This is a genomic window from Streptomyces sp. NPDC051913 (genome assembly GCF_044593635.1).
Lineage (GTDB): Bacteria > Actinomycetota > Actinomycetes > Streptomycetales > Streptomycetaceae > Streptomyces.
This window is the reverse complement of record NZ_JBIUCI010000009.1, coordinates 280,332-381,072: the sequence shown is the minus strand read 5'-3', so window position 1 is coordinate 381,072 and position 100,741 is coordinate 280,332. Positions and strand designations below refer to the sequence as shown.

The window sequence follows — 100,741 nt, the reverse complement described above, 5'->3', positions numbered from 1 at the left end:
GCGGCCTCGGTCAGCTCCGGGCGGCCGGTCGACTCACGCGGGGTGCGCGCGGTGACCTTGGTGCCCGTCGCGGCGGCGGAGAAGGTCACGGCCAGCGCCTCGACCGCACCGGCGGCCGGGGCGGCCTCCACGGCGGCCGAGTTCGGCTTGACCGTGATGACCGGGGTGCCCTTGATGACACGGGTCTTGGTGGTGAAGGACGCGGCGAACACCGACTGGGTGGCCACCGGACCCTCGTCGCCGGCCTGAAGGTCGACGGCGTCGGTGATGATGCCGGAACCGATGCGCAGCGCCAGACGCGCGGCGATCTCCTTGCCCTCCGCGGAGGACGGCACCAGCACCGCAGCCGGGGAAACGGCCTCTACGGCGGCCTGAAGGGCGTCGACCTTGGGGACGACCAGGTAGTCGGCGTACTCGGCGGCCTCGTGGGTGAGGACCTTGACCGCGCCGTGCTCGGCGAGGGCGGCGGCCGTGTCGGCGGCACCGGTGCCGAGGGCCACGGCGACCGGCTCGCCGATACGGCGGGCCAGGGTCAGCAGCTCCAGGGTGGGCTTGCGGACGGCACCGTCCACGTGGTCGACGTAGACGAGAACTTCAGCCATGGGAATGCTCTCCTGCTTGGATCAGATGAGGGGCGGTCGGCGAACTCGGGCTCAGATGAACTTCTGGCCCGCGAGGAACTCGGCGAGCTGCTTGCCGCCCTCGCCCTCGTCCTTGACGATCGTGCCGGCGGTGCGCGCCGGACGGGCCGCCGCGTCCTCGACCTTGGTCCAGGCACCCTCGAGACCGACCTCTTCGGCGTCGATCTCCAGGTCCTCCAGGTCCCAGGACTGAACCGGCTTCTTCTTGGCCGCCATGATCCCCTTGAAGGACGGGTAACGCGCCTCGCCCGACTGGTCGGTGACGGACACGACGGCCGGCAGGGACGCCTCCAGCTGCTCGGACGCGGCGTCGCCGTCCCGGCGGCCCTTGACCGTGCCGTCCGCAACCGACACCTCGGACAGCAGGGTGACCTGCGGGACGCCCAGGCGCTCGGCGACCAGCGCCGGGACGATACCGGCGGTGCCGTCGGTGGAGGCCATACCGGAGATCACCAGGTCGTAGCCGGCCTTCTCGATCGCCTTCGCCAGCACCAGCGAGGTGCCGATCGCATCGGTGCCGTGCAGGTCGTCGTCCTCGACGTGGATGGCCTTGTCGGCGCCCATGGACAGCGCCTTGCGCAGCGCGTCCTTGGCGTCCTCCGGACCCACCGTCAGGACGGTGATCTCCACGTCGTCGTCGGAGTTCTCCGAGATCTGCAGCGCCTGCTCGACCGCGTACTCGTCCAGCTCGGAGAGCAGCCCGTCCACGTCCTCACGGTCGACGGTCAGGTCATCGGCGAAGTGCCGGTCGCCAGTGGCGTCGGGCACGTACTTCACGGTGACAACGATCCTCAAGCTCACGCCGGCTCTCCTACTGCTGCGTCGACATTTCTGTGCTGCCTACTTGCAGGCAGCATAGGCGCCCCAAGCGGCCGATCCCGATCGGGGCGGCCCGCGCTCCGAACGAAATATTACTCGTCAGTACACCCAGTTCGTTCCCGCTAAGCAAGCGCTTTGAACTGTGACCTTCGCAACGCAGCGTAATCGGAACTCGACGGTCCCGCAGCAGGAGAGCCCGGCGTGCGGCGCGGGCCGTCAGTCGCGCAGACCGCTGAACGTGCCCTGGTGGTAGAGGAGCGGACGGCCGGGTCCTGCGGGGTCGCCGAGCAGCACCTCGGCGAGGACGATCCGGTGGTCGCCGGCGGGCACGCGCGCGACGACGCGGCACACCAGCCAGGCCAGGACGTCGTCGAGGACGGGAACGCCCTCGGGCCCCTCGCGCCAGCCGGTGGGCGCACCGAAACGGTCGGCGCCGCTGCGGGCGAAGGTCGCGGCCAGCTCCTGCTGGTGCTCGCCGAGTATGTGGACGCCGACGTGCTCGACCCCGGAGATCGCGGGCCAGCTGGAGGCACCGGTACCGATACCGAAGGACAGCATCGGGGGCTCGGCGGAGACCGAGGTGAGCGAGGTGGCGGTGAAGCCGACCGGGCCGCCGTCACCACGCGCGGTGATCACGGCGACGCCCGCCGCGTGCCGCCGGAAGACGGAGCGCAGCAGATCGGGGGAGGCGAGCTGAGGGGTGTGGAGGTCCGGCGTGGCCGTCATGGGGTCGTCCTTCTGCGAGGCGGGGCGTGCTGGTCCGTGGCTGCTCAACAGCCCGGACAGCGCGCGCTCGCGGTGCGGGCCAGGTCGACGTGGACCCGCCCGAAGAGAAGGAGTTCCGAAGGCATACGGTCAGGCTGACGATAGGTGGTGCGCCCAGTCAAGTACGTCCCGGCATATGGGAGCTGCCTCACCGTCACACGGCCTCGCCGAGGGCCGCGATGACATCCGCCTTGCGCGGCTGCCCGGTGGCCCGCCGCACCACGCGCCCGTCGGCGTCGAGAACCAGCACGGTCGGCGTCTTGAGGATGTCCAGGGCGCGTACGAGGTCCAGGTGGGCCTCGGCGTCGATCTCGACATGGGCGACGCCGGGGACCAGGTCGACCACCTCGCCGAGGACTCTGCGGGTGGCCCGGCAGGGCGCGCAGAAGGCGCTGGAGAACTGGACGAGGGTAGCCCGCTCCCCCAACTCCGCGCCCAGGTCGGCGGCGCCGAGCCGCTTGTCGTCGTCGCGCCCGCGCACCCGCACTCTCCCGCTCCGCTGCCTGTGCAGCACTCCGTAGACGCCCGCCGCAGCGAGCACCAGCACACACACCACGACTCCGGCCATCACCCAGCTCCAGCGTTCACGAGACTGCAAAGATTCCCGACTCCACGCTCGGCATTCCTTGCGGAATGCTTGATTCATGGACATCGATGTGAGGGGACCGCGCTTCGGGGCGGCCGTGACGACCCTAGTACTGGCGGTCGTGCTGATCACCGGCAGTGTGTGGCTCCTGGCCTGGCAGACCCTGGCGTTCGCGCTGGGCGCGGCGGGCGGGGTGGGACGTTCGCCGTACGGCTGGCTGTTCCGCCGGGTCGTGCGCCCCCGCATCGGTCCGCCGACGGAGTTCGAGGCCCCCGAACCGCCGCGGTTCGCGCAGGCGGTGGGCCTGGCCTTCGCGGTCGTCGGTCTGATCGGGTACGGCGTCGGACCGGCCTGGCTGGGACTCGCGGCGACCGGGGCCGCGCTCGCGGCCGCCTTCCTGAACTCCGCGTTCGGGTACTGCCTGGGATGCGAGATGTACCTGCTCGTACGGCGCGTGACCGTACGCGCGCAGTAAAGGCGACGTAAAAGCCCGAGGTGGATCAAGCAGCCGACGTGACAAGGATCTCGCCCTTCGCGGGCACCAGGGCTGGCCCCCCGCCCGTTCTTGGGGCACGATCTGCGAGATGCCGTAAACCTACGGTGTCGTAACTTTCCCGCCGGGAACCCCCCTTTCCCCGGCAGAGAAGGAAGGGCCCACCCCGTCCATGGCAGAGCTTGTCTACCGACCCGTCGTCGGCCTCGCCCGCACGCTGTTCAAGGCGTGGGACCTGAAGATCGACTGCAAGGGTTCGGAGAACATCCCCCGCTCTGGCGGCGCCGTGCTGGTGAGCAATCACATCAGCTACCTGGACTTCATCTTCGACGGGCTGGCGGCGCTCCCCCAGAAGCGTCTCGTGCGCTTCATGGCGAAGGAGTCGGTGTTCCGGCACAAGGTCTCCGGTCCGCTGATGCGCGGGATGAAGCACATCCCCGTGGACCGCAAGCAGGGTGAGGCGGCCTACCAGCACGCGCTGGAGTCGCTGCGCTCCGGTGAGATCGTCGGCGTCTTCCCGGAGGCCACGATCTCGCAGTCGTTCACGCTCAAGTCCTTCAAGTCGGGTGCCGCGCGCCTGGCGCAGGAGGCGGGCGTGCCGCTGGTCCCGATGGCGCTGTGGGGCACGCAGCGGCTGTGGACCAAGGGCCACCCGCGCAACTTCAAGCGCAGCCACACCCCGATCACGATCCGGGTCGGCGAGCCGGTCGAGGCACCCAAGGACAAGTACGCGGGCGCGATCACCCGCCAACTGCGCGAGCGTGTGCAGGAGTTGCTGGAGGCCGCCCAGCGTGCCTACCCGGTCCGCCCCAAGGACGCCGACGACACCTGGTGGATGCCGGCCCACCTCGGCGGCACCGCCCCCACCCCGGAAGAGGTCAAGGCCGCCGAGGCCCGCTGAGCACTCGGGGTTCACGGACCCGCGCCGTCCGCTCCACCGCCCGACCGATAGGGTCCCGCCCGTAAACGGGTGGACGTGCAACGGGGGCAAGGAATGCGGCGCTGGGTCAAGGTGTCGGTGTCGGCCGCGGTCGTGCTGGGGGTGGGCGGCTGGATCGCCACCCCGTACGCGCAGGACTGGTGGCTGCTGCGTACGGCCTGCGACGGGGCGCTGCCCGTCGACGCGGTGCGTGAACTGGGGCGCGACGGTGACCATTTCAAGGACGCGTCGTCCGCGACCCACGAGGGGCTGGGCGACTACGGCTGCTCCGTCGGCTTCGACGGCGACGACGTGCGCGACGACCGGCTGCTGGAGACGGAGGCGTACACCCGGCGGGACGACGTGGACCGGGAGTTCATGACGGTCCTGTCCGAGTCCGGGTTCGACCGCGTCGCACCGATGGCCGACGGGCTGCCCGGCTATGTCGACAAGTACGGCGCGCTTCAGTTCCTCGTCCCCTGCCCCGAGTTGGGGAAGGACGACGAGGGCCGGCAACGCAAGCTGCTGGTCCGCACCTGGCTCGGCCGGGACGCCCTGCGGGGCACGCCCGCCGCCTACGAGACGGCGGTGGCGCTCACCAACTCCGCGTCCGACCGACTCGGTTGCGGCGCCGAACCGCTCAAGGCGCCCGGCGGGGACGCCGCGCCTTCGGACCCGCAGGAGGACCCCAGGACGGTGCCGCTCGCCGACGCGGGCGACACCGCGTGCGGCTGGGCGCTGAAGGCGGGAGGGCTCAAGACCGCGCAGTGGCGGGTGGCGGTGCTCATGAACGACGCGGGCCCGGTGGGCCGTTGCGATCTGTACGCGCGGGACGCCGACTCCGGCGAGTGGGAGCCCCGTCTGTGGTTCGCCGCCTGGTACGGCGACTGGAGCAACCGTCTGCTCGCCGAGCAGGGGCGGCGCGAGCCCGACGCCCTTACGGCGACGGCCCGTTGTGACGGCGAGGCCGCCAACTTCGCGCTCAGCGCCGACAAGGACGTCCCCGGCGTCGGGGAGACCGAGAAGCGGAAGCTGTTCGCCGCCTTCGCCGAGGCCCGGGCCGGACAGCGGGGCTGCACGGATCTGAGCCTCGGCGGCTGACCCCGTCGGTTCAGTACGAGGTCAGCCAGAGCGCCCTGACGTACCGGTCGTCGATGAACTGCCGTAGCTGTGCCGCGCGTTGCGTCGGCACCTTGCGTGCCTTCGCCCAGGCGTCGAGGACGGTGAACAGCTGGTGCCGCCCGTCCGTCAGATCCCCGCTCAGGGGGCCGGAGACCGGCCGCTCGGCGATGTCCCCCATGACCGGCCGGCTGCTCACCTGCCGGGGGGCCGCCCGGTAGGCGCCGCGCGTGTGCTGCCGTACGGCCCTGTCGAAGGCCGCGAGGTCGGGGATCGTGCCGTCCCTGACGTACCGCGCCCGGTGCTTCATGAGGCTGCCGATGCGGTCGGTGAGGTGTTCGAGGTCGATGTCGGCCCAGGTCGTGGCCGACTTCGGGCTGCCGTCCTTCTCCTTGCCCGGGTGGTAGTCGGGGTCGGCGCCCTCGCGGGTGAGACGTTCGAGGTAGTGGGCGAAGTACGCGCGTTCGGCGTCGTAGAGGATCGCGAACGCCTCGGGGTCCTTGGCGAGTTCACCGACCAGGCCCTCAGGGTCCGCGCGTACGTCGGAGTAGGGCTCGGTGTGCTCGAAGTCGGCGTGGGCCTCGTGCGGGGCCAGGAAGCGGCCGTACGTCGTCCAGCCGGTGTCGTCCGGAGCGGCGCCCGCGGCGTCCACCGCCGGGCTGTACGCGTCGCGGTCGGGGCTCAGGAAGCGGTTGGCGTCGACCACGTACTCGGCGAGGACGCGGGCCACGCCGGGTGCCGCCCCACCGGGCACGGCGTCGTCGTCGAACGCGGCGACCACGGCGTACGCGGCGCGGGCCTGGGCGAGCGTGTGCGGCTTGCCCTCGGCCGTGGCCCGGGTGGCGGCGTCGACGACCTGCCCAAGCACCTCGCCGCCGTCGCCGCACGGGTTCTCGTGGATCAGCAGCGCGCGCACGGCGTCGTACCGGGACAGGTTGTCGCCGGGGTCGAGCGCGCGGGTGGCGGCGGCCGGGTCCTTCGCGAGGGCGCGGGTCGAGGCGGGGATCTCCTGGCAGGGAGCGTCGTCGCCGGAGTCGGCGAGGACGATCGGCACGGCCGTGGCGGTCGTCAGCAGGGCCAGCGCCACGGCCGAGGTGAGCAGCCAGTGCCTCCTCAGCCGGGCGAGGGGCCGCTCGGGCCGCTCCTCGGTGCTGGTGGTGTTCTCTTCTGTTCCCCCGTCATGCATACCCGGGAGGTTAACGACCGCGACGGCTCAGCCGCGCACCGGGTCGGCCGCGTGCACCTCGATACGGGCTCCCGGGCTGAACTTCGCCAGCAGCTCGGCGAGTTCGGCGCCGGCCTGCTCGACCTCGGCGACCGGCATCGGCGCGAGGCTCTCCAGGAGGAAGATGCCCGAGACGGTCTCCTCGGTGAGCCGGGTGCGCGGACCCTGGCGCCAGTTCCAGCGGCGGCAGGTCACCCCCAGCTCGTCGCGCCACACCACCTCGCCGGCGTCGGGGTGCTCGACGACCTCCTCGCCGCCGGCGACGGTCACGAAGTCCTCGTCACCGCCCGCCCGCACCAGCCGCATCCCGCCCTGGACGCGGTCGATGTCCTCGCCGCCGACCGGGATGAGATGGGCGACGCTGATGGCGTTGTAGAGGTCGACGAGCAGGTTGATCCGGGGCAGTCCGCCGTCCGCCAACGCCCTCTTCGCCAGCGCTTCTGCCGAGTTGCGGGTACGCGACGGCTTCGACCCGAACGCCGTGTAGACCTCGCGCCATGCCGCCATGTGCGGGTCCTCGTGCGGGGCGCGCCCGTCCAGGCGTGCGGCGAGCCGGTGGGCCGCGTCGTCGAGGAGCGCCGAACTGGCCTCGGTGCTCGGCCCGTTGACCAGGTCGTGGGCCTCGATGGCGACGTGGGTGAAGCCGGGCGCGAGGGCGCGGACCTCGTCGGACACGGTGAGGGAGAAGGTCATCGCCTGCCTCAGAGTTCGGTGGGGAGCGTCTTCCACAGGTGGGGCCGGTCGGGGGCGGCTCTGAGGGCGCTCAGAACGGCCGCGTGAGGTTCAGCATACAGGACTGGATAGTCCACCTCATTGGACTCGGGGTCAGGCGCCCATGCCAGCCGCTCGCCGTCGAGGGAGAACTGCGCGTCCACGCCGGACTTGTTTCCGCGCGGGTCCTGTCGATGCCAGGCCCCGTTGAACCGTACGGCGACCAGCCCGTGCACGGCATGCCCACTGCCGTCGTCGTGCACCAGCCGCTGGTAGCACAAGGCCGTGGGAATGTCCTCGGCCCGCAGCAGCGCCGCCAGCGCGTGGGACTTGGCGTAACAGATGCCGGTGCCCTGCTCCAGGACGTCGGAGGCCCGCCAGGTGACGCGCATGTCCCCGCTGTCGGCGGAGTGGGGAATCGCGTCCCGTACGAACTCGAAGGCGAGCTGTGCATAGGCATACGAGTCCTCGGCCTGTCGAGCGAGGCGTGCGGCGGTCTCCCGTACGAGCGGGCGGCCGTGGTCGATGACCTCGTCGGCGGCGAGATACGCGGACAGGTCGGGGGTGTTCTGGATCAGCTCCATGCCCGCAGAGCATAGAAATACGATCACCCAGACGTCAATTCTTTTCCGGGTAACCGTATAACTATGCAGTAATGGGTGATGCCCTGGTGCCCCCTGCCCTTAGTGCGCCATCTCCTCCTTGAGCGCCGCCACGAAGGCGTCCACGTCGTCCTCGGTCGTGTCGAAGGCGCACATCCAGCGGACGACGCCCGCGTTCTCGTCCCAGAAGTAGAAGCGGAAGCGCTTCTGGAGGCGCAGGCTCACGTCGTGCGGGAGCTTGGCGAAGACGCCGTTGGCCTGGACCGGGTAGAGGATCTCGACACCGTGCACGGCGCGCACGCCCTCGGCCAGGCGCTGGGCCATCTCGTTGGAGTGGCGGGCGTTGCGCAGCCACAGGTCCTTGGCGAGCAGGGCCTCCAGCTGCACCGACACGAAGCGCATCTTGGACGCGAGCTGCATGGACAGCTTGCGCAGATGCTTCATGTGGGAGACCGCGTCCTGGTTGATCACCACGACCGCCTCGCCGAACAGCGCGCCGTTCTTCGTCCCGCCGAGGGAGAGGATGTCGACTCCGACGGCGTTGGTGAACGTCCGCATCGGGACGTCGAGGGACGCGGCCGCGTTGGCTATGCGGGAGCCGTCGAGGTGCACCTTCATTCCGTGGGCGTGGGCGTGGTCGCAGATCGCGCGGATCTCGTCCGGGGTGTAGAGGGTGCCCAGCTCCGTGCTCTGGGTGATCGAGACGACCTGCGGCATCGCGCGGTGCTCGTCGTCCCAGCCGTACGCCTGCCGGTCGATCAGCTCGGGAGTGAGCTTGCCGTCGGGGGTGGGGACGGTCAGCAGCTTCAGGCCGCCCATCCGCTCCGGCGCCCCGCCCTCGTCGACGTTGATGTGGGCGCTCTCGGCGCAGATCACCGCGCCCCAGCGGTCGGTGACCGCCTGGAGCGCGACGACGTTCGCGCCGGTGCCGTTGAAGACCGGGAAGGCCTCCGCCGTGGGCCCGAAGTGGCTGCGGATGACCGCCTGGAGGTTCTCGGTGTAGTCGTCCTCGCCGTAGGCGACCTGGTGCCCGCCGTTGGCCAGGGCCAGGGCGGCGAGCACCTCCGGGTGGACGCCGGCGTAGTTGTCGCTCGCGAAGCCCCTGCTGTCCGGGTCGTGGTGACGCCGGGCGTCGGTCTTCGGAGGGTTCACGGCTTCTCGGTGAGCCACAGACGGTTTCCGTTCACTTCTCCGGCGGGCTTCTCCCAGACCTCGGCGATGGCCGTGGCCAGGTCCTTGACGTCCGTGAAGCCCGCGAACTTCGCGTTGGGGCGCTCGGCGCGCATCGCGTCGTGCACCAACGCCTTCACCACCAGGATGGTGGCCGCCGAGGTGAGCTCCTCACCGGCCCCCGCCTTGCGGAAGAAGTCGGCCATGGCGAGCGTCCACGCCTCGGCGGCGGCCTTGGCGGCGGCGTACGCGGCGTTGCCCGCGGTGGGGTTGCTCGCGCCGGCCGCGCTGATCAGGACGTAGCGGCCGCGGTCGCTGCGCTGGAGCGCCTCGGAGAAGGCGAGGGAGGTGTGCTGCACGGTGCGGATGAGCAGCAGCTCCAGGAAGTCCCAGTCGTCGAGGCTGGTCTTGATGAAGGTCTCGCTGCCGCGCCAGCCGCCGACGAGATGGACGACGCCGTCGACCCGGCCGAAGTCCTTCTCGATGCCGTGGGCCCAGTCGCGCGTGGAGTCCAGGTCGAGCAGGTCGACCGGCTCTCCGGTGACGGTGGCGCCGCCGCCCGCGTCCCGGGCCGCGCTCACCGCCTCCGCGAGCCGCTCGGGATCGTTGTCGGCGCCGACGACGGTCGCCCCGGCCTCGGCAAGTCGCAGCAGGGTCGCGCGCCCGGCGGGTCCACCCGCGCCGGCCACCGCGATCACCGCACCGCTGAGAGCTCCGTTCCCCGCCATGTTCTTCGCCTCCTGAGCTTGCCGCGCAGCGTTCTCGGTGCCGTGGTCGCTCACGCGGCCACTCGCTCGGCGTTCTCCGCCGTGATACCGCGCGTCGACGCGATCACGTTCTTGAGCTTCTTGGAGAGTGCCTCATAGAACATGCTGAGCGGAAACTCGTCCGGAAGCACGTCGTCGACGAGCTTGCGCGGCGGCTGCGTCAGGTCCAGGGCGTCCGGGCCCTTGGCCCAGCGGGATCCCGGGTGCGGGGCGAGGTACTGCGCGACCAGGTCGTACGCGGCGAACCAGTGGACGAGCTTGGGACGGTCGATGCCGGCCCGGTAGAGGTCCTCGATCTCGGCGCACAGCTGGTTGGTGACCTGCGGGGCGCGCTGCCAGTCGATGTGCAGCTTGTTGTCGGTCCAGCGGACGACGTCGTGCTTGTGCAGGTAGGCGAAGAGCAGCTGGCCGCCGAGGCCGTCGTAGTTGCGCACCCGCTCGCCGGTGACCGGGAAGCGGAACATGCGGTCGAACAGCACGGCGTACTGCACGTCACGGGCCTGCGGGACGCCGTCGGTCTCCAGCTTCACGGCCTCCTTGAAGGCGGTGAGGTCGCAGCGCAGCTCCTCCAGGCCGTACATCCAGAACGGCTGACGCTGCTTGATCATGAAGGGGTCGAAGGGCAGGTCGCCATGGCTGTGGGTGCGGTCGTGGACCATGTCCCACAGGACGAACGCCTCCTCGCAGCGCTTCTGGTCGTGGACCATCGCGGCGATGTCCTCGGGCAGGTCGAGGCCGAGGATGTCGACGGCGGCGTCGGTGACGGCACGGAAGCGGGCGGCCTCGCGGTCGCAGAAGATGCCACCCCAGGAGAATCGTTCCGGCGCCTCGCGCACGGCGATGGTCTCGGGGAAGAGCACGGCGGAGTTGGTGTCGTAGCCGGCCGTGAAGTCCTCGAACTTGATGCCGCAGAACAGCGGGTTGTCGTAGCGGGTGCGCTCCAGCTCGGCCAGCCAGTCGGGCCACACCATGCGCAGGACGACCGCCTCAAGGTTGCGGTCGGGGTTGCCGTTCTGCGTGTACATCGGGAAGACGACCAGGTGCTGGAGGTCGTCCGCACGCCCCTTGGCGGGCTGGAAGGCCAGCAGCGAGTCCAGGAAGTCCGGCACCTCGAAGCCGCCCTCGGCCCAGCGCTTCAGGTCCTTGACCAGGGCCTCGTGGTAGGCGCGGTCGTGCGGGAGCAGCGGGGACAGCTCCTCGACGGCGCCGGTGACCTCGCGTACGGCGGCCTCGGCGGCGGCGCGGTCCGGGGCGCCCTCGGCCGTGAGGTCGATCGACCCGTCCTTGGACTGCCAGGGCCTGATCCGCTCCACGGCACCCTTGAGCACGGGCCACGCAGGGTGGTCCACCACCCTGGTCGCGGGAGGAGCCTGCTCCCCCGTAGCCGCCTGCACAAGAATTTCCGTCATGTCCCATCCTCCACGGGAGAACCTCGCGTTAGGACACCGTATGCATATGAGGTTCCTGCCAGCAAGTGGGGGCTCCGTAAATTATCCTGCGCACTCGCATGGTCACGGAACTTTTTCCTGTTGGATGCCATGACGGCGCTCCCGGTGGGTATACGTGATCCTCTCGGGGGCCTGAGGCCGGCATCCGCGGTCAATGCCCGCAGGACTCGCCCACCCCAGGGTGACCAGCCAGAACGGTCCCGGCCAGGTCCGCCCCTCGTGTCACCCGATCCCCCGTGTACGCAGGGGTTCATCACCGGCCGAGGCCACTAGGCTGCGGAAGCCGAGCCGCCGTCGACGGAAGCGAGTTGAACCTTGAACTTCCTTACCATCGGTCATCGCGGAGTCATGGGTCTCGAACCCGAGAACACTCTCCGTTCCTTCGTGGCCGCCCAGCAGGCCGGCTTCGACGCCATCGAACTCGACCTGCATCTCAGCAAGGACGGGGCCCTCGTCGTCATGCACGACACGGACGTGGACCGCACGACCGACGGGACCGGTCCGATCGCCGAGAAGACCCTCGCCGAGCTGCGCACCCTGGACGCGGGCCGCGGCGAACGCGTCCCCGTCTTCGAGGAGGTCCTGGAGGCGGTGCAAGCACCGCTCCAGGCCGAGATCAAGGACCTCGCGGCAGCGCGGGCCCTGGCCGAGGTCATGCTCAGGCGGGACCTGGTGGGCCGGGTCGAGGTGTCCTCGTTCCATGACGAGGCGATCGCCGAGGCCTCCCGTCTGGTGCCGGGCGTACGGACCGCGCTGATCGGCAGCCGGTACGGCACCGACATCGTGGAGCGTGCCGTGGAGGCCGGGGCGGCGACCGTCTGCCTCAACATCCGCCGGATCACCCTGGAGATCGTCGAGCACGCCCGCAAGGCGGATCTGAGGATCATCGGCTGGGTGGTGAACACACAGGACCATCTGCGTCTCGTACGGGCGCTCCAGCTGGACGGTGCGACCACCGACTACTCGGAGATCAAACGCACCGCCCGCTTCACGGCGTAACGATTATCCGAGCGGCTTGACCAGCAGCTCGAACTGCAGGTCCTCGCGCTGCGGGACGCCGAAGCGCTCGTCGCCGTACGGGAAGGGGGTCATCCGGCCCGTACGGCGGTAGCCGCGGCGCTCGTACCAGGCGATGAGGTCGTTCCGTACGGAGATCACCGTCATGTGCATCTCCGTGGCACCCCAGGTCTCCCGGGCCGTCCGCTCCGCCTCCGCGATGATCACCTTGCCGAGGCCGCCGCCCTGGAGTCGCGGGCTGACCGCGAACATCCCGAAGTAGGCGTGGTCGCCGCGGTGTTCGAGCTGGCAGCAGGCGACGACCTCGCCCTCGCGCTCGACGGTGAGCAGGCGGCCGTCGGGCGACTTGATCACCTGGAGCACGCCCTCCGCGTCGGTCCGCTGCCCCTCCAGGATGTCCGCCTCGGTGGTCCAACCGGCCCGGCTCGAATCCCCGCGGTACGCCGACTCGATCAGCGCGACCAGCGCGTCCACGTCGGCGTCGGTGGCGTCGCGGAAGGTGAGTCCAGCGGTCATGGGCGTCTCTCCACTCTCGGGCACGGCACAGGCACCGACGAGCCTAACGCCCGCACTAGGCTCCGCCGCATGGTGCACGTACTGAGCGGCCGGACCCTCATCCACCCCGTCGACCCCGAACGATCCCGTGTGTTCTACGGCGAACAGCTCGGCCTCGCTGTCTACCGCGAGTTCGGAACAGGACCGGACCGAGGCACCGTCTACTTCCTCGGCGGCGGCTTCCTGGAGCTCTCCGGCCGCTCCGAGACACCACCCTCCCCGGCGGTGCGGCTGTGGATGCAGGTCGAGGACGTGACGGCGGCACACGAGGAGCTGGTGGCGAAGGGCGCCGAGATCGCGCGGCCACCGGTGCGGGAACCCTGGGGCCTGATCGAGATGTGGCTCACCGACCCGGACGGCATCAGAATCGCCCTCGTCGAGGTACCCGCGGACCACCCGATCCGGTACCGGCCAGGCATCTAGTGACCGGCCCGTGCACTGAGGCGTGCTGATGGCCGGGGCCAGCGTGCGAGAGGGGTGCTCGCGACGGCTCGACGACCGCCGCTCGGGCTACTGGTGGACGGCGACGGAAGTCCTCCGGGCTAGGGCCGGCCGGCCAGTGGTGTCACCGTCACCGTGTCGATGACCGGGGCGTGGGCGGAGCGCTGGCCGTGGGTGTTCTTCGTGGTGCCGTCGAAGTCGGGGAGCTCGTCAGCGGTGAACGTGACGGTGTTGGCGCCCTGTTGGAGAGTGACGGGGACGGCGAGCTGCCAGAAGTTGTTGAAGTGGAAGGTCGTGGGGAAGAGCACGCGCCGGGTGCTGTCGCCGTTGACGGTGAGGTCGGCGTGGCGGCAGACCGGGTCGGGGTTGTAGTGGGTGCCGGCCGGCTGCTCGCCGTTGGCGTAGCGGATCGTCAGGGCGTGGCGTCCGGGGCGGTCCGCCGTCACGGTCAGGGTGAGCGCGTTGACGGACCCGCGGCCCACGCCGTCGACGGCCTTGCCGCCGGTGGCGTACGAGAAGGCGCTCACCCTCGCGGTGCCGGTCAGTTCGCCCTCCCCGGCCCGGTACGTCCTGGTCGGCAGCAGGCGCCGCGAGGGTCCCACGCTCAGCCGGTCCACGACCATCCGGTCCGAAGTCGCCTTCACCGTCACCTTGTTGACGCCTGCGGCGAGGAAGAGCGGCAGCTCCGTGTGCGGGTCGGCGTCGATCTCCTCGCCGTTGACCGTCAGCACGCCCTCGCCGTCCCCCGCGAGGGTCACCGCGGCCTCTCCGTCGTCCTCCGCGTGCACCCAGAAGGTGACGGTGCCGCCGCGCGGGAGCAGGACCGACGGGCCGTGGACGCGTGCTCCGTCGCCGAGGGCCGCGTACACGGCGTCGTAGGTCACGAGGGATTCCGTGTCGCGCGGGGCGAGTTCGATCCGGTCGACGACCGCGTCGCCGCGGGTCGCGCCGAGTTCGGGGTCCTGGGCGGCGAGGGTGATGCGGTGCGGTCCCGCGGTGAGGTGGACCGTGGTGTCGGTGTGGCCCCATACGGCCCACTTGTAGCCGAGCGGCAGGAGCAGTTCGCGTGGGTCCTCGCCGTCGACGCGCAGGAAGACGTTGGTGGGGCCGTGTTCGCCCACGAGGTCGGCCTGGTTGTGGGAGTTGGCGTACACGCGGATGTCGTACGTCCCGTCCCTCGGGACCTCCACGTCGAAGGCGAGGACGAGGTCGGAGCCGGTGCGCAGACCGCCGACGTGATGGCCGCCGGAGGTGGCGAACCTGTCGACGTCCGTCGGTGATCCCTCGGGACCGTTCTTCACGTATCCGCTCCCGGTGTACGCGGCGTCCTCGGCCTCGTACGTCCGTCGGGGACCCGCCAGGGACGAGACGGGAGCGCCGGCGGGCGACAGGATCAGCTGGTGGGCGGACATCTCGTCGAGGCCGGTGAGGGGCAGGGCCAGCCGGCCGTCCACTACCGGGAGTTCGTCCTCTCGTAGCGTCAACGGGGCGCCCGATGCGCCGAGTTGGCCGGTCCACGGGATCTCCTGGAGGCGTACGTGGACGGTGGCGCCGAAGATCTCCGGGTCGAGGTGCTCGACGACGACCTCGGCGGCGCCCTTGGAGCCGCCGAACAGGACCCGCGCCTGCCGCTTGTCCCGGTCGAGCGTGGCGACGCCCTGGAGGGTGTACTGGACGTTCGGGTGGGGAGCGATGACCGCGACCGTGTTCCCCGTCAACTGGCCGTAGGCGTTGAACAGCCACCACTGGCCGTTGGCCTTGTTGGCCTCCACCACCGAGTCGTTGAGGTTGCCGGCGATGTTCCAGTACGCCATGTCGGCGTCGACCTTGGACTCCTCGATCGCGGAGATCCACTGGATCATCTGGCCGGGGACGGAGAGGTGGTAGTTGTGCGCGTACTCGTTGAGGTTGAGGGGGAGCGGGCCGATGCCCAACTCCCTTTCCCAGGACCGGTACACGGCGACGTTGGTGCGCACTTCGGCGGGTGAGGACAGCTCGTGCCAGGTGATGACGTCGGGGAGGACGTCGTTGTCCCGGGCGAACCGCAGGAATCCCTTGACCTCGGGGTACAGGACACAGGTGTTGGGGCCGGCGATCCGGGCGTCCGGATGGAGGTCCTTGATCATGCGGTACACGTCCCGCCAGGCGGCGAAGTAGTGCCGGGGGTCGGTGTGCCAGGAGGTGCGGTCGTAGCTCCACTCCCCCTCGCCGAACATGTTGCCCTCGGGTTCGTTGAACGGCACGTACACGACGTGGGACGCCAACTCCCCCATGGTCAGGACCTGTTCGACCTGCTTGCGGACACTGGCGACGAAGCCCGCGAGCCGCTCCTCCCCCGTCGCGCCGGGCCATTCGTAGGGGAAGCCGCGCAGGATGTCGGTCATGTAGAGGTAGACGTCCCGGCCGCCCGCCGCGACGAAGGAGGGGAGGATCTCCAGGCCGTCCGCGCCGGGGTGCTGGACGCCGTCCTGGGCCTTGGTCGCGACCGTGCGGACGTACATGCCCTCGACCATCGCGCGGCTGGGGACACCGTCGCCGTAGAGGCCGTAGAGCGTGCCACTGGCGCCGCCGTGGAAGGGGCCCGTCTCGGTGCCGAGATCGACGGTGAGCGTTTCGGCTGCCACGGCGTTCCTACTTTCGTTCAGCGCGTTCGGCATGCCGCACATCTGTCGGCACATCGAACCGACGGTAGGGACATCGCGTGGATCACGTCAATGACTCAGGCCCGCAGCGCGCCCGGACGTCCTTCCAGCCGGCCCAGCAACTCGCCGAGCAGCTCTGCCAGTTCGCCCTGCCGCAGCGGATCGAGTACGGACAGCACGGCGGTCTCGTAGGCGAGCTGCTCGGGCAGGATGCCGTCGACGATCTCGCGGCCCGCGTCCGTCAGGCGGAGGTGGGCGACGCGGCGGTCGCGGGTGTCCCCGCGCCGTTCGACGAGGCCGCGCTCGGTCAGCTGCTTGAGGCGCTTGGTGACCGCGGCGCCCGAGGAGAAGGTCTCCCGGGCCAGGTCGCCCGGCGTCAGCTCGTGGCCGGTGCGGCGCAGCGCGCCGAGCAGGTCGAACTCGGGGCGGCTGAGCCCGGCCCGGCGCAGCGGGGCGTCCTCGGCCTGCTGGAGGAGGGCGGCGCAGCGGTTGACGCGGCCGATGATCTCCATCGGGCCGGTGTCGAGACCGGGGTGGACGGCCTGCCACTGCCGGACGACCGCGGAGACGGTGTCGCCCCCGCTCGCGCCCGCCTGCCGTCCGTTCGGTGCCGTCATGGCCGTATGCCCTCCGCCGTCGCGCTCCGGTGCACCTCCTGGTGCCGTACCGTCGCCGCGAGCGTACGGTGTCCGGCCTGCTCGGCGCGCACGACCCGCTCCTGGGGCAGGGCCCGCTGCCACCACTCGCCGGACGCGGCGTCCACGGCGGCGCGCAGCTCCACGAGGTGGACGGCGAGGGCGCGGTGGGCGCAGTCCAGGGCGCGCGGGTCGGGGTGCGGTTCCGCGAGCAGGCGGGCGGTGTGTTCGCGGGCGCGCTCCACGGAGGTCAGCGTCTGTTCGATGCGGCTGCCGGCGCGGCGGTTGGTGACGGCGATCGCGGCGGCGAAGCCGACCAGCGCGCCGACGAGGGTGTCGATGACCCGCTCGGTGATCAGCCGCCCGGGCTCCTGGAATCCGGCGAACTCGGTGATGAGCAGGGCCATCGGGGTGACGCAGACGCTGCCGAGCCAGTAGTTGCGGCCGATGAGCGCCTCGGCGCCGAAGTTGAAGGCGAGGCAGATCAGGACGAGGGCGGCCGGGCCGAGGTGGGCGAGCGGGACCACGGCGGCGAAGAGGAGCACTCCGGCGAGGTTGCCGACGACGCGCTGGACGCCGCGGCTCCAGGTGAGGGTGAGGTTGGCCTGGTAGAGCGAGGCGGCGGTGACCAGGGCCCAGTACGGGCGGCCGACACCGAGCGCGAGGGAGGCGTATCCGGCGAGGGCGCAGCCGGTCGCGGTGCGCACGGCGAGCGGGGTCAGCGGTCCGAGCCTGCGCCACAACGGGGCTGCGGGGACGGCGAGTTCGGCGTCGACGCCGAGGAGTTCGCCATGGTCCTCGGTGTGCGGGAGGGGGCCGTTGCCGCGCAGGTCGCGGGCCCAGGCGCGCAGTCGTCGCGGGTCGGCGTCGGCGGGGGCGGCGAGGGCGACCTCGACACGGACGACGAGCCGGTCCAGGGCGCGGCGGGTCGGGGTGCGGGCTCCGGCGGACAGCAGGGACTGCCAGGCGGCCTGGATCGCGGCGGCCGCGGCGGCCCTGCTCCGGGGGTCGCCCTGCTCGACGTGAGCGGCCGTGGCGTTCAGGGCGTGGGCCGTGGCCCGCCGTTCCGGGCCGTGCGGCCGGACCAGGCCCGGCGCCATGCCGACGCTCCAGGCCCAGGCGCCCGCCGCGAGCGCGAGGGCGAGGTGGCCGGGGACCTGGGCGAGGGTCTGCGGTGCGAACAGGGAGGCCGAGGTGATGAAGGTGAGGACCACGTTGCCGGGCGGGCCGACGCGGGTCGCGTCGCACAGCGCCTTCTGCACCGCGGCCAGCAGCGCGCCGACGGCGACCAGGAGGACGGCGCTGCCGGTGAGCGAGGCGGTGACCAGGGAGACGGCGAGGCCGCCGACCATGCCGAGCACGACCCAGGCCAGGGTGCGGGCCCGGGCGGCGTAGGGACGGTTGTGGGCGTACAGCGCGCACAGGGACCCGGCCATCGTGTACATCGCCAGGTCGAGGCGACCGAGCGCGAGCAGGGTGAGATTCGGCGGGGCGACGGCGGCGACCACGCTCAGGGCGGGCTTGAACCAAATGTCCGAGGGCCGCCCGAGACGGAGCACACCGGCGAGAGGGAGGCGGTTCGTGCGGTTCATACCCATAACCTTAGCAGGTGTTTTACCTGTAAAAGATATACGGCGCCCCGTCGGTGACCTGCTGTGCTCCCCCGAATGCTCCCCGTGTACATCCTTGCGCTCGCGTGCGCGCCGCGTGGCCGGGGCATCCCCTCCCCGTCCGACCGTCGAGCGGGGAGGCGCGTGTGCACGGACCGGCTTCGCCCGGCTGGCTGCTGGTCGCGCTGTGCGCGGCGACCGGCGCCTACTGCCTGCTGCGGATGCGCAGCGACGTCGAGGAACAGCGCCGCGCGGCGGGCGGCGAGGCGCTGATGGGCTTCGGGATGGCCGCGATGGCCGTCCCCGCCGCGGTGTTCACCCCACCGTCCTGGGCCTGGACGGGGTACGCGGCCGTGTTCGGCGCGGCGGCCCTGCGCGCCCTGTGGGCGGCACGGACCAGTGCCCATCATCTGCATCACCTGGTGGGGGCCTCGGCGATGGTCTACATGGCGGTCGTGATGGCGGCGGCCCCCGCACACCACGGCGGCGGTTCCGGGATCCCCGTGCTGACGGGCGTGCTGCTGCTGTACTTCGCGGGCTATGTGCTGCTCTCCGGCGTCCGGCTGGTGCCGGTCACGGCGGGGGGCGGGGCGGTGGGCTGGGGCGACCGACCGGAGGTGGCGCGGGCATGCCGGCTGTCGATGGGGATCGCGATGGTGGCGATGCTGGCGACGCTCTGACTGTTCTCCGCCCCTCCTCGTACCCGCCGTGTCCTGCGTCACTTGGCGCGGGATGCCGTACCGGTGGGCCGTACGCCGCTCATAGGGTGCTCCCATGATGGTCCCCGCGGCACTGTTGCTGCTCGGCGCCCTGGCCGCCGTGGTCGCTCCCCGGCTGCTCGCCCGGGTCCGATGGGCGGACCGTGAACCGGTGGTCGCGTTGTGGGTGTGGCAGTGCGTGGTGGCGGCCGTCCTCCTGTGCTGCGCCCTGTCGATGACGCTGAGCGCGGCGGCCGCCTGGCAGGCGGTACGTGGTCATGTCTTCGCGCCCGCGCCGCGTTCGGTGGTGGAGGCGTACGCGCTCGGTGCCGGTGGCGTCTGGGCGGCGACCCTCGCGGTGACCCTGGCGCTGGGCGGGGTGTGGACCGCGGCGATGCTGGTGCGGGAGGTCGCACGGGCGCGGGCGCGGCGTCGGCTGCGCAGGGCCGAACTTCCTGGTACGCGCCCCGCTGTTGCCCGGCGAGGAGGGGAGCACCGGACGTCTCGTGGTGCTTGAGGGCGAGCGCCCCGACGCCTGGTGGCTGCCCGGTTCGGCGCCTCGACTGGTCGTCACCACGGCCGCGTTGCAGCGCCTGAAGGGCCGGCAGTTGGATGCCCTGCTGGCCCACGAGGAAGGGCACGCGCAGGCCCGGCACGACTGGCTGCTGCACTGCTCGTCGGCGCTCGCGGGCGGGTTTCCACAGGTTCCGGTGTTCGCCGCGTTCCGGGCCGAGATGCACCGGCTCGTGGAACTCGCCGCGGACGACATGGCCTCCCGCCGCTTCGGACGGCTGACCACGGCGCTCGCGCTGGTGGAACTCAACGAGGACCGGGGGGTGTTCGGCCCCGCACCGACCCCGCAGGCCCATGTCCCGCAGCGGGTCCACCGCCTCCTCACTCCACCGGACCGCCTGCCGCTCACCCGGCGCCTGGGGCTGACGGCCACCGCGGCCCTGGTGCCGATGGTGCCGCTGTTGGTGGCGTTCGTACCGGGACTGCGCGCGCTGGGCTGGGGCGGCTGAGCCGACCGGACCCCGGGGCGCACCTCCCCCGGCCTGCGCCCCCCGCGGGGATTGGCCTGCGACCCCACCGGTCGGCGAGGATCGAAGGATGCGCACCCCGCCCGTCGACGCCCCGCCCAGCCCGCCGGACCAGCGCCTCGCCGTCCGCGCGGCCGCAGTCCTCGCCGTCTGCTCCGTGCTGCTGATCACGCTGGTCGCGGTCCGCTGGCACCCGCTGATGAGCCTCGACGGCGACATCGCCGACACGACCCATCGGTGGGCGGTCGACGACCCAAGAATGACTCACGCCTTCCGGATCCTCACGGACTGGGTGTGGGACCCGTGGACGATGCGGTTGCTGTGCGCGGTCGTCGTGGTGTGGCTGGTGTGGCGGCGGTCGGCGTGGTGGACGGCGGGCTGGCTGGCCGTCACGTGTGCGGTGGGCACGGTCGTCCAGCAGTCACTCAAGGCCGCCGTGGACCGCCCCCGACCCGTCTGGCGTGACCCGGTCGACACGGCCCACTACGCGGCCTATCCCTCGGGCCATGCCCTGACGGCCACGGTCGTCCTGGGCCTCCTCCTGTGGCTCCTGCACCACCACGGCGCCGGCCGCGCCCTCTGGCGCACCGCCCTCACCGTCTGTGTCATCTCCGTCCTCGGCGTCGGCCTGACCCGCATCTGGCTCGGCGTCCACTGGCCCTCGGACGTCCTCGGAGGCTGGCTGCTGGGCGCCCTGGTGGTGGCGCTGGCGGTGCTGGCACACCGGCGGCGTGAGGCATGACGTACCGCCGGGTGGGCCGCCCCGAGACCGAGGCGTCGGGACCGGGGGCTCCGCAGGCCGCGCCATCCGGTCCGCCGCAGACCTCGACCGGAGCCTCTCCGGGTACGTCGACTCGTAGGATCTCCGCATGATCGCCGTGCTGTTCGACTTCTCCGGGACCCTCTTCCGCATCGAGTCCACCGAGTCATGGCTGCGGGGCGGGCTCGCCGAGGCCGGGATCGTGCTGGCCGACGGGGAGGTCGCCGGGACGGCTCGGGCGCTGGAGGTGGCGGGGGCGTTGCCCGGCGGGGCGGCGCCGGTGCGGTTGCCCGAGGACCTGGCCGGGGTGTGGGCGGTGCGGGACGAGAGCGCCGAGCTGCACCGGGCGGCGTACACCGGGCTGTCGCGCCACGTCACGCTGCCGGACCCGGCGCTGCACGACCGGCTCTACGAGCGGCACATGTCCCCGGCGGCCTGGCAGCCCTACCCCGACGCCGGAAAGGTGCTGCGGGCGCTGCGCGAGCGCGGGATCGCCATCGGGGTCGTCAGCAACATCGGCTGGGATCTGCGGCCGGTCTTCCGTGAGCACGGGCTCGATCCGTACGTCGACGCGTACGTCCTGTCGTACGAGCACGGCGTCCAGAAGCCGGACCCCCGGCTCTTCGCCGCCGCCTGCGCCCATCTCGGGGCGGACCCGCGCCGCACGCTCATGGTCGGCGACGACCGGCGGGCCGACGGCGGGGCCGCGGCTCTGGGGTGCGCGGTGCACTTCGTGGACCACCTGCCGGCCGGCGAGCGGCCGAACGGGCTGCTGCCGGTGCTGGATCTCGTCGACGGGGCCGGTGCGGCTCCCGCGGCCGGCTGAACGACGGGCCAGTAAGTAGCCTCAGGCCACCAGTGGGGTGAGAAGAACCGTCCGTCTCGGACGATCCCCCGCGTCGCCCGAGACGGACGGCAGCCCTGACCAGCCGTTTCACCGGCCGGTGCGGACGCGTTGAGTATAGTTGGCTGGCAGCCAGTCAACGCAGGAGTCAAGCATGTCCCCGCGCAGCGCCTCGGTCAATGAAGAATTGCGGCGGCGATCCCGCGAGCGGCTGCTTCAGGCGGCGGTCGAGGTGGTCAGCGAGCACGGATACGAGGCGACGACCCTCGGCGACATCACCGACCGGGCCGGTTCCGCACGAGGACTGGTGTCGTACTACTTCCCCGGAAAACGCCAGCTGGTGCAGTCAGCGGTGCACCGGCTGATGCACCGCACGCTGGAGGAGGCGCTGGAGCGGGAGCCGCGCACCGAGGACGGCCGGGAGCGGATGGCGCGGGCCATCGACGCGATCCTGGGCCTGGCCCGGGACCGGCCCGTCCTGATGCGCCAGCACATGGCGGGGCTGTTGCAGGCCGAAGGCTTCATGCCGTGCCCGGAACAACGACGCCTTGCCGAACTGCTGCGGGACACCGTCGCACGCCACGGCTCACCGGACCCCGACGCCGACTACCCCATGCTGCGCGCCCTGTTGATGGGGTCGGTCTACGCCGCCCTGGTGCCGGGCGTACCGATGCCACTGCCGGTGCTCCGCGCCGAGCTGTTCAAACGCTACCGGCTGGACTGGGAGTTGGGCGTCCCGCCGGACACCGAGACGGCGTCCGGCGGGACCGGTGACACGGATCTGTCACGCTTCTTCGCGACCGGGGCCGTGGCGGACCACGGCGGCGACGGTCAGTCGAAGTAGTCGGGCTGCGTCTGGGTGTTGAGCTCCTTCAGCCGGACCCACTTGGCGGGGTCCGTGCGCCGGTCGCTCAGCTTCAGGACGTCGAAGCCCTTGGCGATGTCGTTCGAGTAGATGTAGCCGTTGTAGTAGTACGCCGACCAGGAACCGCCGACGGTGAGCGTGTCGGTGGTCAGCGGGCCCCGCTCGAAGTAGCCGATCTCCCTGGGCTTGGAGGAGTCGGTGAACTCCCAGACGGAGACACCGCCCTGGTACCAGGCCTGGACCATGATGTCCTTGCCCTTGACCGGGATCAGCGAGCCGTTGTGGGCGACGCAGTTCTCGGTGTCGGCCTGGTGACGCGGGATCTTGAAGTAGCTGCGGAAGACGAGCTGACGCTTGTCGCCCTTGCCGACGATGTCGTAGATACCGTCGGCGCCACGGTTCGCACCGACCGTCGCGTTGCAGGTGGCGGCGCCGCCGCCGCCCAACTCGTCGGTGAAGACCACCTTGTTGGCCTTCTGGTTGAAGGTGGCCGAGTGCCAGAACGCGAAGTTCACGTTGTCCTGCACCTGGTCGATGACCTTCGGGTGCTCCGGGTCCGCGATGGAGAACAGGATGCCGTCACCCATGCAGGCGCCCGCGGCCAGGTCCTTCGAGGGCAGGACCGTGATGTCGTGGCAGCCGGTGGTCTTGGAGACTCCGGGGTTGGTGGGCCCACCCGGGTTGCCGCCGCCGTCCGGCCCCTCACCGGGGAACAGCACCGGGAAGCCGACGACCGCCGCCTTCTCGGGAGCGCTCCGCGGCACCTTGATGACGGAGATGCCGTCGTGCGGGGGCTGGCAGTCGGGGTAGGAGGCGTTCGGTGAGTACGAGGAGACGTAGATGTAGACGTTCTTGCGCTCGGGCACCAGCGTGTGGGTGTGCGAGCCGCAGGCGGTCTCGACGGCGGCGACGTACTTGGGGTTGGTCTTGTCACTGATGTCGAAGACCTTCATGCCCTCCCAGGAGGACTTCTCGGTCGCGGGCTGCGTGGTGCTGTTGCAACTGCTGTCGCTGCGCGAGGAGTCGGTGGAGAGGAAGAGCAGGTTGCCGGAGACGGAGATGTCGTTCTGCGAGCCGGGGCACAGCACCTGGGCGATCGTCCTCGGCGCCTTCGGGTTGCTGATGTCGAGGATGCGGAAGCCGTCGTAGTTGCCGGCGAACGCGTATCTGCCCTGGAAGGCGAGGTCCGAATTGGTGCCGGCCAGCGCGTCCTTGGGGATGTTGGTCAGGTGCTCGATGTTGTCGGAGTGGACGACCTCGTTCTGGCCGGGTATCTCACCGTCGGCCATCGCGGCCCGCACCTGGGCCTCGGTGCTCCGGGACACCTCCGTGCCGGTCGCCGCCGCGCCGTCCCCGGGGTCGGGGGTCGCCGCGGCCGGGACGGCCGTCAGCAGGGCGGCGAGGAGTCCGGCCGCGGCGGCCACAACTCCCAGGCGTCTGTGTCGGGTTCGGGGATCTTTCAGGATCACTGCTTCCTCCCTGGTTCCGTTCGCCTCGGAACGGTTCACACACCACCGAAGTATGGTCTTGACCATGCACACACCAACAGGGGGCAACAGAACCGCAATGAAGTTTTCTGCTCGGTAAACCGCGGAAGCGTGCTAGGACAGTCACGGCACTCACGAGGTGCCCCTCACCACGCCTGCCACAGGAGGTCGTTGTGCTCATCCGCCGCGCGTCCCTCGCCACGGTGACCGTTCTGGTGACACTCGGCCTCGGGGCCTGTGACTCGGACGCGGACCCCAAGTCGGCCGCGGCGACCGGGCCTTCGGTGCTCGCGCCCGGTGCCCCCGGCGAGGCGAACCGCACGCTGTCCGCCGAGGAGGCCACGGATCAGCGCGCCGAGGACGACTCCCCCAACGCGGCGGACGTCTCGTACGCCCGGATGATGATCGTGCACCACACGCAGGCCCTGGAGATGACCGAACTCGCCCCGGACCGCGCCGAGTCCACGAAGGTCAAGAAGCTCGCCGAGCGCATCGCGGCCGCCCAGGGGCCGGAGATCGACGCGATGGAGAGCTGGCTGACGTCGTACGGCAAGGACACGAAGGACCCGACGCACGAGCACGCCGCGATGCCGGGCATGGCCACCGAGGCCCAGCTGAAGAAGCTCAAGGCGGCCAAGGGGGAAGCCTTCGACCAGCTCTTCCTCACCCTGATGATCACGCATCACGAAGGGGCGCTCACCATGGCCACGGACGTGAAGGGGCAGGGCAACAACATCCGCGTCGAGGAGATGGCCGACGACGTGGTCGCCCAGCAGACGAGCGAGATCTCCCGGATGCGGGACATGCTGTGACGCCTCCGGCGCGGTAACGGCCCTGCTCAGCGCCGTGCGTGACGTGGCGTCAGGTACCCCGCGTCACGCGCCTGCGCGATCATCCTCAGCGACTTGCGGCGGCTGTGCCCGGTCGCGCACATCACCGCGAGCACCGGGTCGACACCGTCCTCCTGGGCGGCGCGGTACTCCTGCGCGACGAGCCACCGCCCCTCGACACCCCGCGGCCACGCCGGCCGGGCCCGCCGCGAGACGCCCGGCTCGCCGTGCTCCGGCGCCGGCCCGAGGCCGCACGCCTCGAAGAGCGGGCCCTCGATCCAGTCGGCGAGGACCCCGAGGTCGTCGAGGGAGAGCGCCGGCTGGGCCCGCACGTCCTCCAGGGAGGCACATCCGTCGGACACCACGGCCAGCAGGTCGACCCGGGCGCCGTCGGTGAACGCCAGCCGGACGTGGAACCACGAGGTCGCGTCCTCGTCCTCCTGCACTTCCCACGCGGGCCACACGGACACCGCACCGTCCGTCGGACAACGATCAGAAAGATTAAGAAAGGATGCTTCTAGCACACACGCAACGTAACCGCATGATCACTTTCCATACCAACGGACACGCGTCCCCCGCTCCGTACAGCACCCTGTCAGCGCAGCAGCGACGGTGCGATGCTGGAGACATCAGCGATCTGCTCTGATCCCACGGGTAAGGAGTACCGCCGTGCTTCGTGTCGCCGTCGTCGGCTCCGGGCCGAGCGGGTGCTACACCGCCCAGAGCCTCGTCCAGCTGGACCCCTCGGTGTACGTCGACGTCCTGGACCGTCTGCCGTGCCCCTACGGACTCGTCCGCTACGGCGTGGCACCCGACCACGAGAAGATCAAATCCCTCCAGAACAACCTCCGCACCGTCCTGGAGCACGAGCGGGTCCGCTTCCTCGGCGGTGTCCGGATCGGCACCGACGGAGTGCCGACCGCCCGGCTGCGGGAGCTCTACCACGCCGTCGTGTACTGCGTGGGCGCGGCCACCGACCGGCACCTCGGCATCCCCGGCGAGGAGTTGCCGGGAAGCTTCTCGGCCACCCAGTTCGTGTCCTGGTACAGCGCCCATCCGGACGCCGTCGACGACGGCTTCGTCCGCGCGGCCCGCTCGGCGGTGGTGATCGGCGTCGGGAACGTCGCGGTCGACGTGGCACGGATGCTGGCCCGCGGCGCCGCGGAGCTGAGCCCGACGGACATGCCCCAGCCGGCGCTCACCGCACTGGCCGCGAGCCGGGTCACGGACGTCCACATGGTGGGCCGCCGAGGCCCCTCGCAGGCCCGCTTCACCACCAAGGAGCTGCGTGAGTTGGGCGGCCTGCCGGAGGCGCAGGTCACCGTGGATCCGCAGGAGTTGGCGCTCGACCCGGCCTACGCGGACCCCGCGGCCCTGCCCGCCGCCCAGCGCCGCAACGTGGAGGTGTTGCGGGGTTGGGCCCAGTCGCCACCGACGCCGAATCCGCGCCACATCCACGTGCGCTTCTTCCTCCGCCCGGTCGAACTCCTCGCCGAGGCGGGGCGCGTGGGCGCGGTGCGCTTCGAACGGACGGTGCCGGACGGCCAGGGCGGGGTGACCGGCACGGGCCGGTACGAGGAGATCGAGGCCCAGTTGGTGCTGCGCTCGGTGGGGTACCGCGGAATCCCCTTGGAGGGCCTGCCGTTCGACGCGCGAACCGGCACGGTCCCCCATCTCGCCGGCCGCGTCCTGCGCGAGGGCGTGGTGGCGCCGGGCGAATACGTGGCCGGCTGGATCAAGCGGGGCCCGACGGGAGTCATCGGCACGAACAGGCCGTGCGCGAAGGAGACGGTGACGTCGCTGCTGGAGGACGCCGACATCCTCGTACGGGAAGAGCGCCCCGGTGATCCCCTCGCAGCATTGCGGGCAGACGGCATCGAGCCGGTCGAATGGCCGGGTTGGTGCGCCATCGAACAGGCAGAAGCAGAACTCGGGGCATCACTGGGACGGGGAGTGGTGAAACTCCCCGACTGGGGCTCGCTGATGAACGCCGCGTACGGTCGCGGCTTTTAGGGGCGCGGGGAACTGCGCGACCAGCCCCCACGCACCCGCACCAGGAAACGAACCAGCAACACCCCAGAAATCAACAATCTGTTCAAGGAGCCTACGGTCCCCCCATGACCACGCACCCTGTCGACGAAGTCCCACCCGCCCGCCACCTCCTCGCCTTCGGCCTCCAACACGTACTCGCCATGTACGCCGGCGCCGTGGCCGTCCCCCTGATCGTCGGCAGCGCGATGAAACTGTCGCCCGCGGATCTCGCCTACCTGATCACCGCCGACCTGCTGGTGTGCGGTATCGCCACCCTGATCCAGTGCGTCGGCTTCTGGCGCTTCGGCGTGCGCCTGCCGATCATGCAGGGCTGTACGTTCGCCGCCGTCTCCCCGATGGTGCTGATCGGCACGACCGGCGGCGGCCTCCCCGCCATCTACGGCTCGGTGATCGTCGCGGGGCTCGCGATCATGCTGCTCGCGCCGGTCTTCGGCAGACTGCTCCGCTTCTTCCCGCCGCTCGTCACGGGCACCGTGATCCTGATCATCGGCCTCTCCCTGCTGCCGGTCGCGGGCAACTGGGCCGCGGGCGGAGTCGGTTCGGCGGACTTCGGGGAGCCGAAGAACCTGGGCCTGGCCCTCTTCGTGCTCCTCGTGGTGCTGGGTGTGCAGCGGTTCGCGCCCGCGTTCCTGAGCCGGATCGCGGTGCTGATCGGCATCGTGGTGGGCCTCGCCGCGGCCGTGCCGTTCGGGTTCACGGACTTCGACGGTGTCGGCGACGCCGACTGGCTCGGGATCAGTACGCCGTTCCACTTCGGGGCACCCACCTTCGAGGCCTCGGCGATCGCGTCGATGCTGGTGGTGGCGCTGGTGACGATGACCGAGACGACCGGTGACCTGATCGCGGTCGGCGAGATGACCGACCGCAAGGTCGAGCCGCGCACTCTCGCGGACGGCCTGCGCGCCGACGGCCTGTCGACCGTCCTCGGCGGTGTCTTCAACACCTTCCCCTACACGGCGTACGCCCAGAACGTCGGCCTCGTCGGCATGACCCGCGTCCGCAGCCGCTGGGTCGTGGCCGCGGCGGGCGGCATCCTCGTGCTGCTCGGTCTGCTGCCGAAGCTGGGCGCGGTGGTCGCGGCGATACCGGCGCCGGTGCTCGGCGGTGCGGGGCTGGTGATGTTCGGGACGGTGGCCGCGAGCGGCCTCAGGACCCTCGCCACCGTCGACTTCAAGGGCAACAACAACCTGACGGTGGTGGCCGTCTCGGTGGCCATGGGCATGCTGCCGGTCGGGGTGCCGACGGTGTACGAGAAGTTCCCGGACTGGTTCCAGACGGTGATGAACAGCGGCATCAGCGCGGGCTGTCTGACGGCGATCGTGCTGAACCTGCTCTTCAACCACCTTCCCTCGAAAGCGGCTTCAGCCGAGAAGCCCGGTTCGGCCGAGGCGGACGGCCTGCCGCCCGGCGGCGCCGAGCAGGGCGTCGAGCAGCCCCGGGAAGAGGTCGTCTAGGTCGTCCCGGCGCAGGCCGTTCATCTTGGCCGTGCCCCGGTAGATCTGCCGGATCACGCCCGCCTCGCGCAGCACCCGGAAGTGGTGCGTGGTGGTCGACTTGGTGACGGGCAGCTCGAACTGCGAACACGTGAGCTCGTCACCGACGGTGGCGAGCTCACGCACGATCGCGAGACGCATCGGGTCGGAGAGCGCGTGCAGGATCGGCTCCAGCCGGATCTCGTCCCGGGCCGGATGCGGCAGGTCGCGACTGCTGACAGCGGGCGAGGTCACGGCGGCTCCACCTCTTCGGGAAGGCTTCGGGAAGGCTCGGGACAGCTTCGGGATGGCCTTCGGGACGCCCATTGTACGAAACCCTTCGTAGTTTGACATCCACCGTACTACGATGCCTATCGTACGAGTCGACCACCGGTCCCGTGACGAATGGAGCCCGCCGTGAGTGCACTCTTCGAGCCCTACACCCTGCGCGACGTGACGATCCCGAACCGGGTGTGGATGCCGCCGATGTGCCAGTACTCCGCGGCATCCGAGGGCCCCGAGGCCGGCGCGCCCAACGACTGGCACTTCGCGCACTACGCGGCGCGCGCGGCCGGCGGTACGGGCCTGGTCATCGTCGAGGCCACGGGCGTGAGCCCCGAGGGCCGCATCTCGCCGTACGATCTCGGCATCTGGAACGACACCCAGGTCGAGGCGTTCCGGCGGATCACCCGCTTCCTGGTGGGCCAGGGCACGGTCCCGGGCATCCAGCTCGCCCACGCCGGGCGCAAGGCCTCGACGGAGCGGCCCTGGAAGGGCGGCGCGCCGATCGGCGCCGAGGGCGGCGGCTGGCAGCCGCTCGGACCGAGCCCGGTGGCGTTCGACGAGCGGCACCCGGTACCGACCGAACTGACGGCCGCACAGATCAAGGACGTCGTCGGCCAGTTCGCGGACGCGGCCCGCCGCGCCCTCGCCGCCGGCTTCGAGATCGCCGAGATCCACGGCGCGCACGGCTACTTGATCGGCAACTTCCTCTCCCCGCACTCCAACCACCGCACCGACGCCTACGGCGGCTCGTACGAGAACCGCACCCGCTTCGCGCTCGAAGTCGTGGACGCCGTACGGGAGGTGTGGCCGCAGGACAAGCCGCTGTTCTTCCGCATCTCGGCGACCGACTGGCTGGAGGAGGGCGGCTGGACGCCGGACGACACGGTCCGGTTCGCCGCCGATCTCCAGGCCCACGGCATCGACCTCCTGGACGTCTCCACCGGCGGCAACGCCTCCGGCGTCCGGATGCCGATCGGCCCCGGCTACCAGGTGCCGTTCGCGGCCCGCGTCAAGGCCGAGACCAAGCTGCCGGTCGCCGCGGTCGGTCTGATCACCGAGCCCGAGCAGGCCGAGAAGATCCTGGTCAACGGCGAGGCGGACGCCGTGCTGCTCGGCCGTGAGCTGCTGCGCAACCCGTCCTGGGCGCGGCAGGCCGCGCGGGAGCTGGGCGGGGACGTGCATGTGCCGGACCAGTACCACCGGTCGGTCTGAGCAGACGGGAAGCGCCCACGGAGGACTGGTACCTCAGTAGTAGGTCCCGGTCCTCCCGCAGAAGCAGGGCGGCCCCGGCGGTTGCTCCCCCCAGGTCAGGGGTAATGCCTCCCCAGGCACGATGTGCCAGGCGCCCGCGACAGCGAGGCTGTTGGTATCAGGCATGAGGAGGGCGTCATGAAGGGTCAGACCCGCATCCGAGTCATCCGCCGACCCGCCCCGCGCCGGGACGAGACGATCGACCGCAGGACACCGTCGGGACGGCTGCTGCCGTACTGACGGCACCTGCGGCCGGATCCGTCAACCGACGGTGCAGGCCGTTCCGTTGAGACTGAAGGCGCCCGGCGCCGCACTGTTCCCGGTGTGCGTCGCCTGGTAGCCGATACTGACGCTCGCGTTCGGCGCGAGCGTCGCGTTGTACGAGGCGTTCGTCGCCGTCACCGCACCGGAACTCGGCGCGTACGTGGCGTTCCAGCCGTTGGTGATGGCCTGCCCGGCGGGCAGGGTGAAGGCGAGCTGCCAGCCGTTGACCGTGGTCGTGCCGGTGTTGGTGAGGGTCACCGAGGCGGTCAGGCCGGTGTTCCAGGCGTTGGTGGTCACGGTCACCTTGCAGGGCCCGGCCGGTGGTTGGGGCACGGTGCCGCCGCTGTCGAGACCGAAGAACGTGAGCACACGGGCGGCCATCCCCCAGGCGTACAGGTTGTGGCCGACGCCCTGGAGGCTGATCGCCTCGACCTGGGCGCGGTCACCGGTGCCGCCGTAGCGGGTGCGGGTCCAGCCGGACTGGGGCGAGTCGGTGGCGGCCGGGGTCTGGCTCACCCCCTGGACGTTCGTCCACTGCTTGATCTCCTCCCCGAAGTTGGGGTAGCGCAGCACGTCGTCCTCGGTGCCGTGCCACAGCTGCATGCGCGGGCGGGAGCCGGTGTACCCGGGGTAGGCGGCGCGGGCGATGTCGCCCCACTCCTGGGCGGTGTGGGTGATCGTGCCCTGCGCGCACGCGCTGTTCCACTCCGAGCCGTCGGTGGTCGCGAAGCAGCCGAACGGCACGCCCGAGAAGGCGGCGCCCGCCGCGAAGACGTCCGGGTAGTCGCCGAGCAGGACGTTGGTCATCATCGCGCCGGAGGAGATGCCGGTGGCGAAGACGCGGCTGGTGTCGGCGTCGTAGGCGTCGACCGTCCAGTCGACCATCGACTTGATGCCGACCGGGTCGCTGCCGCCGCCGCGCTTGAGCGCCTGCGGAGAGGAGACGTCGAAGCACTTGCTGGAGCGGGTGACGGACGGGTACACGACGATGAACCCGTACTGGTCGGCGAGCGAGGCGTACTCGGTGCCGGAGTACATCGCCGGGCCGGAGCCGGTGCAGTAGTGGACGGCCACCAGGACCGCCGGACGGGCGGTGACGGTCGCGGGGACGTACAGGTACATCTGCAGGTTGCTGGGGTTGGCGCCGAAGTTCGTGATCTCGGTGAGGGTGGCGGTCGGGGCGGCCTCCTCGGCGGCGGCCGGGGGTGCGGTGAGGAGTGCGGCGGCGAGTAACGCCACCAGCATTCCGTGGAGCGCGACAAGGACCGCGCGCAGCGGTCTCCTCGCGAGGGTGCCGACAGTGGCGGACACGGCGGGTCCCTTCGTGATGGCGGCTCGTGGGGGCATCGCTGAGGGGAGCAACAGGAATGGTGGCATGCACATGGCCGCCATGGAAGCGCTCCCACGCCACAGAAACCTTCTGCGCGAAGCGTTGACCAGAAAGCGCTTACCCTCTACGTTCCGTTCAGCAGGGTGACCGAACGGCGCGGCATTCCCCGGGAAGAGCCGCATGGACCTGTGCGCGTCGTTCGTAATGGCACACATCGTTCATGTACGCGATCAACGACCAACCCCCCGCACAGAAGGAATCGGGACATGACTTCTTCACCACCTCCCCGCACACACCGCCACGCACTGACCGGCGCGACGGCCGCACTCGGCCTTTCGGTTGGCATGATCATGGCAATCAACACGCCGACCGCGAGCGCCGCGACCTGGCCCACCCCCACCAGCAGCAAGGCGGTCACCTCCACCATCTCCGTGTCCGGCACCAAGGACTACGGGATGCAGCGCCTGTACGGCTCAGGTGACCTGGGCAGCGGCAGCCAGGACGAGGACCAGGGCCCGATCCTGAAGCTCGCCGCCGGCACGGTCCTGAAGAACGTCATCATCGGCGCGCCCGCCGCGGACGGCATCCACTGCGAGGGCAGCTGCACGCTGCAGAACGTCTGGTGGGAGGACGTCGGCGAGGACGCGGCGACGTTCAAGGGCTCCTCGTCGTCGAACGTGTACACCATCTCCGGTGGTGGCGCGAAGGAAGCCAGCGACAAGGTGTTCCAGTTCAACGGCGCCGGGACGCTCAACATCTCCAACTTCGCGGTGAAGAACTTCGGCACGTTCGTCCGCTCCTGCGGCAACTGCTCGACGCAGTACAAGCGGACGATCAACCTCAACACCATCGAGGCGACCTACAAGGGCAACAAGCTCGTCGGCATCAACACCAACTACGGCGACAGCGCGACCCTCAAGGGCATCACGATCGTCGGCGACTCCAGCAAGAAGATCGTCCCCTGCCAGAAGTACATCGGAAACAACAGCGGCAAGGAGCCGACCACCAACGGCTCGGGCCCTGACGGGACGTACTGCAAGTACGCGTCCTCGGACATCACGTACAAGTAGTCAGGTCAGCCCGTATCCCCCCACGGTGGAGGCGGCCGTCCGAAGCATCCCCGCACGGTGCTTCGTACGGCCGCCGCATCATGGTGCGGCTTCACCGCGTACCGAGCTCCCGCCGGTAGTCGGCGTAGGCGGTGCGCAGGGCGGTTCCCGGCCAGTCGGCGGGCAGGAGGTCGGTGGGCAGGACCGGGTCCGCGAGCAGATGGCGTACGACCGCCGCGAAGGCGGTGAAGCGGTCGGCGGGGCCGTCCACGCGCGCGGTGTGGGCGAGCAGGGCGCGGCCCTTCGCGGCCCAGGCGGCCAACGGCCAGAGCCGCGCGGCCAGTTCGGCCGCGGGGCGGTCGGGACGGGTCGTGCACCGCTCCCCCACGTGGGCCAGGTCGGCCGGCAGCGGGCGGCTCAGGTTGGCGGGGCGCAGCCAGACGCCTTCCCGGAGTTCGGCCAGTCGCAGCGCGGTCAGCCGGGTGCGCAGGTCGGCCCGTTCGGCGGGGCCGCGGCCCGTCGCCGTGATCACGAGCATCTCCCAGTCGCCGTCCCACGCGCGCGTGCGGGGATGCACGGCGTCGTCCTGGCGGCGCTGACGTTCCAGGAGCCGGTCGCTCAGCCGGTGGACGGTGTCGGTGCGGCGCAGGTCCCCGGCGGCGACCATGCGGCTGAGCGCGGCCCGCGCGGTGGACCCGCCGACACCGAAGGCCTCCACCTGGCGAACCAGCTCCTTCACCGGCAGCTCGGGCGGATGCGCGCCCAGGAGCAGGCTGAGGACGACCGAGCGCGCGGACAGCGGACGCAGTTCCAGCTCGTCGGGCCGCCCTGTCGGGCCGGGCGCATCGAGCTGATCGGGCTGGTCGGCCGGGTTCGTCCGCATGGTCCCGTACTGTAGGTCGTATTGCAGCATTGCTACAGCCGCAGTGAAAATGCAACACTCGCCGTATGGTCTTCTCACCGGCGCACGAGGGCAGCGCGACGCACGACGTCACCAACCAGCCCCCTCCCCTGGCTCCCTACGACGCGTCCGAGGACGTGGCCCTGCTGGAGGGGCTGCGCCGGGAGGGCGCGGGCTGGGCCGAGGACGACGTACGGCGGATCGGCCGGCTCGCGGGCAGCGCGGAGGCGCAGGAGTGGGCCGATCTCGCCAACCGGCACGAGCCGGAACTGCGCACGCACGACCGGTACGGCCACCGGGTCGACGAGGTCGAGTTCCATCCGAGCTGGCACCACCTGATGCGGGCCGCGGTCGCCGAGGGGCTGGCCGGAGCGCCCTGGGCGGACGACCGGTCCGGGGCCCATGTGGCGCGCACGGCGGGCGGGTTGGCGTGGGGACACACCGACGCCGGGCACGGCTGCCCGACCTCGATGACGTACGCCGCCGTCCCCGCGCTGCGTCAGCAGCCGGACCTCGCGAAGGTCTACGAACCCCTGTTGACCAGCAGGGAGTACGAGCCGGGGCTGCGGGTGCCCGCGGAGAAGCGCGGTCTGCTGGCGGGCATGGGGATGACCGAGAAGCAGGGCGGCTCCGACGTCCGTACGAACACCACGGTGGCCGCGCCGACCTCGGAGCCGGGCGTCTACACGCTGCGGGGCCACAAGTGGTTCACCTCGGCGCCGATGTGCGACGTGTTCCTGGTGCTGGCGCAGGCGCCGGAGGGGCTGTCCTGCTTCCTGGTGCCGCGCGTCCTGCCCGACGGCAGCCGCAACACCTTCCGCATCCAGCGGCTGAAGGACAAGCTCGGCAACCGCTCGAACGCGTCCTCCGAGCCGGAGTTCGACGGGACCGTGGCCTGGCTCGTCGGGCCCGAGGGGCGGGGTGTGAAGACGATCATCGAGATGGTCAACTGCACCCGGCTCGACTGCGTGATGATGTCGGCCACGCTGATGCGCAAGACGCTCGTCGAGGCGGGCCACCACGCCGGGCACCGCAGCGCGTTCGGCGCCCGGCTGGCCGACCAGCCGCTGATGCGCAACGTGCTCGCCGACCTCGCCCTGGAGTCCGAGGCGGCGACGACCCTCACCCTGCGGCTGGCGGGCGCGGCGGACCGGGCGGTGCGCGGGGACGCCGGGGAGCAGGCGTTCCGGCGGATCGCCACCGCTGTCGGCAAGTACTGGGTCACCAAGCGGGGCCCGGCCTTCACCGCGGAGGCCCTGGAGTGCCTCGGCGGCAACGGCTACGTGGAGGACTCGGGCATGCCACGCCACTACCGCGAGGCGCCCCTGCTCTCGATCTGGGAGGGCTCGGGGAACGTCAACGCCCTGGACGTGCTGCGGGCGTTGACGCGGGAGGCGGGGACCGCGGAGGCCCTGTTCGCGGAACTGGCCCTGGCGCAGGGGGCGGACGCGCGGCTGGACGCCGCGGTGAACCGGTTGAAGGGGCTGCTGAGCGGCGGTTCCGAGGCCGGGGCGCGGCGCCTGGTGGAGCAGATGGCCCTCACCCTCCAGGCCTCCCTCCTGGTCCGGCACGCCCCGTCCGCGGTCGCCGACGCCTTCTGCGCGACCCGGCTCGGCGGCGACTGGGGGTACTCCTTCGGCACGCTGCCGGACTCGGCCGACGTGGGCGCGATCCTGGGGCGGGCGTTGCCGGGGAGCGGCTGATCCGAGGTCGTCCTGTGGCCGACGCCTGCTTGGCCGACAGACCGTCACCCCGCGATTCCGCTTGGTTGTCAGTGCCGTGGTGCAGACTCGGGATCACTTGGCACTACGCCTGGGGAGGGCAGCGTGTTCACGGGGATCGACGAGGTCGACTGGGCTTCGATGCGGCATGCGTACGGGAGCGCGGAGGACGTTCCCGGCCTACTGCGGGGGCTGGCCTCCGCGGACCCCGCCGAGCGGGAGATCGCGCTCGACGGGATGTACGGCGCCGTGCACCACCAGGGAGACGTGTACGACTCGACGCTCGCCTGCGTCCCGTATCTGTTCACGCTCGCCGCGCGTGAGGAGGTGCGGGACCGGGGCGGGATCGTGGAGCTCCTGGTCAGTATCGGGGGCGACGGGGAGGTGGCCGAGGGCGCGGACGCGGGGTACGCGATGGCGCGCGCGGCGGTCCGGGCCGGCGCCGAGGTCTTCGCCCGGCTGGCCGGGGACCCGGACGCGGGGGTGCGCAGGTCCGCCGCGAGTGCCGTCGTGCGGTTCCTGGACCGACCGGAGCGGGTGCTGAGCCTGCTGCGCGAGCGGATCGCGGTGGAGCGGGACGAGCGGGTCCTGCTCGCGCTGACCGAGGGCCTCGGCTTCCTGGCCCACCGGCATCCGGCGCACGCGGCAGAGATCGTGGAGCTCCTCACCGCCCTGAGCATGGCGCCCTACGGCCCGGGTCAACGGCTGGCCGCGCTCGGCCAGTTGGCGGGCAACGCACCCGACCGGCTCCCCACCGACCTGGTGCCCACGGTCGTGGGACTGCTCCGGGAACGGTCCGGACAGCGCCCGGACCCGGCGTGCGAACCCGATCGCCCGGACACGAACACGCTGGTCGGCCGGTTGCGGCGGCTGCGCCCCTCGGACGAGGAGGGCTCCCAGCTGCTGCGGACCCTGCACACCGGGCTCGACGGCCGGGTGGCCGACCGGATCGCCCTGCTGAACGGGCAGTTGACGAGCCCGGACCCGACCGACCGGTGCAACGCGATGTGGATGTCCTTCGGACTCTTCCGCGACTGGCGCGCCGACTACAGCACGCCGGTCGCCCTGATCGGCGCCCAACTGGCCGCCGAGGAGGACCAGTTGCGCGACGCCGCGACGTCCGTCCTGGAGGACCTCTACCAACTGGCCGCGCCCGCCGCCGACGACCTGCACGCCCTCGTGACGTCCCGGCCCGAGCTGTGGGTGCGGCACTGGGAACACGGCGCACCGACGCTGGGCGAGCCGCTCAGGGCGCTGGCCAGGAGCGGGGACCCACGCGCGGTGCCGGTGCTGGGACAGCTCCTCGCCACCCCCGACGCGCCCTACGACCTGGGGCAGGTCGTCGCCCACCTGGGCCCGGCCGCGGCGCCTCTCGCACCCGCGCTGCGGGCCGGACTCGCGGGCCTGTCCCTCGACGACCCCGACATCCACAACCGCGCGACGGCGCTGATCACGGCGCTCGGCGAGCTGAACGACACGGAGAGTCTGCCGCTGATCCTGCGGTTGCTGTCCGGTCTGCCGGACCACAGGATGCGGTTCCTCGTCGTCGGCGCCGCCCTGCACACGCTCGGGGCGCTCGGTGGGGCGGCACGCGAGGCGATACCGGTGGTTCGGGGGCTCTTGGACGGGGAGAACGCGATCGAGGCGGCGGGCGCGCTCTGGACGCTGACAGGGGACGCCGCGGCCGTACTGTCCGTGCTGCTGACACCCGACGGGGACGTCGTCGCGCACCGGGGTGCGACCGAGGTCCTGGCCCGTCTGGGGCCGGAGGCCGCGCCCGCGATGGACGGGCTGCGGCGAGAGACCGAGGCGCCCCACGCGTGGGTGCGGACGCCGGCGGCGTGCGCGCTGTGGCGGATCGGCGGCGAAGCGGAATCCGGCCGGGTACTGCCGCTGCTGCGCAGCACATGGGCGCGGACGCCGGAGCTGCGGAGGCCCATCGCCGAGTGCGTCGCGGCCATGGGCCCCGCCGGCGCCCCGCTGCACGACCTGCTCCGGGCGGAGCTGACCGCTCCGCAGCGGTACATCGCCCCCTGCGGGGGATACGCGCCGCTGGCGGTCCTCTCCGACGAGCGGTTGCTGGAGATCTGCCGGTCGGCGCTCGGGGCGGCGTGAGGTTCGCCCTCGCCGGGAGGGCGGGCCCAGGGCAGCCGGGGTTGCCCCCGGTCCCTCCCTCAGCCTGTCGTCCTCCCCCGCTGCTGGCCGAACCGTGCCCACTCCGCGTCCCATTGGTCGATCCGTCGGCGTTCCAGGCGGCCGCACAGCATGCGTCCGGTGACGAACGGCACGATCGCCGCGCTCACGCCCAGCAGGGCACCGATCAGGGCGGCGCGGAGGTGGGCCTGCGCGGGGGTGGCGGGGCGGGTGACCAGACGGCCCTCCCGGTCGGTCCAGACGGGGACCGGGGTGCCGCCGGCGCTGCCGGGACGGACGCGGACCTGGCCGGTGTGCGAGGAGCCGTCGGGGGCCGCCCAGCGGACCTCCGCCCACACCTGGTCGCCGCTGCTGGTCCCGGTCTGCCCGGCGAAGGTGCCGGGTGCCTTCGCCACGAGCCGGGCCTCGACCTGCCGCCACTCGACGCGCTCCCGGGCGAGGGTGCCCTCGACGGACCGGCTCGCCACCAGACCGGCGGACACCCCCGCGAGGACGGTGAGCAGCCAGGCGCCGAGAATGACCCAGGCCTCCACCTTGTCGGCGCGCCGCCTGAGCGGATTGCGCCGCCAGCGCCACAACCACACCTTCGAATTACGGAACGCCATCGAAGGCTTCCTCCTCATGAGCGCATGAACATGCCGGGCCGCCCTTCCATACGGGGGACGTCGCCGAGGTGCTCACGACGAGTCTCCACGGCTCGACCGTCGCACAAGCCCCGCACCCCCGCCCGGTCTTCGCGAAAGCCGCCCACCGATCGTCGACACGAGCTACCATCACCGCCCTGACCTGCGACGGAGCCCTTTCCAGGGGTGACTGTCAGTGGCTGGGTGCAGACTGGCCGATATCTGAGACAAGGACGTCGCGGAGGTGATCGGCATGACCGAGGTACTGCTCGCCGTAGGGACCCGCAAGGGCCTGTTCATCGGGCGTGGGCGGGGTGGCGCCTGGGAGTTCGACGAGAGTCCGTATTTCAACGCGCAGGCCGTGTACTCGGTCGCGATCGACACCCGGGGTGAGCGGCCACGCCTGCTGGCGGGCGGCGACAGCGCGCACTGGGGTCCGTCGGTGTTCCACTCCGACGACCTCGGCCGGACCTGGACCGAACCGGCCCAGCCCGCCGTCAAGTTCCCGAAGGACACGGGCGCTTCGCTGGAGCGCGTGTGGCAGCTGCATCCGGCCGCCGCGGAGCCCGACGTGGTCTACGCGGGCACGGAACCGGCGGCGCTGTACCGCTCCGAGGACCGCGGGGAGACCTTCACGCTGGTCCGCCCGCTGTGGGAGCACCCGACCCGGTCGAAGTGGGTCCCGGGCGGCGGTGGCGAGGGGCTGCACACGGTCGTGACGGACAAGCGCGATCCGCGGGCGGTGACGGTCGCCGTGTCGACGGCCGGGGTCTTCAGGACGTCCGACGGCGGCGCGAGCTGGACACCCTCCAACTCCGGTGTCTCCGCGGTGTTCCTGCCCGATCCCGACCCGGAGTTCGGGCAGTGCGTGCACAAGGTCGCCCAGGACCCGGTGACCCCGGACCGGCTGTATCTCCAGAACCACTGGGGCGTCTACCGCAGTGACGACGCGGGAGCGCACTGGACCGACATCGGCGAGGGACTGCCGTCCACCTTCGGCTTCGCGATGGCCACCCACCCGCGCCGCGGTGACACGGCGTACGTGTTCCCGATCAACGCCGACGCGGACCGCGTCCCCGCCGACCACCGCTGCCGGGTCTTCCGTACGACGGACGCGGGCAAGAGCTGGGAGCCGTTGTCCGCGGGGCTGCCGCAGGGCGACCACTACGGCACGGTGCTGCGTGACGCGCTCTGCACCGACGACGCGGATCCGGCCGGGGTGTACTTCGGCAACCGCAACGGCGAGGTGTTCGCCTCGGGCGACGACGGCGACAGCTGGCAGCAGCTCGCCTCGCATCTGCCGGACGTGCTGTGCGTGCGGGCCGCGGTGGTGGGATGAGCCACGAGGGGGGGACCACCGGGCCTTGGCCACCGGTTGATCGCCGCTGCCCGTGCGGCAGTAGGGTGACGCCCGTGGCACCACGACCCTTGCATGAGATCGTCGAACCGGGCTGGGCGAAGGCCCTGGAACCCGTCGCCGGACGGATCGCCGAGATGGGCGACTTCCTGCGGACGGAGATCGCCGCGGGACGCACCTATCTCCCGGCCGGATCCAACGTCCTGCGGGCCTTCCAGCAGCCCTTCGACGAGGTCCGCGTCCTGATCGTCGGCCAGGACCCCTACCCGACGCCCGGACACGCGGTGGGCCTGTCGTTCTCGGTAGCGCCCGAGGTGCGTCCGCTGCCCGGCAGCCTGATCAACATCTACCGCGAGCTCCACACCGATCTGGGGCTGCCCCAGCCCTCCAACGGTGATCTGACGCCGTGGACCCAGCAGGGCGTGCTGTTGCTCAACAGGGCGCTCACCACGGCCCCGCGCAAGCCGGCCGCGCACCGCGGCAAGGGCTGGGAAGAGGTCACCGAGCAGGCGATACGGGCGCTGGCCGCACGCGGCAAGCCGCTGGTGTCGATCCTGTGGGGCCGCGACGCCCGCAATCTGCGTCCGCTCCTCGGCGATCTGCCCTCCGTGGAGTCGGCCCACCCCTCCCCCATGTCGGCGGACCGCGGCTTCTTCGGCTCCCGTCCGTTCAGCCGGGCCAACGACCTGCTGGTCCGACAGGGAGGGCAACCGGTGGACTGGCGTCTGCCGTGACCGCGACGGGCGCCGGCGACGGGGGACTTGCGGCCGACCCCGGAATCCTCGCCGTCGACTCCGGCGGCTCCGGTCTCCGCGTCGCCGTCGGCACGGCGCGGCGCGGCGCGTTGGGCCTGCGGGAGTCACGCGTGCCGGTGCGTACGGGGGCGCGAGGTATCGACCCGGTGCACCTGATGGAACAACTGGTGCCGATGGTCCGGGAGTTGGCCGCCGAGACACGGGTGATGCGGCTCCGTGCCGCCGTCGTCGGGGCCGCCGGGCTGACCACGCTGGGCGACGCCCTGCGTGCCGAACTCCCGGGCGCCCTGCGACGGGAGTTCGGGGTCGGGCCGATCGCGCTCGTCGCCGACGCCGTCACCGCCTATGTGGGTGCCCTCGGGCCGACGCCGGGTGCCGTGGTCGCGGGCGGTACGGGGCTCATCGCCATCGGCACGGATCTGACCGGCTGGCGTCGCGCCGACGGCTGGGGGCATCTCCTCGGCGACTGCGGCAGCGGTGCCTGGATCGGCCGGGCGGGGCTGGAGGCGGCCCTGCGGGCGTACGACGGGCGGCCCGGAGGCTCCGCCGGGCTGCTGGCCCGCGCCGAGGGCGAGTTCGGTCCGATGGCCGGGCTGCCGGGCCGGCTCTATCCGCGCCCGGACCGGCCCGCCGTCCTCGCCTCCTTCGCACCCCAGGTCGCCGCCTGCGCGGACGACGACCCGGTGGCCGCCGGCATCCTGCGCGAGGCGGCCCGGCACATGGCCGAGTCGGCGGCGGCCGTCTGTCCGCCCGGCGGAGAACCCCACGTGGCCGTCACCGGCGGGCTGTTCAGGATGGGCGCCCCGCTCCTCGTACCCCTGGAGGAGGAGTTGGCGAAACGGCTGCCGCACGCACGCCGGGTCGCGGCCGCCGGGGATCCGTTGCACGGGGCCGTGCGGATCGCGACCGACCTGGCGACCGGGGCGCTCACTCTGCCGAGTGACCCGTCGATGGTGCACGTGATGACCGGAACGGGCGACTGATCCGGACACGGCGCCCGCGTCCGATCCCCGCGTAACTCATCAGACAAAACCGGACGGATACCGCTCACCTGCACCCTCCCCGAACAGGGAAGCCCAGTAAGCCAGTAACATGCGGCGCCATGAGCTCCCCCACTGGGCCCGCCGGCCTGCCAGTACGAATGCCGCGCCCCCGCCAGCCCGGACGGCACCGCCGTCCCGAGCCGCTGGCGGCTCCCGAGGGCGCGCCCGCGCTTGTTCTCGCCGTGCCGGGAACGCCCAGCGCTGCCACGCGCAGCCTCGCCGAGGAGGTCGTGAGCATCGCCCGCTCCGAGCTCCCCGGCCTCGACGCGCGGATCGGCTACCTCGACGGGGACGACGTGGAGTTCCCCACGCTCCAGTCCGTGCTCGCGCACGCCGGCGAGGAGCGCACGGCCCGTTACGAGCAGGCCAGGGCCGCGGGCCTCGACGTCAAGGAGCCCGAGGGCCCCGTCGCCGTCGTCGTGCCGCTGCTGGCCGGTCCGGACAGCGCGCTGCTGCGGGTGGTCCGCCAGGCCGTGATGGACAGCCGTGTCGCGGCCGACCTCACCGATGTGCTCGGCCCGCACCCGCTGCTCGCCGAGGCGCTGCACGTGCGGCTGTCCGAGGCCGGTCTGGCCCGCGCCGACCGCGCCCGGCTGTTCACCGTGGCGACCGCCGCGGACGGCATCATCCTGGCCTCCGTGGGCGGTGACGAGGCCGTGCAGGCGGCCGGGATCACCGGCATGCTGCTGGCCGCGCGCCTCGCCGTGCCGGTGATGGCGGCCGCCCTCGACCAGGAGGGCTCGATCGCCTCCGTGGCCGAGCAGCTGCGCGGCTCCGGCTCGCAGAACCTGGCCCTGGCGCCGTACCTGATAGGGCCGGAGATCGACCCGGGTCTGATCGAGGAGGCGGCCAAGGAGGCGGGCTGCTCCGCCGCCGAGGCGCTCGGCCCCTACCCGGCGATCGGCAAGCTCGCGCTGGCGAAGTACACGACGGCGCTGGGCATCGCGCCGCAGCAGCCGCAGGGCGCTCCGACGCGCTGAGGCAGGCACGCCGCTGGCCCGACCAGCCGGCACCGCCGCACGCGCGACCGCAGGCACCGCCGAAGGGCCCGCTCCCGGTACGGGAGGCGGGCCCTTCGGCATGCGGCGGCGTGCTCGGGAGTCAGTCGAACACCACGCAGGACGCCGCCGGCACCTTCACCGAAGCCGGGCCCGGACCCGGACCGCCCCGGCGCGGCAGCCCCGTCTGCGGGTCGAGGGCGAACCAGGTCACGTCGCCGGAGCGCTCGTTGGCGACGTACAGGTATCCGCCCGACTCGGCGATGGCCCGCGGCCAGTGGCCGCCGCACGGCACGGTGGCGAGGAGGCGCAGCTCGTCGCCGTCGACGGCGAACGTGGACAGGACGTCCTCGCCTCGGGTGGCGGTCCACACGAAGCGGCCGTCGGGCGAGACGACGATGCCGGAGGGGTAGGCGTCGCCGGCCGGGGCGTCCGCCAGCACCTGCACCTCCGTCAGCGGCTTCAGCAGGCCGTCGGAGGCGTCCCAGCGGCAGACGGTGACGGTCGGGGCGAGTTCGTTCACGACGTAGGCACGGGTGCCGTCCGGGTGGAAGGCGAGGTGCCGCGGCCCGGAACCGGGGCGCAGGGCGATCTCACGGTGCGGGACCGGGGTCCCGTCGGTCAGTGTGCACACGCGGACGGAGTCGGTGCCGAGGTCGACGCTGACGATCCACCGCCCGCTCGGGTCGGCCTGCACCTGGTGGGCGTGCGGGCCCTGCTGGCGCCGGGTGTGCGGGCCCGCGCCGGTGTGGCGCAGTGCGCCGGAGGCGGGGCCCGCGAGGCCGCCGTCGGGGCGGAGCGGGACGGCGGTGACGCTGCCGGAACCGTAGTCGGCGGTCAGGACGTGGCCGTCGTACAGGCCGAGGTGGGTGGGCCCGCCGCCGACCCGCACCGGGCGTCCGACGGGCTCGGGCCGGTCGCCGGTGACCCGGTAGGCGGCCACCGTGCCCTCGGCGGTCTCACTGACCGCGTAGAGCGTGTCCCCGTCCGGCGCCAGGGCCAGGTACGAGGGGTCGGACAGGCCGTCGAGGCTGCTCAGGAGCGTGAGGGCGCCGGTGTCCGGGGCCACGGCCGCCGTCACGATGCCGGGGCCTCCGGCCGCCGTGAACGACCCGATGAAGGCCCTCCGCTGCCACCCGCCGCCGTCTGCCACCGCTGTCCCCTCTCGGTCCTGAGCCATTGGGGGTGACGGTAGCAGCGGTCTAGACCATAAGGACCATACGACGAGGATTTCATCCGCCCGCGACGGACGACGACAGCCGTCCGGCGGCCACGTCGTTCACGTCCCGCGGAGTCGTCAGGCCCCCACCAGCGGCGAGCCGGACGGTGCCCGCAGCGGGGCCGCCAGGTCGGCGAGCGCCCGCTCCAGGCCGTGCAGATGGGCCAGGGCGGGTTCCTCCACGGACGGCTGGTCCGGAACCGCCGGCTGCTTTCCGCCGGTGAGGGCCTCGACCGCGGTCTCCACGCGCCAGCACGCGGCGGCCAGGCGGGCGTCGTGCGAGGCCTCGGGGTCGGCGGCGACGGCGACCAGGCCGCGGACCTCGCGGGCGCAGTCGTCGAGCAGGGCGAGCACCCGGCGGGCGCGCCGCTTGCGGCCCAGCATCGGGTTCAGCGGGTGCACCAGCGGGGCGACGGAGAGCCGGACCCTGGCCAGCGACTGCTCCAGTTCGGCCACGCGCGGGGCCGGGTCGGCGTCCGGGGTGCCGGCGAGTCGGGCGGCGGCCTCGGCGGTGCAGGCGTGGACACAGCGCAGGGCGCGCTGGATCCAGGCGTCGGTGGTGGTGTGGGTGGTCACGGGCAGCACGAACAGCACGGCGAGGGCCGCGCCGAGCGCCCCGATGCCGGTCTCCGCCAGGCGCAGCGCGAGCAGGTCCGGGGTGAGGACGCCGAGGAGGCCGTAGAGCAGCTCGGCGAGGACGGTGACGCAGAGCATCATCCAGGTGTACGAGACCGCGGCCGTGTAGAAGATCCCGAAGACACAGGCGGCGAGGAGCACGGCCGTGGGGAGCCCGGCGCCGTCCAGCGGTACGGCGACGAGCAGGCCGATGCCGATGCCGACGACGGTGCCGAGGACACGGCGGAAGCCGCGGACCAGGGTCTCGCCGCGCGAGGCGGTGTTGACGAAGACCCACCAGGTGGCGCCGACGGCCCAGTACCAGCGCTCGCCGGACACCAGCTGGCCCACGACGAGCGCGAAGCCCGCGCCGACGGTCGCCTGGACGGCCTGGCGGGTGGTCACCCTGGCGAGGCCGGTACCGGCGGGCGGGGCGGGCACGGCGGGCAGGGGCAGCCGACGCTCGTAGCACCACAGGCCGAAGCGCACGGCCGCGGCGGTGGCCACGGAGAGCAGGACGGCGGCGTAGAGCTCGGGCAGCCGGTCGGTGGTGGCGTGCAGGAACTGCGCCACGAAGAAGGTCATGAACGCGAACACGCCGAGGCTGTGTCCGCGCGGGCCCCAGCGGCGCGCGTACACGCCCGCGCCGATCACGGCGAGGAAGGTGAGGTCGCGGGCGACGGGGTGGTCGTGCAGCTCGGCCGCGGCGGCCAGCACGGGCAGGCCGACGGCGGGCAGCAGCGCGGTGGTGACCGCCTGTCCGCGCACGGTGGCGTCGGTGACGGTGAACAGGGCGAGCAGCGCGGCGAGCCCGCCGGTGACGGCGCCGACGAGGGAGTGCCCGGCGAGCGCGCACACGACCACGGCGAGCCCGATACCGAGGACGGCCCGGGCCGCGAACCGCAGCCGCGTCCGCCCCGGGTCCGGAGCCACGAACACCCTCTTCAGCACTACCGACCGCCCCTGCTGTGTCTCGACATGCAAAAGGCGCCGCGGGGTCCGCAGCGCCATCGACAGGCTCATTGCAGCATCGCCGTGGCGACTGGCTCAAGTGGTGTCGAATATGCTGAGCCATTGGCACAGACAAAACGGTCTCCGCCCGTCCATCAGCGGGCCAACGGACCACCACCGCGGAAAGGCGGCTGCGCGATGGCCGTGGACGAGCTGGACACCCGCATCCTGCGGCTGCTGCTGGAGCAGCCGCGCACGAGCGTGCGCGAGTACGCCCGCATCCTCGGGGTCGCCCGCGGCACGTTGCAGGCCCGCCTCGACCGCCTGGAGCGGGACGGCGTGATCACCGGCACCGGTCCGTCGCTCTCCCCCGCCGCCCTCGGACATCCGGTGCTGGCGTTCGTGCACATCGAGGTCACCCAGGGCCGCCTCGACGACGTGGGCGAGGCGCTGGCGGCCGTGCCGGAGATCGTCGAGGCCTTCTCGATCGCGGGCGGCGGTGATCTGCTCACGCGGGTGGTGGCGCGGGACAACGCGCATCTGGAGGACGTGATCCAGAAGGTGATCAGCCTGCCGGGCGTGGTCCGCACCCGCACCGAGGTGGCGCTGCGCGAGCGCGTGCCGCACCGGCTGCTGCCGCTCGTGGAGTCGATCGGCCGCACAACCCGGAACTGATCTTTGACATCCTGGACGACATGAGCACTCTGGGGCCCACCTCGGTCATCTTCGATCTCGACGGAACGCTCGTGGACAGCGAGCCGAACTACTACGAGGCCGGCCGTCAGGTGCTCGCCGAGTACGGCGTCCCCGACTACACCTGGGCGGACCACGAGCGGTACGTCGGGATCAGCACCCTGGAGACGGTCGGGATCTGGAAGCGGGAGTACGGCCTCGCGGCCTCCGTGGAGGAGGTCTTCGAGGCCAAGAACCGACGCTACTTGGAGCTGGCGCGTGTCTCCACGCGCGCGTACCCCGAGATGCGCAAGTTCGTGGAGCTGCTGGCGACCGAGAACGTTCCGATGGCCGTCGCCTCGGGGTCCTCGCCGGAAGCCATCGAGGCGATCCTGGCCGGCACCGGTCTGGACGCCTTCCTGCACACCGTCGTCTCCGCCGACGAGGTCGAGCGCGGCAAGCCCGCCCCGGACGTCTTCCTGGAGGCCGCCCGCCGGCTGGGCGCGGCTCCGGCCGACTGTGTGGTCCTGGAGGACGCCGCCCCGGGCGTCGCCGCGGCGCACGCGGCCGGAATGCGCTGCATCGCGATCCCGTACGTCGCCGCGCAGGCCGACGCCCCGGAGTTCGCCACCGCCGCCCTGCTCCTGCGCGGCGGTCAGGAGGAGTTCACGGCACGGGACGCGTACGACTGGCTGGCTCGCTCGGCCCCCTGACACCTGCGCACCCTGGACCTCGACGCCGACGTCGACCAGCATGACGGGGCTGGTCACCGACGCTCTGGAGGGCTCACGCATGGGTGCCGTACTGGTCGCCAACCGCGGGGAGATCGCGGTACGGGTGCTGCGGTCCGCGGCCGAGTGCGGGCTGCGCACGGTCGCGGTGTACGTCGAGGGCGACGACGCTCATGTCCGACTGGCCGACGAGGCAGTGCCGTTGGGCGACTACCTGGACGCGGACTCCCTCGTCGACGCTGCCGTACGGGCCGACTGCCGTTATCTGCACCCCGGTTACGGGTTCCTGAGCGAGAGCGCCGACCTCGCCCGGCGCTGCGCCGAGGCGGGCGTCGTCTTCGTCGGGCCCGCGCCCGAGGTGCTGGAGGTCTTCGGGGACAAGGTGCGGGCGCGTGAACTGGCCGTCCGGACAGGGGTTCCGGTCCTCCCGGCGTGCGACGGCGGCCTTGCGGAGGCCCGGGCCTTCCTGGTGGACGGACCGGTCATGGTCAAGGCCGTCGGCGGGGGCGGCGGACGCGGTCTGCGGGTGGTGCGGCGGGTCGAGGAGCTGGACGGGGCGTGGGAGCGGTGCCGTTCGGAGGCCGTGCAGGGCTTCGGACGCGGCGAGTTGTACGTGGAGCGGCTGCTGGAGGGCGCCCGGCACATCGAGGTGCAGGTGGCCGGGGACGCGACCGGTGCCGTCACGCATCTGTGGGACCGGGACTGCACCGTCCAACGGCGTCATCAGAAGCTGATCGAGATCGCGCCCGCGCCCGGACTCCCGGACGCGGTACGGGAGAAGATCCTCGACAGCGCGCTGCGGATGGCGGTCGCCGCCCGCTGTTCGAGCCTGGTCACCTTCGAGTTCCTCGTCCTGGCCGACCGGTTCCACTTCATCGAGGCCAACCCGCGCCTCCAGGTGGAACACACGGTCACCGAGGAGGTGACGGGGTGCGACCTGGTCGCCGTACAACTGCGCCTCGCGGCCGGGGAGACGCTCGCCGGACTGGGGCTGTCCGGGCCACCCGCGCCGCCGCGCGGGTTCGCCGTGCAGGCGCGGGTGAGCTCCGAGTCGGTGGGACGGATCACGCGGTTCGACGTGCCGACCGGGCCCGGGGTGCGGGTCGACACCGCGGTGCGGGCGGGGGTGGAGGTCGGTTCGCGGTACGACCCGTTGCTCGCGAAGGTGGTCGCGCATGTGCCGGGCGGTGGCGTCGAGGCGGCCTGTGCACGGGTGCGGCGGGCGTTGGGCGAGTTCGCCGTCGAGGGGGTACGGACCGGCATCCCGCTGTTGCGGGAGGTGCTGGCACGGCCGGGCTTCTGGGAGCACTCCGTCGTGGTCCCGGATGCCGCTCCGGTCGACGGATCGGCATCCGCCCCGATGAGCGGGGCCGTCGTCTCCGTCGATGTCTCCCCGGGTGAACGGGTGCGTGCGGGACAGCAGTTGGCGGTGATCGAAGCGATGAAGATGGAGCACGTGGTGCGCGCCCCCGGGGCGGGTGTCGTGCGCGCCGTGCATGCGCGGGTGGGTGCGTCGGTCGGCGAAGGACAGTCGCTGATCGAGCTGGAGGGCTACGACGGCGGCGGGGCGGAGGAAGTCGCGGACGAGGCCGTCGACTTGGACTCCGTCCGGGCGGACCTGGCGGAGGTCCGGCACCGGCATGCCTTCGGGCTGGACGAGAACCGGCCCGAGGCGGTCGCGAAACGGCGGGCGCTCGGTCGTCGTACGGCCCGAGAGAACATCGACGACCTGTGCGACGACGGCACGTTCACCGAGTTCGGGGCCCTCGCGATCGCCGCCCAGCGCCGGCGGCGCTCGCTGGACGACCTGATCCGGTCGACGCCGGCGGACGGTCTGGTCAGCGGCACCGGCCGGGTCAACGGCGAACCGTGCGTGGCGATGTCGTACGACTACACCGTCCTGGCCGGGACCCAGGGGCTGCAGAACCATCGCAAGACCGACCGGATGCTGGAGATCGCAGCGGAACGGCGGCTGCCGGTCGTGCTGTTCGCGGAGGGCGGCGGGGGCCGCCCCGGGGACACCGACACGACGGCGGTCGCGGGCCTCGACGTGACCACGTTCCAGCGGATGGGGCGGCTGAGCGGTCTGGTGCCGCTGGTCGGCATCGCCTCGGGGCGGTGTTTCGCGGGGAACGCGGCGCTGCTCGGCTGCTGTGACGTGGTGATCGCCACGCCCGAGGCGAGCATCGGGATGGGCGGGCCCGCGATGATCGAGGGCGGCGGCCTCGGGGTGTACCGGCCGGAGGAGGTGGGGCCACTGTCGGTACAGGTGCCCAACGGGGTCGTCGACATCGCGGTCGCCGACGAGGCGGAGGCCGTGCGGGTGGCCCGGCAGTACCTGGCGTACTTCCAAGGCGCGCACGGGAGTGGGGAGGCGCCGGATCAGCGGCTGCTGCGGCACACGGTGCCGGAGAACCGGCGGCGGGCGTACGACGTGCGGGCCGTGGTGCACGGCCTGGCGGACGTCGGGTCCGTGCTGGAGCTGCGGGCGGAGTTCGGGGTCGGGGTGCTGACCTGTCTGGCCCGGGTCGAGGGGCGGCCGTTGGGGGTGATCGCGAGCAACCCGGCGCATCTGGGCGGGGCGATCGACCGGGACGCGGCCGACAAGACGGCCCGTTTCCTCCAGCTGTGCGACGCGTTCGGGCTGCCGGTCGTCTCGCTGTGCGACACCCCGGGGTTCATGGTCGGCCCGGACGCCGAACGGACCGCCACGGTACGGCACTTCGCGCGGCTGTTCGTCACCGGCGCCAATCTGCGGGTGCCGTTGGTGAGTCTGGTGCTGCGCAAGGCGTACGGGCTCGGCGCGATGGCCATGATGGGCGGTTCTACCCGTGCTCCGCTGGCCACCGCCGCCTGGCCCAGCGGGGAGTTCGGCGGGATGGGGCTGGAGGGCGCGGTCCGGCTCGGCTACCGCAAGGAGCTGGAGTCGATCGCGGACCCGGTCGAGCGTGCGCGCGCCTTCGAGGCGCGGGTCGCCGAGTTGTACGAACACGGGAAGGCGGTCAACGCGGCGGCCGCGCTGGAGATCGACGCGGTGATCGACCCGGCCGGGTCGCGGGCCTGGATCCTGGCGGCCCTGGAGCGGTGCCCCGCCCCGCAGCCGGGGCACCGCTCGTACGTGGACACCTGGTGAGCGCCCCCTGTGACGCGCGGACTACGGCCGCGACTCGTGCGTCGGCTTCGCGGCCGGCTGGATGTTCTGGTTGAGGCGGAAGACGTTGTCCGGGTCGCGGTCGGCCTTGATGCGGGCCAGCCGGTCGTAGTTGCCGCGGTAGCTGGCGCGGACGCGCTCCTGGCCCTCGTCCATCATCATGTTCACGTAGGCGCCGCCCGCCGAGTACGGGTGCAGGGCGTCGAAGTAGTCGACCGTCCAGCGTTTGACCAGCTCGGCGTTGGCCGGGTCGGGGTCGACACCGGCGTACACGGACGCCCAGTTGGCGTGCCGGTAGGCCCAGGGGGTCTCGTCCTGGCCGACGTCGTGGGCTGCGCCGTCGATCGGGTAGAGGTGCATGGTCGACTGCATCGTGGGGACCTCGGCACCGAACTTGGCGTGGAGTGCGACGGCGTCGTCGGGGATGGACTCCACGAAGTCGGCGCGCCAGTACCACTGGTGGCCGGGTGGGTAGAGCCCGTCGAACATGACCTGGAGTTCGGGGTGTTGGAGCACCATGGGGGCGTGCAGCAGCGGCGCGGGCAGCGCGTCGAGCAGCGGGGCCATCTCGCGGGCGGCGGCCTCGGTGTCGGCGCCGGTGTAGCACCAGACGATGCCGGCGGTCTTGCGGAGCTGGATCTCCTCGGGGAACGGCGGGGCGGGCGGGACCGTGCCGTGCAGGAAGAAGCCATTGAGTTCGCGGGGTGCGTTGGGCAGGAAGTCCCGGTAGGCGGCGAGGACTTCGGCGCTGTCCTCCACGGCCCAGAAGGTGGGTCCGGCGACGACCGTGCTGATCTCGTGCAGCCGGAACAGGAACGAGGTGACGACACCGAAGTTGCCGCCGCCGCCCCGGATCGCCCAGAACAGGTCGCTGTTCTCGTAGCCGCTGGCGACCACCTTCCGCCCGTCGGCGAGGACGACCTCGGCCTCCAGCAGGTTGTCGATGGTCAGCCCGCACCTGCGGGTGAGGTGGCCGAGGCCGCCGCCGGTGGTGATGCCGCCGACGCCTGTCGTGGAGATGATGCCGCTGGGGGTGGCGAGGCCGTGGGCGTTGGTGGCGCGGTCGACCTCGCCCCAGACGCAGCCACCGCCGACCCGGACGTTGCGCGCCTCGGCGTCGACCTCGATGTGCTTCAGCGGCGACAGGTCGGCGACCACGCCGCCGTCGACGGTGCCGAGGCCGGCGCCGTGGTGGCCGCCGCCCCGCACGGCGAGCGGCAGGTCGTGGGCGCGGGCGAAGCCGATCACGCGGGCGACGGCGTCCGCGTCGGCGCAGCGGGCGACCAGGGCGGGGCGCCGGTCGATCATCGCGTTGTAGACGCTGCGGGCCTCCTCGTAGGAGGCGTCGTCGGGGCCGATCAACTCGCCGGTGAATTCGGTGAGTTCACTGCGCGCCGCGCGGGCGATGGAGCTGGACATGCGATCCCCCGTTTCGTGAAATTCGGATCGATTCGCCCGTTCTACTCGCGTCACCACCGAACGGACATCCGTGTGCGTCACCCAGCTCGGCGCCGCCGGATACCTACGTTTCGGAGAGCGGAAGCGGCCCCTCGGCCTCCGGGAGCGTTCCTTCCCCTTCCGCCAGCAGTCCGAGCCGCGCCGCGCGGGCGACCGCGTGGCGGCGCGTGGGGGCGTCGAGCTTGTCGAGGACGGCCCGTACGTGGTTGTCGACCGTCCGCACCGACACCACGAGCCGCGCCGCGATCTCGGCGTTGGTCAGTCCGTCCGCGAGCAGCCGCATGACCTGGAGCTGGCGTCGGGTGAGGCCGGCCGGGTTCTCCCGGGTCGCGGCGAGCGGGCCGCGCGGGATGTGCCGTACGCCGATCCCGCGCAGTTCGGTGCGCAGCAGCCGGGCGCGCGGTTCGGCGCCGAGCGCGTCGAGGGTGGCGAGGGCGGTGAGTTTGTCGGCGGGATCGGGGCTCTCCGCGAGGGCGACGGCGTGTTCGTAGGGGCAGCCCGCCTCCAGCCAGCGGGTGGCGGCCTCGTGCCAGAGGCCGCGGGCCTGGAGCGCGTACGGATGCTCCGAGTCGTCGAGCCGGACGGTGTGGCCGGCCCTGGTGAGCCAGTAGCCGAGCTCGGCGCGGTAGGGGACGCCGGGCAGTCGGTCGGCTTGGGCGTGGACGGGCCCCGCGGCGGCGGTGACGGCGGCGAGGTCGCCGCGCAGCCAGGCCGCCTCGGCGAGCGCCGCCGCGACCGGCCCGGTGCGCTGGAGTTCCCTGGTGCGTACGGCGATCTCGCGGGCCTCGGCGAGGAGTTCGGCGGCGCCGGGCCGGCCGCAGCGGATCCGGACCCGGGCGAGGACGGTGAGGGCGGGGCAGCGGGCGGGCACGAAGTCGTGCATGCCGTACTCGGCGTGTTTCTCGGCGTCCTCCCAGTCGGCGGCGGCCAGGCGCCGTACGGCGAGTTCGACGTGCAGGTAGTTGAGGAAGCCGAGGTGTTCGGCGCGGTCGGCGAGGTCCATCGCCGGGGGCAGGAAGAGGTCGGCCTCGTCGTAGCGGAGGTTGTCGAGGAGGGTCCAGATCAGGTTGGCGTAGGAGCGGCAGGCGTGTTCGACCTCGCCCGCGGCGAGCGCCACCTCCAGGCTCTCCTCCAGCTGGCGCCGACCGCCGGGGTCGCCGCCGCGCCAGCGGGCCGTACCGACGTTGTTCAGGGCGTGGGAGAGGATCGCGGCGTCGTCGGCCTTACGGGCCAGGGCGATGGCCCGTTCGCCGTGTTCGACGGCCTCGGTGTAGCGGTCGGAGAGCATGCGCAGCTGGGCGGTGTTGCTGACGGCGAGGGCGAGGAGCCGGTCGTCGCCGGCGTGTTCGAGAACGGCGACGGCCTCGCGGGCGGCGTCCTGGGCCTGGTCGGCGTCACCGGCCCACCAGTGGATGCGGGACAGCCAGCGCAGGTCGGCGCCGAGCCCGAGGGTGTCGCCGAGGGCGCGGCGCAGCGCGACGGCCTCGCGCTGGGCGGTGACGGCGGCGGCCGAGTCGGCGATGGTGTAACTCTCCACGGCGTAGCGTTCCAGCAGATCGGCGAGGTCGGCCGGGCCGTAGCGGTGGCGTTGGCGCAGGACGAGCCGGAGTTGGGCGGCGGCCTCGCGGTGGGCGCCGGCGCAGGCGGCGTCCTTGGCGGCGTCGGGGCCGTAGCGGGCGATGGCGTCCTGGTCGCCGGCCTGGTCGGCGTGGTGGACGATGCGGGCGGCGTCGGAGCCGGGCCGGGCGACGAGCGCGGCGAGGACGCAGCGGTTGAGGTCGATGCGGCGGGCGGCGGGCAGCGAGTCGAGGACGGCCCGCCGGATCAACTCGTGCCGGAACGCGACCCGTTCCGGCACGACGGTGAGCAGTCCGCGCTGCTCGGCGGCGGCCAGTACGGCCACGCCGCCCTTGAACAGGGCGTCGACCAGCGGACGTTCGACCGCGGAGGGTACGACCGCGAGCTGTTCCAGCGCGTCCACCGTCGCCGGGTCCAGGCCCCGCAGCCGGGCCATGACGGCGTCGACGACGGTCGGGGGCACTCCCCCGGTGCCGCCGGCGGCCACGATCTCGGCGACGAAGAAGGGGTTGCCGGACGTCACCTCGTACACCTGGGCGGCGTCGAGTCTGCGGGCGGCACTCAGCGCGCGCACCGCGTCGAGGGAGAGCCTTGCGAGGGGCAGCCGGTGCACGCGCGATGTGCGGGAGACCTGGCCGAGGAGGTGACGCAGGGGGTGTTCGCGGCTCAACTCGTCGTCGCGGTACGTGAGGACGAGCAGGGCGGGCAGGCCTTCCATCCGCCGGACCAGGAAGCGCAGGGCGTCCAGGGAGCCCTCGTCGGCCCAGTGGACGTCCTCGACGACCAGGACCGCGGGGTGCGGGGTACCGGCGAGTTCGGCGTGCAGGGCCTCGTAGACGCGGTGGCGGTCGCCGCCCTCCATGACGGCGCGGGCGAGATCGGCGCCGACGCTGCCGACGAGGTCGCGGAACGGGCCGAGGGGGCGCCGGGTGGCGAGGTCGTCGCACTGGCCGACGAGCATCCGGGCCTGGCCGGGCAGCCGCTCCGGCATGGCCTTCACCAGGCTCGACTTGCCGATGCCCGCCTCACCGAAGACGAGCGCCACCGAACCGGCACCGGCTGCCGCCTCCCGGGCGGCCGCGGCCAGTCGCGTCAGCTCGCGCTCGCGTTCGAGGATCCATCGATCCACGGGGCCGATTCTGCCAGAGCGCTCCGCTGGTTGAGCCGGGTCAGGGAGGTGCCGGGTGCGGGGAATCGGCGAGTGCGGCGCCGTCGTGGCTGGTCGCGCCGTGCGCCGCGCCCCCGCGGCGTTGTCCTAGTGCACCGAGAGGCCGCCGTCGACGAAGATCGACTGGCCCGTGACGTACGCGGAGGCGTGGCTCGCGAGGAAGACCGCGGCGCCTTCGAAGTCCTCGGCCAGCCCGTTGCGTCCGACCATCGTGCGGGCGGCGAGCGCCGCGACCTTCTCGGGGTCGTTCGCGAGGCGGGCGTTGAGGGGGGTCATCACGAAGCCCGGCACGAGCGTGTTGCAGGTGACGCCGTACGGCGACCATGCCTCCGCCTGGGAACGGGCGAGGGATTCCAGGCCGCCCTTGGAGACGCCGTAGGCGCCGCTCTGGACGAAGGCGCGGTGGGCCTGCTGGGAGGTGATGTGGATGATCCGCCCGAAGCCGCGCTCGGCCATGCCGGGGCCGAACCGCTGCCCCAGCAGAAAGGGTGCCTCCAGGTTGACGGCCATGGTGGTGTCCCACACGCCCTCGGCCAGCTCGCCCATCGGGGGCCGCAGGTTGACGCCTGCGGAGTTGACGAGGATGTCCGGCTCCCCGAAGGCCTTCACCGCCTCCTCGGCCGCCGCGCGCACGCCGTCGCGGGTGCCGAGGTCGGCGCTGACCCACGCCGCGCGGCAGCCGTCGGCCGCCAACTCGTCGACGGTCGCCGCCAGCTCCGCCTCCTTGCGGGCCACCACCACGACGCTCGCTCCGGCCCGGGCGAGCGCGCCCGCGACGGCCCGGCCGATGCCGGAGCTGCCGCCGGTGACGAGGGCGACACGGTCTTCGAGGGAGAACAGTGCGGAGAGATACGGCTGCGTGGTCATGTCCGCACCCTAGAAGGCGGTGTCGGACGCGCTGTCACCCAGGGCCCGTCCCAGTCCCGTTGCCCTGGCACGGTCGGCGAGCGCGTCCTCGGCTGTTCGACCACGCCGTGGCGAGACTTTCGGCCGGAACTGGGCGCTCCCGACCCGTTGACGCTCAAGCGCCCCCTCCCTATCGTCTGGTCGACCATTCGAATGGTGTTCGTTATTTCGAACCTTTCGGACCCCCTCCCGAGGATGCACCAGAGGAGCACACATGGCCCCGCCCCTCTCCAGACGACACCTCTTCCAGGCCGCCGCGTTCGCCACGGTCGCGCCCGCGATCTCGTACGCCGCGAGCGGGAGGGCCGTCGCGGCGGCCTCCGCGGCACCCGCCGCCTGGTCCGTACAGCCCTTCTCCCTCGCTGAAGTGGCCCTGAACGCGGGTGTGTTCGCCGACAAACGGCAGTTGATGCTCGACCACGCGCGCGGCTACGACGTGAACCGGCTCGTCCAGGTCTTCCGCGCCAACGCCGGGCTCTCCACCGGCGGCGCGGTCGCGCCCGGTGGCTGGGAGGGGCTGGACGGCGAGGCCAACGGCAATCTGCGCGGGCACTACACCGGGCACTTCCTGACCATGCTGTCCCAGGCGTACGCGAGCACCGGTGAGCAGGTCTTCGCCGACAAGATCGCGACCGTCGTGGGGGCGCTGACCGACGCCCGAGCCGCCCTGCGCACCGACCCCAAGATGCTGTCCGTCACCGGGAAATGGGGCAGCGCGCTGGAGAACGTGCGCGGCTCCTACCAGTACGTCGACCTGCCCGCCGCGGTACTCGGCGGGGCCTCCGCGATCACGCTGTCGGTGTGGGTGAAGCCCACGCACGACGCCAACTGGCAGCGGGTCTTCGACTTCGGCAACAACACCACCCGGTACATGTATCTGGCCGGCCGCAACGCGAGCGGTGTGCCCCGCTTCGCCATCACCACCAGCGGGGCCGGCGGCGAACAGGGCCTCAACGGCACGGCCGCGCTGCCGCTGAACCAGTGGAGCCACCTCGCGGTCACGATCTCCGGCAGCACCGGCACGCTGTACGTCAACGGCACCGCCGTCGCCACGAACACCGCGATGACGCTCAACCCGGCGACGCTGGGCACCCTCACCAACAACTGGCTCGGCCGCTCGAACTACTCGGGCGACCCTGTCCACGCGGGCGGCTTCGACGAGTTCAACGTCTGGTCACGGGCGCTGACCCAGGCCGAGATCACCTCACTCCAGACCAACGAGGCCAAGCTCTCCACGGCCGGACTCGGCAACCTCGCCTCGTACTGGTTCCAGACCACGAGCGGCGGCACCTTCTCCGACGCGTCCGGCCGCGGCCTGACCGCCACCCTGCGCCGCACCTGGGGCGGGCCGAGCCACCCCGGGTTCCTGGCGGCCTACCCGGAGACGCAGTTCATCACCCTGGAGTCGATGACCGCGAGCGACTACACCAAGGTGTGGGCGCCGTACTACACCGCGCACAAGATCCTGCGCGGCCTGCTGGACGCGTACACCGCCACCGGCGACGCCCGCGCCCTCGACCTCGCCTCCGGCATGGGCGACTGGATGCACTCCCGGCTGTCGGTGCTGCCCGAGGCGACGCTCCAGCGGATGTGGGGCCTGTTCTCCAGCGGGGAGTTCGGCGGCATCGTCGAGGCGATCGTCGACCTGTACGCCGTCACCGGGAAGGCCGAACACCTCGCACTGGCCAAGCTGTTCGACCTCGACTCGCTCATCGACGCGTGCGCCGCGAACACGGACATCCTCAACGGCCTGCACGCCAACCAGCACATACCGATCTTCACGGGGCTGCTGCGGCTGTACGACGCGACGGGCGAGACGCGCTACCTCACCGCCGCGAAGAACTTCTGGGGCATGGTCGTACCGAACCGTATGTACGGCATCGGCGGCACCAGCACCGGCGAGTTCTGGAAGGCGTCCGGGCTGATCGCGGGCACGATCAGCGACACCGACGCCGAGACGTGTTGCGCGTACAACCTGCTCAAGCTCAGCCGGACCCTGTTCTTCCACGAGCAGACGCCGAAGTACATGGACTACTACGAGCGGGCCCTCTACAACCAGGTCCTCGGTTCCAAACAGGACAAGGCCGACGCGGAGAAGCCGCTCGTCACGTACTTCATCGGGCTGACGCCCGGTCATGTCCGCGACTACACGCCCAAGCAGGGCACCACCTGCTGCGAGGGCACCGGCATGGAGAGTGCCACCAAGTACCAGGACTCGGTGTACTTCAAGGCCGCCGACGGCAGCGCGCTGTACGTCAACCTCTACAGCCCCTCCCAACTGACCTGGACGGACAAGGGGGTGACGATCACTCAGACGACGACCTATCCGCGCGAGCAGGGCACCACCCTCACCTTCGGCGGGAGCAGCGCCACCTTCGCCCTGAAGCTGCGGGTGCCGTCATGGGCGACGGCCGGGTTCCAGGTGAGTGTCAACGGCGCCGCGGTGAACGGGACTCCGGCAGCCGGAACCTATTTCACGGTGTCGCGGACCTGGAAGGCGGGCGATGTCGTCCGCGTCACCGTCCCCTTCCGGCTGCGGGTCGAAAAGGCCCTGGACGACCCGTCGTTGCAGACCCTGTTCTACGGCCCCGTCAACCTGGTCGCCCGCAACTCGGCCACCGGCTACCTGTCGTTCGGGCTGTACGCCAACGCCGCGCTCTCCGGCGATCTGCTGCCCACCCTCACCCCGGTGAGCGGCACGCCCCTCCACTACACCCTCAACGGCACCGAGTTCGCGCCCTTCATGGAGGGGACGGAGGCCGCGACCCATGCCTACTTCCGGCGTTCCGAGCCCAAGGTCGTCTTCGGGAAGCTCGACTCGGGCGTCGCCAACCCGGCGAAGTCCGACGGCACCACGCTGCTCGACGAGATCTGGGCGGGGGCACCCTTCGCGAGCAAGAGCGCGCTGGTGGCCAAGGCGACGTCCACCGTGAACGCGTGGGTGTCCGCCGGGCTGCTCACCCAGGCCAACGGCCAGACGGTGATCAACACGGCGGGGCAGGCGACCTACGTGTCCTAGGACCTGCGCTTGGGCTTGCCGCGCTTGGCGGCGGGCGGCTTGCGCCGTCCGCCGGCCGGGGCGGCCCGCTTCTGCTGCGGCTTCCTGGGCTGAGCGGACGCCTTGGCCTTCGCCGGCTTCGGCTCCGCCTGCTCCTTGGCCCGGCCCCGCGTGCTGTTGACCGTGCGGCCACGGACGATGCCGATGAAGTCCTCGACCAGGTCCGTGGTCGACTCCTCCGGCCACGACAGGGCGACGGAGGACTCGGGAGCGTCCGTGACCGGCCGGTACGTCAGGTCCTTGCGGTGGTGCAGCCGGGCCAGTGACTGCGGGACGACGAGCACCCCGATACCGGCCGCGACCAGCTCGATCGCGTCCTCCGTGGTCGCGGGCCGCTCGAAGGCCGGCTCCCCCGGCGGCCGCTCCCAGTCGAAGACGTCGTCAAGGGGGTGCAGCACGGTCTCGTCGGCCAGATCGTCGAGGGTCACCTGCTCCACGGCGGCGATGACGTGGTCCTTGGGGACGACGACGACCGTGGTCTCGGTGTAGAGGGGGATGGCACTGAAGAACGTACGGTCGACCGGCAGCCGTACGAGACCGGCGTCCGCGGAGCCGTCCCGCAGCGCGGCGACCGCCTCCGCGCCGGAGAGCTGGAGGAGGGTGAGCGGAACGTCCGGCAGCCGCTCGTGCCAGATCCGCACCCACTTCGCGGGGGTCGCTCCCGGGACGTAGGCCAGCCGGAACGCCGGGGGTTCTTCCGGGCCTGTCTTCGGGGGTTCGTCCACGCCTGTCACCTGGCCAGGTTACCCGCCGTGGTCGGCGAAGGTTCACCCAGTCGATACCCTTGACCCCATGACGCAGCACCAGAGCACCCAGACGATGAAGCCCGCGACCGCGGCGAAGAAGCTGGGTGTGTACCTCGAGGCCACCCCCGCCGAGTTCCGTGAGGGTGTCGTCTCGCGGGCCCAGCTCACCGAGCTCCAGACCGATCCGCCCCAGTGGCTCCAGGACCTGCGCGCCAACGGCCCGCACCCCCGCCCCGTGGTCGCGGCCAAGCTCGGCGTGTCCATCGCCGGCCTCGCGCGCGGCGGCGTCACCGAGCCGCTCACCACGGAGCAGATCGAGACGCTGAAGCAGGAGCAGCCCGAGTGGCTGGTCAAGGAGCGCGCCACGCAGGCCGAGGTCCGCAAGGAGGGCGCCCGCGTCAAGAAGCTCCACGCCGAGAAGGCGGCACGCGCCGAGCGCGACTGACGCAGGGCGCGGGGCTCCCCCGGCCGGGCCCGCCCGCCCGGCTGGCCCGGGGCCGCCCCGTGGGCCGGCCCCGGCCGTCGCGTGGGCCGCCCACGCAGAACCGCTCCGTCCCGCCGGCCTCCTCGCGGCCGGCCGTTGATCCGGGTCTCCGCCACCCGCCACCCGCCACCCGCCGTCTGCCGCCTGCCGCCTGTCGCCTGTCGCCTGTCCAGGACACGCCCCCGAGTCACACACGCGGCCGCGGCACGCCCCTCGGCGGAGCCGGAGCCATCGGCCCGAGGAGCCCGCGTTCCCCCCGGCACCACTCCCCAGGGCCCCCGTTTCCTCCTGCACCACTCTGGACGCCCCCCGAAACCCTGACCTACGCTGCGCGAGAAAGCGCTTTCTAGCCTGGCCATGCCATGCCGTGCCATGCCAACGGAAAGGCAGCATCTCGTGCCGCACCGCGAGTCATCGTCCTGGTCGCGCAAGTCGTTCCTGAAGGGAATGGCCGCCGTGGGAGCGGCCCCGTTGCTCCCCGGGCTGTCGCCCATGACCGCGCGGGCCGCGTCCGGGGGCCGCCCCGAATTCCCGCTGGTCGACGCGGGCACCGCCGCCGCCGTCTTCGTGGACGCGGCCGACGACGCCGCCGTGATCCGCGCGGCCGGCGATCTGCGGGCGGACGTCGAGCGGGTCGGCGGGGTCCGCCCGGAGCTGCTGCACACCTTGCCGGACCGGGCAGCCGGCCTCGTCCTCGTCGGCACCCTCGGATCGAGTCCCGTCATCGACCGCCTCGTGGACGACGGACGCCTCGACGTCTCGCAGGTGCGCGGAGGCTGGGAAGCCTCCGTGACCCAGGTCGTCGAGCACCCCGCGCCCGGCGTGGAACGCGCACTGGTGATCGCGGGTAGCGACCGTCGAGGCACCGTCTACGGCGTCTACGACACCTCGGAGCGCATCGGTGTCTCACCCTGGTACTGGTGGGCCGACGTCCCGGTGGAACGCCGGGACACGGTGACGGTTCCCGCGGGCCGGTTCCTGCGCCGTGAGCCCTCCGTCCGCTACCGCGGAGTCTTCATCAACGACGAGCAGAACCTGACCACTTGGTCCCATCGCACCCAGGAGCCGGACAAGAACATCGGCCCGGAGACCTACCGACGGATCTTCGAGCTGCTGCTCCGCCTCAAGGCCAACTACCTGTGGCCCGCGATGCATCCGTACTCCGACTTCTTCAACAAGTACCGCGAGAACCCCGAACTCGCCGACGAGTACGGGCTGGTCGTCGGGTCGAGTCACCCCGAGGCCCTGCTGCGCAACGGCGTCCACGAGTGGGAGCCGTGGGCCGCCGAGCACCCGAACCCCGACGGAAGCCTGCCGGTGTACGACTACACGGTGAACCCGGCCGTGATCTCCGACTACTGGCGAGCCCGCGCGAGACAGAACGCCGCCTACGAGAGCAGCTGGACGCTCGGCATGCGCGGGCTGCACGACAGCGCGCTGGAGACGAAGTACGCGACGACGATCCCCGAGAAGGTCGTCGTGATGAACGACATCATCGCCGACCAGCGCCGGATCCTCACGGAGGAGGTCGGCGCCGTGGTGGAGCCGCAGATCTTCATCCCGTACAAGGAAGTCCTGGAGCTGTACAACGCAGGTGTCCAGGTCTCCGACGACGTGACGCTGATCTGGCCGGACGACAACCACGGCAACATGCGCCAGCTGCCGAACGACACCGAGCGCGCCCGCTCCGGCGGCAACGGCATCTACTACCACCTGTCCTACTGGGGCCGCCCGAAGAGCTACCTGTGGCTGGACACCACCCAACTGGCCAAGGTCTGGCAGGAGTTGCGCCGCGTGTACGAACACGGCGTGGATCGCATGTGGATCTTCAACGTGGGTGATCTGAAGTCGATCGAGACCGGGCTCTCCTTCTCGATGGACATGGCCTGGGACGTGGAGCGTTGGGGTCCGGACGAGGTGGAGGACTTCCTCACCGAGTGGGAGGGGCGGCAGTTCGGGCGCCGGTACGGCCGGGAGATCGCCGCGATCCGTACCGAGTACTACCGGCTCGCGGCGGAGCTGCGCCCCGAGTTCATCGCGCCCGGCATCCTGTCCGTGATCCATCACGGCGACGAGGCGGGACGGCGACTGGCCGCGTACGAGGCGCTGTTGGCGCGGGTGCGGGCGGTGGCGGCCGAAGTGCCCGCCGAGTGCGCGGACGCCTTCTACGAGCTGGTCGAATACCCGGCGCACGGGGCGTACTTGATGAACCTCAAGTACTACTGGGCGGACCGCAACGCGCTCGCCGTGCGACAGGGACGCGGGGCCGGCGCGAACCGTTTCGCGGACCTGGCCCTGGCCGCGCACGCGGACGAACAGGCGCTCACACTGCGGTACAACACCCAGGTGGCGGGCGGGAAGTGGGACGGCTACATCAACCCGTACCCCTCCCAGATCCCCAAGGCGCCGGGGCGTCCGACCGTCACCCGGGTGACCCGGACGGAGACGTCGGGGCTCGGGGTGGCGGCGGAGGGGAACGAGACGGGGGTGGCCCGGCCGCTGCTCTTCTCCGCCTACTCCCGTGACCGGCGGTTCGTGGACGTCTTCAACACCGGGTTCCTGGCGCTGGACTGGACGGCGGAGGCGGGTGCCTCATGGCTGCGGCTCAACACCTCGGGTGGCTCGCTCACGGAGCAGACACGGGTGTGGGTGGAGGTCGACTGGGAGCGGGCGCCCGAGGGCACGCTCGACACCTCGGTCGTCGTGACCGGTGGCGGGCGGAGCGTCGAGGTGCCGGTGCGGGTGGTCAACGACGGTGCGCGGGCGCGGCGGCGGGCCCGGGGGTTCGTCGAGGCCAACGGATACGTGTCGATCGACGCGGCGCACTTCGAGCAGCGGGTGGCGCGGGGCGGGGCCCGCTGGCGGGTCGTACGGGGTCTCGGGCGTCGTACCGGAGCCGTGGAGGCGGTGCCGTCGACGGCGGTCCCGGTCACCGGGGACTTCGCCTCGCGGGCGCCGGAGTTGAGGTACCGGGTGCGGTTCTCGTCGACCGGCGCCTTCCCGGTGACCGTGTTCCGGCTGCCCTCTCTCGACGAGCGCGGGTATCGGCGGGTGGCCGTGGCGCTGGACGACCAGCCGGCCGTCATGCTCACCGGGCAGGCCGTCGCCACCGGCAACCGCGGGGACGCCTGGGCCCGCAACGTCGAGGACGGCGTGGAGAAGCTGACCACCACCGTGACCGTCACCGAGGCCGGTGAGCATGTGCTGCGGATCTTCATGGTGGACGCGGCGATCGCCGTCGACCAGATCGTGGTCGACACCGGCGGGCTGCCCGTCAGTTACCTGGCCGCGCCCGAGAGTTATCACCCGGTGTTCAACCCCGAGCCGTCCTACGAGCCGGGTCTCGACGTGCCAGGACAGTAGGTTGTCCGGCATGAGCGAGAGCACGACCCGGCTGGCCGGGAAGGTCGTCGTCGTCACGGGCGCGGCCCGTGGTCAGGGTGCCGCCGAGGTGGCCGCCCTGGCCCGGGCCGGGGCCGAGGTGGTCGCCACCGACGTACGTCCGGAGGGCGACGGCTGCCGTCGCCTCGACGTGAGCAAGGAGACGGACTGGGCCGAACTGGCGTCCGAGATCGGGGAGTTGTACGGGCAGGTCCATGGCCTGGTCAACAACGCGGGGATCATCCAGCGCGGTCGACTCGGGGAGGTGACGGCCGCGGACATGGCGCGGGTGCAGGCGGTCAACACCACCGGGCCGCTGCTCGGCATCCAGTACCTCGCACCGCTGATGGCGGCGGGCTCCTCCATTGTCAACGTCGGTTCGTCCGCCGCCCTGACCGGCTACTACCCGGTCGCCTACACGGCCAGCAAGTGGGCGCTGCGCGGGCTGTCGAAGATCGCGGCGACGGAACTCGGGCCGCGCGGCATCCGGGTCAACACGATCCATCCCGGCTTCATCGAGACGGAGATGACCGCCACCGCCACGGACGCCTTCCGGACGGCGACCCTGCGGGAGACGCCGCTCGGGCGCAGCGGCACGGTCGACGACATCGCCCCGCTCGTGGTGTTCCTGATCTCCGACGAGTCGTCCTTCATCACCGGCGCGGACATTCCGGTGGACGGGGGCCTGACGGCACACGGAGGCGTCAAGTCCCTCTCGGACGCGGCGCGCCCCGAACCGGGCTGAGGGGTGGTGCCGTGCGGGCCGCCGGTCCCCCGTTCCGGCGGCCCGCACGGAAGAGGGAGAGAACCAGGCACCCCCTCCGGGCCTGTTCTCCCCCAGTTGTTGCATTCTGGAACAGCAAGGTGACACGCAGGTATGGGTACAACTGCGTATGCGAGCGGGCGGAGCGGGAACGTGGCACAGGGTCTGGGCGGGGCCTATGAACGCATGCTGTCGGTGGCCGTGGCCGCACTTCACGAACGCGATCCCGACCTGCTCTGGCCGTCGGTCGCGGCCGCCCTGCCGCAGTTGTGCGGCGGCGAGACGCTGATCTACAAGCTGGACGACTGGAGCGAGGACGGCGGCACGCTCGGTCTGTCCTCCGATGTCGCCGCGGAGTTCGGCGGTCTCGGGGACGAGGCGATGGGGCTGCTGCGCGCGGGCTATCCCTTCGCGGGGCACTACGCGACCGTGCCGGACCGCACACCGGTCACGGCCAGGACGGCCGCGGGGCGGGCGTGGGGCGCGAGCCGCACCGCCCGGCTGCTCGACGACCTCATGGACGTCGACCAGGTGCTGGGGATACCGCTGCCGGGGTCCGGTGCGCCCGTCACCGGTTGTCTCGTCTACCGCTCGGGCCGGGACTTCACCGAGGACGAGGTGCGGGTCGCGGGCCTGCTCCAGCCGCTGCTCGCCGGGATCGAGCAGCAGCGGCAACTCCTGGAACGCCTGCGGCGCACCGCCTCGCCGGACGCCGGTACGACCGAGGCGGGACTGACGCCGCGGGAGACGACCGTGCTCCTCCTGCTCACCGACGCGCTGACCGCCGCCGCCATGGCCCGCAGGCTCGGTATCTCGGAGCGGACGGTGCACAAGCACGTCGCGAACATCTACCGCAAGCTCGGCACCCACGACCGGCTCGGAACCGTGCTGCGCGCCCAGCGGTTGGGGCTGGTGCCGGCGCCCGTCTCACTGCGGTGAGGGTGTCCCGCCGCCGTTGCCCTGGAGCCGCTCCAGGTCGGACGGCCGTACCTGAATGGCGAGTACGGCGATCAGCGCGGCGACCGCGGTGAAGATCGCCGCGACGATGAACGCGGCCGAGACACCGGCGGTGAGGACCTGGTCCGCCCATTTCCCGGGCAGTTGTCCCGTGCGCTTGAAGAAGAGCTGCTCGGCCGGGGTGGCCTGCGCGAAGAACTTCTCGGTCTCGTTGCTGCTGGCCGTGCCGAACGTGGTCACCAGGATGGACAGGCCGAGCGAACCGCCCACCTGCTGGGTGGCGTTGAGCAGCCCGGAGGCCGCGCCGGTCTCCTGCACGGGCACGTCGGAGAGCGCCATCAGCGTCAGCGACACGAACTCCATGCCCATACCGAGGCTGAACACCAGCATCGGGCCGAGGACACTGCCCGCGTAGGTGGAGTGGATATCGGTCAGCGTCAGCCAGGCGAGGCCGGCCGCGGCGAGGATCGCGCCCACCACCATGAAGGGCTTGGGCCCATAGACCGGCAGGAAGCGCGAGGCCAGTCCGGCGCCGACCGCGATGACCGCGCTGACCGGCAGGAACGCGAACCCGGCCTGCAACGGGCTGAAGTCCAGGACGTTCTGCACGAACAGCGTGAGGAAGAAGAACATCCCGAAGATCGCCGCAGCGAGGCAGAGCATGATGCCGTACGTCCCCGCCCGGTTGCGGTCGGCGAACATGTGCAGCGGCGTGATCGGCTGCCGGGAGCGCCGCTCGATGAGGACGAACGCGGTGAGGACGACGATCGCCGCGGCGAACGAGCCCAGCGTGTAGGCGTCCCGCCAGCCCTCCTGGGCGGCTCTGATGAACCCGTACACCAGCAGGACCATGCCGACGGTGGAGGTGAGGGCGCCGGCGATGTCGAAGTGCCCTGGATGGCGCTCGGACTCCCTGATCCAGCGGGGTGCGGCGGCCGCGATGAGCAGTCCGATGGGGACGTTGACGAACAGCACCCAGCGCCAGTTGAGGTACTCGACGAGGATGCCGCCGGCCAGCAGTCCGATCGCGCCGCCGCCCGCCGAGACCGCGGCGAACACCCCGAACGCCCGGTTGCGTTCGGGGCCTTCACGGAACGTGGTGCTGATCAGGGCGAGGGAGGTCGGGGAGGCGATGGCGCCGCCGACGCCCTGGAAGGCGCGTGCGGCGAGGAGTTGGGCCTCGTTCTGGGAGAGGCCGCCGAGCAGGGACGCGAGCACGAAGAGCAGCACGCCCACGATGAACATCCGCCGCCGCCCGAGGATGTCGCCGGTGCGCCCGCCGAGCAGCAGCAGCCCGCCGAAGGTGAGCGTGTAGGCGTTGACCACCCAGGACAGGCTCGTGGTGGAGAAGTCGAGCGAGCGCTGGATGTCCGGCAGGGCGATGTTCACGATGGTGATGTCGAGGACCACCATCAGCTGACACGAGGCGATGACCAGCAGCGCCATGGCGTTTCCGCCACCCCCGGTGCCGGGGGTGGCCGTCTTCGCAGCGGAACTGGAGCTGGTCATGGGCGTCGCACTCTCGGGAGTGGCACCGTCACCACGGGTCAGTGAACGGCGCCGTCCACTAGACGACCGTACGCCGGTGTGACGCCCGTCACCACTCGATCGGGAAATCCGCCGACCGGCTCAGCCGATCACGAACAGCAGATCGCCGCCCTCCACCTGCTGGATCTTGTTGATGGCGAGCCGGGCGACCTTGCCCGCCTTCGGGGCGGTGATCGCGGCCTCCATCTTCATCGCCTCGATGGTGGCGATCGTGCCACCGGCCGTGACCTCGTCGCCCTCGGCGACCGCGAGGGTCACCACGCCGGCGAACGGGGCGGCGACATGACCGGGGTTGGATCGGTCGGCCTTCTCGGTGACGGGGATGTCGGAGGAGGCGGCGACGTCGCGGATCTGGATGGGCCGCAACTGCCCGTTGAGCGTGGACATCACGGTCCGCATCCCGCGCTCGTCGGCCTCACCGACGGCCTCCAGACCCATCAGCAACCGGACGCCCGGCTCCAGGTCGACGGCGTACTCCTGGCCCGGGCGCAGGCCGTAGAAGAAGTCCTTGCTGTCGAGGACGCTGGTGTCGCCGTAGGTCTGGCGGTGGGTCTCGAACTCCCGCGTGGGGCCGGGGAAGAGGAGCCGGTTGAGGGTGGTACGCCGGTCCTTCTCCAGCCCGTCGCGGTCCTCGGCCGTCAGCTGCGGTGCGGGCTTGGCGGCGGCGCGGCCCTTCAGGGCCCGGCTGCGGAACGGCTCCGGCCAGCCGCCGGGCGGGGTGCCCAGCTCGCCGCGGAGGAAGCCGATGACCGAGTCGGGGATGTCGAACCGCTCCGGCGTCGCCTCGAACTCCTCCGGCGACACCCCGGCGCCGACCAGGTGCAGGGCGAGGTCGCCGACCACCTTGGACGACGGGGTGACCTTCACCAGATGGCCGAGGATCCGGTCGGCGGCGGCGTACATCGCCTCGATGTCCTCGAAGCGGTCGCCGAGCCCGAGGGCGACGGCCTGGGTACGCAGGTTGGAGAGCTGACCGCCGGGGATCTCGTGGTCGTAGACCCGTCCGGTCGGTGAGGCGAGGCCCGCCTCGAAGGGGGCGTAGATCCGGCGGACGCTCTCCCAGTACGGCTCCAGGTCGCCGACCGCGAGCAGGTCGAGGCCGGTGGGCCGGGCGGAGTGGTCGGTGGCGGCGACGATCGCCGACAGCGACGGCTGGGACGTCGTACCGGCCATGGAGGCCACCGCCCCGTCCACGGCGTCCGCGCCGGCCTGGATCGCGGCCAGGTAGGTGCCGAGCTGGCCGCCCGCGGTGTCGTGGGTGTGGAGGTGCACCGGCAGGTCGAACTCCCGCCGCAGCGCCGATACGAGGGTGGCGGCGGCCGGCGCCCGCAGCAGACCGGCCATGTCCTTGACGGCCAGGATGTGCGCGCCGGCCTCGACGATCTGCTCGGCGAGCCGCAGGTAGTAGTCGAGGGTGTAGAGCCGCTCGTCGGGGTTCGACAGGTCGGAGGTGTAGCAGAGGGCGACCTCGGCGATCGCGGTGCCGGTCTCGCGTACGGCCTCGATGGCGGGCCGCATCTGGCCGACGTCGTTGAGCGCGTCGAAGATGCGGAAGATGTCGATGCCGGTGGCCGCGGCCTCCTGCACGAAGGCGTCGGTCACCTCGGTCGGGTACGGCGTGTAGCCGACGGTGTTGCGGCCGCGCAGCAGCATCTGGAGGCAGATGTTGGGGACGGCCTCGCGCAGGGCGGCGAGCCGCTCCCACGGGTCCTCGGCGAGGAAGCGGAGCGCGACGTCGTAGGTGGCGCCGCCCCAGCACTCCAGGGAGAGGAGTTCGGGCAGGGTGCGGGCGACGACCGGGGCGACGGCGAGGAGGTCCTTGGTGCGTACGCGGGTCGCGAGCAGGGACTGGTGGGCGTCGCGGAACGTGGTGTCGGTGACGCCGATGGTCGGTGACTCGCGCAGCCGGCGGGCGAAGCCCTCCGGGCCGAGCTCGGTGAGCTGCTGCTTCGAACCGGCGGGCGGCACCTCGCTCGTGTGCCGCGGCAGCTTGCTCGTCGGATCGATCAGCTGGGGGCGCTCGCCGTGCGGCTTGTTGACCGTGACGTCGGCGAGATAGGTGAGCAGCTTGGTGCCGCGGTCCGCGGAGGTGCGGGAGGTGAGCAGGTGCGGGCGCTGCTCGATGAAGGACGTGGTGACGCGGCCCGCCTGGAAGTCCGCGTCGTCCAACACGGCTTGGAGGAACGGGATGTTGGTGGCCACGCCGCGGATGCGGAACTCGGCGACGGCGCGCCGGGCCCGCTTGACCGCGGTACCGAAGTCCCGGCCCCGGCAGGTGAGTTTGACCAGCATCGAGTCGAAGTGGGCGCTGATCTCCGTACCGGCGTGGGTGGTTCCGCCGTCGAGACGGATGCCGGAACCGCCGGGCGAGCGGTAGGCGCTGATGCGGCCGGTGTCCGGGCGGAAGCCGTTCGCGGGGTCCTCGGTGGTGATCCGGCACTGGAGGGCGGCGCCGTGCAGGGTGACCGTCTCCTGGGACAGCCCGAGGTCGGCGAGGGACTCACCGGCGGCGATGCGGAGTTGGGACTGGACGAGGTCGACGTCGGTGACCTCTTCGGTGACCGTGTGCTCGACCTGGATGCGCGGGTTCATCTCGATGAAGACGTGGTTGCCGGCCGGGTCGAGGAGGAACTCGACGGTGCCGGCGTTGCGGTAGCCGATCTCGCGGGCGAAGCGCACGGCGTCCGCGCAGATCCGGTCGCGCAGTTCCGGGTCGAGGTTGGGCGCCGGGGCCAGCTCGATGACCTTCTGGTGGCGGCGCTGGACGGAACAGTCGCGCTCGAAGAGGTGGATGACGTTGCCCTGGCCGTCGGCGAGGATCTGCACCTCGATGTGGCGCGGGTCGACGACTGCCCTCTCCAGGAAGACGGTCGGGTCGCCGAACGCGGAGGCCGCCTCTCGGGCCGCCGCCTCGATGGACTCCCGCAGCGTGGCCGGGTCCTCGACGCGTCGCATACCGCGTCCGCCACCACCGGCGACGGCCTTCACGAACACCGGGAAGCCGATGTCCTCGGCGGCCCGCACCAGCTCGTCCACGTCGCTGGAGGGCTCGGAGGAACCGAGGACGGGCACTCCGGCCGCGCGGGCGGCGGCCACCGCCCTCGCCTTGTTGCCGGTGAGTTCGAGGATGTCCGCGCTCGGCCCGACGAAGGTGATCCCGGCTTCCTCGCAGGCGCGGGCCAGCTCGGGGTTCTCGGAGAGGAACCCGTAGCCCGGGTAGACGGCGTCGGCGCCGGCCTGCTGCGCGGCCCGGATGATCTCCTCGACGGAGAGGTAGGCCCGCACCGGATGCCCCGGCTCGCCGATCTCGTACGCCTCGTCGGCCTTGAGCCGGTGCAGTGAGTTGCGGTCCTCGTGGGGGAAGACGGCGACGGTCCTCGCGCCCAGTTCATAGCCGGCGCGGAAGGCTCGAATCGCGATCTCGCCTCGGTTGGCTACCAGTACCTTGCGGAGCATTCCCGATCCCTTCGGCCTGCCGGTGACGGACACCATGGTCGCGGCTATGGCCGCCGGGTGCCATGAGAGGCAGGTCACTCGGAAACGGAGATTTAGCCCGTTTGCCCGTTCCGCCCCCATCGGGTGTGGAGCGTGGCCGGCTTCCGGAAGACCAGACCGTAGGGCGCCGCCGGGTGCTCCGGGTCCAGGCGCAGGCCCGGGAGCCGGGCGAGCAGGGTCCGCAGGGCGATGCGGGTCTCCAGACGGGCGAGGTGCGCGGCGATGCAGTGGTGGGGGCCGTGGGCGAAGGCCAGTTGGAGGCGGGCGTTCTCGCGGCGGACGTCGAAGCGGTCCGGGTCGGGGAAGACCGCCGGATCACGGTTGGCGCCGGTGAGGGAGACGGTGACGAGGTCGCCGCGGCGGATCGTGGCCGGGCCGAGGTCGGTGTCGCGGGTGGCGTAGCGGTCGACGACGGCGGCGCCGGGTTCGAGGCGCAGGGACTCCTCGATCGCGCCGTCGACGAGGTCGGGGTCGGCCTGGACCAGGGCGAGTTGATCGGGGTGGCGGAGCAGATGCAGCAGCGCGTTGGTGATCATCGCCTCGGTGGTCTCGATACCGCCGAACATCAGGACGGCGGCGTTGGAGGCGACCTCGGGCAGGGGCAGCCGGTCGGCGGCGGAGCCGAGCAGGGAGGACGTGCCGTGTGCGGAGACGGTGGCGTCGACGGCCGTCCGCAGTTCCGCGTAGGCGGCGGTGCCGTGCGGGCTGGGCCGGTGCCCGGCGGTGATGTCGGAGACCGACGCCACGATCGCCTCGTACCAGGCCAGGACGGTGTCGGTGCCGACGCCGGAGAGACCGAGCGCCTCCGTGACGACGGCGACCGCGAGGGGGCCGGCGAAGGCGCGGCGCAGTTCGGCGGCGCCGGCCGGTGCGATGCCGGTGACGAGCCGGTCGGTCTCCTCCTCGATGAACGCGGCGAACCGGTCGTACGTCTGCCGCGGTTTGAAGGGCGCGGCGAAGGGCTCGCGGTGCCGGGCGTGCTCGGGCCCGTCGAGGGACAGCATGCTCGGGCCGACGACCTGGGCGGTGGAGAAGCGGGGGTCGTCGACGGTGAAGGTCCCGGCGTCCCGCATCACCGCGACGGCGAGATCCCGCCGGGTCACCAGCCAGCCGTTCAGTTCGGGCAGCCAGGACACGGGCTCCTGGGCCCGGAGCAGGGCGAGACGGGGGTGGGGGTCGTCGGCGAGCTCGGCGAGGGTGGTGGCGGCACCGAGGGGGAAGGGGGCGGCGGCTAGGGGCATGAGGCGTCCAGGGCAGGGGGACTTGGGGCGGTGGCGGTGGCGGTGGCGGTGGCGGTGGCGGTGGCGGTCAAAGCTATCTCTCCCGGCATGTCGCCTCCGGGTCGGGCCCGACCGCCGGTACCGGTTCCGCGAGCCTCGGCGCCGTCCCTGTCGGCCGGGTGCCGGGGTGGCGCTGGAGTGAGAGGGTCAGGGCTACCGCGAGCAGGCCCGCGCAGACGCAGGAGGCCAGGGCGTACGCGGTCCTCGGCGACGTCGGCGCGATGTGGAGGTAGACCGCCGAGACCGCGCTCAGACACACCGCGGCGGCGATGCGCTGGGCCATCTGAAGGAGGCCGCCGCCCACGCCCGCGGCCTCCGGGGGAGCGTGCTGGAGCACCTGGGCCTGGTTCGGCGAGACGGTGAGTCCCCCGGCGACCCCGCTCAGCGCCTGGGTGACCGCGAACGCGACCGGCAGGGCCGTGACCGGCGCCCGCAGCGCGAGCACCGCCCCCGCGAGCGTGGCGAAGACGCCGAGGGCGAGCCCGACGGACACCGTGCGCGGCCCGATCCTCCGCACCACTCGCCAGGCGAGCCCGGAGGACACTCCCATGGCGATCGCCGACGGCAGCGCGACCGCCGCCGTCACCAGGGCGGACAGTCCGAGCCCGTCCTGGAGGAAGACGGTGAGCACGAGGTAGGACGACAGCGAGGCGCCGAACTGGGCCATGGCGACGGCCGTGCCCAGCACGTACGGCCGGGACGAGGTCAGCGCCGGATGGAGCAGTGGCCGACGTCCCCCTCGGATGCGCAGCCGCTGGTGTGCGGTGAAGCCGGCGGTGAGGGTGGCGACCAGCGCCGCCCACCCCAGGGCCGGCCCCGCGCTGTCCGGGGTGCGGATGAACGGCACCATCAGGGCGAGGGTGCCCGCGCAGATCAGGGTCAGGCCGAGGACGTCGAGGCGGGAGTCGCGGGCGGTGCGCCGGGGCGGGGGCAGCCAGCGGGCGGCGAGGGCCAGGGTGACGAGGGCGCACGGGGTGCTCAGCAGGAGGCAGTACCGCCAGCCGGTGGTGGGCCCGAGCGCGGCGACGAGCGCACCGCCGAGCGGCGGGCCGAGCGCCGACGCCACCCCGGCCGTCACCGCGTAGCAGCCCAGCGCGCGGCCACGGTCCTGGCCCTGGAAGACGTCCTGAAGGGTGCCGATCACCTGGGAGTTGACCAGCCCGGCCGCGACGCCCTGCACCAACCGGGCGGCGATCAGGGTCCCCGGTCCGCCGCCGGTCGCGGCCGTCACCCCCGCGAGGAGGAAGACGGCCACGCCGACGAGGAAGAACCGCTTGCGCCCGTGCAGGTCGCCGAGGCTGCCGCCGGGGATCAGGGCCAGCCCGAAGGCCAGCGAGTAACCGGCGACGATCCACTGGACGTCAGCCGTCCCCGCCCCGAGCGACTCCCGCATGCCGGGCACGGCGATGTTCAGCACCGCCTGGTCCAGCAGGGTCGTCGCACCGGCGGCCATGCACACCAGCAGCACCCGCCGGGCGGCGCGGTCCTTGCCGGGAAGCATTCAGGAACGCCGCTCCGGGAGCGGACCCGTCTCGGGCGCCACGCCGATGACCTTGCGGTAGACGCGTGCGCCGTCGCCGTAGTCGTCCACGGCGTAGTGCCAGGTCGCGCGGTTGTCCCAGAGGACGAAGTCGCCGGGCCGCCAGCCGAAGCGGATGGTGTAGTCGGGCGAGGAGGCGTGCCGGAGCAGATGGTCGAGCAGCACCTTGCCCTCCGCCGGGGTCACGCCGGTGAGCCGGGTCGCCGAGGTGCTGATGAAGAGTCCCTTGCGGCCGGTGTCCGGGTGCGTGAGGACGACGGGGTGCTCGGTGATCGTGCCGGTCGCGGTCTTCCTGCTGCCCTGCGCGTAGTTCTCCGCGTTGCCGTCGTAGACCGCGCTCACCGACTCCAGGAGCACCTTGAACGGCTCGGACAGATCGTCGTAGGCCGCCTGGAGGTCCGCCCAGAGGGTGTGGCCGCCGAGTTCGGGGACCACCTCGTAGGTCAGGGACTCGATGGCGAAGACGGGGTCGCGCCACAGTCCGCCGATGTGCCAGGTGCTGGCTTTGCCGGTGTGCCGCACGTCGTACGGGTAGACCAGCGGGTGGGCCGGGTCCTTGACGGCGGTCGGGTGGTCGAAGGGTTCCGCGAACAGGCTTACGGCGGCGACGTGTTGGTCAGGGGTGAGGTGCTGGCCCCGGAAGACCAGCACCTTGTGGTCCAGGAAGGCCTGCCGCAGCGCGGCGGCGGTGGCCTGGTCGACGGGGGCGGTCAGGTCGACGCCGGTGATCTCGGCGCCGAAGCGGGGGCCGGCGCGGTGGACGGTGAGGGGAGTGACGGCGGTGGTGGTCATGACGTCCTCTCTGCGGGTGCGCAGCACAACCGGCCCCATGACAGGGCTGGTTGACGGCGAATCAGAAAAGCGCTGAGGAAGGGGAGTTGGTCGCTGACCGGTGAACGGCGGTCAGCGACAGACCTCGTCGAACTGGTCGGCGCGGCGGCTCACCCAGAACGGGTCGAGCAGCACCGTGTGTGCCTGGCCAGTGGTCTCCATGGCCCGGATCAAAGCACACGCCGGAAGGTGCGTCCACCAGGCGTCCCGCGGTGTGAGACGTCGTCCGTGTGCTGGCGCGGATCACGCGTGCTGTGGTTACCTGGCCGCATGACCGTGCTCGTGACCCGCCGCCACGTCGACTACGTGCGTGTCACCACCACGGGTTGTTCCGCCGCCAGCTGACGCCTCGCTCCGGCTTCTGAACAGCACGTTTCTCTTCCTCATCGCTGTGCGCTGACCGCTGCCCCCTGCTCCGTGCGGGGGCGCGGTCCCGCACGCCTGTCCTCCTCCGCACTCCGCACTCCGCACTCCGCACAGGGAGCAGCACCATGAGCCAGCCCATCGACTCCGTCACCGCAGGTCACACCCCCGAGGAAGCGTCCGCGGGCATCGACACCCCGGCCTGGTCGTTCGAGACCAAGCAGCTCCACGCGGGTGCCGCGCCCGACCCGACGACCGGGGCGCGGGCGACGCCGATCTACCAGACGACGTCGTTCGTGTTCCGCGACACCCAGCACGCCGCCGACCTGTTCTCGCTGGCCGAGCCCGGCAACATCTACACCCGTATCCACAACCCCACCCAGGACGTGTTCGAGCAGCGGATCGCCGCCCTGGAGGGCGGTGTCGCGGCGGTGGCGCTGTCCTCCGGGCAGGCCGCGGAGACCCTCGCCATCCTGACGCTGGCGAGCGCGGGCGACCACATCGTCTCCAGCACCTCCCTGTACGGCGGTACCTACAACTTGTTCCGGCACACGCTGCCCAAGTTCGGTATCGAGGTGTCCTTCGTCGACGACCCGGACGACGCCGAGGCGTGGCGGGCGGCGATCCGGCCCCACACCAAGGCGCTGTTCGCGGAGACGCTGGGCAACCCGCGCGGCAACGTCCTCGACGTACGCGCGGTGGCGGACGTGGCGCACGCGGCGGGGGTCCCGCTGATCGTGGACAACACGGTCCCGACCCCGTATCTCCTGCGGCCGCTTGAGCACGGCGCTGACGTTGTCGTGCACTCGGCGACCAAGTTCCTCGGCGGGCACGGCACGACGATCGCGGGTGTGGTCGTCGACGGCGGCACCTTCGACTTCGGGGCGCACGCCGAGCGGTTCCCCGACTTCACCGCGCCCGACCCGAGCTACCACGGGCTCCAGTACTGGCCCGCGCTCGGCCCGGGCGCGTACGCCATCAAGCTCCGCGTCCAGCTTCTGCGCGATCTCGGTCCCGCGCTCTCCCCGCACTCGGCTTTCCTGCTGTTGCAGGGCGTGGAGACGCTGAGTCTGCGCATCGAACGGCACTCCGCCAACGCCCAGGCCCTGGCCGAGTGGCTGGAGCAGCGCGACGAGGTGGCCGCCGTCCACTACGCGGGACTGCCGTCCAGCCGCTGGTACGAGGCGGGGCGGACGTACCTGCCGCGCGGTGCGGGCGCGGTGCTGGCGTTCGAGCTGCGGGACGGGGTCGAGGCGGGCAAGCGGTTCGTGGACGCGGTCGAGCTGTTCAGCCACCTCGCGAACATCGGTGACGTCCGCAGCCTGATCATCCACCCCGCCTCCACCACCCACAGCCAGCTGGACGAGGGCCAGTTGGCGGCGACCGGCACCTCGCCGGGCCTGGTGCGGCTGTCGGTCGGCATCGAGAACCTCGCCGACCTCAAGGCGGACCTGGAGGCCGGGTTCCGCGCGGCGAAGGGTGTCGCCGAGGGCGCGAACGAGGCCGGGTCCTGAACACCGTCCTGACGCCCTCCGAGGTTCCCCTCCCGCCGTCGGCCTCCGGGGCCTGGCGGGAGGGGGACCCGCCCGGCCGTCGCCAGTGGTACGCCCGGGAGCAGCCGCTGCCGTTGGAGGCGGGCGGTGAACTGCCGGGCGTGCGACTGGCGTTCGAGACCTGGGGGTGGCTGGCGCCGGACGCGTCCAACGCGGTGCTCGTGCTGCACGCGCTCACCGGGGACAGCCATGTCGTCGGTCCGGCCGAGCCCGGTCACCCCAGCCCCGGGTGGTGGGACGGGCTCATCGGGCCGGGGCGAGCCCTGGACACGGACCGTTGGTTCGTCGTGGCCCCCAACGTCCTGGGCGGCTGCCAGGGCAGTACCGGGCCCTCGTCGCTCACCCCGGCGGGGCGGCGCTGGGGCGGCGACTTCCCGTTCCTGACCCAGCGCGACCAGATCGCGGTGGAGGCCGACCTGGCCGACGCGCTCGGAATCGACAGCTGGGCGCTGGTGGTCGGCGGGTCGATGGGCGGGATGCGGGCGTTGGAGTGGGCGGTGACGTATCCGGAGCGGACGCGCGCGTTGTTGCTGCTCGCCACGACGGCCGCGGCGAGCGCGGAGCAGATCGCCTGGGCGACCATCCAGCTCCAGGCCATCCGCGGCGACCCGCACTGGCACGGCGGCAACTACCACGACACCGGCCGGGGCCCGCACACCGGTCTCGGCCTGGCCCGCCGGCTCGCCCATGTCACCTACCGCAGCGAGCCGGAACTGGCCGTCCGCTTCGGCCGCGCGGCTCAAGAGGACGAGGACCCGTGGAACGGTGGCCGCTACCGGATCGAGTCCTACCTCGACCACCACGCGACGAAGCTGACGCGCCGCTTCGACGCGGGCAGCTACGTCGTCCTGTCCGAGGCCATGAACAGCCACGACGTGGGCCGGGGGCGTGGCGGTCTGCGCAGCGCCCTGAGCCGGGTGACCGCACCCACGCTCGTGGCCGGCGTCGACTCCGACCGCCTCTATCCACCGTCCCAGCAGGCGGAGTTGGCGACGGCCGTCCCCGGCGCGGACCGACTCCGCCTGATCGAGTCACCGTACGGCCACGACGGCTTCCTCATCGAGACGGAACAGGTGGCGGCCCTGGTGACCGAACTCCTGGGACCGGCCGCTCCGCACCGGTGAGCGTCGCCGTCAGACGTTTCCCGTCGCAGGACACACGAACGTCCATCGGTCGTCGCGGCCGGTGAGGACGGCCCATGGCGGGCGGCGCTCGGCGGGTGCGGCGCTCATGGCCTCAGCGCCCCAGGAAGTCGGCCAGGCCCGTCAGCAGCCGGTCGACGTCCTCCGCGTCGTTGTACGGCGCGAGGCCGATGCGCAGGCCGCCGGTGTCGCCGAGGCCGAGGCGGCGGGAGGCCTCGATGGCGTAGAAGGAGCCGGACGGGGCGTGGACTCCGCGCTCGGCGAGGAAGCGGTAGGCGTCCACCGTGCCGTGGGCCGCGAAGGTCAGCAGCAGGGTGGGTGTGCGGTCCGCCGCGCGGGAGTGGATCGTGATCCCGTCCAGCGCGGCGAGGCCCTTGTCCAACTGGGTGCGCAGCGCGTGCTCGTGCGCTTCGAGTTCCGCGTAGGACGCCTCCAGGCGCTGTCGCCGGGTCCCGGTCGCCCGGGTGTCCATGCCTGCGAGGAAGTCGACGGCCGCCCTGGTTCCGGCGAGGAACTCGTAGGGCAGTGTGCCCAGTTCGAAGCGTTCCGGGACCGCGTCGGTGGACGGCAGGAGCTTGTCGGGGTGCAGCGTCTCCAGCAGCTCCGGGCGGGCGGCGAGGACTCCGTGGTGCGGGCCGAGGAACTTGTACGGGGAGCAGATGTAGAAGTCGGCGCCGAGCCGCTCCAGGTCGAGCAGGGTGTGCGCGGCGTGATGGACCCCGTCGACGTAGGCCAACGCGCCCGCCTCGTGGGCCAGTCGGGAGATCGCGGGGATGTCGGGGCGGGTGCCGATGAGGTTGGACGCGGCGGTCACGGCGACCAGACGGGTCCGTTCGGACAGTACCGCGCGGATGTCCTCGACGGTCAGCTCGCCGGTGGCGGGGTCGAAGTCGGCCCAGCGCACGGTGGCTCCGGCCCGCTCGGCGGCCTGCACCCAGGGGCGGATGTTGGCGTCGTGGTCGAGGCGGGTGACGACCACCTCGTCACCGGGTGACCAGGTCCTGGCGAGGGTGCGGGAGAACTCGTAGGTGAGCTGGGTGGCGCTGCGGCCGAAGACGATGCCGGACGCCTCGGCGCCCAGCAGCTCGGCGAGTGCAGCGCGGGTCTCGGTGACGATCGTCTCGGCGTTCCGCTCCCCCGGCACGCCGTGCCCCCGGTTCGACAGGGGGTGGGCCAGGGCGTCGGCGATGGCGTCGATGACGGGCCGGGGCGTCTGGGTGCCGCCGGGGCCGTCGAAGTGGGCCGTGCCGGCCGCGAGGGCGGGGAACCGGGCGCGGAGGGCGGCGATGTCGTACGTCACGTGCAGCTCCTTCGAGGGTGGCCGGTGCACGAGTCAACCTCATCGCCCGGCCCACGGCGACCTCGCCCCCGCGTCGGCGCCCCGAACGTCCGAGGGCCGGCCGGCGTCCCAGGAGTGACATGCCCCGCCGGGGCGTGCGGGAGAAGGGACCGGCATGACTGTCGTACGCACGCCTGCGCGGCTGCTCGCCGCGGCCGCGCTGGCCGCAGGACTGATCTGCACGGCGGGCGCCTGCGGCACGCAGGACACCGCGAGTTCCGCCGAGGGGCAGCCGGTGTGGGAGGAGCCCGCGTCCTACACCTACACCCTCACGTCCAGCGAGGGGGAACGGTCCCTCCTCGGCACCTTCCGGATCACGGTCCTGGACGGCAAGGTCACCGAGGCGGTCGGCCTCGACGACAGCGCGCGCCGGTTCGTGGCCCGAACGCCGGACCAAGCACCCACCCTGGGCGACCTGTTGGACGAGCTGGCGCAGGCCCGCCGCGACGAAGCGGACACCGCGGAGGCCGAGTACGCGACCGACGGCCACCCCGAGCGCATCTACCTGGACCGGGACGACAACGCCCTGGACGACGAGGCCCGGTACGTCATCGAGGCGTACGAACCGGCCTAGCCGCTCGTGCCGGTGAGCTGCTGGATGGTGCCGCCGACCCTGGGGCGGGCCTCCTTCAGGAGGGGCTCCTTGGCGCTGAGTGCCCAGCGGGTGCCGACGAGGTAGGTACCGCCGTACAAGGAGGCCGCGTCCAGCCAGGTCAGCTTGAGCCGCTCCTCGGGGAAGGTCGTGATGAGGTAGTCGCCCTTGGCGCTGTGGCAGGTCCCTTCGCGCAGTTCCGCCGCCTCCGTGCGGATCTTGACCTCGCAGCCGATCAGCCCGGCGATGACCTCGACCTTCGCCGGGGCCACGACCCCGGCCGACGGGGCCGCCGTCACGACGGTGTCGGCGGCGGCCTTCCGTGCGGCGTCCGCCTCGCCCCCGCCGCAGCCCGCGGTCAGGGGGAGCAGGGCCAGGCTTCCGACCGCTGCCGCCGTGCGCAGCAGTGGTGAGGGGGACCGGGGCACGTACCTCTCCGTTCCGGGCGTGGGGATCCAGACGTCCACTGGTACGGGAGAGCCGCCGGGGCCGTTCAGCGGATGCTCATGGCGCCGAGCAGCTGGAGCGAGGCGGCCGTCGGCGAACCCGGCTCGACGTTGTAGACGCACAGGGTCTGGTCGGTGTCGCCGGGCGGCTCGAAGGACTCGTAGGAGAAGTGGAGTTCACCGACGAGGGGGTGGTGGTAGTGCTTGGTGCCATGGGTGCGGTGCAGCACCCGGTGGTCGTTCCACCAGCCGCTGAACTCCAGGCACTTCAGGGTGAGTTCGCCGACGAGGTCGGCCAGCTGCCGGTCCTGCGGGTACCGTCCGGCCTCCAGGCGCAGCACGGCGACGGTGTCGGTGGCGATCTGCTCCCAGTCGCCGACGCGGGTACGGGCCTCGGGGTCGAGGAGGTAGTAGCGGGCCAGGTTGCGACGGTTCGCGGGCAGTGCCTCGAAGTCGGTGAGGACCTCGCGGGCGAGACGGTTGGCGGCCAGGACGTCGGTACGGCGGCCCAGGACGAACGCGGGCACGTGGTCGAGGGTCTGGAGCATCAGGTGCAGGCCCGGCCTGACCCGCTGCGGGGCGACCGGGGCGCGGCGCGGTGCGGACGGGCGGGCCAGCAGGTCGGTGAGGTGCTCGCGCTCGGAGAGGTCGAGCTGGAGGGCGCGGGCGAGTGCCTCGACGACCTCGGGTGAGGGGTTCTGGGCGCGGCCCTGTTCGAGGCGGGTGTAGTACTCGGTGCTCACCCCGGCCAGGCGGGCCGCCTCGTCGCGGCGCAGTCCGGGCACCCGGCGGGCCCGGCCGTCCTCCGGCAGCCCGGCCCGGTCGGGGGTGAGGCGGGCCCTGCGGGAGCGCAGGAAGTCGGCGAGTTCTCTGCCACGGTCGTCCATGCCCTCCAGTCTGACGAACGCGGTCGGGGCCCGCCCCGGCGTGGGTGGTCCTGCCAGTACCTGCCTCGCGGACACCTGCCCGGCCAGGGCACTTTCCGGCGCCCCGCGCGGGCTCGGCGGGCGGTTGTCTTGAGGTGGGCCACAGCGGCCCGCTTCTTCTCTCATCGCTTCGGAAGGCATCCCTCATGACCACCTCCGCACTCCCCCTCTCCGGCCGTGTCGCGGTCGTCACCGGCGCTTCCAGTGGCCTCGGCGAGGCCTCCGCCGAGCATCTGGCCTCGCTGGGCGCCCGGGTCGCCGTACTGGCGCGTCGTGCCGAGCGGCTGGACGACCTGGTCGCCCGGATCGAGAAGAACGGCGGACAGGCCCTCGCCCTCACGGTGGACGTCACCGACCCGACGGCGGTACAGGCGGCGGCCGACCGGGTGGCGGCCGAACTGGGTGGCGCCGACCTGCTGTTCAACAACGCCGGCGTCATGCTCCCCGCTCCCGTCGAGGAGTTGGCCACGGATCAGTGGCGGCAGCAGATCGACCTCAACGTGAACGGGCTGATGCACGCCATCGCCGCCTTCACCCCGCAGTTGGTTGCGTCGGCCGCCGAGCGCGGTGTGGCCGACCTGATCAACACCTCGTCGATCGCGGCCCAGAACATCTTCCCCACCTTCGCCGTCTACTCCGCGACGAAGGCGTACGTCAGCCATCTCTCCCGGCATCTGCGCACGGAACTGGGCCCGAAGAACGTCCGTGTCTCGGCGCTGGAGCCCGGCATCGTCGGCACCGAGCTCCAGGGCCATGTCACCGACGCGGGCGCCCGCGCCTGGCTGGACGGTGCCCGGGAGTCGATGGAGTGGCTCGTCCCGCAGGACGTCGCCGAGACCGTCGGCTTCATCGCCTCGCTGCCGCCGCGGGTGAACGTCCAGCAGGTCACGGTGATGCCGACCGGCCAGGCGAACTGAGCGCCACGGCGTCGGCCGGCGGACACCCAGAGTCAATGTTGTGCACTTTATTGACGGCAGTCATCTGAGGGCCTAATTTCGCGGTGTCCTTCCCCCTCATGGGAGACCCCTCTCATGAGAGACGCCCTCAAGGGAGACCGCGATGCCCTCGTCCCCCGCCGCCGCACCGCCCACGGCCTCCGAACGGACCCGCCAGCTGCGCCGAGTGGCCCTCTCCGGGCTGCTCGGCACCGCCGTGGAGTTCTACGACTTCCTCGTGTACGGAACCGTCGCCGCGCTCGTCTTCGGCGAACTGTTCTTCCCGGGCGCCGATCCCGCCGTGGGCACGATCGCCGCCTTCGGCACCTTCGCCGCCGGTTACGTCGCCCGACCGCTCGGCGGCGTCCTCTTCGGTCACTTCGGCGACCGGCTGGGCCGCAAGTCGATGCTGCTGCTCACGATGGGCCTGATGGGCGGCGCCAGTTTCCTCATCGGTCTGCTGCCCACGTACGAGACCATCGGTGTGTGGGCACCGGTGCTGCTGATCGCTCTGCGCGTGATCCAGGGCATCGCGATCGGCGGCGAGTGGGGCGGCGCCACCCTGATGGTCGTCGAGCACGCGGGCGAACGGCGCCGCGGGCTGTGGTCCAGCTTCACGCAGATGGGAGCCCCGCTCGGTTCCCTGCTGTCGACGGCCGTCGTGGCGTACGTCGTGACGCTCCCGAAGGACGAGTTCGCGGCCTGGGGCTGGCGACTGCCGTTCCTGCTGAGCGTCGTCCTGCTCGGCGTCGGCATGTTCGTCCGGCTGAAGGTGGTGGAGAGCCCGCTGTTCGCCGAGGTGAGGAAGGACAGCGCCGAGTCGCGGCTGCCGATCCTCGACGTGCTGCGCACCCCACGTCCCGTGCTGCTGGCCTGCTGCGTCGGCATCGGCGCCTTCACCGCCCAGTCGCTGCTGACCAGCTACATGATCGCGTACGCCACCGGCATCGGGTACGCCCGTCCGCAGGTGCTGGACGCCCTCACCGTCTCCGCCTGTGTCGCCCTCGTGGTGCTGCCGTGCGCCTCGGCGCTCTCCGACCGGGTCGGCCGCCGCCCGGTGGTCCTCATCGGCGCCGTCACCTCGGCCGCGCTCGCCTTCCCGGTCATGGCGCTGGTCGACTCGAAGTCGCCGGGGCTGCTGATCCTGGCCGTGGTCCTCGGTCACGGCATCGCCCAGTCCACGATGTACGGCCCGCTGGGCGCCCTGCTCACCGAGATGTTCGGCACCAAGGTCCGCTACACCGGCGCCTCGCTCGGCTACCAGGGTGCCACCCTCGTCGGCGCCGGCTTCTCCCCCATGATCGCCGGCAGCCTGGTCGCCGGCAGCGGCAGCAGCACGCCCGTCGCCCTGCTGCTCTGCGGCGGCGCCGCGATCACCGCTCTGACCGTGTGCTTCGTCCGCGAGACCCACCGCACGACCCTCACCGAGCCCACCGCACAGCCCAACGTCCCCCACACGGAGGAGATCTCCGCATGACGAACGGCACCCGCACCACCTGCACCGTGGCCGTCCTGCTCGCCGTCGCCGCGCTGCCCGCCCCGGCGACGGCGACCGCCGCGGACACCAGCCACATCGAGGGCCAACTGCCCTCGGGAGCCGCGTACATGATGGACGTGCCCGCCGACTGGAACGGCACGGTCCTCCTCTTCAGCCATGGCTACCGTCCCCAGGGCGCCCCCAACCCCGCCCAGAACGCCTCGGACAACACCACCAAGTCCTTGCTGCTGCAGAGGGGTTACGCCCTCGTCGGTTCGTCCTACGCGAGCACCGGCTGGGCGGTGACCGACGCGGTGCCGGACCAGCTCGCCACCCTCGCCGTCTTCAAGGACCGCTTCGGGACGGCACGCCGCACCATCGCGTGGGGGCAGTCGTACGGCGGGCTCGTGACCACCGCCCTCGCCGAGCGCGCGCCGCAGCGCATCGACGGCTCCCTGTCGATGTGCGGCCTCGTCCACGGCGGCGTCGCCAACTGGAACAACACCCTCGACCCGGTCTTCGCCCTCAAGACGCTGCTCGCCCCCGACTCCGCGATCCCCCTCGTCGACATCCCGGACCGGACGGCAGCCACCAATGCCGCCAACACCCTGACGGCCGCGGTGGATTCGGCCCAGAGCACGGCCGAGGGCCGGGCCCGCATCGCACTGGCCGCCGCCCTGCACAACATCCCGGGCTGGAACGACCCCTCCCAGAGCCGGCCCGCCGAGACCGACTGGGCCGGCCGGCAGGCCAACCAGTACACCGCCCTCAAGGGGCTGCTCCAACTCCCCGCGTTCAGCTGGCGATTGGAGGCCGAGACCCGGGCCGGCGGCAACATGTCCTGGAACACCGGCGTGGACTACGCGCGGCTCCTCGGGCAATCCTCCGTCCGCAAGGAGGTCACCGAGCTGTACAAGAAGGCGGGGCTGTCCCTGCGCAAGGACCTCGCCACGCTCAACAAGGCTCCGCGCATCGGCGCCGACCCGTCCGCCGTCGCCTGGATGAGCGGCACGAGCGCCTTCACCGGCAGACTGACCAAGCCCCAGCTGGACATCCACACCATCGGTGACGCCCTGGTCCCGGTCCAGACGGAGAGTGCCCTGAAGCGCGCGGTCACCGCCGCGGGGTCCTCCCGTCTGCTGCGTCAGGCGTACGTCGACAACGCCGGGCACTGCACGTTCAGTCCGGCCGAGCAGCTCGGCGCCCTGCACACGCTGGAGGACCGCATCGGCGCCGGCGAGTGGCCCGCCACGGATGCCGCCTCCCTCAACTCCCGTGCCAAGAAGGCCGACTCCACCACCCCGGCCCGCTATGTGACGTACCGCCCCGCGCCCTACCCGCGCCCGTACGACCTCGCGCACCCGGCCGACGGCCGGTAGGTCAACCGGCGGTGAGGGCAGGGCACCCCTCGTCGGTCCCAGCCACCCTCCGTCCACTGCCGTCGGTCACCGCGACGGTGACCGGCGCGGTGGACGGAGCGGTGACCCGGTGGGCGCCCGCGGCCGTGCAGATCACCTGCCGGGCCGCCATACCGCTCAAGGGGCCGGTGCCGGTGGGCAGTCGGAGGGTGAGCCGGTCGCCCCGCACCTCGGCGGTGGGCCCGTCCGTCGGTGTCTGCCACAGCGGTTCGCCGGGCGACGGCGTCACCCTCTCCGCCGGTGCGGCGGACGGCGACGGTGTCGCCAGGGCGGGTCGCACCCGGATCGCGGTGGTCAGCCGCTTCCCCAGCTCCCCGGGCGTCGGCCCCCGCAGCAGCAGCCGCACCGCGTCCCCGGCGTTCCCGGGCATCGCGGTCGTGCGCGGGACCGCGACCAGCGTGCCCTCGTGGACGAAGTAGACCGGCGTGACGGGCGCGATCCCGCTCGCCGGACCGCCGGCCTCCACCACACCGGTGGTGGGGATGTCGCAGGAGGCGAGGGCGAGCAACACCGGCAGCGCGACCAGTGCGAGGGCCTTCATGACGGGTGCTCCTCGGTCGACTCGTCCCGCCGCAACGGGAGTTTCACGGTGAAGAGGGCGCCGCCCGCCGGATGGTTCGCCGCGCGGACGGTGCCGCCGTGGAGGCGGACGTTCTCGGCGGTGATCGACAGGCCGAGGCCGCTGCCCTCGGAGCGACTCCTGGCGGTGTCGGACTTGTAGAACCGTTCGAAGACATGCGGCAGGACGTCGTCCGGGATACCGGGCCCGGTATCGCACACCTCGATGACGGCGCGGCGTCCAGCGGAGCCGTGCAGCACGTCCAGGCGTACGCGCACCGGCTCCCCGCCGTGTTTGAGCGCGTTGCCGACCAGGTTGGCGACGACCACGTCGAGGCGGCGCGGGTCCACGCGTCCGCGGGCCGTGTCGGGTGGCGGCAGCTCCGCGCTCACGGTGTCCGACCAGCCGCGGGCGCCGAGGGTGCGCCGTATGGACTCGGCGAGGTCGATCTCGTCCAGGTGCAGCACCGCGGCCCCGGCGTCGAACCGGGACATCTCCATCAAGTCGTCGACGAGGCGGGCGAGTTTGACGGTCTCCTCGCTGATCAGCCGGACGGCGGTGGCCGTGTCGGGGTCCAGCCGGGCGGCGTCCTCGTCCAGCACGTCGGTGACGGCCGACATCGCGGCGAGCGGAGTGCGCAGTTCGTGCGAGACGTCCGCGGCGAATCGGCGGGCCCGCGCCTCCATCTCGCGCAGCTCCGCCACCGAGGTCTCCAGCGCGGCGGCCGTCTCGTTGAACGCGTGGGAGAGGTCGGCGAGTTCGTCGGAGCCGTTGACGTCGAGCCGGGTGTCGAGGCGGCCCTCGGCCATCCGCCGGGTGGCGTGCCGGAGCGCCCGCACCGGCACGAGCACGCCGCGGGCGGCGAACAGCGCGAGCACCACGGCGAGGGCCAGGGCCGGCACCATGGCCCGCTCGACGGCGGTCACCAGGGCGTCGACATAGGCCTGTTCGGTGGTCTGCGGGACCACCAGGAACACCCGCACGCCGGAGGCCAGCCGGGATGCGTCCGGCTCGCCGAAGGTGACCGACATGCCGACGACGAGGGAGGTCCGGCCGCCTTCGCTCACCCGTTGGAAGACGGTGGCCCGGCTGGAGGCGACGGCCGTACGGACGGCGGGCGTCAACTCGGCGAAGGTGTCACCGGGCACGGAGGACGCGCTCAGCTCGCGGTAGGTCACGAGTACCCGCCAGCTCCCGGACGCGTCGGCCGCCGCGACATCCGTGGCGAACCGCCGGAGCGTCGACTCGCTCGGAGGGTAGGGGAGTTCGGGGGCCCGCTCGCTCAACCGTGCCCGCAGCTGGCCGATCACGGCGTCCTGGCTCTGCTGGAGGACCCCGATCCGGGCCTCCCGGAAGGTCAGCGCGCCCGTAGTGGCGGCGGCGACACCGGCGACGAGCCCGAAGGCGACGACGAGACGGGCGCGCAGCCCGCGGAGCCTGCGGGGTTTCACGGGGCCGCGAAGCGGTAGCCGAAACCGCGGACGGTGTGGATGTACCGGGGGGCGCGGGGCGGTTCGGCCATCTTCGTGCGCAGCCGCTTGACGCAGGCGTCGACCAGGCGGGCGTCGCCGTGGAAGTCGTGCTCCCAGACCGCCTCCAGCAGCTGCTGCCGGCTGAACACCTGGCCCGGCGAGGCGGAGAGGGTGAGCAGCAGCCGCAGTTCGGAGGGGGCGAGCGAGATCGGTTCGCCACCGAGGCCGACGGTCAACCCGGCCCGGTCGATGCTCAGTTCACCGTAGGTGTCGATCTTCGGCAGTCCCTCGCCGGCGGGCGGGCCGCCGGCGCGGCGCAGGACGGCACGGATGCGGGCGTCGAGGACCCTGGCGGTCACGGGTTTGACGACGTAGTCGTCGGCCCCGGCCTCCAGGCCGATGACGATGTCGACCTCGTCGCCGCGGGCCGTGGCCATGATGACCGGCAGCGCCTGGTCGACGGCCCGGATGCCGCGGCAGACCTCGAGTCCGGGCATGCCGGGCAGCATCAGGTCGAGGACCACGATGTCCGGCCGGAACGACCGCAGTTGCGCCAGTCCCTCCTCCCCCGTCGCGGCGGCGGAGACGTCATGGTTCTGGCGACGCAGCGCGAGGGCGACGCCCTCACGGACGGCACGGTCGTCTTCGATCAACAGCACACGTGGCATGGGCTCAGTATCCACAGAGGCAACACCAGCACGGGAGTTACCCTTTCGTTATCGGCTGGGCCAGGTCCGATCACATGGCGATCACACCGTGAGTGACCGTGACCAAGCACAAGCGGGAGCCCCGGGGCAACAGGGGCAAACTGACCGTCGGCCTCGCCGCGTTGACCATCCTCGGGGCCGTCGGCTGCACGGTGGTGGCCTGGCCGCCGTCGGACGAGCAGGGGACGTCGGCGAACAGCGCGCTGTCGGAGCCGACCTCGCGTCCGTCCCCCACGCCGACCAGAACTCCCCGCCGGACGCCCAGCCCCCGAACGTCCCCGAGCCCCACGAAGTCGCCCACCCTCCCCCGGACGGGCCCCGGAACCTATGCCACCGCACCCGGCGGGAGCGCGAAGGCGGGCAAGGGTACGGCGTTTCGCTATCGGGTCGAGGTCGAGTCGAACATCGACCTGTCCGCCGAGGAGACCGCCCGGGCGGTGGACCGCATCCTGGGCGACCCCCGCGGCTGGACGGCCGACGGGCACTCGGCGTTCCAACGGGTCGCCGACGGCCCCGCCGACTTCGTCGTCCGCCTCGCCACCCCCGCGACCGTCGACGCGGTCTGCGGCCGAAGCGGCCTGGACACCGGCGGCCGCTACAACTGCTCGGCCGGCGACGACGTCATGGTCAACCTGGACCGCTGGGTCCTGGCGACCCCCGTCTACGCCAAGGACGTCACCGCGTACCGCGCGCTGATCATCAACCACGAGGTGGGCCACTTCCTCCACCACGGCCATGTCACCTGCCCGGGCGAGGGCGAACCGGCCCCGGCGATGATGCAGCAGATCAAGGGCATGCACGGCTGCGTCCCCAACGTCTGGCCGTACGACACCGAGGGCCGGCTCATCACCGGCCCCGCCGTCCCCTGACATGGCCGTCCCACCTTCGGCCGAAGCCGACCTGTCCCCCTCCGGCAAGCCCGGGCAGACTGGGGCGTCGGCCCACCTGTTCCCGCCCTGTCCCACCGTCCCCGGGGAGACTTCGGTGTCCAGAACTCGCCGTACCACCCTCAGACGCTCACGCTGGTCCGCCTCGGCGCTGGGCCTGCTGGTCCTGGCCGCCCTGGGAGCGTCCGGCACCACGACCACGGCGGTCGCCGTACCGTCCGCCGCTTCGGTGGCCGGCGCGGCCTCGGCGGTCGCGTCCCTGGACATCGCCGGGACGACCTGGGCGGTGGACGAGCACACCGGAAGGCTGCGGGTGCTCGCGGACGCCACGGTCTCGGACGCGGACCTGGCCGGACTGCGCGCCGCAACCGACCGGTTCACCGGCGCCGCCACCCTCGATCGGCTCGACGGCCGGCTGCGCACGCTCCTGTCCGGCGGTGACGGCATCTACACCTCCGCGTGGCGCTGCTCGGCGGGCGTCAACGTCCAGAGCGGTACCACGTACTACTTCATCACCGCCGGCCACTGCACCGACGGCGCGTCCACCTGGTACACCAGCGCCGCCCTCACCACGCCGGTCGGCCCGACCACCGTCACCAGCTTCCCCGGCGACGACTTCGGTGTCGTCCGCTACTCCAACACGGCCGTGCCGCACCCCGGCACCATCGGCACCGTCGACATCACCGGCACCGCGACCGCTTATGTCGGCCAGAGCGTGTGCCGCCGGGGAGCGACCACCGGCGTCCACTGCGGCCGGGTCACGGGCCTCAACGCGACCGTCAACTACGGGAGCGGTGAGGTCGTCTACGGCCTGATCCAGACGAACATCTGCGCCGAGCCCGGCGACAGCGGCGGTCCGCTCTACGCCGGCGACAAGGTCATCGGCATCCTCTCCGGCGGCTCCGGCAACTGCACCTCGGGCGGGACCACCTACTACCAGCCGATCCAGGAAGCCCTGAACGCCTACGGGCTGTCGGTCTACTGAACCGGGTGCCCCGGTCACGGACGTGCCGTGACCGGGGTCCGGGATCAGCCGACGCGGTCGGTACCGGGCGCCGCTAGTTCCGGTAGCGGAACACGATCCGGCCGCGGTTCAGGTCGTAGGGCGGAAGTTCCACCAGCACCCGGTCCTCCAGCATGATCTTGATGTAGTTCTTGCGGATCTTCCCGCTGATGTGCGCGAGCACCTGGTGGCCGTTCTCCAGTTCCACGGTGAACATGGCGCTGCGCAGACACTCCACGACCCGGCCCTCGACCTCGATGACGTTCTTGTGCTTCGTCATCGCACCAGCTCCAGGTTGCTGCTCAGCCGCCGGGCGCCGACGCCCTCGAACAGTGCCGAGGCCGCCCGGTTGGACTCCTGAACCTCGGTGAAGGCCGTGGCGTGCCCGGCCAGGTGCTGTGTCTCCAGCGCGTGGGCCAGCAGCGCCCGGGCGATGCCTCGGCGCCGCTCACCGGCCCGGACCGCGAGCAGTCCGATGCGCGGCCGGATCGGCACCACGACCCGGATGAGCCCCACGTAGCGTTCCGGCGTCGCGGCCACCGCATATTTCGACGGGTCGACGACGGTGTCCCCTTCCGGGAACGGGATCACCTCCGCCGGCATCGACTGCCAGCCGACGCTCGCCTCGACCTCGGCCCGGATCGCCCGGTCCACCGCCCGCAGCAGATCCTCGTCCGCCTGACCGGCGGGCACGATCGTCACGCCGGCCGGGGGCAGTACGGCGTCCAGTCCGGTGACCCGCGGGTCGGTCGGTACGCCGTACTCCCCTTCGCGGCGCCGGACGGTGAACCCGGCCCGCTGCCAGGCGGCCGTCAGTTCGACGTCCGCTTCGTCCACCACGGTGTGCAGCGGTGCCGGCAGGACTGCCAGGAGCGCCTCGGCGAGACGGTCGAAGACGGGTTCGTGCCAGGCGTCGATACTGACGAACAGGCGGCCGTCGGGCCGGTGACGGGCATGTCCGCGACCGACCACCAGGTCGTCGTCCAGTGCGTGCCACTCGCCGTACGCGACGCGCGTGACCGTCACCGCGTTCTCACTCGAACCAAGTGCAGAAGGCTGTGTGTTCATCGGAGTCTCCCTCCAGGAGTGCCTCGATCTCAGGCGCTCCTGGCGACACCGAACGTCAGCCGCCGGACCGTGACGGATCGAGGGAGCACCCACGGGTAACTGTGTTCACGGGGCTCACCTCCAGATGACGTCTTCACGGTCCACCGCGAACCTAGCAGCGTGCCGTCGTCGCGCTCAAAGCCTTTTTCGCGAACGCGCGTCACGCTCCCGCGAGGAAGGTGAGGCGCACCGTGCGCCGCGGGTTGTCCTTGTTCGTGTCGACCAGGCACACCGACTGCCAGGTCCCCAGTTCCAGCCCGCCGCCGATGACCGGCAGCGTCGCGTGCGGCGGTACGAGGGCCGGGAGGACGTGGTCGCGGCCGTGGCCGGGGCTGCCGTGCCGGTGCTGCCAGCGGTCGTCGGCGGGGAGGAGGGTGTGCAGGGCGGCGAGGAGGTCGTCGTCGCTGCCGGCGCCCGTCTCGATGATCGCGATGCCCGCGGTGGCGTGCGGGACGAAGACGTTGAGGAGGCCGTCGCGGCCGTCGGCGGCCTCGCGCAGGAAGGCCTCGCAGTCGCCGGTGAGGTCGACGACGCGCTCGGCCGATCCGGAGGAGATGTTCAGAACTCGGGTGGTGAACGCAGCTGACATGCGTCCATCCTCGCCCATGCGGCGGGCCGCGCGGGTGAGCCGCTGCCCGCCCTTCGATACGGCGGGTCCATTCCGCGAGACACCATTGACCATGGCCACGCCATCTGGCTACGTTCGGCCGCATGTTGCGTTCAGCTCTGCTCACCACGCGCGGTCACATCGACCTGCTGCGGGTGGCCTCCGCCGCGTGTCGCCGCGGCCGCTGACGCCCTTCTTCCCTCTCCTCACACCCGCGCCGCCCCCTGCCCGTACGCGTCCCTGACGCGGCGGTGTCCCGGCGCATCCCGCTCTCCCCCTCCGCGGAGCACCCATGAGCATCAGCCATGCCCCACCCAGCGCTTCCGGGCCGGATATTTCCGGTATACCCGGCAAGAAGGCCGCGCTCGACCTCGAACCTCTCGTCCCCGCCTCCTCCCGCCGCACCCGCGTGCCCCGTTGGCTGCGCCGCACGACCGGGCCGGTGGTGCTGCTCGTGCTGTGGCAGGTCCTCAGCGCCACCGGCGTGCTGACCTCCGGCGTGCTGGCCTCGCCGGGCCGAATCGCCCAGGTCGGCAGCGATCTGATCGCCGACGGTTCGCTGGCCTCCGCCATGGGCACCTCACTCCAGCGTGTCGCGGCGGGGCTGCTGTTCGGCACCCTCGTCGGCACCGGACTCGCCCTGGTCTCGGGCCTGTTCAGGATCGGCGAGGATCTGGTGGACGCCCCCGTCCAGATGCTGCGGACCGTGCCGTTCGTCGGTCTGATCCCGCTGTTCATCATCTGGTTCGGCATCGGCGAGACACCGAAGATCGCCATCATCACGCTCGGCGTGACCTTCCCGCTCTACCTCAACGTTTACGCCGGTATCCGTGGCGTGGACTCCCAACTCATCGAGGCAGGCGAGTCGTTGGGGCTGTCCCGGTGGGGCCTGGTGCGTCATGTCGTGCTGCCGGGCGCGCTCCCCGGCGCGCTGACCGGCCTGCGCTACTCCCTCGGCATCGCCTGGCTGGCGCTGGTCTTCGCCGAGCAGGTCAACGCGGACTCCGGGATCGGGTTCCTCATGGTGCAAGCCCGGGACTTCCTGCGGACCGACGTGATCCTGGTCTGCCTGATCGTCTACGCCTTCCTCGGCCTGCTGGCCGACTTCGTCGTCCGCTCCCTCGAAAGGCTGCTGCTGCAATGGCGACCGACATTCACCGGCCGGTGAGCACGCAAGGCAACACCCAGGCGGTCCGCGTGGCGGGGCTGACCCGCTCCTTCGACGGCCGTGCCGTGATCGACGATCTGCGACTCGACGTCCGGCAGGGTGAGTTCGTGGCCCTGCTCGGTCGCAGCGGCTGCGGCAAGTCCACCCTGCTGCGCATCCTCGCCGGACTCGACCGGGACATCGAGGGCACCGTCCTCGTGCCGCGCCGCAAGGCGGTCGCGTTCCAGGCGCCGCGGCTGATGCCGTGGAAGAAGGTGTGGCGCAACGTCGTACTGGGGCTGCCCGGCAAACCCGGACGGGGTGTCGCCGACCAGGCACTGGAGGAGGTCGGGCTCGGCCATCGGGCGGACGCCTGGCCCAAGACCCTCTCCGGCGGCGAGGCCCAACGGGCTTCCCTGGCACGGGCGTTGGTCCGTGAGCCCGATCTTCTGCTGCTGGACGAGCCGTTCGGTGCCCTCGACGCCCTCACCCGGATCAAGGCCCAGCGCCTGGTCGGCGAGTTGTGGCAGCGGCGCGGCTGCGCGGTCCTGCTCGTGACGCACGACGTCGAGGAGGCCGTCCTGCTCGCCGATCGCGTCCTGGTGATGGACGACGGGGTCATCGCCCATGAGCAGCACATCGATCTCGCCCGTCCCCGCGACATCGCCGACCCGCGCTTCGCCGAGCTCCGCGCCGGCCTGCTGGAACGGCTCGGTGTCGACACCGCGGCCGAAGCCGCCTGAACCACCGCCCCCCACCCCATGAACGGAACCGTCATGCGACGACGTCTCGCCCCCGCCGCCCTGCTTCTCCCCCTCGCCCTCCTGCTCACCGCCTGCGGCGGCAGCGCGACCGCCGGCACCGGCTCGGACACCGACGGCCAGGGCTCCCTCACCCTCAACGTCGGTGACCAGAAGGGCGGTTCGGAGGCGATCCTGCGGGCCGCCGGCGAACTCAAGGGCCTCGACTACAAGATCAAGTGGTCCACGTTCACCTCCGGCCCGCCGCTGCTGGAAGCCGTCAACGCCAAGGCCGTCGACATCGGCGGGGTCGGCAACACCCCGCCGGTGTTCGCCGCCGGCGCGGGTTCGAAGATCACGGTCGTGTCCGCGTTCCACGGCACGTCCAAGGGCGACGCCATCCTCGTACCGAACGGCTCGAAGCTGACGAAGCCCGCGCAGCTGAAGGGCAGGTCCATTGCCGTGGCGCAGGGTTCGTCCGCCAACTACCAGCTGGTCGCCTCGCTGAGGAAGGCCGGGCTGAGCCTCGGCGACGTGCACGTGAAGTATCTCCAGCCGGCCGACGCGCTCGCCGCGTTCACCTCCGGCAAGGTCGACGCGTGGGCGGTCTGGGACCCGTACACCTCGCAGGTGCTCCAGTCGAAGCAGGGGCGGATCCTGACCACCGGTGACGGGATCACCAACGGGCTGACCTTCCAGGTGGCGGCGCCCTCCGCGCTCCAGGACAAGGAGAAGGCCGCCGCCGTCAAGGACTATCTGGAGCGGCTGCGGCGGGCCACGGCCTGGGTGTACGACCACCAGGAGGAGTGGGCCGGGGTCTGGGCGATGGACACCGGGCTGCCCTACGAGGTCGCGCTGGCCTCGGTGCGGCGGACGAACGCCACCCGGATCTCGGTCGCGGTCGACAAGCCGCTGGTCGCCTCGGAGCAGGAGATCGCGGACACCTTCACCGAGCTGAAGCTGATCCCGAACAAGGTCGACTTCGGCGCCTTCGTGGACACGCGCTTCAACGGCGATCTGCCGCCGTCCACCACGGCGGCGCGCGGCGAGGGCTAGGCAGGGAAGACCCGCGACCCCGAGGCTGTTGGTAGAAAGGTGAACAACACTGAGGTCGTGGTCATAGGCGCTGGTCAGGCAGGTCTTTCCAGCGCCTATCACCTGCGCCGAACCGGTTTCGAGCCCGGGCGCGACTTCGTCGTGCTGGACCACTCCCCCGGGCCCGGGGGCGCCTGGCAGTTCCGGTGGCCCTCGCTGACGTACGGCAAGGTGCACGGGATGCACGCGCTGCCGGGGATGGAGCTGACCGGCGCCGACCCCGCCCGGCCGTCCTCCGAGGTGATCGCCGAGTACTTCGCCACCTACGAGCGGACGTTCGACCTGCGGGTGCGGCGGCCCGTGGATGTGCACGCTGTCCGGGAGGGCGAGAGCGGGCGGCTGCTCGTCGAGACCTCGGCCGGGACCTGGGCGACCCGGGCGCTGATCAACGCGACCGGCACCTGGGACCGGCCCTTCTGGCCGCGCCGTCCCGGGCAGGAGACCTTCCGGGGACGGCAGTTGCACACCGCGCAGTACCCGGGGCCCGAGGAGTTCGCGGGGCAGCGGGTCGTGGTGGTGGGCGGCGGCGCGTCCGGTACCCAGCATCTGATGGAGATCGCCCCGTACGCGGCCGGCACCACCTGGGTGACCCGTCGGCCGCCCGTCTTCCGCGAGGGCCCCTTCACCGAGGACGTCGGCCGGGAGGCCGTGGCGCTGGTCGAGGAGCGGGTGCGCCAGGGGCTGCCGCCGAGGAGTGTGGTGTCGGTGACCGGACTGCCGCTCAACGACGCGATCCGTCAGGCCCTCGCCGACGGCGTCCTCGACCGGCAGCCGATGTTCGACCGGATCACCCCGGAGGGGGTGGCCTGGAACGACGGGCGGCATGTCGACGCCGACGTCATCCTGTGGGCGACCGGGTTCCGGGCCTCCGTCGACCATCTGGCGCCGCTGAAGCTGCGTGAGCACGGCGGCGGGATCCGCGTCGAGGGCACTCGCGCGGTCGCCGATCCTCGCATCCATCTGGTCGGCTACGGCCCCTCGGCCAGCACCATCGGCGCCAACCGGGCGGGGCGGGCGGCCGTGCGGGACATCAGACGGCTGCCGGCCGGGGAGCCGGTCGCCGCCTGACACTCCCGGACGTCACTTCGTGGGCTGGGCGCTCTTCTTCTGGTTGGCGTTGAACTCGGCCACGTTGCGCAGGTGTTGCTCGTAGTCGGCCGTGAAGCGGGTGTCCCCCGGCTTGACCGTGACGAAGTACAGCCAGTCGCCCGGGGCCGGCGTGATCGCGGCACGCATCGCGTCCTCACCGGGGTTGTCGATCGGGGTCGGGGGCAGCCCCATGCGCTGGTACGAGTTGTAGGGGCTGTCGATCCGGGTGTCGGCGTCGGACGTCTTCAGCGTGGCGCGGTTCAGCGCGTAGTTGATGGTGGAGTCCATCTGGAGCGGCATCCCGCGCTCCAGCCGGTTGAAGACCACCCGGGCCACCTTCCCCATGTCGGCCTTGGTGGCGGCCTCGGCCTGGACGATGCTCGCGATGGTCACCGCCTGGTACACGTTCATCGCGTTGCGCTGGGCGCCGGCGGCGATGGGCGCGCCGTTGAACTTCTTGTTCGCGGTGTCGACCATGAACGACAGCAGCGACTCCGGCGTGGACTTCTCGTCCAGCGGATACGTCGCCGGGAAGAGCCAGCCCTCCGGGTTGCCCTCGGCGTCGGTCGGAAGTTTGAGGCCGGCCTTGCCGAGGGCCTTCCTGGTGGTGCCGGCCGGGCGGGCGAGCGCCTTGTCGACGGCGTCGTACACCTGGCTGGAGCGCCAGCCCTCCGGGATCACCAGCGAGGTGGGCTTGGCGTCCTCGTCGCTCTGGAGGCTCAGCAGCGGTACCGCCACGGCGGTGCCGGCCACGACGGCCCCGGTCGCGATGAGGGCGAGTCGGCCCCGGCGCGTCAGTCGAATCGTGCTCCGTGGCGGAGTGTTCTGGTACATGCGGGCACGGTAACGGTCATATCGTCACAAACCCGGCATATCTTCAGCTTGTCGGTTCCAGTTGAGCATCCCGGCGTAGGAGGGCGGCGTAGCGTCCGTCCAGTTCCAGCAGTTCCTCGTGGGTGCCGCGTTCGGCGGGGCGGCCGGAGTCCAGGACCACGATCTGGTCGGCGCCCCGGACGGTGGACAGCCGGTGCGCGATGGTGAGCGTGGTGCGATTGGCGGAGAGCGCGTCGATGGCTTCCTGGACGGCCCGCTCGGTGCGGTTGTCCAGCGCGCTGGTCGCCTCGTCGAGGATCAGGACCGGCGGATCGCGCAGGATCGTGCGGGCGATGGCCAGCCGCTGCTTCTCGCCGCCGGAGAAACGGTGACCGCGCTCGCCGACGACGGTGTCGTAGCCGTCGGGCAGGTGCGCGATGTGGTCGTGGATCTGGGCCGCCTTCGCCGCCGCGTGCAGTTCCTCGTCGGTGGCGTCGGGCTTTGCGAAGCGCAGGTTGTCGGCGACCGAGGCGTGGAAGAGGTACGTCTCCTGGGAGACGACGCCGACCGCGCGCGCGAGCGTGTCGAAGTCGAGGTCGCGGACGTCGACGCCGTCGAGGGTCACCCGGCCGCCGGTCACGTCGTACAGGCGCGGCACGAGATGGCCCAGCGTGGACTTGCCGGCGCCGGTCGGGCCGACGACCGCGAGGCTGCTGCCCGCCGGGACCGTGATGTCGACGCCGTCGAGCGTGGCGGCGCCCTTCTCGTCGTACCGGAACTCGACGTCCTCGAACCGGACCTCGCCCTTGACGGTGTCCAGGTGGACGGGGTTCTCCCGCTCGGTGATGTCTATCGGCAGGTCGAGGTACTCGAAGATGCGCTGGAAGAGGGCGAGCGAGGCCTGTATCTGGACGCCGGTGCCGAGCAGGCTGACCGCCGGGCGGAACAGGCCCTGCTGGAGCGAGACGAAGGCGACGATGGTGCCGATCGAGACGTCCGGGCCGCCCATCTGGAGAGCGAGGCCGGCGGTCCAGTAGATGACGGCGGGCATCGCCGCCATGACGATCGTGATGACGGCCATCCGCCAGCGCCCCGCCATGTTCGACTTCACTTCCAGGTCGACCAGGCGCTCGGACTCCTCGGAGAAGGACTGCGTGAGCGAGTCGGAGCGGCCCATCGTGCGACCCAGGAGGATGCCGCTGACGGAGAGCGACTCGGTGACCGTGGCGGCCATCGCGGCCATCTGCTTCTGGCGCTGGGTGGTGATCTTCTTGCGTTCGTTGCCGACCCGGCGGCTGATCCACACGAAGACGGGGAGCAGGAGCAGCGAGACGACGGTGAGGCGCCAGTCGAGGGCGATCATCGCGACGATCGTGGCGACGACGCTGGTGACGTTGGAGACCAGGGAGGTCGCGGTGGAGGTGACGGTGGCCTGCATGCCGCCGATGTCGTTGGCGATGCGGGACTGAACCTCGCCGGTGCGCGTGCGCGTGAAGAACGCCAGCGACATGCGCTGGAGGCGGTCGTAGACGGCGGTGCGCAGGTCGTGCATGACGCGCTGGCCGACCGTCGTGGAGATCAGGGTCTGCAGGACGCCGAAGACGCTGGTCAGCACCGCGCTGAGGATCATGCCGAGCGCCAGCAGGCTGAGCAGCCCGGTGCGGCCCTCGGGGATCGCGACGTCCAGCGTCTCCTTCAGCATGAAGGGGGTGGCGACGGAGACCAGCGAGGCGGCGCCGACGAGCAGGCCGACGACGGCGAGACGGCTGCGGTAGGGGCGGAAGAGCTTCAGGATGCGGCGGACCTGCCGGGGCTGCTCCGGGGTGTCGGAGTCAGCGGGCGGCGTCCATCTGGATGCGTTGTCGGGGTGCATGGGCTCCTTCGGGAGGCTGGTCGAAGCGGATTCACGGACCTTAGCTCATAGTTACCTATACTCACAATGCACATAGTCCTGTTATTGTTCCCGTATGACGACCCCCGATTCCGACGGTCTGCTCGCCGAGCAGTTGCTCCGCTTCACGCGGCGTGTGCACCGCATCCAGAAGCGGCACATCGAGCAGAGCGGCATGGGAGTCACCCCGGCCCAGTCCCGTTTGCTGCGCACCCTCGCGCACTACGGCTCGCCGCCGCGCATGGCCGATCTCGCCGAGCGGCTCGAGGTGGTCCCGCGCGCGGTGACGACGCTGGTCGACGGCTTGGAGGCGGGCGGAAAGGTGCGGCGCGTGCCGGATCCGACGAACCGGCGGGTCATCCGGATCGAACTCACGGACGACGGGCGCAAGGCGCTGCGCGAGTTGCGGGAGGCGCGGCGGTCGGCGGCGGCGGAGATCCTGGCGCCGCTGACGGAGGAGCAGCGCCGGGTGCTGGGCGACTTGCTGGACACCTTGGTGGACGGGGACCCGCCCGAGCGGGGCAAGCGCTGCTGACAGCATGAAGAGGGCCGCGGTTGGTCGCCGCGGCCCTCTTCGATTGTCTGAGGTCAACTGGCCTCGGTCACCGTCTCCTTGGTCTGCCGGGCGGGAGTCTCGGCAGCGGCGTCCTCGACCTCGCCGTCCAGCGCCTTCTTGGCCTTCTCCAGATCCAGCGCCCCTTCCCACCGGGACACCGCGAAGACGGCGACGCAGTTGCCGAGCAGGTTCGTCACCACGCGCATCGAGTCCATGATCCGGTCCACGCCGAGCAGCAGCGCCACCGCGCCGGCCGGGATCGCGCCCAGCGAGGACGCGGTCGCCGACAGAGCGAGGAAGGCCGAGCCGGGGATGCCGGCCATGCCCTTGCTGGTGAGCATCAGCACCAGGATCACGGTGATCTGCTGGCCGAGGCCGAGGTCGACGCCGACCGCCTGGGCGATGAAGAGCGTGCCGATGGACAGATAGAGCGAGGCGCCGTCGAGGTTGAAGGAGTAGCCGGTCGGCAGCACCAGGCCCACGGCGTCGTCGCGGGCGCCCGCCTTGCGCAGCTTCTGCATCACACGCGGCATGACGGACTCGGTGGACGCGGTGCCGAGCGCGAGCAGCATCTCGGCGCGGATGTAGCGCAGGAACTTCCAGAGGCTGAGCCCGGTGACCAGGCGCAGGGCGACGGCGAGGAGCGCGATGAAGAGCGCGGCGGCCACGTAGCACAGGACGATCAGCTTGGCGTAGGTCTCGATGACGCCGAGCCCGTACTGGCCGATCAGGACGGCCATCGCGCCGAACACCGCGATCGGGGCGAGCCGCATGATGAAGCCGACGACCGCGAAGATGATCTCCTGGGCCTGCTCGACGGCGGGCAGCACCTGGGGCACCTTGGTGTGGCCGAGGTGGAGCAGCGCGGCGCCCACCAGGCAGGCCAGGATGAGCACTTGGAGGAGCTCGTTCTCGGCGAAGGCGCCGATGAAACTGGTCGGGATCGCGTTGACGACGAACTCGGTCGTCGAGGGCAGCGAACCGCCGCCGGTCTTCGCGTCGACCGCCGAGGCGTCCAGCGTCGAGGGGTCGACGTGCATGCCGGAGCCCGGCTGGACGACGTTGGCGGCGAGCAGGCCGATGATCAGCGCGAGCGTGCTCGCCACCTCGAACCAGATCAGGGCCTTGAGCCCGATCCGGCCGAACGCCTTGAGGTCACCGGCCTTGGCGATCCCGACGACGACCACGCAGAACACGAGCGGGGAGATGATCGTCTTGATGAGCCGGGTGAAGCCGTCGCCGAGCGGCTGGAGGTCGGCGGCGAAGCCGGGCCAGAGCTTTCCGACAACGATGCCGAGGACCAGTGCACAGAGGACCTGTGCGAAGAGAGAGGTACGCAGTATGCGTGCGACGCGTCGCGGCAGGGACGGGACGGACGGCGGCACGGGCACTCCTTGTGGGGGACGGTGGCGCGCAGAAGCCCCTGGGGAGAACTTCTGCGATACGGAAAGCGGCTTCCGTGACGATCACTGTGACCGCGCCGTTGATCTCCCGCGAGACCGCCGCGTTTCAGCCGGGTAAATCACACCGTGAGTGACGCATCGCACACAACTCCCGTCAGCAGCCCGCGTGATCCTCGGTGAGCACCCCCTGAACGGTGGTCAGGGAACGGTCGTAGCAGCCGCCGGGGCCGTACGACCGGTAGCGCTCACTCGTCGTGCCGACCGCGTGCCGCTGGTCGCGCGGGACGTTCAGGGTCCAGGTGGCGTCGCCGGTGTAGGTGTCGTCGAGACGGTGCCGCAGGCGTCCGTCGGTGGCGACCGAGGCCCGGTCCCCGAGCGTCAGCACGGTCCGCAGCCGGTCGTCCGCGCCGATCGTCGTGGTGCCGTCCATCGTGTACGTCCGCTGCGTGCGCGTCGTGTGCGCCGGGCCGCGCCCGTCGACCGTGACCGCCTCGGCGTCCGTCCAGGTCGCTTGGAGACCGTCGACGTTCTCGCTTTCGGTCCAGCGGTGTGTGGAGGTGTTGGCCAGCGACCGGCGGACGGTGGTGGTCACGCGGCCGTGCGAGGTGTCGACGTAACCGGCGACGGTGAGCCGATGGGCGCCCTCGGTGTTGAGTCGGTGCTCCGAACCGGGCGTGTACGACGAGGAGTTGGTGAGGTCGCCGACGGTGTGCGTGGTGAGCCTCCCGGTGACGTGGGCGCTCCTGGCGTCCTGCCAGACGGCGACGTTCACGGGCGCGCTCCAGCCGCTCTGCCCCTCGGGGACGCCGACGACGTCCACTTGGATTCGGTGCGGCGCACCGTCGTTGAGGAGACCCGCGAACGGCGTCAGGTCGTATTCTATCGGCTTGACGTCGAAGGCGCGCGGTCCCGGAATCACGTACCAGAGGAAGGGGTTGGACCAGCCGCCGGTCCACACGTGCGGGAACGGGGCGGCGATGCCGGCGAGTTGGCCGTCGACCTTGATCTGCACCTCACGATAGGGGCCGCCCGTCGCCTTGCAGGAGTACGGCGCCTCGTCGGGCACCGTCAGATACCAGTACTCCTCACAACCGCCGCCCGAGCCGGTGGCGTACACCTCGGCGACGATGCGTTCGCTGTTGCGCGGGGTCGTGACGGTGCCGTCGGTGAGGGGCAGGACCCGGTCGGGGACCTTCGCCGCGTCGGGCCTGCCGGCGTAGAACGTCAGCGTGACCTTGACGTCGATGACACCCGTGTACGTGTCGTCGACGACGTTGCCGATGAGCATCTCGACGTCCTGGGCGGAGCGGAGGGTGTCGCTGTAGCGCGTGACGTCCTTCTCGACCGACCACTCGATCCCGTCGGGCGACGGCTCCGGAGTCGACGTACGGAAGATCTCAACCCCGCCGACCCGCAGATACCCGAGCCGGTCGTACTGACGGCCCTTCACCTTGCCGTCCATCCGCAGGACCACCTTACTCCAGCGGTCGCCGCAGCCGTCGGGCGGTGTGTAACTCCCCTTGTACGGGGTGAAGTCGCGGAACCGGGCTTCGGCGAGGGTGACTTGGCAGGACCTGCCGGAAGGCTTGGCGACGGGGGGCGCGGCGGTGATGGGGTCGTGCCAGTCGCTGCCGAACTCGGCGGGGACGTCTGCGGCTTGGACCGGCGCGGTTCCCAGGAGGGTGCTCGCGAGGAGGGTCGCTCCGGCGAGCATGGACATGATGAGCCGTCTCTTCATGGCCGGTGTTCTACGGCGAGTCGGGCGCCCCGCGCAATGACGCCTCCCCCGCGCGTACTAGCCCGCCAGGTCGGCCCTGTCCCCCATCACCACCACCGGGTGCCGGTCCGGGTCGAGCGTGCGCAGGAGGTACTCCATCGCGGGCTTGGACAGGCTGACGCACGCCGACGTACCGCTGCCGTGGTCCATGTGCAGCCAGATCCCGCCGCCCTTGGGGTCGCCCTCGGGGCGGGTCGGGTCGTTCGGCGGGGTGCCCTTGACGCGGTTGTAGTCGATGGCGATGACGTAGTCGAAGTCGTGCCAGTGCGACTTCGCCCACCAGCGCGGGGCCGCGAAGGCGGCGGACCGCGTGTACGGGAGTCGCGAACCGGGGTCCGCCAGGACGCCGCCCGCGTCGGTGAGCGTGAACACGCCCACGGGGCTGCGCTTGTCGCCCTCGTGGTGGTCGGTCGTCCAGCCCTTCTTGCCGTTGTGCGCGGGCCAGTCACGGACGCGGTGCCATGCGGAGCCCCGCTTCGTGTAGAGCGCGACCGTGGAGTCCGGCGAGTCCTCGCCGGCTCCGTAGACCGCGACGACCTGGCGCGCGTCGGCGGGGATGCGGCGCCGGAGGCGGTCACCGACGTCGGGGATGCCGCTCGGGGCGACGGTCGCGGCACCGGCCCGGGGTTTCGTCGGCGAGCCCGCGTCCGGTGATACCGCACAGGCGGACAGGGCCAGGATCAGGGAGCCGCAGAGCACCGCACACCGCACATCGATCGACACGGCGCCATGGTCGCACCGGGGCGCACCCCGACACGCGGAAAACCGGTTGCCCCCGACCACGGAATGACGCGAACCTTTCACGGTTTGCTACCGCCGTCCGCGGGCCCAACCACCCCCCTGACACGAGCCACTGGGACGTCATCCGTCATGCAGATCCAAGACCTTCCTTATCCCGACCCGGGTGTGCCGGACGCGCGCTCCGGTCCCCGATTCCTGTGGTGGCTCTTCCGGAATCAACTGGGCGGCCAGCTCAGATCCCTGTCCTGGGGACTGCTGCACTTCGTCTCCGTGTCCGCCCTGCCGTTCTGTGTGGGCCTCGCCGTCCAGGCCGTCGTCGACCGCTCCGGCACCCGGCTCGCCCTCGCGGGCGGGCTGCTGGCGCTGGCCGGTGCCGCCATCGCGCTCGGCGACACTTTTCTGCACCGCACCGCCATCACCAACTGGATCACGGCCGCCGCCCGCGTCCAGCAGCTGCTCGCCCGCAAGGCGGCCACTCTG

Annotated in this window: 88 protein-coding genes and 1 pseudogene (1 of these 89 running past the window's edge); 44 read left to right on the top strand and 45 right to left on the bottom strand. The window is 71.7% G+C overall.

The window, feature by feature from the left end:
- From ACIHIX_RS28150 to ACIHIX_RS28135, 4 genes are all read right to left on the bottom strand, one after another.
- On the bottom strand, nucleotides 1-602 hold a 602-nt coding region (locus ACIHIX_RS28150), incomplete at its 3' end, for an electron transfer flavoprotein subunit alpha/FixB family protein (RefSeq protein ID WP_399960833.1).
- A 51-nt stretch (nucleotides 603-653) separates the two neighbouring features.
- The gene (locus ACIHIX_RS28145) at nucleotides 654-1,442 is read right to left on the bottom strand and encodes an electron transfer flavoprotein subunit beta/FixA family protein (RefSeq protein ID WP_399960831.1); all 789 of its coding nucleotides are present in this window, start codon (nucleotides 1,440-1,442) and stop codon (nucleotides 654-656) included.
- Nucleotides 1,443-1,676: 234 nt separating this feature from the next.
- Nucleotides 1,677-2,186: a flavin reductase family protein gene (locus ACIHIX_RS28140; RefSeq protein ID WP_399960829.1), complete on the bottom strand. Its 510-nt coding sequence runs from the start codon at nucleotides 2,184-2,186 to the stop codon at nucleotides 1,677-1,679.
- A gap of 193 nt (nucleotides 2,187-2,379) precedes the next feature.
- Entirely contained in the window at nucleotides 2,380-2,793 is a 414-nt protein-coding gene (locus tag ACIHIX_RS28135) for a TlpA family protein disulfide reductase (protein WP_399960827.1), read from the bottom strand.
- A 76-nt stretch (nucleotides 2,794-2,869) separates the two neighbouring features.
- Here ACIHIX_RS28135 and ACIHIX_RS28130 point away from each other — a divergent pair, with 76 nt between their 5' ends.
- The 3 genes from ACIHIX_RS28130 to ACIHIX_RS28120 all read left to right on the top strand — a co-directional run bounded on the left by ACIHIX_RS28130 (nucleotide 2,870) and on the right by ACIHIX_RS28120 (nucleotide 5,324).
- Nucleotides 2,870-3,286 (top strand): DUF4395 domain-containing protein, encoded by a 417-nt coding sequence (locus ACIHIX_RS28130; RefSeq protein WP_399960825.1) that lies wholly within the window; start codon nucleotides 2,870-2,872, stop codon nucleotides 3,284-3,286.
- 190 nt (nucleotides 3,287-3,476) lie between these two features.
- Nucleotides 3,477-4,205 carry a lysophospholipid acyltransferase family protein gene (locus ACIHIX_RS28125; protein WP_399960823.1) on the top strand — a complete coding sequence of 243 codons (729 nt, stop codon included), beginning with the start codon at nucleotides 3,477-3,479 and terminating at the stop codon, nucleotides 4,203-4,205.
- Between the two features lie 93 nt (nucleotides 4,206-4,298).
- Nucleotides 4,299-5,324, top strand: coding sequence for a hypothetical protein (locus ACIHIX_RS28120; RefSeq protein ID WP_399960821.1), 1,026 nt, complete (start codon nucleotides 4,299-4,301; stop codon nucleotides 5,322-5,324).
- A gap of 10 nt (nucleotides 5,325-5,334) precedes the next feature.
- Here the strand turns inward: ACIHIX_RS28120 and ACIHIX_RS28115 are convergent, their stop codons facing one another.
- The 6 genes from ACIHIX_RS28115 to ACIHIX_RS28090 form a co-directional block, all read right to left on the bottom strand.
- Nucleotides 5,335-6,528 carry a hypothetical protein gene (locus ACIHIX_RS28115; RefSeq protein ID WP_399960819.1) on the bottom strand — a complete coding sequence of 398 codons (1,194 nt, stop codon included), beginning with the start codon at nucleotides 6,526-6,528 and terminating at the stop codon, nucleotides 5,335-5,337.
- 27 nt (nucleotides 6,529-6,555) lie between these two features.
- Nucleotides 6,556-7,260, bottom strand: coding sequence for a B3/4 domain-containing protein (locus ACIHIX_RS28110; RefSeq protein ID WP_399960818.1), 705 nt, complete (start codon nucleotides 7,258-7,260; stop codon nucleotides 6,556-6,558).
- Between the two features lie 8 nt (nucleotides 7,261-7,268).
- On the bottom strand, nucleotides 7,269-7,862 hold the full coding sequence (locus tag ACIHIX_RS28105; RefSeq protein ID WP_399960816.1) for a transglutaminase family protein: 594 nt from the start codon (nucleotides 7,860-7,862) through the stop codon (nucleotides 7,269-7,271).
- A 99-nt stretch (nucleotides 7,863-7,961) separates the two neighbouring features.
- Nucleotides 7,962-9,032: a threonine aldolase family protein gene (locus tag ACIHIX_RS28100; RefSeq protein WP_399960814.1), complete on the bottom strand. Its 1,071-nt coding sequence runs from the start codon at nucleotides 9,030-9,032 to the stop codon at nucleotides 7,962-7,964.
- Nucleotides 9,029-9,778, bottom strand: a complete 750-nt coding sequence (locus tag ACIHIX_RS28095) for an SDR family NAD(P)-dependent oxidoreductase (protein WP_399960812.1) — start codon at nucleotides 9,776-9,778, stop codon at nucleotides 9,029-9,031. The genes ACIHIX_RS28100 and ACIHIX_RS28095 overlap by 4 nt, the downstream gene beginning before the upstream one ends.
- A 50-nt stretch (nucleotides 9,779-9,828) precedes the next feature.
- A complete protein-coding gene (locus ACIHIX_RS28090) occupies nucleotides 9,829-11,226 on the bottom strand; it encodes a DUF6421 family protein (protein ID WP_399960810.1) in 1,398 nt (465 codons plus the stop codon).
- A 354-nt stretch (nucleotides 11,227-11,580) separates the two neighbouring features.
- Between ACIHIX_RS28090 and ACIHIX_RS28085 the strand changes: the two genes are divergently transcribed.
- Nucleotides 11,581-12,264 (top strand): glycerophosphodiester phosphodiesterase, encoded by a 684-nt coding sequence (locus ACIHIX_RS28085; RefSeq protein WP_399960808.1) that lies wholly within the window; start codon nucleotides 11,581-11,583, stop codon nucleotides 12,262-12,264.
- 3 nt (nucleotides 12,265-12,267) lie between these two features.
- Here the strand turns inward: ACIHIX_RS28085 and ACIHIX_RS28080 are convergent, their stop codons facing one another.
- Nucleotides 12,268-12,798: a GNAT family N-acetyltransferase gene (locus ACIHIX_RS28080; protein WP_399960806.1), complete on the bottom strand. Its 531-nt coding sequence runs from the start codon at nucleotides 12,796-12,798 to the stop codon at nucleotides 12,268-12,270.
- Between the two features lie 69 nt (nucleotides 12,799-12,867).
- Between ACIHIX_RS28080 and ACIHIX_RS28075 the strand changes: the two genes are divergently transcribed.
- Nucleotides 12,868-13,260, top strand: a complete 393-nt coding sequence (locus tag ACIHIX_RS28075) for a VOC family protein (protein WP_399960804.1) — start codon at nucleotides 12,868-12,870, stop codon at nucleotides 13,258-13,260.
- 119 nt (nucleotides 13,261-13,379) lie between these two features.
- Here the strand turns inward: ACIHIX_RS28075 and ACIHIX_RS28070 are convergent, their stop codons facing one another.
- From ACIHIX_RS28070 to ACIHIX_RS28060, 3 genes are all read right to left on the bottom strand, one after another.
- On the bottom strand, nucleotides 13,380-15,935 hold the full coding sequence (locus ACIHIX_RS28070; RefSeq protein ID WP_399960865.1) for a cellulosome protein: 2,556 nt from the start codon (nucleotides 15,933-15,935) through the stop codon (nucleotides 13,380-13,382).
- A gap of 62 nt (nucleotides 15,936-15,997) precedes the next feature.
- Nucleotides 15,998-16,537, bottom strand: coding sequence for a MarR family winged helix-turn-helix transcriptional regulator (locus tag ACIHIX_RS28065; RefSeq protein WP_399960802.1), 540 nt, complete (start codon nucleotides 16,535-16,537; stop codon nucleotides 15,998-16,000).
- Entirely contained in the window at nucleotides 16,534-18,147 is a 1,614-nt protein-coding gene (locus tag ACIHIX_RS28060; RefSeq protein WP_399960801.1) for an FUSC family protein, read from the bottom strand. The genes ACIHIX_RS28065 and ACIHIX_RS28060 overlap by 4 nt, the downstream gene beginning before the upstream one ends.
- A 164-nt stretch (nucleotides 18,148-18,311) precedes the next feature.
- Between ACIHIX_RS28060 and ACIHIX_RS28055 the strand changes: the two genes are divergently transcribed.
- From ACIHIX_RS28055 to ACIHIX_RS28035, 5 genes and pseudogenes are all read left to right on the top strand, one after another.
- A complete protein-coding gene (locus ACIHIX_RS28055) occupies nucleotides 18,312-18,845 on the top strand; it encodes a DUF5134 domain-containing protein (RefSeq protein WP_399960799.1) in 534 nt (177 codons plus the stop codon).
- A 94-nt stretch (nucleotides 18,846-18,939) separates the two neighbouring features.
- Nucleotides 18,940-19,885 (top strand): annotated as a pseudogene (locus tag ACIHIX_RS28050) (M56 family metallopeptidase).
- Between the two features lie 88 nt (nucleotides 19,886-19,973).
- Entirely contained in the window at nucleotides 19,974-20,645 is a 672-nt protein-coding gene (locus ACIHIX_RS28045; RefSeq protein WP_399960797.1) for a phosphatase PAP2 family protein, read from the top strand.
- Between the two features lie 127 nt (nucleotides 20,646-20,772).
- Entirely contained in the window at nucleotides 20,773-21,489 is a 717-nt protein-coding gene (locus ACIHIX_RS28040) for an HAD family hydrolase (RefSeq protein WP_399960795.1), read from the top strand.
- 172 nt (nucleotides 21,490-21,661) lie between these two features.
- Complete coding sequence (locus ACIHIX_RS28035; protein ID WP_399960793.1) at nucleotides 21,662-22,351, top strand: TetR/AcrR family transcriptional regulator; 690 nt, start codon at nucleotides 21,662-21,664, stop codon at nucleotides 22,349-22,351.
- Here the strand turns inward: ACIHIX_RS28035 and ACIHIX_RS28030 are convergent.
- Entirely contained in the window at nucleotides 22,339-23,841 is a 1,503-nt protein-coding gene (locus ACIHIX_RS28030) for an LVIVD repeat-containing protein (RefSeq protein ID WP_399960791.1), read from the bottom strand. The genes ACIHIX_RS28035 and ACIHIX_RS28030 overlap by 13 nt on opposite strands.
- 191 nt (nucleotides 23,842-24,032) lie before the next feature.
- Here ACIHIX_RS28030 and ACIHIX_RS28025 point away from each other — a divergent pair, with 191 nt between their 5' ends.
- Nucleotides 24,033-24,671 carry a DUF305 domain-containing protein gene (locus ACIHIX_RS28025; RefSeq protein ID WP_399960789.1) on the top strand — a complete coding sequence of 213 codons (639 nt, stop codon included), beginning with the start codon at nucleotides 24,033-24,035 and terminating at the stop codon, nucleotides 24,669-24,671.
- Between the two features lie 26 nt (nucleotides 24,672-24,697).
- On the opposite strand, the gene ACIHIX_RS28020 is transcribed toward ACIHIX_RS28025, so the two are convergent.
- On the bottom strand, nucleotides 24,698-25,159 hold the full coding sequence (locus ACIHIX_RS28020; RefSeq protein WP_399960787.1) for a DUF6214 family protein: 462 nt from the start codon (nucleotides 25,157-25,159) through the stop codon (nucleotides 24,698-24,700).
- Nucleotides 25,160-25,358: 199 nt separating this feature from the next.
- Here ACIHIX_RS28020 and ACIHIX_RS28015 point away from each other — a divergent pair, with 199 nt between their 5' ends.
- A complete protein-coding gene (locus tag ACIHIX_RS28015) occupies nucleotides 25,359-26,702 on the top strand; it encodes an FAD-dependent oxidoreductase (RefSeq protein ID WP_399960785.1) in 1,344 nt (447 codons plus the stop codon).
- A 104-nt stretch (nucleotides 26,703-26,806) separates the two neighbouring features.
- On the top strand, nucleotides 26,807-28,195 hold the full coding sequence (locus tag ACIHIX_RS28010; protein WP_399960784.1) for a nucleobase:cation symporter-2 family protein: 1,389 nt from the start codon (nucleotides 26,807-26,809) through the stop codon (nucleotides 28,193-28,195).
- Here ACIHIX_RS28010 and ACIHIX_RS28005 read toward each other — a convergent pair.
- Nucleotides 28,103-28,468: an ArsR/SmtB family transcription factor gene (locus ACIHIX_RS28005; protein WP_399960782.1), complete on the bottom strand. Its 366-nt coding sequence runs from the start codon at nucleotides 28,466-28,468 to the stop codon at nucleotides 28,103-28,105. The genes ACIHIX_RS28010 and ACIHIX_RS28005 overlap by 93 nt on opposite strands.
- Nucleotides 28,469-28,630: 162 nt before the next feature.
- On the opposite strand from ACIHIX_RS28005, the gene ACIHIX_RS28000 reads away from it, so the two are divergent.
- The gene (locus tag ACIHIX_RS28000; RefSeq protein ID WP_399960780.1) at nucleotides 28,631-29,710 is read left to right on the top strand and encodes an NADH:flavin oxidoreductase/NADH oxidase; all 1,080 of its coding nucleotides are present in this window, start codon (nucleotides 28,631-28,633) and stop codon (nucleotides 29,708-29,710) included.
- A 300-nt stretch (nucleotides 29,711-30,010) separates the two neighbouring features.
- On the opposite strand, the gene ACIHIX_RS27995 is transcribed toward ACIHIX_RS28000, so the two are convergent.
- On the bottom strand, nucleotides 30,011-31,258 hold the full coding sequence (locus ACIHIX_RS27995) for a PHB depolymerase family esterase (protein ID WP_399960863.1): 1,248 nt from the start codon (nucleotides 31,256-31,258) through the stop codon (nucleotides 30,011-30,013).
- A 351-nt stretch (nucleotides 31,259-31,609) separates the two neighbouring features.
- Here ACIHIX_RS27995 and ACIHIX_RS27990 point away from each other — a divergent pair, with 351 nt between their 5' ends.
- A complete protein-coding gene (locus tag ACIHIX_RS27990; protein ID WP_399960778.1) occupies nucleotides 31,610-32,413 on the top strand; it encodes a pectate lyase in 804 nt (267 codons plus the stop codon).
- Nucleotides 32,414-32,504: 91 nt separating this feature from the next.
- Here the strand turns inward: ACIHIX_RS27990 and ACIHIX_RS27985 are convergent, their stop codons facing one another.
- Nucleotides 32,505-33,275, bottom strand: coding sequence for a PaaX family transcriptional regulator C-terminal domain-containing protein (locus tag ACIHIX_RS27985; protein ID WP_399960776.1), 771 nt, complete (start codon nucleotides 33,273-33,275; stop codon nucleotides 32,505-32,507).
- Between the two features lie 65 nt (nucleotides 33,276-33,340).
- Here ACIHIX_RS27985 and ACIHIX_RS27980 point away from each other — a divergent pair, with 65 nt between their 5' ends.
- Nucleotides 33,341-34,996, top strand: a complete 1,656-nt coding sequence (locus tag ACIHIX_RS27980) for a DNA alkylation response protein (RefSeq protein ID WP_399960774.1) — start codon at nucleotides 33,341-33,343, stop codon at nucleotides 34,994-34,996.
- A gap of 123 nt (nucleotides 34,997-35,119) precedes the next feature.
- Nucleotides 35,120-37,129: a HEAT repeat domain-containing protein gene (locus ACIHIX_RS27975; protein WP_399960772.1), complete on the top strand. Its 2,010-nt coding sequence runs from the start codon at nucleotides 35,120-35,122 to the stop codon at nucleotides 37,127-37,129.
- Nucleotides 37,130-37,188: 59 nt separating this feature from the next.
- Here ACIHIX_RS27975 and ACIHIX_RS27970 read toward each other — a convergent pair whose 3' ends face one another.
- On the bottom strand, nucleotides 37,189-37,773 hold the full coding sequence (locus ACIHIX_RS27970; protein WP_399960770.1) for a hypothetical protein: 585 nt from the start codon (nucleotides 37,771-37,773) through the stop codon (nucleotides 37,189-37,191).
- A 271-nt stretch (nucleotides 37,774-38,044) separates the two neighbouring features.
- Here ACIHIX_RS27970 and ACIHIX_RS27965 point away from each other — a divergent pair, with 271 nt between their 5' ends.
- The 4 genes from ACIHIX_RS27965 to ACIHIX_RS27950 all read left to right on the top strand — a co-directional run bounded on the left by ACIHIX_RS27965 (nucleotide 38,045) and on the right by ACIHIX_RS27950 (nucleotide 41,926).
- Entirely contained in the window at nucleotides 38,045-39,130 is a 1,086-nt protein-coding gene (locus tag ACIHIX_RS27965; RefSeq protein ID WP_399960769.1) for a WD40/YVTN/BNR-like repeat-containing protein, read from the top strand.
- A gap of 74 nt (nucleotides 39,131-39,204) precedes the next feature.
- A complete protein-coding gene (locus ACIHIX_RS27960) occupies nucleotides 39,205-39,882 on the top strand; it encodes a uracil-DNA glycosylase (RefSeq protein WP_399960767.1) in 678 nt (225 codons plus the stop codon).
- Nucleotides 39,879-40,886 carry an N-acetylglucosamine kinase gene (locus tag ACIHIX_RS27955; protein WP_399960765.1) on the top strand — a complete coding sequence of 336 codons (1,008 nt, stop codon included), beginning with the start codon at nucleotides 39,879-39,881 and terminating at the stop codon, nucleotides 40,884-40,886. The genes ACIHIX_RS27960 and ACIHIX_RS27955 overlap by 4 nt, the downstream gene beginning before the upstream one ends.
- 119 nt (nucleotides 40,887-41,005) lie before the next feature.
- Nucleotides 41,006-41,926: a sirohydrochlorin chelatase gene (locus tag ACIHIX_RS27950; protein WP_399960763.1), complete on the top strand. Its 921-nt coding sequence runs from the start codon at nucleotides 41,006-41,008 to the stop codon at nucleotides 41,924-41,926.
- Nucleotides 41,927-42,047: 121 nt separating this feature from the next.
- Here the strand turns inward: ACIHIX_RS27950 and ACIHIX_RS27945 are convergent, their stop codons facing one another.
- Nucleotides 42,048-43,097 carry a lactonase family protein gene (locus tag ACIHIX_RS27945; protein ID WP_399960861.1) on the bottom strand — a complete coding sequence of 350 codons (1,050 nt, stop codon included), beginning with the start codon at nucleotides 43,095-43,097 and terminating at the stop codon, nucleotides 42,048-42,050.
- A gap of 144 nt (nucleotides 43,098-43,241) precedes the next feature.
- Nucleotides 43,242-44,729, bottom strand: a complete 1,488-nt coding sequence (locus ACIHIX_RS27940) for an FUSC family protein (RefSeq protein ID WP_399960859.1) — start codon at nucleotides 44,727-44,729, stop codon at nucleotides 43,242-43,244.
- Nucleotides 44,730-44,927: 198 nt separating this feature from the next.
- On the opposite strand from ACIHIX_RS27940, the gene ACIHIX_RS27935 reads away from it, so the two are divergent.
- From ACIHIX_RS27935 to ACIHIX_RS27925, 3 genes are read left to right on the top strand one after another with little or no spacing between them, the layout of a single operon-like run.
- Nucleotides 44,928-45,404: an Lrp/AsnC family transcriptional regulator gene (locus ACIHIX_RS27935; RefSeq protein WP_399960761.1), complete on the top strand. Its 477-nt coding sequence runs from the start codon at nucleotides 44,928-44,930 to the stop codon at nucleotides 45,402-45,404.
- Between the two features lie 20 nt (nucleotides 45,405-45,424).
- Entirely contained in the window at nucleotides 45,425-46,114 is a 690-nt protein-coding gene (locus ACIHIX_RS27930) for an HAD family hydrolase (protein WP_399960759.1), read from the top strand.
- A 40-nt stretch (nucleotides 46,115-46,154) separates the two neighbouring features.
- Complete coding sequence (locus tag ACIHIX_RS27925) at nucleotides 46,155-49,265, top strand: carboxyl transferase domain-containing protein (RefSeq protein WP_399960757.1); 3,111 nt, start codon at nucleotides 46,155-46,157, stop codon at nucleotides 49,263-49,265.
- Nucleotides 49,266-49,286: 21 nt separating this feature from the next.
- Here the strand turns inward: ACIHIX_RS27925 and ACIHIX_RS27920 are convergent, their stop codons facing one another.
- The 3 genes from ACIHIX_RS27920 to ACIHIX_RS27910 form a co-directional block, all read right to left on the bottom strand.
- Nucleotides 49,287-50,702 (bottom strand): FAD-binding oxidoreductase, encoded by a 1,416-nt coding sequence (locus tag ACIHIX_RS27920; protein ID WP_399960755.1) that lies wholly within the window; start codon nucleotides 50,700-50,702, stop codon nucleotides 49,287-49,289.
- A 103-nt stretch (nucleotides 50,703-50,805) separates the two neighbouring features.
- A complete protein-coding gene (locus tag ACIHIX_RS27915; protein ID WP_399960753.1) occupies nucleotides 50,806-53,448 on the bottom strand; it encodes an ATP-binding protein in 2,643 nt (880 codons plus the stop codon).
- Nucleotides 53,449-53,574: 126 nt separating this feature from the next.
- Nucleotides 53,575-54,354 (bottom strand): SDR family NAD(P)-dependent oxidoreductase, encoded by a 780-nt coding sequence (locus tag ACIHIX_RS27910; protein WP_399960751.1) that lies wholly within the window; start codon nucleotides 54,352-54,354, stop codon nucleotides 53,575-53,577.
- A gap of 253 nt (nucleotides 54,355-54,607) precedes the next feature.
- Here ACIHIX_RS27910 and ACIHIX_RS27905 point away from each other — a divergent pair, with 253 nt between their 5' ends.
- Nucleotides 54,608-57,412, top strand: coding sequence for a beta-L-arabinofuranosidase domain-containing protein (locus ACIHIX_RS27905; RefSeq protein ID WP_399960749.1), 2,805 nt, complete (start codon nucleotides 54,608-54,610; stop codon nucleotides 57,410-57,412).
- Here the strand turns inward: ACIHIX_RS27905 and ACIHIX_RS27900 are convergent.
- On the bottom strand, nucleotides 57,409-58,176 hold the full coding sequence (locus ACIHIX_RS27900) for a LysR family substrate-binding domain-containing protein (RefSeq protein WP_399960747.1): 768 nt from the start codon (nucleotides 58,174-58,176) through the stop codon (nucleotides 57,409-57,411). The genes ACIHIX_RS27905 and ACIHIX_RS27900 overlap by 4 nt on opposite strands.
- Nucleotides 58,177-58,243: 67 nt before the next feature.
- Here ACIHIX_RS27900 and ACIHIX_RS27895 point away from each other — a divergent pair, with 67 nt between their 5' ends.
- From ACIHIX_RS27895 to ACIHIX_RS27880, 4 genes are all read left to right on the top strand, one after another.
- Nucleotides 58,244-58,642 (top strand): DUF5997 family protein, encoded by a 399-nt coding sequence (locus ACIHIX_RS27895; protein ID WP_399960745.1) that lies wholly within the window; start codon nucleotides 58,244-58,246, stop codon nucleotides 58,640-58,642.
- A 486-nt stretch (nucleotides 58,643-59,128) separates the two neighbouring features.
- Entirely contained in the window at nucleotides 59,129-62,044 is a 2,916-nt protein-coding gene (locus tag ACIHIX_RS27890) for a glycosyl hydrolase 115 family protein (RefSeq protein WP_399960857.1), read from the top strand.
- 10 nt (nucleotides 62,045-62,054) lie between these two features.
- A complete protein-coding gene (locus ACIHIX_RS27885) occupies nucleotides 62,055-62,807 on the top strand; it encodes an SDR family NAD(P)-dependent oxidoreductase (protein WP_399960743.1) in 753 nt (250 codons plus the stop codon).
- A 171-nt stretch (nucleotides 62,808-62,978) separates the two neighbouring features.
- Nucleotides 62,979-63,764, top strand: coding sequence for a LuxR C-terminal-related transcriptional regulator (locus ACIHIX_RS27880; protein ID WP_399960741.1), 786 nt, complete (start codon nucleotides 62,979-62,981; stop codon nucleotides 63,762-63,764).
- Here the strand turns inward: ACIHIX_RS27880 and ACIHIX_RS27875 are convergent.
- The 5 genes from ACIHIX_RS27875 to ACIHIX_RS27855 form a co-directional block, all read right to left on the bottom strand.
- Nucleotides 63,753-65,228 (bottom strand): MFS transporter, encoded by a 1,476-nt coding sequence (locus ACIHIX_RS27875; protein ID WP_399960855.1) that lies wholly within the window; start codon nucleotides 65,226-65,228, stop codon nucleotides 63,753-63,755. The genes ACIHIX_RS27880 and ACIHIX_RS27875 overlap by 12 nt on opposite strands.
- Before the next feature lie 183 nt (nucleotides 65,229-65,411).
- Nucleotides 65,412-68,786: a pyruvate carboxylase gene (locus tag ACIHIX_RS27870; RefSeq protein ID WP_399960738.1), complete on the bottom strand. Its 3,375-nt coding sequence runs from the start codon at nucleotides 68,784-68,786 to the stop codon at nucleotides 65,412-65,414.
- 92 nt (nucleotides 68,787-68,878) lie between these two features.
- Nucleotides 68,879-70,066, bottom strand: a complete 1,188-nt coding sequence (locus ACIHIX_RS27865) for a cytochrome P450 (protein WP_399960736.1) — start codon at nucleotides 70,064-70,066, stop codon at nucleotides 68,879-68,881.
- Nucleotides 70,067-70,139: 73 nt separating this feature from the next.
- On the bottom strand, nucleotides 70,140-71,606 hold the full coding sequence (locus ACIHIX_RS27860) for an MFS transporter (protein WP_399960734.1): 1,467 nt from the start codon (nucleotides 71,604-71,606) through the stop codon (nucleotides 70,140-70,142).
- Nucleotides 71,607-72,437, bottom strand: coding sequence for a TauD/TfdA dioxygenase family protein (locus ACIHIX_RS27855; protein WP_399960732.1), 831 nt, complete (start codon nucleotides 72,435-72,437; stop codon nucleotides 71,607-71,609).
- A gap of 530 nt (nucleotides 72,438-72,967) precedes the next feature.
- On the opposite strand from ACIHIX_RS27855, the gene ACIHIX_RS27850 reads away from it, so the two are divergent.
- Together ACIHIX_RS27850 and ACIHIX_RS27845 are read left to right on the top strand one after the other, a co-directional pair.
- Nucleotides 72,968-74,353, top strand: a complete 1,386-nt coding sequence (locus ACIHIX_RS27850) for a bifunctional o-acetylhomoserine/o-acetylserine sulfhydrylase (RefSeq protein WP_399960730.1) — start codon at nucleotides 72,968-72,970, stop codon at nucleotides 74,351-74,353.
- A complete protein-coding gene (locus ACIHIX_RS27845) occupies nucleotides 74,350-75,516 on the top strand; it encodes a homoserine O-acetyltransferase (protein ID WP_399960853.1) in 1,167 nt (388 codons plus the stop codon). The genes ACIHIX_RS27850 and ACIHIX_RS27845 overlap by 4 nt, the downstream gene beginning before the upstream one ends.
- Nucleotides 75,517-75,628: 112 nt before the next feature.
- On the opposite strand, the gene ACIHIX_RS27840 is transcribed toward ACIHIX_RS27845, so the two are convergent.
- The gene (locus ACIHIX_RS27840) at nucleotides 75,629-76,834 is read right to left on the bottom strand and encodes a cysteine desulfurase-like protein (protein ID WP_399960728.1); all 1,206 of its coding nucleotides are present in this window, start codon (nucleotides 76,832-76,834) and stop codon (nucleotides 75,629-75,631) included.
- Nucleotides 76,835-76,988: 154 nt separating this feature from the next.
- On the opposite strand from ACIHIX_RS27840, the gene ACIHIX_RS27835 reads away from it, so the two are divergent.
- Entirely contained in the window at nucleotides 76,989-77,447 is a 459-nt protein-coding gene (locus tag ACIHIX_RS27835; RefSeq protein WP_399960726.1) for a DUF6174 domain-containing protein, read from the top strand.
- On the opposite strand, the gene ACIHIX_RS27830 is transcribed toward ACIHIX_RS27835, so the two are convergent.
- Both ACIHIX_RS27830 and ACIHIX_RS27825 read right to left on the bottom strand, forming a co-directional pair.
- A complete protein-coding gene (locus ACIHIX_RS27830) occupies nucleotides 77,444-77,893 on the bottom strand; it encodes a hypothetical protein (protein ID WP_399960724.1) in 450 nt (149 codons plus the stop codon). The genes ACIHIX_RS27835 and ACIHIX_RS27830 overlap by 4 nt on opposite strands.
- 65 nt (nucleotides 77,894-77,958) lie before the next feature.
- The gene (locus tag ACIHIX_RS27825) at nucleotides 77,959-78,798 is read right to left on the bottom strand and encodes a helix-turn-helix transcriptional regulator (protein WP_399960723.1); all 840 of its coding nucleotides are present in this window, start codon (nucleotides 78,796-78,798) and stop codon (nucleotides 77,959-77,961) included.
- Nucleotides 78,799-78,983: 185 nt separating this feature from the next.
- On the opposite strand from ACIHIX_RS27825, the gene ACIHIX_RS27820 reads away from it, so the two are divergent.
- From ACIHIX_RS27820 to ACIHIX_RS27810, 3 genes are all read left to right on the top strand, one after another.
- On the top strand, nucleotides 78,984-79,754 hold the full coding sequence (locus ACIHIX_RS27820; RefSeq protein WP_399960721.1) for an SDR family oxidoreductase: 771 nt from the start codon (nucleotides 78,984-78,986) through the stop codon (nucleotides 79,752-79,754).
- Between the two features lie 142 nt (nucleotides 79,755-79,896).
- The gene (locus tag ACIHIX_RS27815) at nucleotides 79,897-81,249 is read left to right on the top strand and encodes an MFS transporter (RefSeq protein ID WP_399960719.1); all 1,353 of its coding nucleotides are present in this window, start codon (nucleotides 79,897-79,899) and stop codon (nucleotides 81,247-81,249) included.
- The gene (locus ACIHIX_RS27810) at nucleotides 81,246-82,628 is read left to right on the top strand and encodes an alpha/beta hydrolase family protein (RefSeq protein ID WP_399960717.1); all 1,383 of its coding nucleotides are present in this window, start codon (nucleotides 81,246-81,248) and stop codon (nucleotides 82,626-82,628) included. Before ACIHIX_RS27815 ends, ACIHIX_RS27810 begins: the two co-directional genes overlap by 4 nt.
- A 1-nt stretch (nucleotide 82,629) precedes the next feature.
- On the opposite strand, the gene ACIHIX_RS27805 is transcribed toward ACIHIX_RS27810, so the two are convergent.
- Genes ACIHIX_RS27805 through ACIHIX_RS27795 form a run of 3 tightly spaced genes read right to left on the bottom strand, consistent with a single transcriptional unit; the run spans nucleotide 82,630 to nucleotide 85,366 of the window.
- Nucleotides 82,630-83,208, bottom strand: a complete 579-nt coding sequence (locus tag ACIHIX_RS27805) for a hypothetical protein (RefSeq protein ID WP_399960715.1) — start codon at nucleotides 83,206-83,208, stop codon at nucleotides 82,630-82,632.
- The gene (locus ACIHIX_RS27800) at nucleotides 83,205-84,677 is read right to left on the bottom strand and encodes a sensor histidine kinase (protein ID WP_399960713.1); all 1,473 of its coding nucleotides are present in this window, start codon (nucleotides 84,675-84,677) and stop codon (nucleotides 83,205-83,207) included. Before ACIHIX_RS27800 ends, ACIHIX_RS27805 begins: the two co-directional genes overlap by 4 nt.
- Nucleotides 84,674-85,366, bottom strand: a complete 693-nt coding sequence (locus ACIHIX_RS27795) for a response regulator (protein WP_399960711.1) — start codon at nucleotides 85,364-85,366, stop codon at nucleotides 84,674-84,676. Before ACIHIX_RS27795 ends, ACIHIX_RS27800 begins: the two co-directional genes overlap by 4 nt.
- A gap of 98 nt (nucleotides 85,367-85,464) precedes the next feature.
- Between ACIHIX_RS27795 and ACIHIX_RS27790 the strand changes: the two genes are divergently transcribed.
- Both ACIHIX_RS27790 and ACIHIX_RS27785 read left to right on the top strand, forming a co-directional pair.
- The gene (locus ACIHIX_RS27790; RefSeq protein ID WP_399960709.1) at nucleotides 85,465-86,274 is read left to right on the top strand and encodes a DUF3152 domain-containing protein; all 810 of its coding nucleotides are present in this window, start codon (nucleotides 85,465-85,467) and stop codon (nucleotides 86,272-86,274) included.
- Nucleotides 86,275-86,389: 115 nt separating this feature from the next.
- A complete protein-coding gene (locus tag ACIHIX_RS27785; RefSeq protein WP_399960707.1) occupies nucleotides 86,390-87,277 on the top strand; it encodes a S1 family peptidase in 888 nt (295 codons plus the stop codon).
- Between the two features lie 73 nt (nucleotides 87,278-87,350).
- On the opposite strand, the gene infA is transcribed toward ACIHIX_RS27785, so the two are convergent.
- From infA to ACIHIX_RS27770, 3 genes are all read right to left on the bottom strand, one after another.
- Nucleotides 87,351-87,575, bottom strand: a complete 225-nt coding sequence (gene infA / locus ACIHIX_RS27780) for a translation initiation factor IF-1 (RefSeq protein WP_399960705.1) — start codon at nucleotides 87,573-87,575, stop codon at nucleotides 87,351-87,353.
- Nucleotides 87,572-88,363: a GNAT family N-acetyltransferase gene (locus ACIHIX_RS27775; protein WP_399960703.1), complete on the bottom strand. Its 792-nt coding sequence runs from the start codon at nucleotides 88,361-88,363 to the stop codon at nucleotides 87,572-87,574. Before ACIHIX_RS27775 ends, infA begins: the two co-directional genes overlap by 4 nt.
- A gap of 199 nt (nucleotides 88,364-88,562) precedes the next feature.
- A complete protein-coding gene (locus tag ACIHIX_RS27770; RefSeq protein WP_399960701.1) occupies nucleotides 88,563-88,991 on the bottom strand; it encodes a YjbQ family protein in 429 nt (142 codons plus the stop codon).
- A 122-nt stretch (nucleotides 88,992-89,113) separates the two neighbouring features.
- Here ACIHIX_RS27770 and ACIHIX_RS27765 point away from each other — a divergent pair, with 122 nt between their 5' ends.
- The 5 genes from ACIHIX_RS27765 (at nucleotide 89,114) to ACIHIX_RS27745 (ending at nucleotide 93,059) form a co-directional block, all read left to right on the top strand.
- A complete protein-coding gene (locus ACIHIX_RS27765; protein WP_313884353.1) occupies nucleotides 89,114-89,197 on the top strand; it encodes a putative leader peptide in 84 nt (27 codons plus the stop codon).
- Between the two features lie 104 nt (nucleotides 89,198-89,301).
- A complete protein-coding gene (locus tag ACIHIX_RS27760; RefSeq protein WP_399960699.1) occupies nucleotides 89,302-90,177 on the top strand; it encodes an ABC transporter permease in 876 nt (291 codons plus the stop codon).
- A complete protein-coding gene (locus ACIHIX_RS27755; RefSeq protein WP_399960697.1) occupies nucleotides 90,150-90,899 on the top strand; it encodes an ABC transporter ATP-binding protein in 750 nt (249 codons plus the stop codon). Before ACIHIX_RS27760 ends, ACIHIX_RS27755 begins: the two co-directional genes overlap by 28 nt.
- A gap of 33 nt (nucleotides 90,900-90,932) precedes the next feature.
- A complete protein-coding gene (locus tag ACIHIX_RS27750; protein ID WP_399960696.1) occupies nucleotides 90,933-91,952 on the top strand; it encodes an ABC transporter substrate-binding protein in 1,020 nt (339 codons plus the stop codon).
- A 39-nt stretch (nucleotides 91,953-91,991) separates the two neighbouring features.
- Complete coding sequence (locus ACIHIX_RS27745; protein WP_399960694.1) at nucleotides 91,992-93,059, top strand: NAD(P)-binding domain-containing protein; 1,068 nt, start codon at nucleotides 91,992-91,994, stop codon at nucleotides 93,057-93,059.
- Between the two features lie 12 nt (nucleotides 93,060-93,071).
- On the opposite strand, the gene mltG is transcribed toward ACIHIX_RS27745, so the two are convergent.
- Both mltG and ACIHIX_RS27735 read right to left on the bottom strand, forming a co-directional pair.
- A complete protein-coding gene (mltG, locus tag ACIHIX_RS27740; protein WP_399960692.1) occupies nucleotides 93,072-93,914 on the bottom strand; it encodes an endolytic transglycosylase MltG in 843 nt (280 codons plus the stop codon).
- A 43-nt stretch (nucleotides 93,915-93,957) separates the two neighbouring features.
- Nucleotides 93,958-95,766: an ABC transporter ATP-binding protein gene (locus tag ACIHIX_RS27735; RefSeq protein ID WP_399960691.1), complete on the bottom strand. Its 1,809-nt coding sequence runs from the start codon at nucleotides 95,764-95,766 to the stop codon at nucleotides 93,958-93,960.
- A 94-nt stretch (nucleotides 95,767-95,860) separates the two neighbouring features.
- On the opposite strand from ACIHIX_RS27735, the gene ACIHIX_RS27730 reads away from it, so the two are divergent.
- A complete protein-coding gene (locus ACIHIX_RS27730) occupies nucleotides 95,861-96,319 on the top strand; it encodes a MarR family winged helix-turn-helix transcriptional regulator (RefSeq protein ID WP_399960689.1) in 459 nt (152 codons plus the stop codon).
- 53 nt (nucleotides 96,320-96,372) lie between these two features.
- Here ACIHIX_RS27730 and ACIHIX_RS27725 read toward each other — a convergent pair whose 3' ends face one another.
- The 3 genes from ACIHIX_RS27725 to ACIHIX_RS27715 form a co-directional block, all read right to left on the bottom strand.
- Nucleotides 96,373-97,725 (bottom strand): cation:dicarboxylate symporter family transporter, encoded by a 1,353-nt coding sequence (locus ACIHIX_RS27725; protein ID WP_399960688.1) that lies wholly within the window; start codon nucleotides 97,723-97,725, stop codon nucleotides 96,373-96,375.
- A 172-nt stretch (nucleotides 97,726-97,897) separates the two neighbouring features.
- A complete protein-coding gene (locus tag ACIHIX_RS27720; protein ID WP_399960686.1) occupies nucleotides 97,898-99,481 on the bottom strand; it encodes a peptide-N4-asparagine amidase in 1,584 nt (527 codons plus the stop codon).
- A 57-nt stretch (nucleotides 99,482-99,538) separates the two neighbouring features.
- Nucleotides 99,539-100,243: a L,D-transpeptidase family protein gene (locus ACIHIX_RS27715; RefSeq protein WP_399960684.1), complete on the bottom strand. Its 705-nt coding sequence runs from the start codon at nucleotides 100,241-100,243 to the stop codon at nucleotides 99,539-99,541.
- A 147-nt stretch (nucleotides 100,244-100,390) separates the two neighbouring features.
- Between ACIHIX_RS27715 and ACIHIX_RS27710 the strand changes: the two genes are divergently transcribed.
- Nucleotides 100,391-100,741, top strand: partial view of an ABC transporter transmembrane domain-containing protein gene (locus ACIHIX_RS27710; protein ID WP_399960682.1) — the 5' end (the start) only. Its footprint extends 1,434 nt past the window's final position; 351 of the gene's 1,785 nt are visible here — the first part of the coding sequence; the start codon lies at nucleotides 100,391-100,393; the stop codon falls past the right edge of the window.

Coding starts and splice junctions, on each gene's coding strand:
- ACIHIX_RS28060 (WP_399960801.1), bottom strand. CDS start 18,147: ATGAACCGCACGAACCGCCTCCCTCTCGCCGGTGTGCTCCGTCTCGGG.
- ACIHIX_RS27965 (WP_399960769.1), top strand. CDS start 38,045: ATGACCGAGGTACTGCTCGCCGTAGGGACCCGCAAGGGCCTGTTCATC.
- ACIHIX_RS28070 (WP_399960865.1), bottom strand. CDS start 15,935: ATGCCGAACGCGCTGAACGAAAGTAGGAACGCCGTGGCAGCCGAAACG.
- ACIHIX_RS28125 (WP_399960823.1), top strand. CDS start 3,477: ATGGCAGAGCTTGTCTACCGACCCGTCGTCGGCCTCGCCCGCACGCTG.
- ACIHIX_RS27835 (WP_399960726.1), top strand. CDS start 76,989: ATGACTGTCGTACGCACGCCTGCGCGGCTGCTCGCCGCGGCCGCGCTG.
- ACIHIX_RS27730 (WP_399960689.1), top strand. CDS start 95,861: ATGACGACCCCCGATTCCGACGGTCTGCTCGCCGAGCAGTTGCTCCGC.
- ACIHIX_RS27980 (WP_399960774.1), top strand. CDS start 33,341: ATGGTCTTCTCACCGGCGCACGAGGGCAGCGCGACGCACGACGTCACC.
- ACIHIX_RS28040 (WP_399960795.1), top strand. CDS start 20,773: ATGATCGCCGTGCTGTTCGACTTCTCCGGGACCCTCTTCCGCATCGAG.
- ACIHIX_RS28010 (WP_399960784.1), top strand. CDS start 26,807: ATGACCACGCACCCTGTCGACGAAGTCCCACCCGCCCGCCACCTCCTC.
- ACIHIX_RS27810 (WP_399960717.1), top strand. CDS start 81,246: ATGACGAACGGCACCCGCACCACCTGCACCGTGGCCGTCCTGCTCGCC.
- ACIHIX_RS27930 (WP_399960759.1), top strand. CDS start 45,425: ATGAGCACTCTGGGGCCCACCTCGGTCATCTTCGATCTCGACGGAACG.
- ACIHIX_RS27895 (WP_399960745.1), top strand. CDS start 58,244: ATGACGCAGCACCAGAGCACCCAGACGATGAAGCCCGCGACCGCGGCG.
- ACIHIX_RS27815 (WP_399960719.1), top strand. CDS start 79,897: ATGCCCTCGTCCCCCGCCGCCGCACCGCCCACGGCCTCCGAACGGACC.
- ACIHIX_RS27970 (WP_399960770.1), bottom strand. CDS start 37,773: ATGGCGTTCCGTAATTCGAAGGTGTGGTTGTGGCGCTGGCGGCGCAAT.
- ACIHIX_RS28110 (WP_399960818.1), bottom strand. CDS start 7,260: ATGACCTTCTCCCTCACCGTGTCCGACGAGGTCCGCGCCCTCGCGCCC.
- ACIHIX_RS27775 (WP_399960703.1), bottom strand. CDS start 88,363: ATGAACACACAGCCTTCTGCACTTGGTTCGAGTGAGAACGCGGTGACG.
- ACIHIX_RS27765 (WP_313884353.1), top strand. CDS start 89,114: ATGTTGCGTTCAGCTCTGCTCACCACGCGCGGTCACATCGACCTGCTG.
- ACIHIX_RS28080 (WP_399960806.1), bottom strand. CDS start 12,798: ATGACCGCTGGACTCACCTTCCGCGACGCCACCGACGCCGACGTGGAC.
- ACIHIX_RS27935 (WP_399960761.1), top strand. CDS start 44,928: ATGGCCGTGGACGAGCTGGACACCCGCATCCTGCGGCTGCTGCTGGAG.
- ACIHIX_RS27795 (WP_399960711.1), bottom strand. CDS start 85,366: ATGCCACGTGTGCTGTTGATCGAAGACGACCGTGCCGTCCGTGAGGGC.
- ACIHIX_RS27905 (WP_399960749.1), top strand. CDS start 54,608: ATGGCCCCGCCCCTCTCCAGACGACACCTCTTCCAGGCCGCCGCGTTC.
- infA (WP_399960705.1), bottom strand. CDS start 87,575: ATGACGAAGCACAAGAACGTCATCGAGGTCGAGGGCCGGGTCGTGGAG.
- ACIHIX_RS27850 (WP_399960730.1), top strand. CDS start 72,968: ATGAGCCAGCCCATCGACTCCGTCACCGCAGGTCACACCCCCGAGGAA.
- ACIHIX_RS27985 (WP_399960776.1), bottom strand. CDS start 33,275: ATGCGGACGAACCCGGCCGACCAGCCCGATCAGCTCGATGCGCCCGGC.
- ACIHIX_RS28135 (WP_399960827.1), bottom strand. CDS start 2,793: ATGGCCGGAGTCGTGGTGTGTGTGCTGGTGCTCGCTGCGGCGGGCGTC.
- ACIHIX_RS27925 (WP_399960757.1), top strand. CDS start 46,155: ATGACGGGGCTGGTCACCGACGCTCTGGAGGGCTCACGCATGGGTGCC.
- mltG (WP_399960692.1), bottom strand. CDS start 93,914: ATGTACCAGAACACTCCGCCACGGAGCACGATTCGACTGACGCGCCGG.
- ACIHIX_RS27950 (WP_399960763.1), top strand. CDS start 41,006: ATGAGCTCCCCCACTGGGCCCGCCGGCCTGCCAGTACGAATGCCGCGC.
- ACIHIX_RS27735 (WP_399960691.1), bottom strand. CDS start 95,766: ATGCACCCCGACAACGCATCCAGATGGACGCCGCCCGCTGACTCCGAC.
- ACIHIX_RS27720 (WP_399960686.1), bottom strand. CDS start 99,481: ATGAAGAGACGGCTCATCATGTCCATGCTCGCCGGAGCGACCCTCCTC.
- ACIHIX_RS28065 (WP_399960802.1), bottom strand. CDS start 16,537: ATGACGGCACCGAACGGACGGCAGGCGGGCGCGAGCGGGGGCGACACC.
- ACIHIX_RS27825 (WP_399960723.1), bottom strand. CDS start 78,798: ATGGACGACCGTGGCAGAGAACTCGCCGACTTCCTGCGCTCCCGCAGG.
- ACIHIX_RS27870 (WP_399960738.1), bottom strand. CDS start 68,786: ATGCTCCGCAAGGTACTGGTAGCCAACCGAGGCGAGATCGCGATTCGA.
- ACIHIX_RS28130 (WP_399960825.1), top strand. CDS start 2,870: ATGGACATCGATGTGAGGGGACCGCGCTTCGGGGCGGCCGTGACGACC.
- ACIHIX_RS27760 (WP_399960699.1), top strand. CDS start 89,302: ATGAGCATCAGCCATGCCCCACCCAGCGCTTCCGGGCCGGATATTTCC.
- ACIHIX_RS27855 (WP_399960732.1), bottom strand. CDS start 72,437: ATGACCACCACCGCCGTCACTCCCCTCACCGTCCACCGCGCCGGCCCC.
- ACIHIX_RS27755 (WP_399960697.1), top strand. CDS start 90,150: ATGGCGACCGACATTCACCGGCCGGTGAGCACGCAAGGCAACACCCAG.
- ACIHIX_RS27750 (WP_399960696.1), top strand. CDS start 90,933: ATGCGACGACGTCTCGCCCCCGCCGCCCTGCTTCTCCCCCTCGCCCTC.
- ACIHIX_RS27990 (WP_399960778.1), top strand. CDS start 31,610: ATGACTTCTTCACCACCTCCCCGCACACACCGCCACGCACTGACCGGC.
- ACIHIX_RS27865 (WP_399960736.1), bottom strand. CDS start 70,066: ATGCCCCTAGCCGCCGCCCCCTTCCCCCTCGGTGCCGCCACCACCCTC.
- ACIHIX_RS27890 (WP_399960857.1), top strand. CDS start 59,129: ATGGCCGCCGTGGGAGCGGCCCCGTTGCTCCCCGGGCTGTCGCCCATG.
- ACIHIX_RS27875 (WP_399960855.1), bottom strand. CDS start 65,228: ATGGCGCTGCTGGTCATCGCCTCGTGTCAGCTGATGGTGGTCCTCGAC.
- ACIHIX_RS28095 (WP_399960812.1), bottom strand. CDS start 9,778: ATGGCGGGGAACGGAGCTCTCAGCGGTGCGGTGATCGCGGTGGCCGGC.
- ACIHIX_RS28105 (WP_399960816.1), bottom strand. CDS start 7,862: ATGGAGCTGATCCAGAACACCCCCGACCTGTCCGCGTATCTCGCCGCC.
- ACIHIX_RS28115 (WP_399960819.1), bottom strand. CDS start 6,528: ATGCATGACGGGGGAACAGAAGAGAACACCACCAGCACCGAGGAGCGG.
- ACIHIX_RS27805 (WP_399960715.1), bottom strand. CDS start 83,208: ATGAAGGCCCTCGCACTGGTCGCGCTGCCGGTGTTGCTCGCCCTCGCC.
- ACIHIX_RS27885 (WP_399960743.1), top strand. CDS start 62,055: ATGAGCGAGAGCACGACCCGGCTGGCCGGGAAGGTCGTCGTCGTCACG.
- ACIHIX_RS28045 (WP_399960797.1), top strand. CDS start 19,974: ATGCGCACCCCGCCCGTCGACGCCCCGCCCAGCCCGCCGGACCAGCGC.
- ACIHIX_RS27820 (WP_399960721.1), top strand. CDS start 78,984: ATGACCACCTCCGCACTCCCCCTCTCCGGCCGTGTCGCGGTCGTCACC.
- ACIHIX_RS27920 (WP_399960755.1), bottom strand. CDS start 50,702: ATGTCCAGCTCCATCGCCCGCGCGGCGCGCAGTGAACTCACCGAATTC.
- ACIHIX_RS27995 (WP_399960863.1), bottom strand. CDS start 31,258: ATGCTGGTGGCGTTACTCGCCGCCGCACTCCTCACCGCACCCCCGGCC.
- ACIHIX_RS28120 (WP_399960821.1), top strand. CDS start 4,299: ATGCGGCGCTGGGTCAAGGTGTCGGTGTCGGCCGCGGTCGTGCTGGGG.
- ACIHIX_RS28090 (WP_399960810.1), bottom strand. CDS start 11,226: ATGACGGAAATTCTTGTGCAGGCGGCTACGGGGGAGCAGGCTCCTCCC.
- ACIHIX_RS28075 (WP_399960804.1), top strand. CDS start 12,868: ATGGTGCACGTACTGAGCGGCCGGACCCTCATCCACCCCGTCGACCCC.
- ACIHIX_RS28035 (WP_399960793.1), top strand. CDS start 21,662: ATGTCCCCGCGCAGCGCCTCGGTCAATGAAGAATTGCGGCGGCGATCC.
- ACIHIX_RS27770 (WP_399960701.1), bottom strand. CDS start 88,991: ATGTCAGCTGCGTTCACCACCCGAGTTCTGAACATCTCCTCCGGATCG.
- ACIHIX_RS27860 (WP_399960734.1), bottom strand. CDS start 71,606: ATGCTTCCCGGCAAGGACCGCGCCGCCCGGCGGGTGCTGCTGGTGTGC.
- ACIHIX_RS27910 (WP_399960751.1), bottom strand. CDS start 54,354: ATGACCACGCAGCCGTATCTCTCCGCACTGTTCTCCCTCGAAGACCGT.
- ACIHIX_RS28140 (WP_399960829.1), bottom strand. CDS start 2,186: ATGACGGCCACGCCGGACCTCCACACCCCTCAGCTCGCCTCCCCCGAT.